We start from the raw sequence: 114,938 nt of genomic DNA, 5'->3' as shown, positions 1-114,938 counted from the left end.
TCCTCAAATAGCCGCTGAATCCGAATTTCAGGCCCCATATTGCGCTGAACGCCAATCTCCAGATCAACCAGACCTTCACGCAGATAACGCGAGGTTTTTTCTGGCTTAGGCGCAAAACGTAAGCAAACGCCGGGCGCCGCCGCCGCCACTGCGGCAATCAGCGCAGGCCCGAATGCCACGACAAAACCATCATTCGCCCTGATGGTAAAAAGCCGCGACATCTCGGCAACCTTAAGTGCTTGCGCTGACGGTTGCAGCACCGCCCTCGCCTCCTCCACAGCCTTTCTTGCGCGATCCCGCGTGGCTTCAGCCCAGGGCGTCAGCACCATGTGACGTCCTGCGCGCACCAGAATCGGATCGCCGGTCACTTCACGCAACCGGCTCAATGTGCGGCTCATGGCCGACGCGCTCAGGTTGAGACGTTTCGCGGCACCCGCGACGCTGGCTTCGGCCAGCAATATGTCGAGCGCGGTAAGCAAGTTAAAATCAGGATCGGCCATCATTAACTCCCGGCGTTATGGTGATGTGGCGTACGGTGCAATGATTAAGTGCAAACCATGCGTCTTCCGCCTTGTATTGTCCATGATTATAGTTTCTTCATTAAGATGCCAGCTGCGGAGATAACATGGCGACACTCTTTTCCAGTCAACCCGGCGATGAGGGCCTGCCGGGCGATAAACGCGCGCGAGTAATGGCGGCGGTGATGACCACGACGCTGATGGGCGTGTTTGATGGCGCAATGATTAACATTGCCCTGCCATCCATGGCCAGCGCCATGCAGGTCTCGGCGAGCCATGCCGTCTGGTTTGCCAACGGCTATTTGCTGGCCGCCGCCATGACGCTCGCCATCTTCGCCGCGCTGGCAACCCGCTTCGGTTTTCGTCCCCTCTTTTTGAGTGGCCTCGCCCTGTTTACGTTAACATCGCTGGGCTGTGCGCTGGCAAGCAGCGCCGGGATGTTGACAGCCATGCGCATTCTGCAGGGCATCGGCGGCGCGGCAACCATGAGTATTGCCCCGGCGATCCTGCGATCCGTTTTCCCAGGGCGCTTGCTGGGGCGAATTCTTGGCCTGCATGCGCTACTTATCGCCTCCAGTACTGCCGTTGCGCCGGTGCTGGGCGGTGCGATTGTCGACACACTCGGCTGGCAGTGGCTCTTCGCCATCAATATTCTTCCGGGAAGTATCGCGTTTTTGCTGGCCAGTAAAGCGTTGCCGCGTAGTGATACCGGCGCGCATGCGTCGTTCGACACCCCTGGCGCGATCCTCTCGGCGGCACTTTTAGGTTCGATGATTATGGCTGCCAACAGCCTCGCGACGCCAATGGATGCTGCACATGCCATCCGTATAGAGACGATTGGCTGGGCGCTTCTTGCCACTCTCAGCGCGGGCATGTTTATCTTTCACATTCGCCGCGCCAGCAACCCTCTGTTGCCGCCGGTGATCTTCAAAAGCAGCCGCTTCACACTCGCCGCCCTGACCTCACTCTCCTCCTTTATTAGCCAGGGGATCACCTTTATCGCTCTGCCGTTTCTGTTTCAGAGCGTCTACGGCTTCAGCCCGGTGCTCTCCGCGCTGCTGTTTACGCCCTGGCCGATCGGTATTGTCTTGATTGCGCCGCATGCTGGCCGCTGGGCTGACACAGTGTCAGCGCCGCTGATCTCAACCGCGGGTCTGCTTATCTTTGTTCTGGGGTTGCTGCTATTAGCCACGCTGCCCGACGCGCCTGCCCTCTGGGATATCTGCCTGCGCAGCCTAGTGTGTGGGATCGGTTTTGGCTGTTTCCAGAGCCCGAACAACCGGGAGATGCTCTCGAGCGTTGCCCGTGAATACGCAAGCTTCGCTTCCGGCGTGCTCTCCATTGTTCGCACTTTTGGGCAGTGTCTCGGCGCGGCGGTAGTTGGCGTCCTGCTGGCGCTGCTGGCAAATGAAACGCGTCAGCTTGCGGTGCATGTCGCCTTGTGGATAGCCGTCGGCACCTCTGCAACTGCCGTGCTGCTTAGCCTGAGCCGTCTGCGTAAGCCAGCCTGAATTTATGACTAACGTCTCTTTTTTGCCCCCTTAACCTGCGTATGTTTGCCCCTTGCTTACGGCAAACGGCGCACAGTGGAGAGCTTATAAACGTGTTGAATGAACTGACGACTATCGAGGGCATATTTTACCGGGCGATCGATCCTGCTTATCGCGAGCTTGCGCTGGCGGGATCGCGAAACCCCGGCAGATACTCCAGCGCGGAGCAACCCACGCTCTATCTCAGCTCCTCGCCCGAAGGCGTCGAAGCGGCAATGCAGGCGCATAAATCGAACCGCAGCGCAGATCTGGAGATTATCCGGCTGCGCGTTCACGCCGTGCGCGTTTTCGATTTACGCAACGCTGATGCGTTATCGGCCGCCGGTATCGATTTGCGCGATGCCGTTGCGCCGTGGCAGGAGATTGTCGCCGCGGGCGGTACGCCCTCCTCCTGGCGCGTGCGTCAGCAGCTGGAAACGTTGGGCGCGGCGGGATTGATCGATCCTTCACGCAAAGCGCCGGGTCTGTGGCATCTGGTGCTGTTTAGCTGGAATCGCGGTGTCGGGCAGCCTGAAGTAGAGATCGTGAGGTAACCCCTGGGAACACAACAGATTACTTTTCAATGCCATAAAAGATGATCGCCCGCGCTTTTCGGGCACAGATAAATCTCAGATCATTGCAAAACCATTAATTATGGTAGGCAATTATTGTTGAACGATACTATTTTTATGCGATATTTACTCTTGTCTTGACGGTCTCTCCTGCCGAATCAAGACCCGCTCGTGACTGAGCAAACTGATGATGCATTAAAAGAAAAAATTGCTTTTTGACTCTGCTGCCCTCCCGTGAGGGCATTTTTTTTGCCTGCGCTTTAATAATAGCGCTGCATTGCAATGCGTCGGCGTGCATCCAGCCCGCTTGCGGCTTCGGCGCCTATCAGGCTTTTAAGACGCGGCGAAAGCGCCTCCTCTTTGATCGGTTCAAACCCGAGTGAGGCGTAAAACGCGGCGTTAAACGGCGCATAGCGATCGGTGGTCAGCGACGCGCCCGTTAAACCACGCGTCTGGCCTGCACTCAGCAGCGCCCGCAGCAGCTGGCGGCCAATCCCCCTGCGCTGCCACGTCGGGTGAACATCCATTTCGGCGATATGCAGCCAGTTAGCCTCGATCTGCGCCCCGGCAAAGCCGACCGGCTGTTCGTCGGCAGTCAATGCGACTAAAAGCAGCCCTTCGCGGGATAAACGTTCGAGATCGTCAATGCTGGAGGCCACCGGTTCACCGCTCACCGCCCCGGCAGCACGCAGCGTTTCGAAAGCGGCAAGCTCAATCTCCCTGAGCGCCGCCAGGTGCCCGGCGCGCGCCGGTGCGAGGGTGATATCATTCATTGGGTTCCTGAATTATTCGAAGCAATCAACTCAGAGTCGATTATCTCTTTAACAATCCCCTCTGTCTGCCAGCGCGTCAGCCTCTCCACTACCGTGTTATAGAGCGCATCCTGCTGGCGCGGGAGGCAAATCGCCTGCGCGATCTGCATAAAATCATCCTCCAGTACGCGGTATCCGGGATGTTGAGCCGCTGTTTGCTCAAGGGGCTGACGGATCCCGGCGACCATATCCCCTTCACCGTTAACAAACGCCTCAATCGCCGCCTGCGATGAACTCAGGCGATTAAGCGTGGCGTGCTCAAGCTCGCGGGTTAAGTAGAGATCGTACGCCGCGCCCCTGCCGACGTTTATCACCACACCGGGTTTATCCATTTGCGCTACGCTCTGCCACGGGCTTTGCGCCTTCACCAGCGCCGTGCCCTGAATGGTGATGTAGGGTTGGGTGAAGCGTAATGTCTCTTCGCGTTTCGGATCGACGGCGAGGAAAGCGATATCCCAGACGCCATCTTCTGCATCCTCCACCACTTTCCCGGCGGTCGGATAGGTAATAAATTGCGCCTCTCTTCCCATTTCGGCGGCAATGCGCCTGGCAAGTTCAACGGTGATCCCGGCAGGCTCACCCGCCGCGGTCTGGCGGGCAAGCACGGCATTGCCTAAATTGATGGCAAAACGAAGCGGTTGACTGGCTGACATAGTGCTTCTCCTGAAAGCAGTTTATGCCTTCAAAAGATAGCAGACGCGCGTCACTGCGGGCGGGCAATCAGCCTTTTCAGTTCGGGAATACAGGAGCCGCAGTTCGTGCCGCACTTAAGCTTTTCACCAAGGCGCGACACGCTGTCGCACCCTGAGCGAACCGCGTCGCTAATCGCCCGCTCACCAATAGCAAAACAGCTACAGATGGTTGCACCGGCAGGCGCTTTGCCGCTGGCGCTGCGCCCTGCCAGCAACGCCAGACGTTGTGCGGCGCTGTGCGGCGGCTCGGCAAACGCGGCGATGACCACTTCCCGATCCGGCTGTGGGCGCTGCCGGTGTGCGTAGAAAGCCAGTTGCAGTTCGCCATCGGCCCAGGCGAGCAGGTTAAAGCCTTCGTCGCCAGTCACGGCGGGCTGGCACAGCCACGCGTCAGCCAGAAAATGTTCGCGCAGCCACGCCATCCATGATGTCGGCCAGTCACGGTCGGCCAGCGCAAAGTGCGTCACACCGGGCTGGGTGATGCGGCTCCAGTAAGCGGTGTTCGGCGTAAGTTGACGCTCTTCGCGCAGGAAGAGTTCGCCCTGCCAGGCGGCCTGCCAGCGCTGAATGCTGACCGGCATCTGCTTGCTCTCCGGCTGGCCGGAGAGCGGATCGGTTTCGGCGGCAATCAACGTATCGACTCTCGCCTGCTGGCTGAAGGCGCCGTTCCAGTGCATCGGCACAAACACCCTTCCGCGCGGTTGCAGCGCATCCGGCTGCGCACGCAGCAGCAGCCAGCCGTGGGTTGATGAGACGCGAACCAGATCGTCGGCGCGGATCTGCGGCGCATCGTCCGGATGAAACTGGCAAAACGGCTCGCTGATATGCTGCATCAGCCGTGGGGATTTCCCGCTGCGCGTCATGGTGTGCCACTGATCGCGGATGCGCCCGGTGTTCATGACCAGCGGCCAGTGCGGCGTCGGTGCCTTAGCGGGCAGACGCGGCGTCACGGCAATCAGTCGCGCCTTCTCGTCGGCAAAAAAGAAGCGATTATCGGTAAACAAGCGGGCCGTGCCGTGCGGGTGCAGCGTATTGACCGGCCACTGGACCGGCTTAAGATCGTCCCACTGTTGCTGGCTGAGCGATGCCAGGCCGCTGATATCAAACGCCCTTGAGCCATCATTTTCAAACCCCGACAGCGCGGCATGTTCGCAGAAGATCTCGGCCGGGTGCTGCCAGTTAAACGCCTCGGCAAAACCCATGCGCTGCGCTACCTGGCTTAAGATCCACCAGTCAGCGCGCGCCTCGCCCGGCGGCGGCAGAAAGGCGCGCTGGCGCGAAATGCAGCGCTCAGAGTTGGTGACGGTGCCGTTTTTCTCGCCCCACGCCAGTGCAGGCAGGCGGATATGCGCCGCGCGAGTGGTATCGGTGTCGCGCATCACATCCGAGACAATCACCAGCTCGCAGCGCGCCAGCCCGGCGCGCACGCGGTCGGCATCCGGGAGCGAGACCAGCGGGTTAGTGCCCATGATCCACACCGCTTTTATTTCGCCGCGCTCTACGGCGCGAAAGAGTTCAACGGCGTTCAGCCCTGCGCTCTTTGTGACGTTGTCACTCTTCCAGAAGCGCCCGACGCGGTCAACCTCTTGTGGCGAGAAGCCCATGTGCGAGGCCAGCTGGTTTGCCAGCCCGCCTACTTCCCGCCCACCCATCGCATTTGGCTGACCGGTTATCGAAAACGGCCCGCAGCCGGCACGGCCGATTTTCCCCGTGGCCAGGTGGAGGTTGATAATGGCATTGCACTTATCGACACCGGAAGTGGATTGATTAATGCCCATGGAGTAGAGCGTCACCAGCGTGTCGCTGGCGGCAATCATCTGATAAAACGCCCGCAGCGTCTCCTGCGGGAGCTGGCAATAGTCGGCGGTACGCTCAAGCGTCCACCTCTCTGCCGCCGCCAGCGTCTGTGCGGCACCCACGGTATGACGATGCAGAAACGCGAGATCCAGCTTGCCCTGCTGCGCCATAAAGTGGAGCGCGCCGCAAAACAGCGCCGCATCGCTACCGGGGCGCAGCGGCAGGTGGAGATCGGCGAGGTCGCAGGTGGCGGTGATGCGCGGGTCGATTACAATAATGCGCATCTCAGGGCGTGCCTGTTTGGCCTGCACCAGCCGCTGATAGACCACCGGATGCGCCCAGGCGGTGTTTGAACCGGTGAGGATCACGCACTCAGCAAGCTCCAGATCCTCATAGCTGCACGGCACCGCATCGGCACCAAAGGCCCGTTTATAGCCCACCACCGCCGAGGCCATACAGAGACGCGAGTTGGTATCCATATTTCCGCTGCCAATAAAGCCCTTCATCAGCTTATTGGCGACATAGTAATCCTCCGTTAACAACTGCCCGGAGCCATAAAAGGCCACCGCCTGTGGGCCGAATTGCGCAATCACCTGCTGCAGGCCCGCCGCCACCGCATCCAGCGCCCTCTCCCAGCTCACCGGCTGCTGGTCAATTTCCGGTTGCAGCAGGCGCCCGGCAAGATCGAGCGTTTCGCCCAGCGCGCTGCCCTTAACGCAGAGCCGCCCGTGGTTCGCCGGGTGTGTCCTCTCACCCAGCGCGAGAAACCCTTGCCCTTCGGGCTGCATGCGCACCCCGCACCCGACGCCACAGTAAGCGCAGGTGGTGGAAACCGCCGCGCCCGTCACAGGCTCACCGTGGCGATGCGTTGTTCGCCCCCTGCCGCGACGCTTTGCGGCTGCGCCAGTACCCACACGCGCCCGCCCTCCACTTTTACCGGCCAGACGCTGAGTGCGGTCTGCTCATTATCCAGGCTGCGGCCGTCGCGCAAGCGAAAGCGCTGCTTATAGAGCGGCGAAATCACGACCGGCTCGCCGTTGACATCGCCCAGCAGGCCGCGTGCCAGCACATTCGCCTCGCTCTCCGGTTCATGGTTACTGAGGGCGAACACCTGCTGCGGGTGATGCGGCAGATGGAAGAGCGCAATTTGCTGATGACCCAGCCGCGCCGCCATGCCCGCGTGGTGCGGAATCTCTGCCAGTGAGCAGAGATCGATCCAGCCCTGCGGCAGCGGTTTGTGCCCGGCAGAAGGCAGCGCGGCGCGCTCCTGTGTGGTAGCCGGACGGATCTGCTGGCGCTCCGGCACCATTACCACCCCTTCGTCTGGCTGGTCGCTATTCACAAACGGGCGGAAGAGCGCCAGCCGATCCGGGTCTGCCAGCGTGGCCTGCCATTCACATTGATACGCGTCGATCACCGTCTGCATCTCGCTCTCCAGCTCGGCGGCGATGTGCAGGCTATCTTCCAGCACCACGTCGCGCAGGTAAGCCATGCCACCGTCGAGATTATCCATCCAGGTGCTGGTGCGCTGCAGGCGGTCGGCGGTGCGGATGTAGAACATTAAAAAGCGGTCGACGGTGCGGATTAACGCCTCGGTGCTTAAATCCTGCGCCAGCAGATCGGCATGGCGCGGCTTCATGCCACCGTTGCCGCAGACATAGAGATTCCAGCCCTTCTCGGTGGCGATTACACCGACATCCTTACTCTGTGCTTCAGCGCATTCGCGGGTGCAGCCGGAGACCGCCATCTTGATTTTGTGCGGCGAGCGCAGCCCTTTGTAACGGTGCTCCAGTTGCAGCGCCAGCGCGGTGGAGTCCTGCACGCCGTAGCGGCACCAGCTCGATCCGACGCAAGATTTCACCGTGCGCAGGGATTTGCCATAGGCATGCCCGGTCTCAAAACCGGCTTCAACCAGCTGCTGCCAAATCTCCGGGAGCTGCTCGAGACGCGCGCCAAACAGGTCAACGCGCTGACCACCGGTGATCTTGGTATAGAGGTTATAGCGCCGCGCAATCTGCCCGATGGCGATCAGGCCGTCCGGCGTGATTTCGCCTGCGGGAATGCGCGGCACCACTGAATAGGTGCCATCTTTCTGGATATTGGCAAAAAAGCGGTCGTTGGTGTCCTGCAACGGCAGATGCTGCGGTTTCAGCAGGTACTCATTCCAGCAGGAGGCGAGCACCGAGCCGACCAGCGGTTTGCAGATCTCGCACCCGTGTCCACGCCCATGTTTTGCCAGCAGTTCGTCAAAGGTGCGGATATTGCCCACCCGCACCAGGTGGTAGATCTGCTGGCGCGAGTACGGGAAGTGTTCGCAGAGATCTTTTTTCACCTCGACGCCCATCTCTTCAAGCGCAAACTCCATCACCTGTTTGGTCAGCGCCGCGCAGCCGCCGCAGCCGGTCGCCGCTTTGGTACAGGATTTGATGGCCGCCATATCGCCACAGCCGCTCTTTACCGCAGTGCAGATATCGGCCTTGCTGACATTATGGCAGGAGCAGATCTGCGCGCTGTCGGGCAATGCCGCGACACCGAGCGTCGGCGCTGCCTCCCCGCTGCTGGCAGGCAGGATCAGCGTCTCGGGCCGCGCGGGCAGCGGCATAGCATTGAGCATCATCTGCAACAGCGCGCTGTAAGCCTCGCTGTCGCCAATCAGCACCGCGCCAAGTAACTTTTTGCCATCTCCGGAGACGACGATTTTTTTGTAGATCTCAGCCGGGCCATCAACCCAGCTGTAGCTCTCACTACCCGGCGTACGGCCATGGGCATCGCCAATCGACGCCACCTCGACGCCGAGCAGCTTCAGTTTGGTGCTCATATCCGCACCGCTAAATTTCGCCTCGCCGTCGGCCAGCGTCTCCGCCAGCGTGCGTGCCATTTGATACCCCGGCGCGACAAGGCCGAAAATCTGCCCGTTCCATAAGGCGCACTCGCCGATAGCGAAAACGGCCGGATCGGAGGTGCGGCACTGGTCATCAATCACAATCCCGCCGCGCGGCCCAATCGCCAGCCCGCAGTCGCGCGCCAGGTTGTCACGCGGGCGAATGCCCGCCGAGAAGAGCACAAGGTCGGTTTCGAGAAAGGTGCCATCGGCAAAGTTCATGCGGTAGCGGCTGGTTTCACCGGCGACAATCTCGCGCGTCTCTTTACCGGTGTGCACCTGCACGCCGAGGGCTTCGATCTTGCGGCGTAGCATCGCCGCCCCGCCTTCATCCAGCTGTACGCCCATCAACCGTGGCGCAAACTCCACCACATGCGTTTGCAGCCCGAGGTTTTGCAGCGCGTTCGCCGCCTCCAGCCCAAGCAGGCCGCCGCCCACCACTACGCCACTTTTGCCCTCGTCGGCGCAGGCTTTGATCGCCACCAGATCGTCGAGGGTGCGGTAGACCAGGCAACCCGGCGCATCGTTACCGGGGATCGGCGGAACAAAGGGCGATGAGCCGGTAGCCAGCACCAGCCGATCCCAGGCCGTCTGGCGACCCAGCTTGTCGACCACAAAACGGCGCTGAAGGTCGATCTGCGTAATCCCGTGACCAAGACGCAGCTCAATCCCGGTGGCTTCGAAAAAGCCCTCTTCAACCATCGACAGCGACGCGGCGCTGCGCCCGGAGAACCAGGCGGAGAGATGCACGCGGTCATAGGCCGGTACCGACTCCTCGGCAAAGACAATCACCTGGTAGCGCAGATGCAGTTCGCGCTCCACCAGTTGTTGCAGAAAGTGGTGACCAACCATGCCGTGTCCGGCAACAACCAAAACGGGTTTTGACATCACATCGCTCCTCGCTATCTCAGTGGATAACGGCTCGTTCAGAAAAGGGAGAGGATCGTCTTCAGGGGTAAAGAGGCCCGGCTGACCGGGCTTGTTAAGCCGGGCGAAGTAACCCGGCCCGTCGCTGATATCGCCCCACAGCAGCACGCCGCGCAGCTGGTTATCGCTAATTACCAGACGGCGGTAGTCGCCGGTAAAGGGATCGGCTGCGGTGTAAACCGCCTCCCCCTCGCGCACGCCGGCGCAGTAGAGATCAAGACCGCTCACTTTCAGGCGCAGCGGCACCTCTTCAAGCGTAAACGGCGCGACTGCTTCATCGAGAAGCCTGGCCGCAAGGGTTTCCGCCTGTCGCCAGCAGGGCGCCACCAGCCCGAAGGTGATATCTCCGAACTGGCAGCACTCGCCGAGCGCTGAAATCGCCGGATCGTGGGTGCGCAAGTGCCCATCCACCAGGATGCCGCGATCGCACGCCAGCCCGGCAGCCTGCGCGAGGGCGATATTGGGCCGCACGCCCGCACAGACCACCACCCCCTGGGCCGGGATCTGTCGCCCATCCTGCAACTCCAGCGCACAAATCCGCCCCTGCGCATCGGCGCAGCAGGCGCGGGTTTCAACTGCCAGCAGCGTGTCGATGCCACGCGCGCGCAGGCTCTGTTGCAGCAGCTCCGCCGCATGCGCATCCAGCTGTTGATCCATCAGATGCGGGCCACGATGAACAATCACGCTGTGAATACCGCGCTGCGCCAGCGCCGCCGCAGCTTCAATACCCAACACCCCGCCGCCCAGCACTACGGCCCTTTCTCCGGCGCAGAGTTGGCTCAGCATCGCCTCAACGTCCGCCTGCTGGCGAAAGGCGTAGACGCCGGGCAGATCGATACCGGGCAGCGGCGGCATAAAGGGGCGCGAACCGGTGGCGAGCACCAGGTGATCGTAAGCGAGTAACTCCCCACCGACGCGCACGGTGCGGGATGCCCGATCGAAGGCCGTCACCGGCTGGCCCGCAAGCCGTGTTACCCCGTAGCGGAGATACCAGGCTTCGTCATGCATCACGATGTCATCGAAGGTTTTCTCGCCCGCCAGCACCGGCGTCAGCAGGATCCGGTTGTAGGCCGGTCTCGCCTCCTCATCGATCAGCACAATGTGAAAGCGGTCAGGCGCGCGTTCGCAGAGCTGTGCCACCAGCCGCGCGCCCGCCATGCCGTTGCCAATCACTATCAGACGCGGTTTTTCCATCGGCGAATTCCTCAGGCCACGGCTTTATGTTTTTCATGCAGGAAGTGCAGCACCTGCTGGCGGTAGTGATGAAACTGCGCATCGTTGGCCAGCGCCAGCCGTGAGCGCGGACGCGGCAGCGTGATCTCCAGTGCTTCGCCCACTTTCGCCGCCGGGCCATTGGTCATCATCAACACCCGATCGGAGAGCAGCACCGCTTCGTCGACGTCATGGGTGATGAGCACAATGGTGGTATTGAGCTGTGTCTGGATCTCCATCACCGCATCCTGCAAATGGGCGCGCGTCAGGGCATCGAGTGCGCCGAAGGGCTCATCCATCAGCAGCACTTTCGGCTTCATCGCCAGCGCACGGGCAATGCCGACCCGCTGCTTCATGCCGCCGGAGATCTCGCCGGGACGCTTATGCATTGCATGCCCCATATGCACCAACTCCAGGTTGTGGGCGATCCACGCCTGCATCTCGCTTTTGTTCATTTCGCCTTTAAACACCTGGTTTACTGCCAGCGCGACATTCTCCGCCGCCGTCAGCCACGGCAGCAGCGAGTGGTTTTGAAACACCACCCCGCGTTCGGGGCCGGGGCCGACAATCTCCTGGTTATCACACAGCAGCACCCCCTGCGTCGGGCGGCTCAGCCCGGCAATCAGGTTTAAAAGCGTTGATTTCCCGCAGCCGGAGTGACCAATCAGGCTGACCGTCTCCCCCTGGGCGATGGTAAAGCTGACATCATCAAGGGCGACAAACGGCCCGCTGGCGGTGGCAAAGGTTTGGGTCACGTTTTCGACCCGGATAATGGCGTGTCTCTTTTTCATTTATGACTCCCGGCGAGTGTCGTAGCTAAAACGGCGGGCAATGGCCATCAGCCCCTGCTCCAGCGCCATCCCCACCACGCCAATCAGCAGAATGGCGATGATGATGTTCGGCACATTGAGGTTGTTCCACTCATTCCAGATCCAGAAGCCGATACCGACCCCGCCGGTCAGCATCTCGGCGGCGACAATCACCAGCCAGGCGATACCGATTGATAAGCGCACGCCGGTGAGGATATGTGGCAGCACGGCGGGAAAGAGGATTTTGCGCATCACGGTAAACTCGCTGAGCTTCAGCACGCGCGCGACATTGAGGTAATCCTGCGGAATACGCATCACCCCTTCGGCGGTGTTGAGGATCATCGGCCAGATGGAGCAGATAAAAATCGTCCATGTGGAGGCGGGCTCGGCGCGCTGAAACAGCAGCAGACCAATCGGCAGCCACGCCAGCGGGCTGACCGGGCGCAGCAGCGCAATCAGCGGGCCAAACATGCGGGCGATAAAGCGAAAGCGACCAATCAGAAAGCCAACGGGGATGCCGACCAGCGCCGCCAGGCCAAAGCCGAGCGCCACCCGCTCAAGGGAGGCGAGCACGTTCCAGCCGATGCCCATATCATTCGGTCCGTCGATATAAAACGGCTCAGCGAAGATCGTTTTTGCCGCCTCCCAGGTTTGCAGCGGCGTCGGAAAGCCTTTGCTGTTTAGCGCGGCCACCTGCCAGAGGGCGATCAGCACAATTGCGCCGAGCAGGCCGGGAATGGCCGTGCGCATAAAACGCTGCACCACCTTGCGCAGGCGGTTTTGCGACGCGCGTTTCAAGGTGGGCGGTGCAGCCTGTGGCGCGGTGGCTTTCAGCGGCACAATCGCCGCGCTCTGCGGCGTTGGCTCCAGCGGGATCACTTTCGGTTGGGTGTTCGCAGACATTTTCGGCCTCACTTAGCGGTGGATAGCAAAACTGTTGGCGTAGGCCGCAGGATCGCTGCCGTCCCACACTTTTCCGTCAATCAGGGTGCTGCTGCGCATCGGGCTTGCGGGCACATTGATTCCGCCCACTGCCGTCGCGGCCTGCTGATAGAGTTCGCTGCGGTTGATCTGGCGCGCCACGGCCAGGTAGTCAGGATCGCTTTTCAGCAAGCCCCAGCGTTTTTGCTGAGTCAGAAACCAGATGCCGTCAGAGAGCCAGGGGTAGCTCACCGCGCCATCATTAAAGAAGCGCATCGCATGGGCATCCTGCCACGTTTTCCCCAGCCCGTCCTCATAGTGGCCGAGCATTCTCCCTTCAATGGTCCCGACAGCGGTGTTGATATAGGCGCGGGCGGCGATGGTTTTTGCCGTTTCACGGCGGTTTTCATCGGAGGCATCTATCCAGCGTGAAGCCTCCAGCACCGCGGCGGTGAGTGCGCGCGCCGCATGGCCATTCGCCGAGACCCACGCCGAGGTGGTGCCGAGCACTTTTTCCGGATGATCGGGCCAGATCTGCTGGCTGGTGGCGGCGGTGAAACCGATGCCGTCGAGGATGGCGCGCTGGTTCCACGGCTCGCCGACGCAGTAGCCGCTCATATTGCCGATCTTCATGTTCACCACCATCTGCGGCGGCGGCACCACGACATTGCGCACGTCGGCAAAGGGATCGATCCCGGCGTTCGCCAGCCAGTAGTAGAGCCACATGGCGTGGGTGCCGCTCGGGAAAGTCTGCGCAAAGGTGTAGGTGCCCTGCGGGCTGGCGGCAATCACCTTTTTCAGCGATGCGCCATCGGTGACGCCCGCCTCTTTCAACTGGTTCGATAAGGTGATCGCCTGACCGTTGTTATTGAGAGTCATCAGCACCGCCATATCTCGCTGCGGACCGGCGACGCCGAGTTGTAAGCCGTAGACCATGCCGTAAAGCACATGCGCCGCATCCAGTTCGCCGGAGAGCAACTTGTCGCGCACCGAGGCCCAGCTCGACTCCTTACTCGGGATAATAGTGATGCCGTACTTCTCATCAAACTTCTTCACCGCCGCCATCACCACCGGCGCGCAGTCGGTGAGCGGGATAAAGCCGACGCGCAGGATCTTCTTCTCCGGCGCGTCCGAACCGGCCGCCCATACGCTGTTCATCAGGCCCGGGATCAGCAGGCTGCCGCCCAGTGCCGCGCTGCCCGCCAGAAAGCGGCGGCGCGAAAGTTTTCCCACAGTGTTGTCATCGTCTTGCGTCATTGCGGCATCCTGTCAGTTGAAAAGGGGCAAAAAAAAAGCGTCCGGTTAGCGCTCAGTCTCCTGAACGCTAACGGACGCCTTTATCCGGGAAGTGACGCTGGCCGCCATTAGCCAGCACCTTCTGATATGAGATAAGCAGAATATGTGCCAGCTTTCTCATGCCTGTAAAAACAGGGAATTAGCGATTGTGTCCGTAAAATTTGCACCGCAACGGGCGGTGAAATGCACACCTGCGGTGCAGCTACTCCTTTGGGGTTAGCGGGGCTTTTTGCCCATTACCGCCGCGACCGAGAGCATGGCATCCGCGATCTCGGCCAGCTTCTTGTTCTGCAGCATCGCCATTTCGCGCAGGGTTTTGTGCGCCTGCGGCTCGCTCATGGCGTGGTGCTGCATGAGCAGGCTTTTCGCCCGCTCCACCAGCTTGCGCTCGGCGAGGGTGGCGCGCAGCCCGGCGAGTTCGGCATCCAGCGCCTGTAACTGGCGGGACTGCTGCTCAACCAGCTCCAGCACCGCGCGGCTCAGTTGCGCAGGGATCAGCGCCGTTAAGTGATCCTCTGCCTGCGGCAGCTGGGCAATCTCCTGGCGCTGCTGTTCGGCGTCGCGCTGCGCAGCCGCAATACGCTGGCGACAGCAGCGCATCACCACCTGCTCCAGCGCATCTTCAATGCGTTTCATGGCATCGATACGTGTGGTTGTCACCTCAAACCAGTGCAGCGCAGCCTCCGTTGGCTCGCCCGGCGGCAGCGTGCGGCTACAGGCGAGGCGGCGAAAGCGCTCCAGCTCGCGGCTCTCCTCCTGCTGCTGTTGCTGCCAGAGCGCAAGGCTTGCGGCATCGGCAAACTCGCTGAAGGTGTGAAAGCAGCGATCCTGGGCATCTATCAGCTCCACCAGTTGCTGACTTGCCTGCTCATCAACCGATCCAACGGTAAAGCCTGCTGCCACCAGCGCCCGCTCCTGCCCGGCCAGCTCTTTGCCCTGCATAAAGCTGAAGAGTGCCAGCAGCGCGCGCGAGACGCTGGGATCACCGGAGGTGTCGGCCGTTTCCACGATCAGCGCCAGCTGGCAGCGGATCACCTCGTTGTAGCGCTGCATCGCTTCCGGCTGGGCAATGGCGAGTTGCTGCACCTGCTCGCGCAGCGGCGGCAGCGTGCTCAGGCTGTGCAGTACGCTGGCGATGCGGCTGAATAGCCGTGCGGCGTTGCCCCGCGCCAGCCCCTCCTGATCGAGGGTTGCCAGCTGCTGATGCACCGCCTGTGCGGCGCGCTCCACCTGCTCTGCCCGCTCGCGCAGCCGCCCGCCCCAGGTTTTCCCCTGCGAGCAGAGAAAAATATTGGCCGTGCCGCGCTCGCGTTGCAGCAGATGAATAAGCTGGCTCACCGCGCCGACCAGCTTGCTCATTTGCAACAGTTGCTGCAGGCCGGTGATTTCGCTGCGCCGCGAAGCGAGCACAAAATCGAGAGCTGAAAGCGTCATCGCACACCCTTCTCCAGAAAACCGTAGGCTCTCTTAAGCAAGAAGTGTGCCGCCGCGATTGACATCACGCGCGGGCGGGTGAGAATGCGAATTCACATAACAGGGAGAGGTTGGGAATATGGTGAAGAAAACGGTCATACTGCTGGCGCTCATCGGCATGGTCTGGCTGGCATGGCTGTTTCTGCGCACGCCGCAGGTGATCAGAGCCGATGATAGCGCGCTCTACGTGAAGAACCTGCCGTTGAGCGAGAAAGGCAAAGTGACCTGGTGGCGCGATAACCGCGCGGCGCTGCAAAAGCAGTTTCCCCGGCTGGTGCGCCCCGGTAACGCCATGGTGATGATCATGAACTTCGATCGCTACGATCGCCTGCCGACGGGCACCCGCGACGGAAGTATTGATGACTACACCTGCTTTACCGATATCAGCACGCCGGAAAACTGCATCTATCACGATATGGCGATGTTGATCTTCATTTATCCGGGCAAGAAAACCGTTTATAGCTTTGGTGAAATAAGCTATGAGGAGACGCCGGACGGCACCCTGAAGCGTGTGCATGAGACCTTTAGCGTTCGCTAGATATATTCACACACCGAATTGTTTGACTTACCCGGTAATCCGACCAGAATGTATTTGCCCCGTATCTCGCTGAAAAACAGAAACCTATGACCACACACCCGCGTTGTGTTACCCGGACAGGCCGCTTAAAAAGGATGGCTGCGCTGATGGCTGCCCTGCTGCTTGCCAGCTGTGCGTCGAAACCGCCGAAATCCCTTGTAACGCCCAACCCGCCGGTCAGCAAACAGCCGCTACCCGATGGCGGACTGAGTCAGCCGCAAACCATGCGCGGCATCTGGCTGGCGACAGTTTCCCGTCTTGACTGGCCGCCCATCAACTCGGTGACCCTCAGCCCGGCGCTGCGCGTTGAGCAGCAGAAAGCTGCGCTGACGGCGAAGCTCGATAAGCTGCAACGTCTCGGCATCAATACGATCTTCTTCCAGGTGAAACCGGACGCTACCGCGCTGTGGCCCTCAAAAATTTTGCCGTGGTCCGATACCCTTACCGGGGTAATTGGTCAGGATCCCGGTTACGATCCGCTGCAGTTTATTCTTGATGAAGCGCACAAGCGCGGCATGCAGGTGCACGCCTGGTTTAACCCTTACCGCGTCTCGACCAATACCAGACCCTCTACGGTCGCGGAGCTTAACCGCACCCTCTCCCTGCGCCCGGCGTCGATTTTTGTTCTGCACCGGGAGTGGATCCGCACCGCCGGCGACCGCTATGTGCTCGATCCGGGTATTCCGGAGGTGCGCGACTGGATCACCAGCATTGTCGCCGAAGTGGTGGCGCGCTATCCGGTGGATGGCGTGCAGTTTGATGACTACTTCTACAGCGAAACGGCCCGTTCGGCGCTGGATGACAGCCAGACGTTTCGCCAGTACGGGCAGGGTTTTGCCGCCAAAGCCGACTGGCGGCGGCACAATACGCAACTGCTGATTGAGCAGGTGTCGCGCACCATCAAGCAGCTTAACCCTAACGTGCAGTTTGGCGTCAGCCCGGCGGGCGTCTGGCGTAACCGCTCATTCGATCCGGCAGGCTCGGAGACGCGCGGTGCGGCAGCCTATGACGAGTCCTTTGCCGATACCCGCCGCTGGGTGCAGCAGGGGCTGCTCGACTATATTGCGCCGCAGATCTACTGGCCCTTTACCCGCGATGCCGCGCGCTACGATGTGCTGGCGAAGTGGTGGGCGCAGGTGGTGAAACCGACCAACACGAAGCTCTATATTGGCGTGGCGCTCTATAAAGTGGGCGAGCCGTCCAGAATGGAGCCGGAGTGGACGCGCGACGGCGGCGTGCCGGAGCTGAGAAAGCAGATTGAGATGAATGAAACCCTGCCGGGGATTGCGGGGACCATCCTGTTCCGCGAAGGTTACCTGACGCAGCCGCAGACGCGCCAGGCGGTGGACTATTTACAGGGGCGCTGGGGGCGGTGATTACCAGTGCCAGAACCACCAGTAATCGGTGATGACGCTGAAAAAGCGCCCTGTCCGGTGCAACACTCTCTCCAGCCAGTCCGCAAAGGGTGAGCGGAGCCGTGGCGCTTTCAGGGCCACGCCGCGCGTGCTCAGCACTTCCCACGCGGCATGGCGAACGGCGAAGACAAAATCCTCTTTCGCCAGCGTGACCAGCGCTTGCGTGCTGCGCGCACTCTGCTCCTGTTGCAGGCGGGCGATCAGATCCAGCCGCTTGCGGTAGTCGCTTTTATCATGCACGAGGCGCTTCAACTCCTCATCCGTCACGCTCTTCTCCTTAGTGGTAGCCGTCCGTTACTCCCCGGTCAGCGCGTCATAGAGCGTTTGCATCCGCGCGCGCAGATAGAGCACCGCTTTATGCTTGCGCGACAGCAGGGTCTGCACGCTGACGCCCAGCTCCTGCGCCAGGGCTTTGCAAGTGTAACCCTGCAGCTCGGTTTTTTCGAATACCTCACGCTGGGCATCCGGCAGCTCTGCCAGCGCCTGGCCCAGCTCCTCCCATAACAGCCCCTTAAGATACTCCTCCTCCGGCGTCCGGGCGACGCCAAACAGCGTTTCGGCCACCTCATCCTCAACGAATTCCGCCTCCTCTTCCCCCTCAGCAAACAGCCCCGATAACGGCACTTCCCGCTTTTTACGCGCCCGGTCGGTCATCTCGTTACGGGCGGCGCGAAACAGCCAGGCGGCGACATTCTCCACCGGCTGCTCGACCTTGATTAACTGCCAGCTGATCTCCTGCAGGATATCTTCGCTCTCCTCTTTCACCGACGAGCGGCTGCGGATAAAGGCCTTCAGCCTTGCGCGACAGGCGTTCAGCGCCGTGACAAGCGCGGAGTCAGTCGTCATGACGCGGGTCATCGCGCTCACCCGCGTTCGGACGCTGCTGCTCCGGCTCGCCGCGGCGTTCGTGCCAGCCGCAGTGACCGTGGCGGCGAAAACCCTCGCGGCGTCGCTCAACAAACTCTTCGCGCTGCTCCGGGGTCATCGCCATCCAGCGCTCATGCATGCGCCGGTGGGCGCGGCCCATGCCGAACATGCCGGGGCGAAAACCGAGGCCGCCAAAGAGAATGCGCGACAGCACCAGAATACCGAGCGCCTGCCAGAAGCCGATACTCTTCACCCCGAGGATCGCCGGTAAGAGCGCGTTCCACAGCGACATCACCACCAGGCCGAGCACCACAAACAGCGCAGCGCCAATGATCAGCGGCTTCGCGCCGCGATGGCGACCAAAGCCATGCTGCCGTTCATTCATATGAAAATCTCTCATTGTTTTTCTTCCTCATCAGATTAGCGAATAAATGCCTGTGATGAAGTAGACGAATGAGCGCGGGAAATATTGCTAAAAAAGTGAAATAAAAAAACAGGCGCAACGGGTGCGCCTGAAAACGTGCGGAGTAGCAGGAAAGTGTTACGGGCGGCGGAACAGCGCGATGCTGCGGCCTTCCAGCTCGAAATCCTTCTCTTTAGTGATAACAATCCCGCGTTTCACCGTATCGGAAGTGGTTAACTCGAGTACCCAGCCCCCTTCGCCAAACTGCGGAATGCGGAACGGTACATTGCCTTCAAACGGATTGAACAGCATCAGCACGTCGTGCCAGATGCCCTCCTCCTCCTGCAGATCGGCGCGGCCAATATAGACGCCGAGGGTGGTTCCCTCTTCCCACTGCTCCGGCAGCTGCTCACCGCCGCCGGCGTTATACCACTTGATCTCCATCCCGTCGCGCCAGTTTTCCCGGCGCAGCAGCGGCTGGGCGGTGCGCAGTTCAATCACCTGGCGGGTAAACTCGCGCAGCGCTTCATTCGCGCCGTTCAGGGTGTCCCAGTGTACCCAGGAGATCTCGCTATCCTGGCAGTAACCGTTGTTATTCCCGGACTGGCTGCGGCCAAACTCGTCGCCCGCCAGCAGCATCGGTGTGCCGTGGGAGAAGAGCAGCGTGGCGAGGAAGTTGCGTTTCTGGCGCTCGCGCACGGCGTTGATGCCTTCATCGTCGGTCGGGCCTTCCGCGCCGTAGTTATAGGAGCGGTTGTCATTGTGACCGTCGTTGTTATCTTCGCCATTCGCCTCGTTATGTTTTTCGTTATACGACACCAGGTCGTTAAGCGTAAAACCGTCGTGGGCGGTGATAAAGTTGACGCTCGCCCAGGGGCGGCGCCCGCGCAGATCGTAGAGATCGCCGGAGCCGAGCAGACGGGCAGCGAAATCGGTCGAGACGTTATCGCCTTTCCAGTATTCACGCAGCGTGTCGCGGTATTTGTCGTTCCACTCCGCCCAGCCCGGCGGGAAGCCGCCAACCTGGTAGCCGCCAGGGCCGATATCCCACGGTTCACCAATCAGCTTCAGCTTCGACAGCACCGGGTCCTGGGTGATGGCGTCGAAGAAGCCGCCGCGCTGGTCAAACCCTTCCGGCTCGCGGCCAAGAATGGTGCCGAGGTCGAAGCGGAAACCGTCAATATGCATCGATTCCGACCAGTAGCGCAGGGAGTCCGTCACCATCTGCAGGACGCGCGGATGGGAGGTGTTCACCGTGTTGCCGGTACCGGTATCGTTGATGTAGTAACGATGCTGGTCTGGCAGCGTGCGGTAGTAAGAGAAGTTATCGATCCCCTTAAAGGAGAGCGTTGGGCCCAGCTCGTTCCCTTCGGCGGTGTGGTTATAGACCACATCGAGGATCACTTCGATACCCGCATCGTGGAAGGCGCGCACCATGTCGCGGAAGCCCTGAATGCCGCGCGGGCCGTAGTAACGCGAGGCGGGCGCGAAAAAGCCGAGGGTGTTGTAGCCCCAGAAGTTGTGCAGCCCTTTATCAAGCAGGTGCTGATCGTCCGGGAACCAGTGTACCGGCAGCAGCTCTACAGAGGTGATGCCAAGGCTCTTGATATAGTCAACCGTCGCCTTGTGCCCCATCCCTTCAAAGGTGCCGCGCAGATCCTGCGGAATAGCCTGATTGAGCTGGGTGAAGCCCTTAACGTGGGTTTCATAAATGATGGCGCTCGGCCAGGCAATGTTCGGGCGGTTTTGATCCTGCCAGTCAAACTCGTTGGGATCGATAACCCGACATTTTGGCGTGAATGGCCCGCTGTCGCGCTCGTCAAAGGTTAAATCTTTATCTTCGTGGAGCAGATCGTAGGCGAAGTGTGCTTCGTTCCACTCGATATCACCCACCAGCTCCCGCGCGTACGGGTCAACCAGCAGCTTGTTGGGGTTGAAGCGATGACCGTTTTCCGGGTCGTATGGGCCATGCACACGGTAGCCGTAAAGGGCTCCCGGTTTCAGGCCGGGGACATACCCGTGCCAGATTTCATGGGTATATTCCGGCAGATCCAGGCGGGCAATCTCCTCTTTGCCGCTGGGATCGTACAAGCAGAGTTCCACGCGATGAGCGTGAGCTGAAAAGAGCGCAAAATTCACGCCCTCGCCGTCGTAATTCGCACCGAGTTGCTGGCCGTGCCCCGCCGTGATGTGATAAGGCTTACCGTTAGACATGATCCCTCTTTCTCTCATTTAGAGCGTCACCTGACTTAACCCAACCAGACGCATAAAGTCGTTTTATGCGCTGACCAGTACTGCAAACGTAAAACCGCCTATCGTGCGTAAATTGACACGATCGTTAAGCAACACATCCTCTCCGCTAAGCATATCCCGGTAATGGCGATGCGCCAGCCGCTCCGGTAACGGAATCACCGCACCGTTCAGGCTATCCTCCAGCGCGCCGAACAGCAGACGCGGCGCCAGCACTATCAGCGCATCATCATGATCGATACGCGCGAAGGCGATGACATTATCCGCCTGCTCGCCGTCGGCATTCAGCGGCAGATACTCACCGTGACGGAAGAGCGCCGGTTTTTCCTGGCGCAGATGCAGCAGGCGCGCGATAAAGGATTGCTTGAGCTGACCGCTCGACCACCCCTCCTGCAAACGCGGGTCGGCGTGCTCCTGGGCATCAAGCAGGCGCTCCAGTTCCGGGTAGTCCGGCTCGAGGCGGTTGTCAGGGTCGACGAGGCTGAAATTTAGCGCTTCGCTGCCCTGGTAGATATCCGGTACACCCGGTGCGGCCAGCTTGATCAGCGTCTGGGTCAGGCTATTCACCAGCCCGGCGCGAATAAATGGCAGCAAAGATGTGGTGAAGTCTTGTAAAAATGGCTGATTATCCGGCGAAAGCAGATGGCGAACATAGTCCAGCACCGCGCTTTCATAGGCGTCGTTGCTGTCGACCCAGTCGGTGCGCTGTTTCGCTTCACGCAGCGCCTTCTCAACAAACTCGACAAAGCGATCCTCCAGCGCTTTCAGCCCTTCCGCATCATCCGGCTGCAACGTCACCGGCCAGACACCGGCCAGCGCCTGGTAGATCATCCATGCCACCGCTGGGCGCGGGGCCGGGCCATCCTCCAGCATGCTCACTTTCGCCTGGTTCATTTCACGCCAGCGCGCAACGCACTCGGCCCAGCGCGCGGGGGCTTCCGTCAGGGTGTAGAGCCTGGCGCGTGCATCCTCCCCGCGCTTGGTGTCGTGGGTCGAGGTGCCGGAGAGCGCATCGGGCTGCTTCTCAAGCCTTGTCTGCATCTCCTGATGGAATCGGGCAAGCGAGAAGTTACGCCGTAACGGCTCAGCGCCCACTTCGTTGAGGGCGAGATCCATGTTCTGGCGAAAGAAGAGCGTATCCTCCACCGATTTCGCCATCAGCGGCCCGGTCAGCTGCTGGAAGCGGGTGCGGAAACGGGCGGCATCATCGCGCGCGCTGGCGGGCAGATCGCCGGTCAAAATGCGGGTGATAAAGTCGAGCGCGGTCGGCTCCGGGGCAAAGCTGCTGGCCTGCACCTTCGAGACCACTTTTTGCAGCAGCGCCAGATCGGCAGGCGGCAGACCCTGCGCCGTGCCGTAGGTGCGGTAGACCGGGAAAGCGATCAGCAGCTCGCGCAACGCCTGGCGCAGCGCCTCTTCTGCGGGTGCGGAGGCTTCGTGCCGGGCGATCTCAGCGGCCAGGCGCAGCAGCACGCTAAACTCGCCGGCGAAGTTACGATTGACCATCAGCAGCTTCGCCGAGCGCAGCTCCGCTTTCATATCAACCGGTTTACCGACCACCTGATCGTAGGCCGCGCGCAGGCCATCGAGATTCTCATCATCGACCAGTACGTCGGAGAGTGCGGCGATAAACTCATATCCGGTGGTGCCGGAGACCGGCCAGTCATCCGGCAGGTGCTCACCTTTACCGAGGATCTTCTCAACGGTGATGTGGCACGCTTCGCCCGCTTTTTGCCGCAGGCGCATCAGGTAACCGCGCGGGTCGGCAAGGCCATCGACGTGATCGACGCGCAGGCCGTCAACCGCACCGCTGTGCACCAGTTCGAGGATCAGTTTATGGGTGTCATCAAACACCTGTTCATCTTCCACCCGCATCCCCACCAGGCCGGTGATTTCAAAGAAGCGGCGATAGGAGAGATCGCTGGCCGCATCGCGCCAGCTCATCAGCCGCCAGGGCTGCTGCGCGTGCAGCTCGGCGATTTTCGCCGCATCGGTGAGGCCGAGAATCTCCTGCTCGCGTCCCTGCCAGCTCTCTTCTACCAGCGGATAAACGCTCTCGTAGTAGACAAATGCGGGCTTACCGGTTTGCGGGTCGGCTTCCACTTTCAGCTCGCCCTTCTCCACCACGGCGTCAAAATCCTCGCCGAGGAACGGCAGCGTCAGGCGGCGCGACCAGTCGATATCAAAATGGCGCGCCCACGGGCTCTTTTCGCCCTTTGCAATCACATCCCGCCACCAGGCGTTCTCCAGCGAGGCGGCCATATGGTTTGGCACGATATCCAGGATCAACCCCAGCCCGGCGGCTTTCAGCGCCTGAGCCAGCTTGTCGAACCCTTCCCGTCCGCCGAGCGTCGGATCGATCTCGTTAGCGTCGGTGACGTCATACCCGTGTGTGGAGCCGGAGGTAGCGGTAAAAATCGGTGAAGCATACAGATGGCTGATGCCCAATTTTTTGATATAGGGCACCAGCGCCACGGCACGCTCAAAGGTCATGCCGTTACGAAACTGCAGGCGGTAGGTTGCGGTTGGCGTGCTCACTCGGCTTCTCCCTGCGATAAACGAACAATAATGGCATTCTGCGCCAGTTCGGCACCCGCCTCAGGCCAGGCGAAAAGGGTTTCGCCCGGCAGTTCCGGTAGCGGCTTGCTGGCCGAACCGATATTCAGTGCCATAGAGAGCGTGCCCTGCGGCAGCGCCCAGCGCACGGCGATAAAACCGGGCGCGGTGGCGATAACCTCTCCCTGCTGACGGGTTGCGCCGCGTAACAGCGGCACAATATGCTGTTGGCGCAGTGCCAGCAGTTCGCGACTGAAGGCGAGCCAGCGCTGCCCTTCCACACTGTGCGGGCGCGTCCAGTCGAGCTGGGAGCGTGTAAAGGTTTGCGGATCGTTCGGATCGGGCACATCTTCCCCTTCATGCCCGGCGTGGCCTTCAAACTCTCGCGTGCGCCCTTCGCGCACCGCTTTTGCCAGGTCGCCGTGGAAATCGGTAAAGAAGAGGAACGGATTGGTTTCGCCATACTCTTCGCCCATAAACAGCAGCGGAATATGCGGCGACAACAGCAGCGTCGCGAGCATCACGCGGGTGCGGTCGGCACCGGCCAGCGAGATCAGACGTTCACCCTGCGCGCGGTTGCCCACCTGGTCATGGTTCTGGATAAAGTCGACAAACGCCACCGGCGGCTGCCGGGTGCTGTCGACGCCCCGCGTCTCGCCCGCGTGCTGCGACACTTCGCCCTGATAGGCAAAGCCTTCAGCCAGCACGCGCGCCACCCATTTTTCCGGGCTGTCGGCAAAATCTTCGTAATAGGCATGCGTCTCGCCAGTGGCGAAAACATGCACCGCGTTGTGGAAATCATCGTTCCACTCGCCGGTGAAGAGCGTGGCGGTGCCGGATTCATCGCGCGGATGCAGCGAGACGATATTGCGGCTGTCTTCGGTAGTGAGATGGATCGGACGGTCAGTGATCTCCTGGCGAATGCGTTTGGCAATGTCGACCAGAATATGCGGCTCATTGGTGTCCTCAATCTGGTCGATGGCGTCGAAGCGCAGGCCGTCGAGGTTGTATTCATGCAGCCAGTAGAGTGGTGCTTCGCCAATGTAGGCGCGCGCGGCGTCAACATCGTAAGCGATGCCCGCGCCCCACGGCGTCTGCCGCTCTTTGTGGAAGAAATCGGGCGACAGCAGCGGCAAGTAGTTGCCCTCCGGCCCGAAGTGGTTAAGCACGATATCAAGCACCACCGACAGGCCATAGCCGTGGGCAGCATCAACAAAAGCTTTGAAATCATCCGGTGTGCCGTAGGCAGAGTGCGGCGCATAGAGCAGCACGCCGTCATAGCCCCAACCGCGGGTGCCGCCAAATTGCGAGACCGGCATCACCTCAATCATGGTGACGCCAAGTTCAGCGAGATAAGGTAATTTTTCGATCGCCGCCTGAAAGGTGCCCTGCGGCGTAAAGGTGCCGATGTGTAATTCGTATACCACCGCCTCTTCCCACGGGCGGCCCTGCCAGTCACCGTGTTGCCACTGATAGCTGTCAGGATCGATAACCAGCGACGGGCCGTTCACCTCTGCCAGCTGGCCGCGCGAGGCGGGATCGGGGATCGCCATACCGTCGGCGAGGACAAATTGATACTGCGCACCTGCGTTCACGCGAGAGACGGTAGTTTCGAACCAGCCCTCCTCGCTGCGCGTCATTGGCTTCTCCTGGCCGTCAAGACGCAGCGTTACGCTCTGCTGACCGGTGGCCCATAAACGAAAGCGAACCGCGCCATCGGCCAGTCGCTCTGCACCCCATGTTTTTGAAAACGTTTTGGTCGCCATGCAATTACCTCTCCACGATGCCACGATGAACAATCATAGTCGATAATTCGCAACCCGATGGGCGACGCCTGGCGCTGTACGTCCCCCGGTACAGCGCTGTATAGCGGGCGACGGCAGCGATTGTCTCTGCTTATCCTCCTGCCTGTCGACCTCCGCTTGCCGCGCGGAGGGGCTCTTGCCACCCAGCGCAGGCTCACGCTCGCCTCACTCACCCTTTTAATCGAGCCCTTCACCCGGAAAGCGATGAAACATACAGAAGAGAGGAGCGACACAGGGAAGTATTCCCGCATTGCTCATGGGGTTTCTGCCTTTGGCAAAGATCCTTGCCAGCCTTCTGCAAGCCCCCATTGGGTGCGCGATACAGGGCTTCAGCGCTCAACGACCGGCGCTGGAAGGTGAGCGTTTATCGGCACAACAGAGTGGCTTAAACGGAACCGTTGGATCTGTAGCAAAGCTGGGTGGACGTTATTTCTCTCGCCGTGGTCGTGTCGATGGCAGAGATAAAGGTTCACTTAAGCCTCTCGTTACCTCTGCCCACAGCGTCAGCGTGTTGCCTCAAATATGCTTTTGCCGAGGCGTGCAATGGCATCGTTACTTTGCGCCAGCGTGGCTTCTGTTTGCGTAATGTAGACAGAGACGATGATGGGCTGCCCTTTTTTCGGCCATACGACGCTGATAATAGAGCGTGAACCGTGGGCACCTGCGCCGGTCTTGTCGCCAATTTTCCAGCCGGAGGGCAGCGAAGCGCGCAGCAGCGCGTCGGCGACTTTATCATCGCGCATCCACTGCACCAGCTGCGTGCGGCTTTCGGGTTTGAGTGCATTGCCGAGCGTCAGTTTTTCCAGTGTGCGGCTGACGGCGAGCGGCGTGGTGGTGTCCTGAAGATCGCCAGGTACGGCGCTGTTTAACTCAGGCTCGCTGCGATCGAGTCGCGTGACGTTGTCACCTAAATCAGCAAACCAGGCGGTGACTTTCTGCGGCCCACCCAGTTTCTTTGCCACGAGGTTGGCGGCGGTGTTATCGCTGTAGCTAATTGCCGCGCTGCACACCTGCTGCCAGCTCATGCTTTTTGGTGCGACAAATTTGCTGGTAACGGGCGAATAGTCAACCAGCGCCTCTTGGCTGAACTGCGTCGTGTCGCTGAGCGCGAGCTCGCCTTGATCGACCTTGCTCAACAGCGCGCCGCAGAGCAGCGCTTTGTGGGTGCTGTTGAGCGGAAAACGCTCCTCTCCACGGTAGCTAACGCTTTTGCCGGAGGCGGTATCGATTACCGCGATCCCGATGCGCGCGTGCAGCTTCTCCTCCTGCAAGCGGGCAATGGCGGTGAGGGTCGCCGAATCGATGGTGGCGGCACTGGCGGCTGACGCGCCGAGCAGCAGCAGTGCAATAAAAGATTTAGCAGGCAGATGCATAGCGGTAATCCTTTTTATGGGGTGAATATTATATCTGCCGGATTATGCCTGATGGCGCGGCACTGCCATACTGCTGAGTGCAAACTCATTTCATCAGGGGACACGATGCGCATTGCTCAACTTAGCGATATTCACGCCGCTGCGGATAACGACAATCTTCTGCGGCTGCGTGCTGCTATTGAGTGGCTGATCGCCTTCCCGCCCGATATCGTGGTGGTGAGCGGTGACCTGGCAGACGATGGCTGGGCGGCGGGGTATCGCGACATCGCCGCACAGCTCAGCCGCTTGCCCTGCCGCACTCTGCTACTGGCGGGCAATGCCGATGATAAAGCGGTGATGTGCGCCAGCATGCCGCAGCTGGCAGCATATTCAGCCGATAAACCGCTGCATTTTAATGAAAGGGTTGCAGGCGTTTCGTTGATTGGCGTGGATGTGACGGTTACCGGTAAGAGTGGCGGCGATATCACGCCCCATCTGCCGTGGCTGGAGCAGGCGTTGCGCGACGCGGCGCACCCGGCAATGCTGTTTTTGCATCAGCACCTCTTCCCGAGCGGCATTGCGCCGCTGGATGCAGCAATGTGCGAAGGTGGCGCGGCGCTGGCGGCGCTTATCAGTCGCCTGCCGCACCCACCGCTGGCGATCTGCTGCGGGCATGTGCACCGCGCGATGGCGTCTGCCTTCGCTGGTGTGGCCGCTTATGGCTGCGGCTCAATCTGCCCGGCGAATCCGCTGCTGCTGGATGAGAAAAACGTTCCACCGATGACCGATCCCGTTTCGCTGATGCTTCACGATATTAGCGCGACGAGCCGGGTCAGCCATTTGATCGGCGTAGCGGCTTAACGTCGGGGCGTCCACTGCTGCCAGGCGGCAGCGATCGGGGCGAGTTTGACATAATTGTCCCGGCTCTCTTCAACGTCGATTTGCGCCAGCCAGCTGCCAGTGACGCCGGGTTTATTGCATTACACAGCGGCAATGCCGCTTCTCTGATAAAAAAGCTCCCCGCAGGGAGCTTGAGGCATCAGGCTGTTATAGCGCGATGCGGATGATCTCATCCGGCTGCGTGGCCTCTTTTTCGCGGCTCGATGCCTGTTTCACGCTGACGTAGAGCGTTTTGCCATCCGGCGACAGCGCCAGGCTGTTCGGGTGCGTCGGCGTATCAAAGGTTTTGGTGACTTTGTAGCTCTTCGCATCGATGACGCTTACTTTGCCCGCCTCGCGGTGCGTGACATAGACTTCGTTGCGCGCCGGGTTAAACAGCACCGCCAGCGATTCCGGAGCGGCGACGCGCTGCAGCACCTTGCCGGAGCGGGTATCAACAACCAGCACCTCCGCCGCTTTCGAATCGGTGATAAAGGCGCGGTGATTGGCAGTATCAAGGCTCAGGTTGAGATAGAAGTGCTCTTTCCCGTCATCCTGCAACTTCTTGCGTTCGATAATCTTATTCGTAGCGGTATCAATGGTCAGCAGTTCGCCATCGCCGTTGGTGCTGTAAAGACGCTTAGCGGCTACATCCAGCGCCAGACCGGTGCTGTAAGTGCCGGTGTTGGCGATGGTGCTTTTCAGCGTCATTGCCGCGCCATCAATCACCCAGATCGCGCTCTCTTTACCCACGCCGGTAACGTAAAGCGTATTAGTGGAGTCGTCTACCACCAGTTCCCGCGGGCTCAGCGGGCGCACATTGTCGGAGCGTTTACGCGCATCAAGCACCACGCGGCCTTTGATGTCGCCAGTTTTTGCATCGACGGCGGTGACGGAGCCATTCACCGTATTGCCAAACCACAGGGTTTGCGTCTGCTGATCGATCGCCGCGCCAAAGGGTTTTACATCACTGTGAATGGCCTGGGTGATGGAGAGATTGACCGGATCGAGGCGATAGATGACGCCGCCTTTATCGGTTTTGCGGCTCTGCGAGGTGGCGACCCATAGTGCGTTCTCCTGCTGGCTGACGGCCATCTCATACGCCCCCTTACCGACCGCTTTACGCAGCATCTCCTCGGCAGCGTGAACGCTAAACGAGCCTGCCAGCAGCAACGAACCGAGGAACAGCGCGCGGTGCAGGCGCGACGGAGAGAAATGAGCTAAAGACATAACGACTCCCTTTGTTGAAATTATGATTACGTTTTCACATGCATCCAGTGCACGAAACTGCGGTTTCGTTTATTGTTATAGGTGAGAATAGTAATCATTTATGTTCGTAATGTGGAGTCTTAATCGCCCTTCGCGGCAAAATTTCTGCCGTCATATAGACTCATACTTAACCTAACGTGCGTTCAACATTTTCAAAAAATTTACATATCCATTAACATGTTGCCGCGTTTTTCTTTTTTTGCTCCTCTTTTAACTCGGTTCCGTCATGAAAATCATTTCAGTTACAAAGGTAACGCTGCCCGTTTTGCTGCTGCCTGTTGCACTCTCAACTTCCGCCTGGGCGGCCTCTGGTGAACAAACCATGATCGTCAGCGCTGCGCCGCAGGCAGTCTCGGAGCTGGATAGCCCCGCCGCGGTTAGCGTGGTTCAGGGCGATGATATTCGCCAGGCTGCGCCGCGTGTCAATCTCTCCGAATCAATGGGCAGCGTGCCCGGGTTACAGGTGCAGAACCGCCAGAACTACGCCCAGGATCTGCAACTCTCCATTCGCGGCTTTGGCTCCCGTTCAACCTATGGCGTGCGCGGCATTCGCCTCTATGTGGATGGGATCCCCGCCACCATGCCGGATGGTCAGGGGCAGACCTCCAATATCGATCTCAACAGCGTGGAGCATATTGATGTGCTGCGCGGCCCCTTCTCTGCCCTCTACGGTAATGCCTCCGGCGGCGTGATGAACGTGACGACGCAGACCGGACGTGAACCGGCAACCGTGGAAGCGAGCAGCTATTATGGCAGCTTTGGTAGCTGGCGTTATGGCATGAAAGCCACGGGCGCCATGGGCGACGGCACTCACGCAGGTGATGTGGATTACACCGCCTCAACCACCCGCTTTGTTACTCATGGCTATCGCGATCGCAGCGGCGCGCGCAAAAATCTTGCTAATGCCAAACTGGGCGTGCGCATTGATGAAGCCAGCAAACTGAACCTCATCTTTAACAGCGTCGATATCAAAGCGGACGATGCGGGCGGGCTGAGCCGTGAAGAGTGGCGGGCCAATCCGCGCCAGTCGCCGCGCGCTGATGCGTTTCATACGCGCAAAACCATCAAGCAGACCCAGGCCGGACTGCGCTATGAGCGTCAACTGACTGAGCGCGACGATCTCAGCGTGATGATGTATGCCGGTGAGCGCGAAACCACGCAGTTCCAGTCCATTCCCCGCGCGCCGCAGCTCAAACCGACCCACGCGGGTGGAGTGATCAATCTGAGCCGTCACTACCAGGGCATCGATACGCGCTGGACGCACAAAGGTGAGCTGGGCGTGCCGATGACCTTCACCGCCGGTCTGAACTATGAAAACATGAGCGAAGAGCGTAAAGGGTACGAAAACTTCATCATGAGTGGCACCACACCAGAGTATGGGCAGAAAGGGAATCTGCGTCGTAATGAGCGCAATCTGATGTGGAACGTCGACCCCTATCTGCAAACGGCCTGGCAGCTTACCGAGAAACTGTCGCTGGATGCAGGTGTGCGCTACAGCTCGGTCTGGTTTGACTCCAACGACCACTATGTGACGGCGCAGAATGGCGATGACAGCGGTGATGCGAGTTACCACAAGTGGCTCCCGGCCGCCTCGCTGAAATATGCCGTGACCCCGGCGTGGAATATCTACACCGCCGCCGGACGCGGTTTCGAAACACCAACCATTAACGAACTCTCTTACCGCTCCGGTGACCAGAGCGGGCTGAACTTCGCGCTGAAACCGGCGACCAACAACACGCTGGAGATCGGCAGCAAAACCCGCATTGGCAATGGTCTGCTGACGGCAGCGCTGTTCCGCACCGATACCGATAATGAAATTGTCGCCGACAGCAGCAGCGGCGGGCGAACCAGTTATAAAAACGCCGGGAAAACGCGTCGTCAGGGTGTCGAACTCTCGGTCGATCAGCAGTTCGCCGGGAACTGGCGCGCGAAAGCGGCATGGACATGGCTGGAGGCGACTTACCGCAGCGAAGTGTGTGGTGATGCCTCCTGCGAAGGCAACCGTATTCCGGGCATCGCGCGCAATATGGGCTTTGCTTCTCTCGGCTGGATGCCGGAGGAAGGCTGGTATGCCGGAGCGGATGTGCGTTATATGAGTAATATCATGGCCAATGATGAGAACAGCGCCAAAGCTCCCTCCTACACCCTAGCCGGGCTTAACACCGGGTATAAGTTCAACTACGGCAACTGGATGATGGATCTCTTTGGTCGCGTTGATAACCTCTTTGACCGTAACTATGTCGGGTCGGTGATCGTCAACGAATCCAATAATCGTTACTACGAACCCGCACCGGGGCGTAACTACGGTGTCGGCTTATCGGTGGCTTACCAGTTTAATTAAGCCACACCGTGAGCAATAAAAAGCCCGGCCACCATGCGCCGGGCTTTTTTTATCTCATTCCTGCTTCAGAAATTGGCCAGCGGTGCGCGCACCAGAGGGCGATATTGCTCATCCTTTTACGTTCGTTCATTGACCTCCGTCCAGGTGGTAAACGCAAAGGCGTGGCAGGGATCGTTCGTGATGGCCTGGCCTTTTTTACCCTCGCCATAAAAATAATTCAGGTAATTCATTTCAACTGAAATCGTTCAATATTGATGTTGTGCATCAATATTATTTATTCATAGACGCCGCTAATTTTTTTAAAACGCGTACGCGGAGAGTAGTGGCAAACGCGACCAGAAAAGCGTCACACCGAATCCCACCGACAGCTCTCTACTCCGTTTATATTGCTTACCCGGCGGCGGATTGAGAGTGAGAAGATTATTGTCAAAAATGTGATATTGATGCGCCCCATTCGCAAATTATTACCGGGGTGCATCAATATTTTTCATGAATTATCGAGACAGTGAATTATCACTTAGCGTTCAAACTGTCTGTGTACAATAGTTGAGCCTTCGTCAATGGCTCGCCAGACGGCGCGCTCACTGGCAAATGCATCGCCCTCTTCTAATGCACAGAGCAGATCGTGGTAATGCTGCACGCGCATCAGGTGTTCAGATGAGGGGTAGAGATAGTTATAACAGGGGCCAATTCGCACCCATAGCTGCTCAATTAAGGCGGTGAGCGTCGGCATCCCGGCGTGGGCATACACGCTGAAACGAAACACGCGATTGGCTTGTAACGCCTGCTCGGTGTTGCCGCTTTTCATCGCTTCATCAACATTAATCGCCAGCGTGCGCAGTTCGCGCAGCTTATCGCTGGTCATGTTCTGGCTGGCAGCTCGCGCGGCCATGCCTTCAAGGTTTTTACGAATCTGATTGATTTCGTTATAGCGTTCCGCACTCACCTCCGGTACGAGAAAAGCCTGCGCCGGCGTGGCATGCAGCGCGCCTGCGGAAACCAATCGCAGTAACGCTTCACGAACCGGTGTAATGCTCGTACCTAGCTGATCGGCGATTTCCTTCGTGATAAGCCGGGCGCCGGGTCTCAGAGCCCCGACAATAAGCGCACTCTTTAAACTCGCCTCAACTTGCATGGTCAGACTTGTTCGCTGCGCTTTCTCCAAATCAAGCATGTTTGCATCCTGTATAAATTCTTTATTTTCTCAGCCTGGTAGCGTGTCCATGTGGTTATGCCTAAAAGATATATTTTATAAGTGCATGCCTGGTATTGGGTTATTGCGTAAAGTTAGAACAAAAAGTTATTTATTATGCACGACTACCAGGGACTGCCTCCACAAGGTCAACAATTCCTTATGCATGTATAATTAAAGCCGTTTTTCGCGAAAATGCCCAATTTAAAATGGCGGTTTTTACCGCCATTTTTTTATTTAGTTTTCTGAGGCTACTTTTACCACAACCTTACCGAAGTTTTTTCCCTCAAGTAAGCCGATAAACGCCTCGGGTGCCTGCTCAAGATCCTCTATAACCTGCTCGCGGTAGTGAATGCGATCCTGTTTCAGCCAGTTGGTCATCTCCTGCTGAAATTCATGCAGCCGGTGACCATAATCCTGCATGATAATAAACCCCTGCAACCGAATACGTTTCTTCAGAATCGTCGCCATTAATAATGGAACACGATCCGGGCCTTCCGGAAGGTCGGTAGCGTTATAACCACTCACCAGACCACAGAGCGGAATGCGCGCCGAGGTATTTAATAACGGCAGGACGGCATCAAATACTTTGCCGCCGACGTTCTCATAGTAAATATCGATGCCCTGCGGGCAGGCCTTCGCCAGACGGTCGCTAAAATCGTCGGCATGGTGATCGATACACTCATCAAACCCTAACACCTCAACGGCATGACGACACTTCTCGCTGCCTCCTGCCACGCCCACGACGCGACAGCCTTTGATTTTGCCAATCTGACCGACCGTTGCACCAACCGGCCCGGTTGCCGCGGCGACGACCAGCGTTTCGCCCTCTTTCGGCTGGCCGATATCCAGCAAGCCCATATAGGCGGTAAAGCCCGGCATGCCAAGAATGCCCAACGCCCACGAAGGGTGCGGAATGTTGCTATCCAGTTTTACCAGGCTGTCACCGCTGGCGATGTCGTAATCCTGCCAGCCGCTACCGGCGAGAACCCAGTCGCCCTCGGCGAAATCGGGGTGCTGCGATTTTACGACGCGGCTGACGGTGCCGCCGCACATCACTTCACCAATTTTGACCGGTGGCGAGTAGGACGGCGCATCACTCATGCGTCCGCGCATATAGGGATCGAGGGAGAGGTAGACCGTGCGCAGCAGCACCTGGCCTTCACCCGGTGAGGCGACCCCATCCTCCTCCAGCCGGAAATTCTCTGCGGTCGGCGCGCCATGCGGACGCGAAGCCAGTACCCAGCGGCGGTTGCGGTGTGAATGTTGGTTCATTTTGCTCTCCTGTGCAGTGTGGACTGACTAATGATAGTAGACGGTTAACGCCCCCTGCGCGTTGGCATTACGTGGCAGCATGATTGAGACGCACCACCAGATAGCGGCACGGCTCAAGAGTTTCGTTGATAAAACGGCAGTCGTTCGGCGGGCCCAATTCCAGACAATCCCCAGGCTGCATCTCATGGCGCGTCTCACCTTCGAGAAACACCAGGCACCCCTCCTGCAGCCAGATAAGCTGGCGTGCCAGCGCATAGGAGGAGGCAGGCATCGGGATATCGCTGCCGGGCGGCAGCTCGATCTGCACTAAATCAATCGGCAGGTCGCTGCGCGGCGAGACATGGCGGCGCAGATAGTGGGTTTGCGGATCGCGCCATACCGGCTGGCTGGCAAAGCGCAGCAGCTTGCCCTCCTGCATCTCCGCCCGGGCAAGCAGCGTCGACATGCTGATGGCAAACGCACCGCAGATGCGCGCCAGTAGCGCTGCGGTCGGGCTGCTCTCCGCGCGCTCAATTTTATGGATCATCGCCCGCGACACGCCCGCGCGTTCAGCGAGTTCCGTCAACGACCAGCCGCGCGACTCGCGCTCAAGGCGAATTCGCGCACTGATTCGTTGATTTATATTGTCTGAGATAGTATTCATAGCGTCATACTATAGTGTACAGATCAGGGGTTCAACCATGCCGATTCGTTATGCCGTGAAAGAGGATTGCGCGGCGATTGCCGCAATTTATAACCATGCCGTGATCAATACGGCGGCGATCTGGAATGATCAAACGGTGGATGTCGATAACCGCGTTGCGTGGTTCGAGGCACGCGCCCAGCTCGGCTATCCGGTGATTGTGAGCGAAGAGAACGGCGTTGTCACGGGCTACGCCTCCTTTGGCGACTGGCGCGCGTTCGACGGTTTTCGTCACACGGTTGAACACTCGGTCTATGTCCACCCGGATCACCAGGGCAAAGGCCTTGGCCTGGCGCTGATGGCGCGGCTGATTGAGGAGGCGAAGCGCATCGGTAAACATGTGATGGTCGCCGGCATCGAGGCGCAAAATCAGGGCTCGATTCATCTGCACCAGAAGCTCGGTTTCACCATTACCGGGCAGATGCCGCAGGTCGGCACCAAGTTTGGCCGCTGGCTGGATCTCACCTTTATGCAGCTCCAGCTCGATAACCGTACCGATCCGGACGCGCCAGCATGAACCAGTCGCTGTCCCTCGCTTTTCTGGTTGCTGCCGGTATCGGGCTGGTTGTCCAGAACATGTTGATGGTGCGCATTACGCAATCCTCCTCAACCATTCTGATTGCCATGCTGCTCAACTCCCTGGTCGGTATTGTGCTGTTTGTCTCGATTCTGCTGATCAAACAGGGCATCGCTGGTTTTCAGGAGCTGGTCGCCAGCGTCAAATGGTGGACGTTGATCCCTGGCCTGCTTGGCTCTTTCTTCGTTTTCGCCAGCATTAGCGGCTATCAACACGTTGGCGCGGCCACCACCATCGCCGTGCTGATCGCCAGCCAGCTTATTGGTGGCCTGGTGATGGATGTGGTGAAGAGCGAAGGCGTGGCGCTGCGGGCATTAATTGGCCCGGTGTGCGGCGCGGTGTTACTGGTGATTGGCGCCTGGCTGGTCGCCCGGCGGCAGTTTTAAAGGGTAAAAAAACGGGCCAGGCGGCCCGTTTGGTTAATGCCGTGTCAGAGAATAGTGCCACCTTTGGTGAGTTGCTCGCGTCGTGCCTCCGCATCCTCTTTATGCTGGCGGCCATGATGGGCGATGGCGTTGCGCAGACGTTGCTGCTGCTCGTAACGCGCTTCACGGCTCAGTTCGCCATCTTCGCTCAGGATAACCAGCAGTTCGTTCATGCCGATAATTGCCCCGTCGGCAATGGCGGCGTCGACGCGGGCGATAACCTCATCAAGATGTGACATACCCTCTCCTTAATTCAGCTTCGCTTTGGAAAAATCACTGCCCATCAGGCTGACGCTGTAGCCGGTGACATTGCTGCGCGTCGCGTAGAAGGTCTTGCCGTTTGCCAGCGGGATCCACGGCGCCTGCTTATAGAAAATCTCCTGCGCCTGGCCGTACAGTTTCGCACGCTCCGCCGGATCGCTCACCAGCTTCGCTTTTTTCACCAGATCGTCATACGGCTTGTCGCACCAGCGCGCGGCGTTGGAGCCGGTCTTCACGCTGTCGCAGCCGAGCAGCGTATCGGCAAAGTTATCCGGATCGCCGTTATCGGACATCCAGCCAAACAGCGCGGTGTCGTGCTCGCCTTTGCGCATACCGGAGAGGTATTCGCCCCACTCGTAGGAGACAATCTTCGCTTTGACGCCCACTTTCGCCCAGTCGCTCTGGATCATCTCGGCAATACGGCGCGAGTTCGGGTTATAGGGGCGCTGCACCGGCATCGACCAGAGCGTCGCTTCAAAGCCCTTCTCCAGCCCCGCCTGTTTCAGCAGCGCTTTCGCTTTTTCGGGATCGTAGCTGTACTCTGGCAGCTCTTTTTTATAGCCGAGCATGTTCGGCGGCAGCGGCGATTTCGCCACGCTGGCGGAGCCCAGGAACACCGCATTCACGATCGCTTTTTTATCGGTGGCGTAGTTCAGGGCCTGGCGCACCAGCACGTTATCGAACGGTTTTTTCTCAGTGTTAAACGCCAGATAGCCAACGTTGAGCGCTTCAACCGTATGCAGGGTTAAATCTTTATTCTTTTTGATCTGCTCAAACTGCACCGGTGCCGGGGCGGGAATAATCTGGCATTCGTTGGTTTGCAGTTTTGCCAGCCGCGTCTGCACATCCGGGGTGATGGAGAAGATCAGGTGCTTAGTCGGCACCGGGCCGTCCCAGTAGTTCGGGTTGGCGATATAGCGGATCAGCGCATCGGTTTTGTACTGCTGCAACGCGTAAGGGCCAGTACCAATCGGCCAGTTATCGACGTTCTCCGGCGTGCCTTTTTTCAGCATCGCGTCGGCATACTCTGCCGAAAGAATCGACGCGAAGTCCATGCCCCAGTCGGCAAGGAAGGCAGCGTTCGGTTCATTGAGCACGAACTGAACGTGGTTATCATCCACCTTCTTCACCACTTTAATCAGCTTATCCAGCCCGACATCGGTGAAGTACTCATAGTTGCCTTGCGAGACGTTATGGTAGGGATGTTTGGCATCCATCTGACGCATAACGGAAAAGATGACGTCATCGGCATTAAAGTCGCGCGTCGGTTTGAAATATTTATTGCTGTTGAATTTGACGCCCTGGCGCAACGTAAAGGTCCAGGTTTTGCCATCGTCGGAGACTTTCCACTCCGTCGCCAGCGACGGCACCGGGGTATTTTTCACCGGATCAAACGTCACCAGCCGGTTATAGAGCACCTGCGAACTGGCGACAAACGACGGGCCAGAACTGGCAATTTGCGGGTTGAAGGATTCCGGGGACGCTTCGGAGCAGTAGATCAGTGTGTCGTTGGAAGCCGCAAACGCGGCGCTTGCCGGTAAAAGTGTGCTCAACGCCAGCGCGAGCAGTGTTTTCCCTGTAGTCATGTGCAGGAGCCTTCTATTTTTATATGGAATTGTAATCTCAGCACAGGCCGGGCGAACTGGCAAATAACCAATCTCTATCAAGTTATGCTAAAGCGGTTGTTTTTGCTGAAATATCCACCATGCTTAATGAGAAAATTTACGGTAGGGCGTATTTTGGCCGTCGTGAGGGGTCGATGCGCTCAATGCGTCGAGAATTCAATGGTTTTGCGCTTTCCTCTGCCTTTTACTGGCGACGGGAACGCGTATAGTAGACGCGTGAAGAAGTCTATGGGATGAAAACGTGGCAAAAACACTTTTGCGCAGCGGCGATCTGGATGATTTCCAGGCCGTTGGCGGCGGCGGTCAGGCCGTATTCGATTCGGCACTACAAATTCGAGAAGCTCTGCGTCTGCGTAAACAGCAGGCGTTAGTGGATTGCCTGGCGATACCGCAGGTTAATGATGAAGGCGATCGCGTCGACTGGTACTCGCCTGTTGACGGTCAGTCCCGCTCATGGAAAGCGGCAGAGCCGGAGGCGCGCGCCCGCGCCCTGCGCTACCTCGAAAACACGCTTGAAGCCGCGGCCGCCCTGAGCCGTAAATGCATGCAGTCGCCAAAAACCGCACAGCAGCTTTTCGGTTCGCTGCTGGAAAAAGCGCTGCAGTTCCCTGGCGAAAACCATGTTTTCCTCGTTGATGGCAAACCGGTCATCACCTTCTGGGGCTTCGTTAATCTTAATGAAAGCGCACGTGAAAACGTGCTTGAGTGCCTCTATGAGCCAGAGCCGGACGTGCCGGAAATGGTGATCGAGCCGGAACCGGAGCCCGAGCCGCAACCCGAGCCAGAGACGGAAAAAGAGGCTCAGAGCGAAGCCGTGCCGGAAGCGAGCTTCAGCCAGGCCGACGCCCCGCTCTTAACCCCGCCGCCGGTGAAAACGCAGCCGGTGAATGTCGCGCCAATCTATCAGGCGGTGCAGGATGCCGAGCAGGAGCCTGCTTTGGCGAAAGAGCCCGCCGCCGCGCCCGCGCCGAAAACGAAAAAACGTCGCCGCACCGCGCTGTGGCTGCTGCCAATAGCGGCTGCCGTCGCCGCCGCCGTTGCCGTGCCGGTCGTTCTCAAACAACAGCAGCAGGCAGAGACTACCTCTGCGCCGGTTGCCGAGCCGGCAAAACCGGTCGCCATTGCACCGAAGCCGATTGAAGCAGAACCGATCCCGGCACTGTCAGCCAATCTGCCGCTGCACCAGGCCGCGGTATTGCCAGCCGAAGAGAAAGCCCCGGTTGAGAAACCGGCGGAAAACGAGCCGGTCGTGATCATGCCGATCCCGAAAGGGGCAATGGTAATGGATGCCCAACAGGTCAAAATGGGCTCGACCAAATTCCTTAATGGCAGCTGGCGTGTGGCGATGGAGGTTAAAGATCCGGTCACCGGTAAAGCGCCGAACGTGCGTTATCAGATTCAGAATAATAAGGGCAGCGCCCGTATTGTGATCGGCAAGAACGTCACCTGCCGCGCCGACCTCTTCTCGGGCCTGCATCAGACGGGCGAGTTGCTGATCAAGAGCCGCGGTAATGCGCGTTGCAGCGACGGGACGCGCTACCCGATGCCGGATATTTCCTGTAAAGCAGGCACCAATGACGTGGCGGAGTGCAGCGCGCGTTTTGACGCAAAAACCACCGTTCCGGTGACGTTCAGAAACACAGGTGATTGAGTTATGTTGGTTAATCTTTGCGACTACAAACAGAGCGTCACGCTGATCGCCAATAGTGGCGTGCAGTTTCTCGATTTCGGCCTGACGCCGCAGGATTCGGCGAACAGTGGCCGTTTCGTGCGTAAAACGGCGAACGGGCCGCTGCTACGCCTCGATTTTGACGTGGTGAACGAGCGCTATACCCTGCCCAACCGCGAAGGCGGTCAGCCTGAGGTGGTTAAACCCGAGAGCACCCACTCGCTGCAATACTCCCTGTCGATCCTCGACGGTGTCTGGTTGCCGATCCCCTTTCTGCGCTTCAACCCGCCGCGCACCTTCGTTGAAGGCCCGGATAACTGGGCACGCGTGCAGATCCGCAAACTGTCGGAGCCGGACAGCGCCGGTAATACGCACCGCGTGGCGCTGGCCCTCGATAGCCAGATCAACGGCAACTCGCCTGCCGCCCTCGCGCCGCAGGAGAATGATATTCTCAACGGCACCCGCTTTTCGCTCGCGTGGCGCGATGATGAAGTGGCCGATTTTCTCGATCAAACGTGGGTTGATGGCTGGCTGCGCGAAGCGTTTTTGCACTTTATTACCCAGCACGAAAGCCGCAGCGAGCGCGAGATCCACCAGGCCCTGCGCGGTTTTGAGTACCAGGCGCACTGGCTGAACCTGATGTCTCTGCTCGGTATGCAGTTGCAGGTGCCGGAAGTAAAAATTGTCACCCATACCCTCAGCACTCCGGCCATTCCGGTCGATCTGATCCTGGATGTCGGCAATACGCACACCTGCGGCGTGATTATTGAAGATCATGGCGATGCTAACGATGGCCTGCGCCAGACCGCGGAATTGCAGGTGCGCTCGCTCAGCGAGCCACAGTTTCTTAATGAGCCGCTGTTTACCAGCCGACTTGAGTTTTCCGAAGCGCGTTTCGGCAAGCAGCACTTCTCGGTCGAGAGCGGGCGTGAAGATGCTTTTATCTGGCCGTCGATCGTCCGCGTCGGCGATGAGGCGCGCAAGCTGGCAATGCAGCGTATCGGCACCGAAGGCAACAGCGGTATCTCCAGCCCGCGTCGCTATCTGTGGGATGAAACCCCGGTGTTGCAGGACTGGCGTTTCAGTCAGATGAACAGCAAAACGCAGCGTGAACCGCTGGCGACCGCCTTCCCGCTGATGAACCTGATGAATGACGAAGGGCAGCCGCTCTACAGCCTGCCGCTGGATGAACGTCTGCCGGTCTTTTCACCGCAGTACAGCCGCAGCACGCTGATGACCCATATGCTGTGCGAACTGCTCTCGCAGGCGCTCGGGCAGATCAACAGCGTCGCGACCCGCCTGCGCCTTGGCTTCCCGGCCTCGCCGCGCCAGCTGCGCACCATTATTCTCACCCTGCCGTCGGCGATGCCTAAGCAGGAGCGCGAGATCTTCCGTCGCCGCATGTTTGAAGCGATTGCCCTGGTGTGGAAAGCGATGGGCTGGCATCCGCAGGATGAGGATTTTGCCCAACGCAAGCAGCAGGAAAAGAGCGTGGTGCCGGTGCCCTATATCCAGATGGAGTGGGACGAAGCGAGCTGCGGTCAGCTGGTGTGGCTCTATAACGAAGCGATCTCCCGCTTCGCCGGGCAGACCGAAACCTTTTTTGCCTCCCTCGCCCGCCCGGATCGTACCGAAGCACCGGGCGCGGTACCGGGGCGCTCGCTGCGCGTGGCGTCTGTCGACATCGGCGGCGGCACCACCGATATGGCCATCACCCACTATCAGCTGGATGATGGCACCGGCAGCAATGTCAAAATCACCCCGCAGCTGCTCTTCCGTGAAGGGTTTAAAGTGGCGGGCGATGACATTCTGTTAGATGTGATCCAGCGCTGCGTGCTGCCTGCGCTGCAAACACATATGCAGAAAGCGGGCATTACCGATGCGGCAGCAATCATGGCAACGCTGTTTGGCGACTCCGGGCGTATTGATACCCAGGCAGTGCTGCGCCAGCAAACCACGCTGCAACTCTTTATGCCTGTCGGCCATGCAATTCTTGCCGCGTGGGAAGAGAGCGACATTAACGATCCGTTGGCCGGTCTCTATGCCACCTTTGGCGAGCTGCTGAAGCAGACGCCGACGCGCAACGTGATGAACTACCTGAAGCAGGCGATCGATCACGCCCTGCCTGCCGGTTCGGCGGAGTTTGATGTGCTGTCGGTGCCGCTGCAAATCACCTTCCGCGATCTGCAGGAGGCGATGCTGGCCGGGCAGTTTACCCTGACCGCCCCGCTGCACGCGGTGTGCGAGGCGATCAGCCACTACAGCTGTGACGTACTGCTGATTACCGGTCGCCCTGGCTGTTTACCTGGCGTGCAGGCGCTGATTCGCCACCTGCAACCGGTGCCGGTCAACCGCATGGTCTGGCTGGATAAGTACCGGGTGCACGAGTGGTACCCCTTCAGCCAGCAGGGCAAAATCGGCAACCCGAAATCGACCGCCGCCGTTGGTGCGATGCTGTGCAGCCTGGCGCTCGATCTGCGCCTGCCGCGCTTCAACTTTAAAGCGGCGGATATTGGTGCCTACTCTACGGTGCGCTATCTCGGCGTGCTGGATAACGTGGTTAACACCCTGCGCGATGAGAACATCTGGTATCACGATATCGATCTGGATAAACCCGGTGCGAAACTGGATGCGCGGCTGCACTTCCCGCTGCGCGGCAATGTCACGCTCGGTTTCCGTCAGCTGGCCAACGCCCGCTGGCCGGCCACGCCGCTCTATACCCTGAGTATCAACTCGCAGGAGCTGGCGAAAACTATCGCTGGCGACGGGGTGTTGAACGTGCGGCTACAGTTTAGCGGCGGCAATAAACACCACGGCCCGGAGGCATTTACCCTGAGTGAAGCCTGGTTGCAGGATGGCACCCCGGTTCCTGCTGATGCGTTAACGTTTAAATTGAACACGCTGGCCGACCGCCGACACAGCGGAAGCCATTACTGGATCGACAGCGGGAGTGTGTACCTGAAATGAGTGCGAGCGTAAAAACCACCCAAGCCTTAACCGCATGGATCAATAACAACCGTCAGCACTCACCGCTGCTTGATGACGACGCCGATGCCCTTCTGGCGCGCGTTACCGCTGCCGCGGCTGATGAACAGGCGCTGACGGAGGTGGCTGACACTCCCTGCACCGTCGGGCTGTATGGTCGCTCGCAGGCGGCAAAAGCGCATCTGCTCGCGGCTCTGTGCGGCAGCGGCAATGGACGCATGCATGTGCGCCCCGGCGAAAAGACGCTGGATTACTTCAGCCATATCAACCCTGGTCACGCCCTCACCAGCATGGCGCTGCGCTTCAGCCAGCGCGTGCCGTTTATGGATGACGGATTCCCGCTCTGCCTGCGCATTCTCAGCGAAGCGGAGCTGGTTCAGTTGTTTATCGCCCATGCCCATCAGCAGCCGGACGTACGCGCTGTTGATAAAGCGGTAATTGAAGACCGGATCGAGAAATGGCGCGCGCTGCGCCAGCCTAACGCTGTGCCTGGGATCACCGCCGAAGAGATTGGCGCTATCGCCCGCTTCTGGCGTTCAGTTGTTCCCGCCGCGCAGCAGCAGATGGATGATGCGCTCTGGTATCAGTTCGCCGCCCTGCTGCCCGCCCTTGATCTGACCGCGCGCGCCAGTGCCTGGTCGCTGCTGTGGGGCGAACAGCAGGAGTTGACCCAGCAGTGGTTTGCCCTTGCGCATACCCTGCACCAGACCGGTAACGCTTGCGAGATCGCAGCGCCGCTGAGCATTCTGGTAGACACCTTTGCACTGCCGACCGACGGCTTTTTAACCCCGGCGGTCGAGCAGGAAGAGGCGATCCAGGATGAAGTGGTGGTGCACCCGTGGGCCAATGAGCAGTTGCAAAATGCGATCAGCATTCCGCTGGCGACGCTGGCGCTGATCACCCGCGAGCTGGTGCTGCCGGTGGAAAACAGCCTGTTGCCCGGCGTCGATATTGTGGATATTCCCGCCCCCGGCCCGCGTGAAGGCCAGCCGCTGTGGCGCAGTAAGTGCCGCTGGCTGCTGGAGAACTACCGCCAGCGCCTGCAACCGGATGTGTTGATGATCTGCAACGCCACGCTGGATCGCGCGGAGACCGCCACCACCGCACGCGCACTGCTGAACTGGGTGAAAGAGACGCAGTCCGGCCAGGAGTCGGCGCTGCCGGGGCTGGTGTGGGCGATCACCCCACAGGATGCGCGCTTTACGCTGGCGCAAAATCTGGATGAGACCGTCCAGCAGCTGATTGGCAAGCCGGGCCAGCACTGGGGCACGCTGCAGGCGCTGGATGCCAGCAGTTTACAGCGTCTGCTCGAGTGGCTGGCGCAAGCCACCGCGCCCGCCCTGCGCCAGCAGCGGCTGAAAGCGCTGAGCGATCGCCAGCAGCGCGCCCTGCGCGATCTGTTGCAGGCCTGGGTTGTCAGCCCGGAACAGGATGCGGATGAGCAGCGTAAACGTGCGGAGTCCGTGGTGCGCGAGTTGCAGGTTCAGGCTTCACGCCACGGCGAGTTGCTGGAAGGATTAATGCCGGATATGCAGCAGTTCGATACGCTGTGGAAAGTACAGCAGCCGAGGGAAGAGAAAGTGAGCGGCCTGTTTAACGAGTCAATCGATCTGTTTGCCGAGTCGGCCGAGAGCGCCGAGCCGCAGGCGATGGCGAAAGATGTCGGTCAGCAGGCGCACGCGCTGTGGGTAAACCATGTGCGCCAGTGGAGCCGCAACGATGACAACGCCGTGCGTCTGGGCGTCAGCCCGGCGACGCTGCGCCAGATGGCGGAGATTGTGATTGTCAGCAGCTACCGCCTGCGCCTGCCGGAAACGCTGCAGAAAATTATGCAGCGTGATACCGCCTGCGCGGCGCAGCTTCATGCCGCCATCGGCAACTTTGTCGCCTGGCTCGGCTATGCCGATCTTCCGCAGGAGAGCCGCCCGGCGAGCCGCGTGCAGAAAGGCAGCACCATTTTTGCTACCGCGGCGATTGAAGTGGGCGGCGCGCGGTTAACGCGTCTCGGCGATCAGCCGGTGCACGCCGCCACTCGCTATGTCTACGACTGGCTGGTCGCGCTCTATAACCGGGCGATTGAAAATATCGGTTACCGCCACCCGCTCGATGTCAGCCCCGACGCGCGCGCGGCGCTAAAAGCGCTGCTACCTTAACCCGCAACCCGGCAATCTCTGCCGGGTTTTTTATTCGTGCTGCGCAATAAACGACCCTAAAGCCTGCGCCAGCGCCGCAGGCTGCTCCCACGACATTGAGTGCCCGGCGTCGGCGATAATCCGCAGATCGATCCCCTGGTGGCGTACTTCATCGGCGTCACTGTCCGGCAGCGAGTGCGCACCAAAGATGAGCGTCTTCGGGCGCGGCAGATCGACAAACAGCGTCATCCAGCCAGGCGTGATGCCCTCTACCAGGCTTTTCGCTTCCCGCCACATCGCCCAGGGCGCGGTGCTCTGCAAACTGCCCGCCCAGGGTGAAGCCTCCCGTGCCAGCATCGCCGCAAAGCCGCAGGTGACAAAATCCCCTTCGTCCATGCTTGCCACTTCCCGGCTGAACTGCCCGCCGCCGGGGTAAAAATTAGGCTCAGAGACGGCAAGGCCGTTAAGGCGTGAGTGAACAAGTGAGGCGACTTCAATGGCGATACTGCCGCCCATGCTGTGACCGTAGAGCCAGAAGGCGTCCAGACCGAGATGATCGAGCACTTCCACCACCACGTTTGCCTGATCGGGGGTGCGATAAGCGTAGCTGGCGGGTCTTTCGCTGTAGCCGCTGCCGGGCAGATCGATAAGTACGGCACGTCTACCGGCGAGTGCCGGGTCGGTAATAATGCGCGGATATTCAAACGATGATGCGCAGCCCAGGCCGTGAATAAAAATTACCGGGTCGCCTTCACCCGGTAAGGCATGCCAGCGAACGCGGCACTGTGCGTGGTGTGAATAGAGTTCGTCCATTTGCCCCCCTCTTGCGTGATACTGGTATTTTATACAGCATACCAGCGCAAGATTGCGAGCGATTTCAAAAGAGTGAAATAAGGAGCGCCACCGGAAAGCTAATCGGCCATGTCGCGCCCACTAACAGGGCGCTCAACAAGCGTATGGTGGGTTTCTCTTTAGTGAGAAACCAGGTGACAAAGGCGCAGATCGTTGCCATCACGGCGTAAAAAATCAGCAGTTTTGTGTAGAGTTCCATGCGCCTTCTCCTGTCCATAGGCTAACGTGCTCTCGCTATGCTGCTCTCTTTCTGACTCGCATGCTGTCTGGGCTGTCACGTTTTAGCTCACAACTCCTGCTGCTTTGTCGGCCTGGCAGCGATCAGAAAATGGAGAACAGCAGCGCCACTGGAAAGCTCATCGGCCAGGTGGAACCGACCAAAAAAGCGCTCAGCAGGCGGATGCGTTTGCGCTCGTGCGACAGGAACCACGTGATAAAGGCGCAGATTAACGCCATAACGAAATAGAACACCAACATTTTTTGGTATAAGGACATAACAAACATTAACCCAGAAGTAACAAAACGTGCGCAATATGCTCTTTTAATTGACATTTATCAAGTTCAAATAGTTTCTCAAAAGAGTCTGCAGGCCGCAGTTTTGATCTAACGGGCTGAATCTATTCATAAACGCCCGCCGGGAGTCATCCTTAATGGGGAGGATAAACGCAGCACCAGCGGGCGTCTGCTTCTGCTTATTGCTGGCGTTCGCGCCACGCCTTAATCATCTCCTTCGTCACCTCATCGGCGTAACAGATGGGCGCATAACCCCCCGCTTTGCTCCAGGCGCTTCGTCGCCCGCACGAACTGCCGTTGCGCGCCCGGTTAAACGGGCAGGCGCAGGGGCCCGGATACGCGGCGATCGACTCCTCAATAATGGCCTGTTTTACCTGCGCATCACTTAGCGCCTGCCCTTTTGCCACTCCCTGCGGTGCCATCATCACGCCGGCAACCACAATAACGCCCGCCAACCACCTCGCTATTTTCATTTTCGTATCCCGTGAAGGTATGAACCACAAAAATATTCTTATTATGCCCCGTTAATGTTGATTAAAAACAACTCAGCGTATCCGCATGGATTTCTGAGTGAGATTTAACTTAAGTCTGGATATTAATATCGAAAGCCTGAAGTTTGGGGCTGCTATATTTGGCGAGCCAGAATCTTCTCTGTTATTGTTTTTAACAGGCAAAGAAAATATGAAACAAGGTAAGGTTATGCAGAAATATGACGATCTGTGGCAAGCCATTGAAGTTCGGGTGCGTGAAAATAATGACATCACGCATATCGACTGGACCACGGATAGCGTGCGGGGCCATGCTGCGAGGCAGCGCATTGCGCAAATATTTATCCTCGAAGTGCTGCTGGCGCGCCATCGTGAAAAGTATGCCAGCAACTTTGTCCCCCTTGCCGGCGAGGAGGCGCTCTACCATTTGATCTTCAAACGCACCGGCTGGAAGCCGTTTGAAGTAAAACAGCTCTCCTTTATCGATACGCTGTTTGTGCTGGCCGAACTGTTCCGGGACGAAAACTTACCGGCAGAAGTGCGCGCGGTGCTGCGCTCACAGGGCATTAAGGAAGAGGCGTTACCCACCTACGATTTTTCAGAGAAAGATTGGGCACCGCGTGAGAACGAAGTGTTTCTGCGCCGCTAAGCTGCGCGATAAAAAAGGGGCTCAGACGAGCCCCTTTTTTAATTACTGTGCCGCCGCGCTACACTCCATTGTTAGCGCCAGCGGCGCGCGGGCAAAATGAAATGCCTCTCCTTCACACCAGTAAGTTTCAATGGGCATGATGCCATTCGTCAGTGCTGAAGAGATAGTTGTGTCGCCGTCATCCACCGTCAGAAACTCGGCAGCGCGTCCGGGAATCAGTACGACTACGATTTTACTCATTATGTTTTAATTCCCCTGCCTGATTATTCAAAAAGCCAGCTATTATTGCCGCTTTTTGTGACGGGGTAATGACAATATTTGTAAGTAATTACCAGTTTGACCTGGCAGCGATAAACATACGCAATATCCTCTCTCAGCCTCTCAGGAAAACAGTTTGGGTTTCATTGCGATCCTGTGACCAATCTTCGGCGGCTCCCGTAGAGAGGCGCTTGATCATTTCACGGAGAGATTTACAGGCGTCAGTGGTTTACGCAGTTCAGTATCATGAAAATCTTTATATCTGGCTTCGCTTCTTGCAGACGCTGACAAAATGATTCGATTCCCTCTGAAGCTCAGATGGTCACTATCAAATAACTTATGTAAATCGGCAGCAAGCGCTATCCCGTTTTCCACGCTCGGCAGGCCGTTGTCAGCATGTCTAATGATATGACAAGACTCAACTGCCAAAGCGCTTCCGGTAATCGCGCACTTTCCTTCCCAATTCGACATCACCGCTTTACGGAACTTCCCCTGCTCATGACGGATTTTAACCATACGCAAGCCATCCTTCCTGCGCCCGGGATTATCAATTTGATCATCTGAGAGTGTCAGCAGGGAAGTAAGCACAGACAAAACATCTGCATCTAAAGGTGCTTTAAGGGAAGCGCCCTGATGACAAAAATGCTTTTTAAAATTTGTCCACGGCTCTCTTCTCTTCTTTGGCTTATGGGGAGCTGTTTACTAATGTGCAGCTCATCCAGGGGTATGAATTTGTCAAGAGCCTAGAGATCGTTGAGCTTAACCCTATATGGGTAAACGCTATTTGAATCCTGGTAAGTCTCAACGATTTCAAACAAGCCACACAGCAAGAAGTCACGCGCGCCAGATAGTTTTTGGATAATAAACAGGCGATCCCCTGAATTCACCTGTGCAATTTTCCACTCTTGCCCTACTCCATATCCATTACTGTATTCAAATGCCTCTGTATTATTCGGGCCATGATACGCATTGAAATAGCGCATTTTTCATTCCTTCAAAAAGCTAAAAAAATAGTATCGACCATCCGACAGGAATATATACCCCTAAAGTAGAGAAAATTTCTAAGAGGGTAGAGGAAAACCGATGGGGCATCGGCCAAAAGAAATAAAAGTCCTCCTCTGTATGATCAATGGGTAACAGAGCAAAACGACTTCCGCTTGCCCTGCCTAACCAACATTTCCATTTCTCAGCCCTTTCTACACCGCGTAAGAAAGCGGCCGGAACGCAACAACCTTCTATTCCAGCCGCTTAACTCTCTATCAGTGTTTTATCATCATGTGCGGCATCTTTTTGACGAGCTAAGTTGAAGTAAGTCAGAAGCTAGCTAAAACCAAAGCATTAGCGCAAGACGAGTCACTGCCTTATGAGGTTTTGAGTTGTTTTGCGCTAATTTTTTGACCCATCCATGCCCCATCCGTCACATCACCGGTTTATCATCGAACTCGTCATCGGGTAGGTGATTTCCGGCCTGTCGAGTTCTTCCAGCCTTGGGCGCGGATGAAGCCGCAACCGCAGCATGCGCATCTGCTCATCCAGGTGGCACATCACGATCGACCCGTCTACTGGCGTGGCCGAGATGTCCAGTATCAGCAAAGCCCCTTTCTTTATAGCTTCACGCCGGGACCCAGCCGCCGCGCGCAGGAAGGCCTCTCGCAGCACCCAGTCCAAGTTAAAAGTGAGCAAAACCTCCAAGAAATCTGATATGGTGACGGTGGTTAGCACTTTGGTTTCCATCAGAACCTTCTAAAGATCATCTGTAAAAACTCATTAGTACATGATTACAAAACTGAATCATCTTGGACAAACATTTATTCTCCATAAAAAATCATGAGATACGGAAATGAATATAAACCGCGTTAATTGGATTGACTCATTAAAATTAATTGGGATGTTTTATATCTATCTAGGGCATCTTGGCAACGATGCCGGAAAGCTTTACTTATTTGTTTTTTCCTTTCATGTCCCACTGTTCTTTTTTATCTCAGGGATAGTTTTTAAAGGCTCAAGAACAAAGAACGATTTACTTCTGAATACAAAAAAAACATTTCTTTCAATTATTGTGCCTTACATCGCCTTCTCCCTTATTGGTGTCACTTTCCTTGTTATAAAAAACCAGATTCCGGCTGAAGAAGTGAGCAAGATGCTTCGCGAATGTTTTCGTGGCATAAGAAACAACGTACCGCTTGGCTCGCTTTGGTTTCTCCCCTGCCTTTTTGTCGTTATTATTTATCACTCAGTGCTTGAAGTAATATTCAAGAGAAAATTTTGGGTATTTTTGATTGCTTTCTTTTTTTATATTTTCACACCTTACTGGTGGGATGGGGTACCGAAACTTTTTTTTAATGTGGATAGTGCATTATATTACTTAGTTTTCTTTTCCTTTGGTTATCTCATTTCAGAAAAACTAAAAGGTGATTGGATTTCTCCCAACAATAATTTTACTCTATTGGTGGGATTTTTTATACTAGCACTCTCTCTGGTTGTAATGGTCACCGTATACTATAAAACAACTTACTACCTTTTGGCTGGTTTCAACATATCTGCGGTGCAATATGTTATTAGCTTTTTGATCACCGTTTTACTCTTCGTTCCGAGCATTGCGTTGGCTAAATATCTTCAGTTACCCTCCATATTGATGCTCGGAAGAAATTCATTACTACTCTGCGGAACCGAACAAATAATCAAGCTGACAACCATTTCTCTGCTTTCTATTTTTGGTATCACATATAAACTTGTCGATCCTATTGATGCTGTTGTCTACACATGTTTATGTTTTGTTCTAAGTTACTTTACGACACTTAAAATTTACACTCACATTAAGAGTAGAATAAATTAAAAATTATCCCCATGCATTATGAGGTGCATGGGGATAAACCAAATAATATCAATGAGCAGTCCCAGAAAAAAATAGTCAAGTTAGCTGCTGCGAAACCATTAGTAACCGTTAAATAATAATTCACTGGCTCAAAAGCGACGCTAACATTAATAGATGGACCTCCTTTTACGCTACTATCAATCATTATTAAGGTTTTATTTGAAGAAGTCCCAAACGAACGGTATTTATAAATAGAATAACCATTATTGTTACTTGCAGTAATGTATACATCTCCATTCACTACAGTCACTGGTATCATAGATATAAAAAACGTTAGTAACTGAGATGGATTAAGTGTAATAAACTTTGAAGTATGCCCAAATTTTTCCATCTATACAAATGCACCGCCCATATCAAAAAAGCTTGTTTCTCCAAAAGAGACCTTCTTGAACTTTGATTCATTTCCAGAACTTGCTATAGAGTTTTTTTGTATCAAGATAATTTTTAGTAAAATCAGTCCAACCGTTTATACTACCAGTATACATCTTTGTTTTATCTGAGATCGCAGGATTTATGTAACAGGAACTGGCTATGGCGGTAAGGGTTTTACAGTTGATATAAACGAATCCGTAAGTCGTGGCTTTATCCGTCACATCTACAAAATAGCAACCTCTCATTTCAAAAAGTATTTCAGCGGCAGAAGGGTCTAGTTCACCATTTGATGATTTCGGGGAGTTCACTGTTATTGTGGCACCGCTGCGATCTTTATAATTATTATGCGGACCCGCATTACTTATCTCAAAAAACACATTTACTATTTGCAAATTGTATGTTGTTTTGTACCCATATGCATCTAATGTAATTGCCCCATCATCATTGTACTCAAAAATACAGCTATCAACTTTTGTTGTCACTGGTGCTACCAGATAAAGACCTTTTACGTTATGTGAGGTGTAGCAATCTTGTTCATGACAGTTAGCAACCGTACCCTCTTAGTATCGACTCCAAATCTCCGCCCCTTAGAATCTACAGTTTCTGTAAAAAGGCTTCACGTTATATCCAGTAATATTCCAGATCAGTTACGCACCGGTAGCCCACGATTCGACCACACCCGCTGCACCAATACACAGTCATGCTGGGTCCTCGTTAATGAAGTTTGTTTTTACGAGCCTGGCGGAGTTGTTTCTTGGTTGGTTTGGCAGGAAAGAAGTGGCATAAGCGCACATTCTCAATGTTTCGATTGTCCCACCGCATCTCTATAGGCTTTGAGTAAACCCAGCCTCGAATCGGGAAATTATTGTCATAAGCTAATTGCCACATAGCGACCTCATTGGTGGATTTCAGACAATCAAAAAAGGCCGCCGAGGCGACCTTTTTTGATCGATTAATGTTACTCGTAACTTTTCTTGTCTAAATGATTTTCAAGATTTTTGTAAATTTCGTCATAGGCTAAAGTAAAGTCATTCGTGCTAGTTTTTCTAGCGCACTTTACCTCTACGCCTTCGACATTAACGAAGTAATCATCACCTCAACGCCAGATAAAGCATTTTAATATTTTTTTTGCTATCAAGAATTTCGCTATTTGCTTTAGAAAGGTTTACTTGCACATAAAAAGCAAGGATTTGATTTCCCCTTCAACCCTTTCCAATTTATATCCTGGAGCCCTTTCTACGGAATCACCGTTCATAGCTCCGACAACAACAATGGGATAACTTTTATCTTTAGAATCATATAATACTAATTCTTTTACACCAAGATAGGTTATAAGCCCATTTTGGAAATAGTTGATACGTGATTCAAGGTCTTCCCAGTACTGCTTTTTAGCGTCACTTAACTCTGATAACTTTTTCTGGATGTTGTTATAAAAAGACATATTCATCTCCTATGTGTAGGACTCTAATATGTCTCTAAAAAAGTACACTTACAACTATCAAATTTTCCACTGCTGACGCTCATTCTTAAGCTTATCCGCCAACCCTTCGTTGAAGATGCTGCCGTCATCGTTTAGCAGCACCGGAATCTGGCTGCAATAGCAGTTGTACCGATTGCCATTCTCGGCGTAGAAGTCACGCACCTCTTCGGTGGTGTAGACCTTGCCGTGGCGGCTGGCATGCCAGAGTCGCGTGGTTGGCTTGAGCGCTGACAGCCACATAAGGCCAGTATTTAGCCCCAGCCGATCGGCAGCCCAGTCCGTTTCGTTCCACTGCGCCTGGCGCAGCGCGCCGACCTGCTCCGTTTGCGCGATTACCTTGGCCTTCGCCATGGAGACATCAAGTCTTTTGCTGACGATGGTTGCAGTCTCGACCGGGTTGAATCAGCTATGACATTTGCCAGATCTGCGCGGGCGGTGTCGCTGATACCTTTCCAGTCGCTATAAGTGCTGATATAGGCGCTGACTATCTGGTTCTGATACGCCGGGCTTGACAGGAGTTGCTGCAGCGTCGTCTGGCCAGCATAGACTGGCGACTGAACCGGCAGGTTGGTGAAGGCGCTGAGCGTGCCGCGCTCATATTCAGCGGAGACATAGTCCATTGCCCACAGGTTCTGGCTGCCGCCATCGATAAGCTCATCATCGAGAATCAGCTGCACAATCTGTAGCAGGCTTGCCAGTTCCGCCGCGGTCATGTTGTAGATGAACTTGCCTTCGTTGAGCTGATACAGCGATGGCTCTGCGCCGTCGTTGTTACACATCAGCCAGGATTGCCGTCGAGTCGCCCACGCCGATATCCCAGAACGTATGCACAGGGAGATGTGAGTTGTCAGGGATTTGCCCGATTCGCTTGTTGGTATACAGCCACCGGAACTGTTTGGCGTAATACGCCCCCTCGACGGACTGCTGAAACGCCTCCGTCGGAATGGTCGGATACTCGCGCTTCATGTCATCGCCGAGAGTTTTCTCTTTGGCGTGGTACCAGGCCTTCTGACGATCATTCAGTACAACGCCGTGCTTCGCCTCCATCTCAGCGAAGTATTCAACCAGGCGCGCTGGCAGCGGCTCAACCGGGTCGATTGCATAAAGCGGATTCTTCCACCAGGAGAAGAAAAAGAACTTCCAGTCCAGAGCGGATAACTGCTTACCCTGAAGCAAGGCCTTCTCTGCTGTCTGGCAGTAATCAAAGAAGTAACCCGCCCGCCCCTCTGCCGTACTCTCGATCGTAGCAAAGCAGCCAGTTGATACCGCCTCAAACGCACCAGTAACAATCTCCCGTGCTTTATGCGGAAACTTGGCGCATATCTTCCCGAACTCGGAAACGTGCAGGTAGCGCAGCGTCCCGCCACGGAAAGACGTGCTGACGTACAGTGAGCCTCCCTTCCTGAATACAAGCTCACCAGAAGAGTCATTACTGGCCGGGTTGGCAGCCTTAATTTCTGCCGGCAGCTTGTCGTATGCGTACTTCCCTTTCCGCGAAACAGGCGCTTTGCGTCGTTCAGCGTATGGGCGATCAGCGCGCATTTCGCCGACTCGAACAGAGCGGCGTCGAGCTGAATAATGCAGACCTCGGTAGTGAATCCGAGCTGGCGGGCTTTCAGGATGATGTTGCGGGTGTGGATGCCTTCGAAGTATTCGCGCTGCTCAGGCGTCATCCTGAAGCGGGTGGGCTTACCTTCTTTGTCGGTTATCCAGTAAAGGTTATTCAGCCGCCAGTCTTTATCTCTCAGCAGCTTGAGGTGCTCAGGTTTCATTATGCCCCCTGAGACAATGAATCCATCAGGTTAGACAGGTCATCAACCGTCTTATTGCCTTCCTCGGTGTCGAGGTTGTACGCCTTGCGCTCTGCGTTTATGACTTTTATTTGAGCGTCGACGCCGGCCGTGATCGAACGAGACATTGAGGCGTGATTGTCTTGCGTTATTTCTGCGTCTTCGAGGAAATCACAAAGCTTATTGGTGATGCCGCGCCATGCCGCCAGACCTTCACGGTGAGCCATTATTACCGCTGCAGCTTCATCAGATGCCTGGTCGATTATCTCATCGTCAGTAACCACTGGTGCCTGGTTACCGTCTTTGGTTACCGATTTGGTTACCTTGGCCTTCGTTGCAGTCCTGACCTTTTCAGTCAGGTCGCGCTGCCATCCCTCTTTATTGGCTCTCTTCAGGATGGTGGCGTGGTTAACACCGTGCTTTTCACCGATGGCCCTTACTGACAATGAACCAGCCCGGTAAGCCGATTCAATGGCCTCCCAATCTGGTTTGCTCATTGGCTACTCCGTTTTATTTTGTACCGGCGTCGCGATCAGTTTCTGGCTGATGCCACGCTTAACAATAAACGCGCGCAACTTTTCGTAATCAGGTTCGCACCGCATCGTCAGACACATCAGTGCCAGCGTCTTGAGATACACCGGAAGCCACCACTTCACTTTCACTTGAATCGTCAGATTGCACATCGCCATCAGTCTCTTCCTCTGCGTTAACAGGCGTGAACCGGAAGCGCTTAACGTCGCCCGGAGCGAAGTAAAGCCACTCCCCACTCTCCTGCGCCAGAGCAACAAAGCCGTTTACCAGCTCAGGCTGACGGCGCGTCATCTTACCGACGTACTCTTCGCCGTCTTGAGTGGTGATGGTGATTTCGTAGATGTCGGACATTTACCTGCCCTCTGTTGGTCATTATCGAAGCCACTGCTTGAATGGCTTCTGTAATGGCAATAAAAAACCGCCCGAAGGCGGTTATTAAAAATTTTATGTCTCACTTAACGAAAGTGATATTTTGAGGGTTAAGCACTAAAACCTGTCCATTTTCCCGCTCAACTATTGCTTTCATAGGTGTATGGAGCTGATTAGCATCGTCGTACGTTTCGATTGGAGCGAATTGTAAGAACGTGCCTTCCTCTCTTGTCCCGTGAATTGGGAAAGTGCATTTCTGACCTTCATTTGCCATCTTGGATCCCTCTTCTTGTAGTTAAAGAGGCATTTTTATAACAGAAAAGAGATAGCTCGCTAAGTCATAATAAAAAACTTTTTGATCTCAAACGAAATAGAACTTGCAATGGAGAGCTGTTGTGAAAGAGGCTCTTTTTTTTCTTTTAAAATCAGTAGGCACAATTTTGCGCTTAAGCTGCCAGATGGTGCTGCTCTTCGATAAGCGGCTTTCGGTGGTTACGCTCGAACATGCCACGCAGCACTTCTTTCCGCTGCTCAAAGTCCCAGCCCATGCTGATGAACACCGTGTTCGCGCGCTGTAGCTCCGTTATGCAATGGCTCTGCACAGGAGTCAGGTAATCGCGGATGGAATCTTTCTTCCCGATTTCGTGATGCACGCGGAACTTGGCCGCCGTCATGCCCAGCGCCAGTCGGTTAATCAGGTCAGCTTCGTTGCTGAAGTGATGCGGGGCGATCTGCTTACCCTGAGCCTCACGCTCATGTTTGATGGCGTCGGTCATGGGTTTTTACTCCAGGCGTGCAGAGTTGCGGTCCATCTTCTTTTGCGCTAGCGCGCTGCGCATAGTGAAGAATTCAGCCACCAGGCGCTTTTTGAATTCACGCACAACTTTATTGTTTCGCATGTAGGTGATCAACAGCGTGGTTTGCTGTTCGTTTAACAGTGCTATTTCCTGCTTCTGCATGCCCCCATACGTTTGAAAGGGTCGCATTTCAAATTCCACCCTTCCGAACTCTTCAAGGTCGCTTTTGTACTTTCTGATGAGTTGAATCACTGGCTTGTGATCCTTCATAACACCACTGGCGATAATTGCCGAGTTGGTGACCAGATCGAGCTTCTTGATTTCAACTAATTGCATGGCGTTTACCTTACTTGTGAGATGAACCTTTGCAGAAATGAAACGCCAGCCCACCGAAGTCTCGCCAGCACTAAACTGACGTCTCCAAAGGCTCATTTCACAGGTTAGGGTTCGGTGTGTTTGTGGTCATGCTCTGCCATTTCGGGTGGCAGTTCTTCTTGGGGTTTGTCATGCCCCAATAAAAAAAGCCCCGAGGTTATCGGGGCTGATTTTCTTGAGTTAGTAAATTTGAATCTTCGTGCGGGTTGTCATGTTGCGGGCATAAAAACTCTTGATTGCTCAAGCATTAAGGTAATTTTTGCTGTGTACCGTTAATACACCCTGCTGCACAAGAACCACTCAGATAGATCAGGCAACCTCTCAACGAGGTGAACCTTTTCCTGTGTTATAACCTTGCTCGCTTTATCTACAGTGAATTTAGTGTGAAGAAAAAGCCGCCCGCGCGGATACATTTCGCCATGGTAGTAGTCATCCGATTGATAGCTTTTTAGCAAAATGGGGAGCACCATAAAATCCTCTCTTATTAATGCGCCTGAAGCGCGACGAAGAGAGAGTCCCATGTGATAAATGGGAATACAAAAAAATGCGAGCGGTAATAAAACCCAATTACTGCGAAGAACGGGACGCTTCAATTTCCCGTATGGCAGACTTGTCCAGATTGCACTGCCCCAACGCCGTGTAGAGCTGAGCGTTTAACTCCAGACTTGCCTGCCAAGTGAACGGAACCGACATTCCGGGGATCGGTGTGTCTGCGGTCAGGTCAGCGCTTATCGGCACCACCGGAGCCGGGACGTAAACTGTTGCGTATTCCCGCAAGCTGTCAGCAGCGGCAGAAGGAACAAGCTGCTTAGCACATGGATCGCCTTCAAGTGCTTGCCTGATGTAGATAATGCGCGTTTCGCCCTTTTCAGCCAGTTCGTTCTTAGCATTCTGCGTAGCCTGTGAGATGTCACGAATGAGTTTCAACGCGGTGATCACGTTGTTGGTGATCGCCTCAGATGAATTGGCCCTGACCGTCGCCTTATCGCGCTGGTCTTTGTAGGTGAGCGCGTTGGTGCGGTAGTGGTTAATCGTCCAGGCGAGGGACAGAACGCCAGCGAGCAAGAGCAGAGCAGCGACCGCTTTCCAGTTAGAGATCATCTTTGCTTTCCGCCAGGCACATAGAGCGTTCCATCTCGCGTCGGTTCTGCAATCCCTTCCATTTCATCCCGCCAGCGTAAACCCAGCGGCGCATATCTTCGCACGCACCCTCCTGATCGCCTCGGTTCAGCTTTTTCAGGAGAGTCGATTTGGAGAAGGCATCGGAGCCAACGTTAAACACGAAGCTATAAAGCGCGGCGCGCTGGTACTCACCCAGGGGCACTTTCACCAGGTTGTCGACTGTGCGCTTTGCTGGCTGCAGGTCTTTCCACAGCAGGCGATCGCATTCGCGGTCGGTGTAGGTCTTGCCTCGGATGATGTCGCTGCCGGTATGACCGTCGCACACCGTCCACACCCCGGCGACGTCTTTATAGGCTTCATATTCCCGGCCTTCAACGCCGTCTTTGCCACCAATAAAAATGGTTGCTATCGCAAGCGCGCCAGCACCGGCAGCGCCGATCAACCTTCTGCGAAGCGGAGTAGAAAAAGGCATCACTCCTCCTTAAAAGCTGACGGGTTGGGCCAGCGCCGGTAAGACTCGATCTGCGCCAGGGTGGTTTTGCGTTTGTAATACCAGCTGATGCCAAATGTAAGAAGCGCCACAACGATGCCGGCAATCACGCCAACGGCACTCCATTCATCAGGGCTTAGCTTGGTCAGTACGCCATTGGCTACCGTCCCGGCTGATGCGCCATAGGCAGCACCAGAAGCTAATTTGCTCATGTTGGACATTTCTCTCACCTCCGATTAAGTCGGGGTGCTGTGCGTGAGTAAGAGGGGCAGGCTCTCGGGCTGCATTAAACAACGAGATAAGTGGATGATTATTTCCAGGGTCTGGAATTAAAAAAGGCCGCCTCTTGGCGACCTTTTAGATTTCATGAGTAATAACTACTTTTTATTATCAATTCTTTCCAGTACGTTTTTTATACAGACGGGCATCATTCTATCTTTGAGAAAATCACGCGTTTCAGAGTAAGGCGTATGCATTTCCTTAATCATTTTTCGTCTTCCATCAGCACCTTCAATTGATACTTTCATAAAGTCAGTTTCGTCTATAGAAAAATCAGAGAAGGCGTAGCCCTTAGCTTTGAAGGAAGCCACCTCATCGTTAACGATGTCGGTAGTATTTTCATTCGTACCAGATGCCCTATCCGTTATTTTCCACTCTGCGTCGCAGAGATCCTGCGCCGCCTTATGACGATCAATAAGAGCAGCATTTGAAGAGCAGCTCCCTATTAATAATATCAATAACAGATACCGCATGACTAAACCCCACATAATTCATTGTTATTAATGAATTATATTAATCCACATGGTGCCTTAAAACATTGATAGCACACACAACTTTAGCTAAAGATGTCGGCCATAAAAGTACAGTGTCGTAGGGTTTTGCTTCGTAAATTGAACTAATAACACAAATAAAAAAGCCCCGCACAATGGCGAGGCTCTTAATTTTTGTCAACCTGTAAAGCTATGGCGACGATATCAGATTTACACGAAATATAAGCTTATTAATCCAGTTTTGCAAGACTTAGGGCTGAATTTGTCGACTTTTGTTGTGAACGTGATCGCGTTAGCTGCAGTCATGCCTCGCTGTCCAGTCTTAGAAAGGTTCTCTTCATCTTCATCCAGCGCTCTGGTTAGCTGTATTTCATTTCTTCTAAACTATCTGCTACATCAATTAACTTAATCTTTAGCTGTACAACCATATCATCATCATATTCGTCATATTTAAGCCAATAGCGAGCCTTTTCCCTGCATACTCTAGCAAGCTCCCGATCATACCTGCTAACTGCTGAAGACGCTGCAAACCAAAGATTATGAAGCTCCTGTTCTTCCTTAGTATCTCTAATATGCGTTCTATTCAGCTTTTCAGAGTAAGCAATCGTCGCACCCACTGCTGGCGTGAGGCCTTCAATTGCAGCCAATCGATCTTCTCTTTTAAGATTTTTGAAATTTAGCACTTGCGTTCCAAGCCAAGTCAGCAATCCCACTTCAAACATGATGATTTCCTACTGTTTTAAACCGTAATTCATATTATTCATGAAATTGCATTGCATTTCCTCACTGTTTGCTCTGCTTTTGTGAAGCCTTAATCATCGCAGCCCAGCACAGCTTTGCCCGGTGCGCCGCCTGCTGGCATCCACTCATAGCGACGTACGCTTCCCACTCTTTCTCATCGCTCAAGCTCTCATCTGGCTCAGATTCAAAGCCCTGAACGATCATGTCATCTGTCGGCTCGACCGGCACAGCCACCCAACCATCTGGCACCGCTCTTTTCGCACCTGCATCGAAGAACTCACGCTGCGTCATCATGTACCCGGGATAATCCGGCATTACTGCGGTTTAACCATCACCTACTGGAGCCGGTGGTGCCACTTCAAGTTCAGCAATGTGATTACTTTGCCATGCCACGAAATCAGGCAGTGATTAGACGTTGTGCTTTTCGCAGAGTGCATCGTGGATTGCAGCTTTGCGCTGCAGTTCGGCTCCTTCTTCGAGCGATACCAGCGCAATACGCAGCGCCGCAAGTAGATTTACATGGTCACCCGTGCCAATACCGAAGACCTGCTGATTGCCATCCGTAACCAGTTAGAGGTGATCGTTGCTGCCGCGCACCACGTCGCATGCTCTCTCGATATAGGCGAAGAGCGTACCGAAGCTTTCGAGCTTTACGAGGCATTGCGCCGACTTCAGCGCAAGGGAGCGGCTGCGGAGATGCTGGCAGCCACTAATCCACTGCTAAATTTGTCGCTGCCGCAGGATGATGACGATGATGATTGGTGGGAGGATGATGACGACTGAGCTGCGCACCATAATTAAGCGAGAGGTTCTAATGACGGCAACGTCAAGAACATCTTGAAATATATACAAAATTTGCCGAACCACCCCTTTCTTTCCTCTCCCATACTGATATGCTCAATTTTTAAACATTTCGGAGTAAATATGCGAGTAGATCAGTTAAAACCGTGCCCTTTCTGTGGTGCAAAACCAGTAATCAATGACGACATTGGTCCCACTGGATTTACGTGGAGCAATGAAGAGGAACAAATCTTCCAAGTGGCATGCATGACGAAGAATTGCCCCCCTTCATGGGTTTACATCCCTGATGTTGTATGGAATGAATACACATCTACACAGGGAGTCTTAATGAAATATGTTTTCCAATTACTTGAGGATGAGAGCTCGCCACTTTTTGAGGAAAAGAAAAAGCGTTATCGGCTTTATGTCATGAGCCATTGATAGCCATCTAAAACTAAAGCCGCTTATTGCGGCTTTTTAATTACTAACGCGGAAGCAACTTACAGGCGATTCAGTGAGTCGCCTGTTGGGTGCTGAGCACCAATAAGACCTATCTATCATCCCTTGATGTTTGCCGCCTACGGGCGGCTTCTTTTTGCCTGGAGTAAACCATGAGTGAAGCGATCCAACTGGTACCCAATAAATGTGTGTCGGAAGAAGTGCTGATGGCGATCACTGGCCTGACCAAAAATGCTATTAAGTCCGCGCGCGAGTAATCCTGGATGGAGGGGCGGGAATACCGGCACTACTCAGGCGACTGCCAGCCGAAGTACAACTCCCCTATTCTCTACAACCACCACGAAGTGGATAACTGGATTGAACGTCAGCGCCCGGCGATCCCCCGTCAAAAATCTGCTTAAATAGCCCCTCTTTCATGACAGAGGAAGAAGCATGTCTAAATATCCAACCGGGGTCGAGAACCACGGGGGCTCATTGCGCCTGTGGTTCATGTACCAAGGTGAGAGAGTTCGCGAAAGTCTTGGCGTTCCCGATACACCCAAAAACAGAAAGATAGCTGGAGAGTTGAGGACTTCGATTTGCTACGCCATCAGGACCGGCACATTCGACTATACTGCCCAGTTCCCTAATTCACCGCGAGCTCAGGTTAATGACGATCGCAAACTGAAGACGTTCGTTTCGGAACTGGCTTACAAATGCTGGCCCTGAAGCAAACGGTTTTAGCGAAGAACACCCATGTGCGGTATACATCGTACGTGAAAATGTGCCTTCGCATTCTGGACGATGAGATGCCCATTTCAGCACTTACCCATGAGGATCTCATGTCTCTCAGGCATGAACTTCTAACTGGCTATCAGCTCATCGGTAAAACTCTTGAGCGCTCCCACAAAAAAGGGAGAACGGTACGCACGGTGAACGGCTATATGGCTGTGATGCTAGAGATGCTTAAGTTTGCGGAGCGAAACGGTTACACAAATGGCTCGGTCATATCTGATATTCGTCCACTCAGGAAATCAAAATCAGAGCCTGACCCGCTCACCAAAGAAGAGTTTATGCGCTTTCTTCAGGCTACTAATCACCAGCAGATCAGAAATCTTTGGGTTCTGGCCGTAAGTACGGGCATGCGTCATGGTGAAATTTGTGCTTTAGCCTGGGAGGATGTAGACACTATGAACTGGACGTTAAAGGTTAACAGAAACCGAGCGATCTCTGATCACTTCTCACCACCTAAAACGGAAAGCGGTATAAGGACAATTAACCTGACTCAGCCAGCTATCGAGGCTCTTAAAAGTCAGATGCAATTTACCCGGATGAAGGAGCAGCATAAAATTGTTGTTCATCTCAGGGAGTACGGGAAGCAAAGAAAAGACTTATGTACCTTTGTATTCAATCCGAATGTTTCGGCGCGTTACCCATCCAAAAGCATTTGCTACATACCCGGGTCTATAGCCTCGTCATGGAATCACCTGTTGAAAAGAGCAGGTATTAGGCACAGGAAAGCATATGAATCGCGTCATACATTCGCTTGCTGGGCTTTAAGTGCCGGTGCGAACCCGAGCTTCATTGCCAACCAGATGGGACACACAAATGCCCAGATGGTTTTCAACGTCTATGGTAAATGGATGTCGGAACAAAACGGCGGCCAGGTAGCTCTGCTGAACACAAATTTTGACTTCAATGCCCCACAGATGCCCCACAATAAAGTGGCCGGAATATAATTTACTTATATTACAGCCACTTATTTACATGTTAGTGTTTTATCATCACATGCCGCACAACCGTGTAATCCTCCAGCCCGTAAATCGACATATCTTTGCCGTAGCCGGAGTGTTTTTGCCCGCCGTGCGGCATTTCGCTGACCAGCATAAAGTGAGTGTTGATCCAGGTGCAGCCATACTGCAGCCGCGCGCTGAGGCGGTGCGCGCGTCCGACATCTTTTGTCCATACCGATGAGGCGAGGCCGTAGTTGGAATCATTGGCCCAGCTGAGCACCTGCGCTTCGTCATCAAACTCCGTGACGCTCACCACCGGGCCAAACACTTCGCGCTGCACGATCGCATCTTCCTGCTTTGCGCCAGCCAGCAGGGTTGGCTGGTAGTAATAGCCCGCGCCAGAGTGCTTGTTGCCGCCCGTCACCACGTTGATATGCCCGAGCGCCTTCGCCTCCTCGACGGCACGCGTTACGCGCTCAAGGTGCGCCTGGGAGCAGAGCGGCCCAAGCTCGGTCGACTCATCGTTCGGCTCGCCCATCCTGAGGCTGGCGACCGCGGCACCGAGCTTCTCGACCAGCGCGTTATAGATCCCCTTTTGGGCGTAGATGCGGCAAGCGGCGGTGCAGTCCTGCCCGGCATTGTAGAAACCAAAGGTGCGTACCCCTTCGACCACCGCGTCGAGGTCGGCATCATCAAACACAATCACCGGCGCTTTACCGCCCAGCTCCATATGGGTGCGCTTAATAGAGGAAGCAGTATGGGAGATGATATGTTCCCCGGTGGCAATCGATCCGGTCAGCGAGACCATGCGCACCTTAGGATGGCCGGTTAAACGATCGCCGACGCTCTGCCCGCGTCCAAACAGCACGTTCAGCACGCCCGCCGGGAAGATCTCTTGCGCTAACTCAGCCAGCTTCAGCAGCGTCAGCGGTGTGATCTCTGAGGGTTTGATCACCACGCAGTTTCCCGCCGCCAGCGCCGGGGCGAGCTTCCATGCCGCCATCATCAGCGGATAGTTCCACGGTGCGATAGAGGCCACCACGCCTACTGGATCGCGGCGAATCATTGAGGTGTGCCCCTCCAGATACTCGCCCGCCGCCAGCCCGTTCAGGCAACGCGCGGCTCCGGCGAAAAAGCGGAAAACATCCACCACCGCCGGGAGTTCATCATTTAATACGCAGTGCAGCGGTTTACCGCAGTTGAGCGACTCAAGGCGCGCGAACATCTCTGCGTTATCCTCAATTACCTGCGCCAGCTGCAGCAGCGCGTCGGCACGCGCTTTCGGCGTGGTCTGCCCCCATTCGACAAATGCCCGGTCCGCCGCCTCGACGGCCGCGTCGACCTGCGCGTGCGATGCTTCAGCAATCGACAGCAGCACCTCGCCAGTAGCGGGATTGTAGACCGCCTGCTCTTCACCTTCGCCGTTAACCAGCTCGCCATTAATAAACAGTTGATGTTGCATCGCGCTCCCTCTGCCCGGTCAATGAGTCTGTATACGGGTTATCCCGCTCTATTAAAAATAGACGGGGCGCAGAGACAACGGGTGGGCAGCAAGTGCCGATCTGTGTTGCTATTCACATTTCCTATGAATAGCCGACAGCGCAGCGGCAAAAGGCTATTGCATCATCTGGCGGATCAACTCGCCCAGGCGCATCGCCGCCCGCTCCTCTTTCTCGCCCCACGCCCAGGCGCAGTTGAAGCGAAAGAATGAGATCCAGTTATCGGAGGTGGAGAACATCTTCCCCGGCGCGATGCTGATGTGGTGCGCCAGCGCCTGCTGGCTGAGAACGCCCGCATCAAGGCCGTTCGGCAACTCCAGCCATAAGAAGTAGCCGCTCTCGTTGCGGTAGATTTTCACCTCCGGCGGCAGGTGGCGCAGCAGCGCCTGCCAGGCGAGATGCTTGCGCTCCGCCAGTTGGCGGCGTAAGCGGCGCAGGTGCGCATCGTAGTGATGGGTCGAGAGGTAATCAACCAGCGCCAGCTGTAGCGGCGAACTGGTGGACAGCGTGCTCATTAATTGCAGCTGCTGAATACGGCGCGCGTGACGCCCGGCAGCCACCCAGCCGACGCGAAACCCGGCGACAAGGCATTTTGAAAAGGAGGAGCAGTGCAGGGTCATATCCTGCTTATCCCACGCTTTGGCGGGCAGTGGCTGTTCGCGCCCGTAATAGAGCTCGCTGTAAACATCATCCTCAATCAGCGTGACGTTATGTACGGCAAGCAATTCGACCAGCCGCGCCTTTTTCTCCGAACTGAGGGTGAAACCGAGCGGGTTCTGGCTGTTGGTCATCAGCCAGCAGGCTTTCACCGGGTACTCGGTCAGCGCCTGTTCGAGCGCGTCGAGATCGATGCCGGCTTTTACGTCCGTCGGTACCGAGAGCGCTTTTAGCTTCAGCCGCTCCAGCGCCTGCAGCGCGCCGTAAAAACAGGGGCTTTCAATAATCACCCAGTCGCCCGGCTCGGTGACGGCCTGCAGGCTAAGGTTCAGCGCTTCGAGGGCACCGGCGGTAATTACGATCTCATCCGGCGAGATGTTCATCCCCTGGCGGGCGTAACGCCGGGCAATAGCGTGACGCAACTGGTTGTTGCCCGGTGGCAGGTTCTCAATCACGCTCATTGCCCCTGCACTCTTGCTTACTTTCGCCAGCGAGCGGTTAAGCTGCGGCATTGGAAAGAGCTTCGGATCGGGAAAGGCCGAGCCAAACGGCAGCACCGAGGCATCGCAGCTTGCCTGCAACACGTCGAAAATATAGGTGTTGATATCAACCGCTTCGTCACGCATCACCTGCGGCGCAGGCGCGCGCGTCAGCCCCGGCGTCGGCGCGACAAAATAGCCCGACTGCGGGCGCGCAATCACCCGGCCCTGGCTCTCAAGCAGCTGATACGCATGCCCGACGGTCATAAAACTCAGCCCGCTGCTCGCCACCTGTTCGCGCAGCGATGGCAGCTTCTCACCCGGTCGCCAGACGCCAAGCTCGATTTGTTCAACGATTTGCTGCGCCAGGCGCTGATATTTTTTCATGGTTTTTCACGTGACAGGAACACGGCTCTATCATGTCACGCTACACCCCCAGTTGCTATATCAGTATGTGGCGTAGCGGGTTATAAAGGGGGCTGTTATAGCAAAAAGAGCGACGATTTTGCTGCGTGATGGGTAACCAGGGGGGAATTGGGCACGCGTCCCTTCACACAGAGCTTGCCAGCAAGCCAGCTCAGGGTATTGTCCTGCAACAGCGCGAAGAGTAGCAGTGAGACCCAGTTATTTTTTGAACCAAAGTAGTTATCTTTGGAGTGTAGCTCATCTTCAATCAGGCGACGTAAATGTGCTTCGTTGCGTGGGTTTCTGGTCAGGCTGCTAATCAAATCTCCCGGACGGCGGCAAAAATCGATGAAATTCTCCAGGACATACATTTCCACTTTTGCTTTCACCAGGGTAGAGAAATGAAACTCCACTGCTGCGTAATTGGGATCGGACGGAAGAAGCAGCACATGGCTTGAAACCGTCGGCGTCGTCTCCGGGTGGTGAATATCGACCCGAACCAGGCGATGTTGCAGGCAATCATCAAAGTAGGGATGTAAAAGACGCTGATTGGCTTTATCTCCTTTTAATTTCACCCCTTTTTTGCTGTTACACAGGCAGCTTGGCACGAGATTCAGCGAAAAAATGGTAAACGCTTTATGAAATTTTTGAGGCAGATAGTGGTCGAGCGTTCCGCTGGCCAGCGATCCGCACATCGGGCAGGTGCGGATTTTGAACTCATCTCGCATAAGGTCAATAAACTTAAGATCCTTGGTCGGTTTTTTATAATAGTGCTGCAGTGCAGCGCCCATCTTACGGCTGATGGTGTTACCCTGCATGCCTTGCAGGATCTGGTCCGGAGCGCCGTTAGCACGCTTATACAGATCGTATGCGAGCTTGAGGTTATTAATATCTCTTGCGCGCGTTGTTTTACCGATTTTGCCAATAATTTCACTCTTCTTTACTAATTCATCCAGTTTAGTGTGATCGTCCAGATCGATAAGCCGTAAGCGATTCATTACTCTTTTTCCATCTCCATACGTAGAACAGACAGGAGTTCGCTGGCCAGCACATCACCATAATCGGCCTCCAGCCTTTCCCACCCTTTATCCCGATACTGCGCCAGTAACGTTGTTTTAATGCGTTCGATTTGCTGCGTTTGTTGATCCTGTCCAAAGACAAAGCGCGAAATAGCCCCCACATTCGCCCCAAGCGTGCGTAATATCGGCACATCTACATAGATTTCGTTCTCTGGCGTGTGGCGTAATACAATCACCTGCTGATGGTTAACCTCACGCACGAAATAGACCGAGTGGGTAGCAACAATCGCAACGGAGCCGCTCATCTCAAGCAGGGTATAGAGCAAATCCGCTATCTGACTAATAAACTGCGGGTGCAGATGCGTTTCAGGTTCGTCAATCAGAACCAGTGTGCCGTTATCAATATGTCTACACAAACGCGCCGCAAACGCCAGGAAACGCCACTCTCCGCTACTTAAAGGGTGGCGCTGACCGTTAACCAGCCTGAAAGGGATCTCTGTTTCTGAAATATCATTCAGGATGTCGAGAATCGGTCTGCCGGGCAGAGGTTTACTGATCTTTTTTAACTGATCGATCGCAATCGTGCTGTTATCACTGCTCAATGCCAGGGAGATCTCCTGACTGTTGTCGACCGACTTCAGCGCTTCCCTGAACATACCCCAGCGGCTGGTACGCCCGAGTTTCTGATCCTGCCTTGCCATTTCCAGAATTGACATCACAACCTGATTTTTCTCGTGGCTCTGGCTGCGTTCATTTAACGAGAAGTGTTGGTAGTCGATGGTGTAGCGGTTTTTATCATCTGAGTCAGCCGGAAAGGTATTCGCCGTCTCCTGCGTGGCGGAAAAGGCAAGCAGGCGATTAACCATGACGCGTGCGCTTTTGCCATCTGTTGAAAAAGTCGTTTTTCCTTCCAGTAACGCATCGGCGATCTCTCTCAGGGTCTGACTTTTACCGATTCCATTTTTACCGATGATGACCGCAATACGCTGTGATAACAGCGCGTCAAAATTAAAACGTAGCGTAATATTGTGCTCATTGGCGAAACTCTCGCGGCGGAAACGGATATTCATCACCGGCGAAATGGCATCAAAATGCTCCTGCCGAATGCCATTGAGGATCGTCGCGGCATTATTCCAGGCAAACCAGGTAGTAGAGTTACGGATAAAGGAGTATTTAAATACCTCCTGACTGGCAATTTTTCTTATCGCCTCCGGAGCCGATTCGCTGTATTTCAACAAGATCACGTCATTTAGCGTCTTAAGAATCGTTTTCGCCCTGTCGAGATCATAATGCTCAATAAGCATGCGATAGGCTGCCGAGCTTCTGAGTAAGGTATAAATTACGCCGTCGTCTGGCTCATAACGGGTGTACTCTTGGTTATTGCCAAGCAGACGCGCAACCACGCCTATCCCTTGCCGGTTATCGTCCAGAATCCCCATATGAGCATGTGTAATCAGTGGTGCTGCATCTAAATCAGGTTTGATATAGATCTCCACCAGCGAGGCGTAACCGTTGTCATCCCACTGTTTATCCTCGACAAAAATGCCGGTTTTATCCGCCAGCGCGGCAACTTTTTTAGCGGAACGGCAGAGATACAACGACAGAAAATTTTGCTTACTCATCTACTAATGCCATTAGTTTCAATATGAAAGCTACGATCTGCCAGCCAGATTCCACTGTCAACGCCCATATCTGGCAGGAAATTTGTGGTTTCGCCTGGACTATCCCGCAACCTGCCGTACCCTTGTAAGGGACTGTTATATGTAAATCGCTGTCAACTGTTTCTGCAAGTCGGCAAGCGTAACCATTAACATTGACGCCACAACATTGATTCTGAGGATGTGCATGTTTGGTTTAGATGCGTTTTACCTGGCGAGGATACAGTTCGCCTTCACCGTTTCGTTCCACATCATCTTTCCGGCGATCACCATTGGCCTTGCCAGCTATCTCGCGGTGCTGGAAGGTTTGTGGCTGAAAACCCGGAATCCTGACTGGAAAACCCTTTACCACTTCTGGTCGAAAATCTTTGCCGTTAACTTCGGCATGGGGGTGGTTTCCGGTCTGGTGATGGCCTACCAGTTCGGTACCAACTGGAGCGGATTTTCACAATTTGCGGGCAGCATTACCGGCCCGCTGCTCACCTATGAGGTGCTAACCGCCTTCTTTCTCGAAGCGGGTTTCCTGGGCGTGATGCTGTTTGGCTGGAATAAGGTTGGCCCGGGGCTGCACTTTTTCTCCACCTGCATGGTAGCGCTCGGCACGCTGATGTCGACCTTCTGGATCCTCGCTTCTAACAGCTGGATGCATACGCCGCAGGGCTTTGCCATCGAGAATGGCCAGGTGATTCCGGTGGACTGGTTTAAGGTTGTCTTCAACCCCTCCTTCCCTTATCGCCTCTTCCATATGTCGATTGCCGCCTTCCTGAGCAGCGCGCTGTTCGTCGGGGCTTCCGCGGCCTGGCACCTGCTGCGCGGCAACAATACGCCGGCGATCCGCAAAATGTTTTCAATGGCGATGTGGATGGCGCTGGTGGTTGCGCCAATTCAGGCGATGGTGGGCGATATGCACGGCCTCAATACGCTCGAGCATCAGCCAGCGAAGATTGCCGCCATTGAGGGCCACTGGGAGAACCCGCCGGGGGAAGCGACGCCGCTGCTGCTGTTTGGCCTGCCGGATATGGAACAGGAGCGCACCCGCTATGCGGTGGAGATCCCGGCGCTCGGCAGCCTGATCCTGACCCACAGCCTCGATAAGCAGGTTCCGGCGCTGAAGGAGTTTCCCAAAGATGAGCGCCCCTACTCGCCGATCGTCTTCTGGTCATTCCGTATCATGGTGGCGCTGGGCATGCTGATGATTGGCCTTGGGGTGATGGCGCTGTGGCTGCGTTACCGCAAGCGGCTGTATGAGTCGCGGCCTTTCCTCCACTTTGCGCTCTGGATGGGGCCTGCGGGGCTGATCGCCATTCTCGCTGGCTGGGTGACCACCGAGGTGGGACGCCAGCCGTGGGTGGTTTACGGCCTGCTGCGCACCGCGGATGCCGTTTCCGGGCACGGTGATTTGCAGATGAGCCTCAGCCTGCTGGCCTTCTTTATCGTCTACTGCTCGGTGTTTGGCGTCGGTTATCTCTATATGGTGCGTTTGATCACCAAAGGGCCGCAGCCGCATGATGAAAACACCACGCAAGGCACTCCGGCACGTCCGCTTTCAGCGGCAGGTGAACGTCTTCCGGCTGATGAGGATAAATAATGGGCATCGATCTTCCGTTAATTTGGTTTGTCATTATCGTCTTCGCGACCCTGATGTATATCGTGATGGATGGGTTTGACCTCGGCATCGGCATCCTCTTCCCGGTGACGCGCGATGGCCACGATCGCGATGTAATGGTCAACAGCGTTGCCCCGGTCTGGGACGGAAACGAAACCTGGCTGGTGCTGGGCGGTGCGGGGCTGTTTGGCGCATTCCCGCTGGCTTATGCGGTGATCACCGATGCGCTCACCATCCCGCTTACGCTGATGCTGATTGGTTTGATTTTCCGCGGCGTGGCCTTTGAGTTCCGCTTTAAGGCCACCGAGGCGCACCGACCCTTCTGGGATAAAGCCTTCCTCTCCGGCTCGCTGCTGGCGACCTTCTCGCAGGGTGTGGTGGTGGGTGCCTTTATCAATGGTTTCAAAGTGACCGGCCGTACCTTTAGCGGCGGCGCGCTGGACTGGCTGACGCCGTTTAACCTCTTCTGTGGCCTCGGCCTGGTGATCGCCTATGCGTTGCTGGGCGCAAGCTGGCTGGTGATGAAGAGCGGCGAACCGTTGCAGGGTAAAATGCGCGCGGCGGCGAAAAAACTGCTGCTGGCATTACTGGTGGTGATGGGCGTCATCAGCCTGTGGACGCCGCTCTCTCACGGCGCGATTGCCGATCGCTGGTTCAGCATGCCAAACCTGCTCTTCTTCTCGCCGGTGCCGCTGCTGGTGATTGCGCTCAGCATCTGGCTGTGGCGCTGCCTCGGCAATGAACATGTTCACAGACGCCCCTTCCTGCTGACGCTTGGGTTGATTTTCCTCGGCTTTAGCGGTCTTGGGATCAGTATCTGGCCCAACATTATCCCGCCGGATATTAGCTTCTGGCAGGCAGCCGCACCGCCGCAAAGCCAGGGCTTTATGCTGGTTGGCGCGCTGCTGATCATCCCCATCATTCTGGTTTACACCTTCTGGAGCTACTACGTGTTCCGCGGCAAAATCCAGCATGGCGAGGGGTATCACTGATGAAACAACCGCTATGGAAACGGCTGATGTGGCTGGTCGTCATCTGGGGCGGAAGCGTACTGGCGCTGACTGCCGTCAGCATGGTGTTCCGGTTGTTGATGTCCGCCGCCGGGTTTAAATCCCATTAAGATCAAAGGCCGGAAACAGGTTAATGTTTCCGGCCTTTTTTATGGTTTTTTTTGCCGGATGGCGCTTACGCTTATCCGGCCTACAAAACCGCTCGATCCGCGTAGGCCGGATAAGGCGGAGCCGCCATCCGGCACATCACCCCTACTTGTGCATCACCACGCTGCTTTCCACCGGAATACGCGGCATGCGCAGCGTCGCGGCGATATTCGCGGTGTCGGCATAACCAAACGAGATGCCAAACAACAGGCGGTACTCATCCGACACCCCTAGCGCTTTGCGCACCAGATCGGCATGAAAACCGAGCAGGGTCTGCGGAATACCGGCAAAGCCGCGGGCGGCTAAGGAGAGCAGAAAGGTCTGCCCGTACATGCCCATATCCGACGCCACGCGAACATTGTCGCCAAAGGTCGGCATAAACAGAAACGCCGCGTGCGGCGCGTCGAAAAAGCGATAGTTGCGCAGGTAGTATTCACGGCGCTTCTCTTTGTCATCCCGCGCAATGCCCAGCGCGTCGTAATAGAGCTTCGCCTGCTGCTGGCTGCGGTCAAAATAGTCGCCGTGAAAATCTTCATAAGCGAAGGTGAAATCCGGCGTCTGCTTGCCGGCGATGTCGTTTTCGATCATCAGCTGCGCAAGGCGATCTTTGGTTTCACCGGAGACCACGTGCACATGCCAGGGCTGGGTGTTGCAGTTGGAGGGGGCGTATTGCGCATCCTGCAGGACGGCGTGGATCTGCTCATCCGTCAGCGGCGTTGGCAAAAAGGCGCGTACCGAGGTGCGCTGGCGGACGGTTTCATCGAAAGCTAAAACGGGCGTACTCATAAATAGTCTCCGTGCTGAGTGTCGGCGTATCTTAGCGATGAACTCAGTGCGTAAAAACACTACAATGCGCCATGGACCTTTGCAGATTACGCACAGATGAAAAACCTCAGCCAGATTAGCGCCCGATCCATGCACCTCTTTCTTGCCATCGTGCGCGAAGGCAATCTCTCCGAGGTTGCCCGTAACGAGGGGCTTGCGGCGTCGTCGTTATCGCGCGTGGTGCAGCAACTTGAGCAGGCGCTGGAAACCCAGCTGCTCTATCGCAACACCCGCGCGGTGATCGCCACCGATGCCGGTCAGATTTATGCCCAGACCTTCCGCGCGATGTTACAGCAGCTGAGCGATGCGCAGACGCAGGTCGGCGAGCGGCGCGGCGAGCCGGGGGGACGTATCCGCATTAATGCCCCTATCTCCTTTGGCCTGAACCATATCGGGCCACGCATCAGTGCGTTGAGCGAGCGCTACGCCGCCTTGCAGATTGAACTCAATCTCGACGATGACTATATCGATCCCTTTGCTGACGGCACCGATCTGCTGGTACGCATTGCCTCGCTGAAAAACTCGGAGCTGCACGGACGGCTGATTGCAAAGCAGACCTGCCACCTGGTGGCGACGCCTGACTACGTTCGCCGCTATGGCGCACCCGCCTCGCCCGAAGATCTGCTGACGCACCGCCTGCTGGCCTACCGCGGAAAAAGCGGGTTGCAGCGCTGGCGCTTTCAGCGCGGCGGGCAGGATTTCGCCTTTTCGCCGCAGGCGAAAATTCTCTCAGATAATGCGGAGCTGCTGTTGCAGGCGGCGCGCAACGACGCGGGAATGCTACTCTTTCCGGACTGGCAGGTGGGCGAGCTGCTCAATCGCGGCGAGCTGGTTGCCCTGTTGCCGGAGTACACCGCTTCCTACTCGCCGGGCGAGCAGTCGCTGTGGATGCTCTATCCGGGCGGAAAGTACCCGTCGCTGAACACGCGCACGGTGATCGACTTTCTGCTGGCGAGTTTTGGCTCGCCGCCCTACTGGCGCTACAACTCAACGCCATAAACAAAACAGGGTGGCATTGCGCCACCCTGCTGGTTATCTGTTTTTCGGTAAGGTTTTCAGCAGATCATCGGGGCTGATCGAGGCAACCACGCTGCCCGGCAGCGGCATCTTAAGGATGTGATTTTTCATCTTACCGATCACATGCATTTCACACGGGCGGCAATCGAAGCGCAGGGTTAACACCTCATCGCCGTGTACCAGCTGCATCGGCGTTGCGCGCCAGCTTTTAATATTACCTTTCGCCTGTTTCGGGCAGAGGTTAAAGGCAAAGCGCAGGCAGTGTTTGGTGATCATCATCGGCACTTCGCCCTTCTCTTCATGGGCCTCGTAGGCCGCGTCAATCAGCTGCACGCCGTAGCGGTGATAGAACTCACGCGCTTTGTGGTTGTAAACGTTGGCGAGGAACGAGAGATGGGTTTCCGGGTAGACCGGCGCAGGCGTGGCCACCGCTTTACGGCTGCCGCGCTGATAGCTTGCCAGGCGCGCCTCTTCCAGCATCTCCACCGTTTCACGGCGCAGCTGGTTGAGCAGGCTGTTCGGCACAAACAGCGCGCCCGGCAGGTTGATGTCGACCCTCTGCGCGTAGTAACGGGTTTGCCCCAGCTTCGCCAGCCCATCCTTCAGGTTGTCGAGCGCTTTTTCCGCGTTGTTGGCTTCATCAAACTGGCCATCCAGCGTATGGGTGACGCTGACGCCCTCTTCGCTGGTCAGGGTCAGCACCAGCTGCTCCTGCCAGCCGCCGAGCTCAATATCAACGCCGATGCGCCGCTCGCTGGAGGTCTTCAGCAGCGCCTGCTGCCAGTTGTGATCGAGGTTGCGGTTGAGTGCATGGTGCGGACGCAGGGTTTTCAGCGCATCCGGCATCTCATTCGGGAAGACGCGGTAACGATTTTCGGCAGTTTTTTCCGCCACGTTAACGCGAAAACCGACCACTTCACGCTTCACCAGCACGTTAAGCCCGTCGCCGTTAGCCAGCGGTTCGGTCACCTCTACGTCGAGGTGATCCTTGCCCACTTTCAGCACTTCGCCCACCGGCAGGCCGACAAACTTCGGTGAGTCAAAGGCGCCGATATCGATTTTGCGCGCGTTAACAAAGTAGTCGGTGCTGCCGCGATGGAAAGTTTTGTCCGTCGAAGGGATGAAGAAATGCTCGGTGCGCCCGGCGGACGCGCGCGCCAGCTCCGGGCGATCGTCGATAATTGCGTCGAGCATCTGGCGATAATGGGCGGTGATGTTTTTCACATAGCTCATATCTTTGTAACGCCCCTCAATTTTGAAGGAGCGCACACCCGCGTCGATCAGCGCCGCCAGGTTGGCGGTCTGATCGTTATCTTTCATCGACAGCAGATGCTTTTCATAAGCCACGACGCGGCCCTGATCGTCTTTCAGGGTGTAAGGCAGGCGGCAAGCCTGCGAGCAGTCGCCGCGGTTGGCGCTGCGGCCGGTTTGCGCATGGGAGATGTTGCACTGCCCGGAGTAAGCCACGCACAGCGCGCCGTGAATAAAGAACTCAATGGTGGCGTCGGTCGCTTGGTGAATGGCGCGGATCTGCTCAAGGTTCAGCTCACGCGCCAGTACAATCTGGCTGAAGCCAACGTCGGAGAGAAATTTGGCTTTTTCCACGCTGCGGATATCGCACTGGGTGCTGGCATGCAGCTCAATCGGTGGGATATCCATCTCCAGCACGCCCATATCCTGCACAATCAGCGCATCGACACCGGCCTGGTAGAGATCGCCGATCAGTTTCTGCGCCGGTTCCAGCTCATCATCATGAAGAATGGTATTAAGCGTGATAAACACCTTCGCCCCATAGCGATGGGCGAACGGCACCAGTTCGGCAATATCGCGCAGGCTGTTGCCGGCGTTATGGCGGGCGCCGAAGCCGGGGCCGCCAATATAGACCGCGTCCGCGCCGTGAAGGATCGCTTCACGGGCAATGGCGGTGTCGCGAGCCGGGCTGAGCAGTTCAAGATGATGAGGGTGCAGGCGCATACAATCGTCGTTATCCATTATGTGCAAAATGGCGGCTATTGTAGTCAGAACCGGGGCGTTACACCACCTGTCACGCCGGGAATTTGCGCCAGGCGACAATGCTATGCCGAAATCGCTATTTCCCCCGGCGGCGCTGGCGCGTTAGTGTGGTGACAGGAACAGAACTCGTCACGTTGTGGATGTTATGGGGTATTAATCGTCGTCGTTTTTTGCCGTGGGTTCGCCTGCGGCTTTTTCTTTTGGGTAGTGGATTAACGAGTGGAAATGCGCGGTCTGCGCGCTGCTGTTGCGATAGGCATGCGCCCGATCAGCCGCAAAACGTATGCCGCTGCCCGTATCCAGTGTCTGCCACTCGCCGTTGATCTGCATATCCAGCACCCCGCCGATCACCACCACATGCTCAATCACCCCTTTTTCGTGAGGCGTAGATTCACTCAGCGCGCCCGGCGCGAGCGTAATGGAGAAGAGTTCGAAATGGAGCTGTTGATCCCACGGGAAGAGTGGCGTGATAACCATCGCCTGCTGATCGGGGTCGTAAGCATGGGGCGTGTCGCTCTGCGGCGGCGCAATAAAGGTCGAGAACGGCACATTTAAGCCGGTGGCAATTTTCCACAGTGTCGCGACAGTCGGGCTCGACTCGTTGCGTTCGATCTGCCCGAGCATCGCTTTTGACACGCCGGTCTCTTCTGCGAGCTTTGAGAGGCTCCAGCCCCGCGCTTGTCGCAGCATTTTCAGGGTTTTTGCCAGATAATCCGCGATATTCATACCGCCTCCGGGAAATTAAAACGCAGCGAGTATAGCGCAGCGTTTCTATTTTAGAGAGCGAAACTAAAGCGAATGTAACTGCTCATACCGTTTACGGTATTCCCGCGGCCCGACGTGGTATTGCTGATGAAAAAGACGCGAAAAATAGAGTGCGTCGTCATAACCCACTACCTGGGCGATTTGCGAAATGGTCAGCTGCGTATGTTGTAATAACATCGCCGCCCGGCTCATCCGCTGCTTTTCACGCCAGCCCCAAATCGTCATGCCTATTTCCTGACGAAAAAGGTGTGCCAGCCGCGAGGATGAAAGATAGGCTTTCGCCGCCAGTTCGCTAATTGTCAGTTTAGCCGCCAGATTCTCATCCAGATATTGGCAAATAGCGTTAATGCGCGGGTCGACCGAAGCGCGATTGCTCGCCGGCTGCTGCTTGAAACAGTAAAGCAGCGCCTTCTCCAGGCTATTCATGGCGAGGATTTTATCGACTCTGTCTGGCGAGGAGTTAAGCCGAATCACCTCCTTCACCGCCGTTTTTAGCTGCGCGATAAAGTCCGGATCATTACTTTGCGTCAGGCCAATCTGATGCCAGTTTCGATCCCATTTCAGCCAGTCAATCCAGTAGGGACGCGGCATAAAATAGATCCACAGGTGATCCCAGTAACTGTTGTGCGCTTCACGGCCATAGTGATGCGGGCAGCCCGGCGGGAAGAGCAAAATATCGTTTTCCCGGCAGATAAACGTCTCGTTATTACGGTGAATAACCCCTGCGCCGCGCAGGGTGATATTTAAAATATAGCCCTTCATCCCCTGCTGGCGATTAATAAAAAAGTCCAGCTTATTGCCTTTGACGATAGGCGTATAACCCGCCACCAGATAAGCGTTGAAGGTGAAGCTGCGCATTAAGGGCGAGTAGATCAGCAATTCATCGTCGACGTCATTCATGGAAAGTGTTTGCGGCCACATTGTTGAGCGTCCTTACGCTAGCACAGGGTTAGATAAAAAGCCGCAGCCGCCTGCGGCGAGTCATTTATTTGGCAAATACACCACGCGAGAGATCCGCCGCCACGCGGTCATAAAAACCATCCAGCTTATAGAACCAGATCAGCGTCATATTCAGCACGGCGAGAATAAACGGGAAGAAGATAAACAAGAATTCAATCATATCAAGCACATGCTTTGACTGTTGAACGTTGCCGCCGCTGACAAAACCGGCCGCGCCGAGGATCCAGCCCACGCTTGCGCTGCCCAGCCCCATGCCGAGCGTCTGGCCTAACGTTCCGGCGCTGAATAAGATCCCCTCGATGCGCAGCCCGGTCTTCCACTCGCCGTAATCAATGGTATCCGCAAGGAAGGCGAACATGGTGGCACCGATGCCGCAAAAACCGATACTGCGCACCACGGTGGCGAGAATGACAAACAGCGAGCTGGTTTTATCAATTAACGGCAGTAGATAGGCAATGCTGCAAATGGTCAGTCCGAGCAGCGCTAAATTGCGTTTACCCAGGCGCTTAATGAGATAAGGAATAACGGAGAGCGTAATCAACCCCGGCAGATATTGCGCCACGCTAATCCACGACATCATCGAGACATCCTGCAAAATATAGCGCGAGTAGTAGACGCTGGTGGTTGAGAGCGCCGTTAAGCTGGTAAAGGTGATCAGCAGATAAAAGAAGATCATCAGCCAGTAGCGGTTTTTCAGCATCGACGCGGCAACGACCCCCGCGCGGATATTGTTGCGATTCTCCTTATTGACCGGTTTGATGCGCTCGCGCGTCCACGCCGCGGTTAATAACAGGCACAGGGCGGTAAAGAAACCGAAGATAGCGAAGACAATCACCCAGGAGGTGTGGCTATTTCCGAAGGCGGCAACCAGCGGTAGCGTAAATGCCCCAACCGTCAGCGAACCGCAGGTCGATAAGCCTTTACGGAAGACGCTTAAAATACCGCGCTGGTAGGTATCGCGGGTAATCAGCGCCAGCAGCGATCCATAGGCAATATTGTTGGCGGTGAAAAAAATGTTCGCCAGTAAATAGGTGACGCAAACATAGATAATCTTGCCGCTATCGCTGATGCCCGGCACCGTGGCCATTAAAAACGCCGACAAGCCAAATGGTACGGCGGTCCACAACACCCACGGGCGCGCTTTACCCAGCCGGGTATCGGTTTTGTCGATACGGATGCCGACGAAGACGCAGATAATGCCATCGACCACGCGGGCGAAAAACATCAGCGACCCAACCAGCACCGCTGAAATACCGACGACGTCGGTATAAAAGTAGGCCAGAAATGTCACCATCAATGTATAGGTTAAATTCGTGCCGTAATCACCCAGGCCAAAGGCGAAACGCTCACGAAAACCGGGCGTGCTGGTCTCGCTTTGCTGCTCTTCAATCGTTAATGCACTCATTTTGCACTCTCCACGAGAATAATTTGCACATCCCACTCTTTCAGGGCGATCGTCTCGTTTTGCCTGAGGCTTTTGCCACTAAATAGCAGTCGCCCTGCCGGTTCAGTAAAGGTGGCGGTTTGCGGCTCGCTACTGTAGTTGAAGTAATAGAGAAGGCTGTTTTCCTCTTTATCAATGCCGCGCTTGATAATCACCGGGAAGCTCTCTTCTGGCATGGTGTCGTGTTGATAAAGGGTGTTGCGCAGAACATGGCGATACACTTTTTCCAGGGCGGCGGGGGTTATATGGCAGCCAATATAGGTAGCCGTCCCCTGCCCATACCGGTTGTGCGTAATTGCCGCATACTGCTGCCAGTAAGGATGGTCGTAACCTGCCAGCACCTCGCTATTTTCGTCAGGGGTAATTAACTCCATCCAGTCGCTGATTTGCACCTCGTTGGCAGAAAGGTCGAGGATCTCTGAATGCAATAAGGTGCTGTCAGGATCAACGAAGAGTTGATAATGGGCACCAATCGCTTCGCTGATAATTCCCGGCTGTACGCAGGTGCGCACTTTCATATGCTCGTCGGCAAAGGCGGATTTGAAGGAGAAAATAGCGTGACCGCCCTGCGCAATATAACGATTAATCTCCTGTAAACGCTCGTCGCTGACGCTATAGAGCAGCGGGAAGATCAGCATCTCATAACGGAACAGGCGCGGGTCGTCGACGGCGATAATATCCACTTCGATATTCATCTTATAGAGCGTGTCGTAATAGTCGCGGAACAGGTCGTTATATTGGTGCAGCGCATCGCGACTAAACTGATGGCCGTGGTATGGGTGCCAGTCGATAGCGGTCAAACATTCGTTACTGATTACCAGCGCCACCCGGCTGCGGCGTGAGAAACGCGTTACGGTTGCCGCGTGCTGCTTGAACTCGGCGCCAATCGTACAGGCTTCGTGATAGACCGGATTGGGTTGCAGATCGTGGCTCAACAGCCCTTTCCAGTAGGTTTCGTAAGAGTTGTGAATCGAGTGCCAGTGCCAGTAACCCAGCAGCCTGGCACCGCTGGCGACATGGCTCCAGGCCTGAAGGCGCAGCTGGCCCGGGAAGGGTGTCCACTCTTTAAACGCCTGCGCCTGGGTTTCCAGCACAAAATAGGTTTGGTCTTTTGTTACCCTCGCGAGATCGCCGGTAAAAGAAATTTCCGCACCCGTGAGTTGAAACTGGCTCGGGTGATAGACATCGACGCCAGTAATATCCAGCACGCTGGCAGTTTTAAAATGATCGACCTCGGCCCGAATACCATACGACCAGTTGCGCCAGTCAAAATCAAAGTTGTGGGTAATAAACTGCGTATCGCTTTTATAGCCTTTCACAATCTCAGCCTGCCAGCCGAGAAAACGCGTCACCAGCGAGCGCTGAAATTGTTTAAAGGCGCAGCCGAGGCTGGCATTAATCGTGCCCTCTATTGGCGGGAAATCTTCCCAGGCATCGATGCGGTTACTCCAGTAATCGAGGCCAAAGGCGTGATTCATCTTCTCAGTACTGTTGTTGAACTCTTTTTTGAGGTATTTCAAGAACTCGATTTGCGCCCCGGCTGAGCAGGTGTCGTAATATTTGGTTTCGTTGTCGATCTGAAAGCCAATGACTGCCGGATGGTTCGCCGTTGCCGCTAATAAGGCGCGAATAATACGCTCGGCGTACCATAAAAAAGCGGGATGGGTAATATCCATCTTTTGCCGATGACCGTAGACATTTTTCCCGCTACTGGTGGTAGCCATCACATCCGGATATTTTTTTGCCAGCCACGTCGGTAAGGCATATGTCGGCGTGCCGATAATTACGGCGATACCGTTTTTATGCATCTCATCCAGTACGGTAAGCACGGAACTGAAATCAAACTCCCCTTCCTGCGGCTCAAAGGTGCTCCAGGTGCTCTCAGCGATCCGCACATAATTAATTCCTGCCTCTTTCATCAATTTTATATCGTCGTGCAGGCGTTCCATGGGCAAATATTCGCGGTAATAGGCGGCACCAAACAGTAATTTATCCATCAGCTTCTCCTCATTGTTACCGGCAACATATCGCAGAACATTCCGGGCCGGATGAAATTAGCTGCTAGCAACATTGAGAAATCTGCTATCGCCTTCAGGAGCGGAGATGGCTCACATTTTTAGCCATGGCGCGTGGACAAAAGAGGCCTTCTCAACTTGTGCGCTATAGCGCACAGTGCTATCTTGCGCGGATGTTATAACGCACAAGGTACCTTCATGCGCCCGGTCACACTCTCCTTCTCATCTTATCTTCCTGTTAACAGCGTGCTGGCGGGATTTGTCGCCGTGCTGGTCGGCTATGCCAGCTCTGCGGCAATCATCTGGCAGGCCGCCTCCGCTGCGGGAGCAACCCCTGCGCAGATCGCTGGCTGGATGACCGCCCTCGGCGTGGCAATGGGTGTCAGCACGCTGGTGCTGAGCGTCTGGTATCGCATGCCGGTGTTAACCGCGTGGTCGACGCCGGGGGCGGCGCTGCTGGCAACCAGTTTGCAGGGCGTTTCACTTAATGAAGCGGTTGGCATCTTCATCTTTGCTAATGGGCTGATTGTGCTCTGCGGCGTGACCGGCCTGTTTGCCCGCCTGATGAAGATTATTCCACCGACGCTGGCCGCCGCGATGCTGGCAGGTATCCTGCTGCGTTTTGGTTTGCAGGCGTTTTCGCACCTTCAGGGGGATGTGCTGCTCGGCGGCTCGATGCTGCTGGCGTGGTGGGCCAGCAGAGCGATTGCGCCGCGCTACGCGATTGTCGCTACGCTGCTGACAGGCGCACTGATCGCCTGGCTGAGCGGGGACGTCACGCCACAGGCCATCAGCCTCGCCCCCGTTGCGCCGCAGTTTACCGCGCCGGTGTTTCACTGGGCGTCGCTGGTCAGCATCGGCCTGCCCTTTTTTCTGGTCACCATGGCATCGCAGAATGCGCCCGGGTTCGCCACGATGCAGGCCGCAGGGTATACGCCTGCGGTGTCGCCGGTGATGATCTTTATCGGCGCACTGGCGCTGCTGCTCGCGCCGTTTGGCGTCTTTTCGGTGTCGATTGCTGCCATTACCGCGGCAATTTGCCAAAGCCCGGATGCGCATCCTGATGCCAGCAAACGCTGGTTAGCCGCCGCGGCCGCTGGTCTGTTCTATCTGCTGGCCGGGCTGTTTGGTGGCTCGATCACCAGCGTGCTGGCGGCGCTGCCCACAAGCGGATTACAGATGCTGGCGGGGCTTGCGCTGCTTGGGGCCATCAGCGGCAGTCTGCACCAGGCGCTGAATGCCCCACGCGAACGCGATGCGGCAATCGTTACTTTTTTAGTCACCGCCAGCGGCGTCACCCTGCTCGGGCTGGGGTCTGCCTTCTGGGGGCTGGTTTTCGGCGGTCTCTGCTATTTTGCCTTCAGCCGGGGGCGTTACGCCTGAGCAACGAAACAGGTGACTTTTTATCCACTCCTGATCATAATTCGTACAGAGTCATTCCATTTAGTTATGAAATGACTTCACTCTACAGCGGATCTGTATCGAATGATTGAAAGGAGTCTTTTGGTGAAAACTGCCACTTACCTGTTTTTTATGTTCGCGCTTGCGGCCCTGCATCCGTCGTCGCTCGCCGATACCCTTACTGATTATCGTCTGTCACTCGCCGCACATCCGATCAATTATGTGCGGCTGGACACCCGCGAAATGCCCGGCGTAAAGCTGCAGCGCTATGTGCTCCATTCGCAAAACTGGTCCCCGCAGGATGGGGTACACCCGGCACGCTGGGAGCACCGGGTGGATATCTACCTTCCCGGTGCCGCCAAACCCACGGTTGCGCTGATGGTGGTGAATAACGATGCCGGCAGAACGACCTGTTTCAACGAAGCATCGCTGGCGCGCATTGCCCTTGCCACCCACACCGTGGTGGTGTCGGTCAGCAATGTCCCGAATCAGCCGCTGCATTATCAGGGCCACTCTACGCCGCTGACAGAAGATGACAGCGTAGCCTACAGCTGGAAACGCTTCATGGAGAGTGGCGATGCGCCATTGCAGATCCCGATGTCTGCATCGGTATCTCAGGCATTCAGGCTGGTAAAACGGGAGCTTTCGCCACAGAAAATCGGGAAGTTCATCGTCACCGGCGCATCAAAGCGTGGCTGGGCGGCGTGGCTTGCGGCGATCGCCGACCCGGATGTGATCGCCGTGGTGCCGTTTGCCGTCGATATGCTGAACACCCGCGCCGCGCTGGATCATATCTATCGCTCCTACGGCAACAACTGGCCGGTTGCGTTTTACCCCTACTATCGTCAGCAGATCGACCTGCAGATCGCCACCGATGCTTTTGCCCGGCTGATGCGCGTACTCGATCCTGTGGCCTATTTATCCAGCAAAGCGGGCGAGCGGCTGAAAATGAAGAAGTATGTGATTAATGCCAGCGGGGATGATTTTTACACCCCGGACAACAGCCGCTTCTACTACCCGCGCTTACCAGGTGAGAAGTCGCTGCGCATCGTCGCTAACGCGTCCCATGAGGCGGCTCTTTCCGTCGCCGAGCCGGCGTTGATCGCTTTCGTTAACCGCTTCCAGGCGCGTAAAGCCCTGCCCGCCATCACCGAGCGCCGCCAGGATAACAATCACCTGCGACTCCACTTCTCCGAGCAGCCGGAGAAAGTGGTCGTCTGGCGCGCCAACAACCCGCTTGCCCGGGATTTTCGTTATGTCTGCGGTGTACGTTATGAAGCCTCCCCACCGCCCGCGATGTCAGGCAATATGCTGAGCGTGGCGCTGACGGAGCCGGAACAGGGGTGGCAGGCGACATTTGTGGAAGCAACCTTCAGCGATGGCTTTGTGGCGACAAGCCAGGCCTATATCACGCCGGATGAGCGCTACCCGGAGGCGGCACCCTCTTCGCAAGGCGGGGCCTGCCGCACGCTGCCTGGGCGCGGTTTTACCCCGGAGCCGTCGAAGGCGAATTAACCGTTGCGCGTCGCGCGCAGCTGCGAAGGCGTGATCCCCTTCGCCGCTTTAAAGCGGTTGCTAAAGTGGCTTGCGGAGTTGAAACCGCAGGCCAGCGCGATATCGGTTAACGACTGATTACTGCTCAGCAGCAGCGCTTTCGCACGCGCCATACGGCGCTGCATCACAAACTGGTGCGGGGCCACGCCCATGGAGTGGCGAAACATCCGCGCGAAGTGGTACTCGCTGAGCGGCACCTGCGCGGCGAGATCGCAGAGCAGCAGGGGCTCGCCAAGATGCGCTTCGATATACTCCAGCACATTGCGCAGCGCGACGGGTGCCAGGCCGCCGGTTACCGTCGGCAGCTGCCACTGCACATTGGTGTAGTGCTGAACCAGGTGCGTCAGCAACAGCGTCGACGCGGTGCTGAGCGTCAGCTGGTTGGCGTTTTGCTGCCAGTCGCAGCCGAGTAAAAACTGGCGATAGAGCGCGGTGATGCGTGCATCCTGGGAAAATGTCTTTTCATCGAGGGTAAAAGCTGCCGGGCTGCGATCCCACACCTTCTCCCCCACCTCGCGCAGATGCTCATCGGTGCAGTAGAGGTGAACAAAGGCGAGGTTGTCGCGAATATCCCACACCGATTCACTCTCTTTTGGCATTAAACAGAAACGATCCGGCCCGCCGCCGTTTTTCCAGCCAGAGGCCGTTTTGTGGTAGCTCTCATAACCGTCGGCAATGTAAAGACTGAGGGTGTGGTGGTTGCAATACTGCGTGATGGTGTCGCGTTTGTTAGACCAGGCCGCCAGCTGAATCCCGTCGTGCAGCGCCACCGAGTTATGCAGTACGGCGTTGTGTTTGCGCAGGTTTTCAAAGGCGTCATAGGTATCAGGCATTTGCGGCACTTATCATTTCTCAACCAGATCCCCAGTCTATGAAGAGCGAATCGCAGAAGCCAGCCTTGTGTAAAGAAAAGCGCAAGAATATGCAAGTTGCCCGCAAGCGTGTGCAAGCCAGGGACGCCGCGCCAGACGACAATGGCGGTTCATAAAAGCGAACAGGAAGCGATATGAACGCATTACTTTATGGTCTGGTGGTGGTGATTTGGGGCACAACGTGGATTGCTATTTTTCTGCAGCAGGGGCCGGTGGCGGCACCGGTGTCGATCTTCTGGCGCTTTGCGCTGGCGACTGCGGTGATGATGCTGGTATTGCTGGCGCGGCGCAAACTGCGCGCCCTGTCGCGGCGCGATCACCTCTTCTGCCTGTTGCAGGGCGCCTGCGTCTTTGGCTTCAACTTCTGGTGCTTTTACACCGCCGCGGCGTGGATTAATACCGGGCTGGAGTCGGTGATTTTCTCTATGGCGGTGCTGTTTAACGCGGTGAACAGTTTCCTCTTCTTCGGGCAGAGGCCACCTGCGCGCTTTTTTGCCGCCGCACTGATGGGGCTGGCCGGCATCATCACGCTCTTCTGGCAAGATTTGGTGACCAGCGGCTGGAGCAGCAACGTGTTATTGGGGGTTGCGCTATCGGCGCTTGGCACGCTCGGCTTTTCGTTTGGCAATATGATCAGCCTGCGCCATCAGCGCAGCGGGCTTGAGATCGCCACCACCAACAGCTGGGCGATGTTCTACGGCACGCTGATTATGGGCTCGGTTGCGCTGCTGCGCGGCGACGATTTTACGCCGCTGTGGAGCGTCAGCTATCTTGGCGCGCTGGTCTACCTTGCCCTGTTTGGCTCGGTGATTGGTTTTGGCGCCTACTTCACGCTGGTTGGTCGCATCGGGCCCGGAAAAGCGGCTTACAGCACGCTGATTTTTCCCCTGGTGGCGCTGACCGTTTCAACCTTCTATGAGGGATACCAGTGGCATGCGCAGGGTGTACTGGGGCTGGGGCTTATCCTGACGGGCAACCTGGTGATGTTTACCCGCCCAAAGAGGTGGTTTGAGCGGCGTAAACCGTCACTCTGTTGAGAAAATGCCGCCTGCGGGACAGGCGGCAAAGCGCTTACTTTTTCAGATCCACCTGCCAGAAGAGGTGTTTGCCAAACGGGTCGACCTCATAGCCCTGCACCTCTTTGCGCACCGGCTCGAAAATTGTCGAGTGGGCAATCATTACCGCCGGCATCTGGTCATGCATCATCTGCTGCGCCTGTTTGTAAAGTGCGACGCGTTTGTCGTGATCGGTCGTTGCCTTCGCCTCGGCAATCAGCCGATCGAACGATTCGTTGCACCACTTCGCCGAGTTAGAGCCGCCGTTGGCAGCGGTGCAGGTAAAGAGCGGGCCGAAGAAGTTATCCGGGTCGCCGGTGGCGGTGGTCCAGCCCATTAACGCCGCCTGGTGTTCGCCACTCTTCACCCGCTTGAGGTATTCGCCCCACTCATAGGTGACCACTTTCGCCTGCACACCCACTTTTGCCCAGTCTGCCTGAATCATTTCTGCCATGCGCTTGGCGTTCGGATTATAGGGGCGCTGCACCGGCATCGCCCACAGATCGATGGTGGTGCCCGGCGGCAGCCCCGCCTCCTTCAGCAGCGCCTTCGCTTTTTCCGGGTCGTAGTCGTAATCTTTCAGCTCGCTGTCCGCACTCCAGACGCCGGGCGGGAGCAGGTTCTTCGCCGCCGTGCCGGTACCCTGGAAGACGGCTTTGATGATTGCCGGTTTGTTGATCGCCATCGCCAGCGCCTGGCGCACTTTCACATTATCCAGCGGCGCTTTTTGCGTGTTAAACGCGAGGAAGCCGGTATTCAGCCCCGCTTTGCTCATCAGCGTAATCTCTTTGTTCTCTTTCAGACGCGGCAGATCGGCAGGATTGGGGAACGGCATCACCTGACACTCATTTTTCTCCAGCTTCGCTACACGCACCGAGGCATCCGGCGTGATGCTGAACACCAGACGGTCGATTTTCGAACGCCCCTGCCAGTAATCGTCAAAGGCGGTGAAGAGGATACGGGAGTCTTTCTGGTACTGCGCCAGGCGGAACGGCCCGGTGCCGACCGGATCGCTGTCGACGCGCTGCGGTGTGCCGGCTTTTAACATCGCATCGGCATATTCGGCAGAGAGAATCGAGGCGAAGTACCAGGCGAGATCGGCGACAAACGGCGCTTCCGGGTGCGCCAGCGTAAAGCGCACCGTGTGATCGTCCACTTTATCGATGGCGGTAATCAGGGAGCCAAATTCGAGGCTTTCAAAGTTGGAGTAAGTGCCGTTAGAGACGTTGTGATAGGGGTTTTTCGCATCTTTTTGCCGCATAAACGAGAAAATCACATCGTCAGCATTAAAGTCCCGCGTTGGCTTAAAGTATTTATTGCTCTGAAATTTCACGTTTTTGCGCAGATGAAAGGTGTAGACCTTGCCATCTTCACTGACCTCCCAGCGCTCGGCCAGGCTCGGCTGTAACTCGGTGGTGCCGGCTTTAAAATCGACCAGCCGGTTATAGACCGGAACCGCGCTGGCATCGACGCTGGTGCCGGAGGTGTAAAGCTGCGGGTTGAAGTTTTCCGGTGAGCCTTCGGAGCAATAAACCAGTGTTTTCGCCGCCACAGAAGAAGTGACTATCAACGTGGTCAACGCCAGAGCAAGTGTTGTCGGTTTGCTAATCATAGTGTTTCCTGTTGTTTTATTTTTAATGCTTGTTGTTTGCCTGCTCATAAATAACATTAAAGTGAAATTGCAAACACCTGATAATACGAATAAAGAAGGAATCACTATGCCCTCGCCGCTAGCCAGTCAATTAACGCAGCGCTTCTTTCGCTACCTGAGTATCACCAGCCAGAGCGACGCAAATGCCACCACCCTTCCCACTACGCCCGGCCAGTTTGATATGGCTCGTGAGCTGGCCAACGAGTTGAAATCTCTCGGTCTTGACGAGATTGTTATCGACGATCGCGCCACCGTTACGGCGGTGAAAAAAGGCAATGTTGATGGCGCGCCGCGCATCGGGTTTATCACCCATATCGATACCGTTGATGTCGGTTTGTCACCGCATATTCATCCGCAGATCCTGCGTTTTGAGGGTGAAGATCTCTGTCTGAATGCCAGAGAGGCTATCTGGCTGCGCGTGCAGGAGCATCCGGAGATCCTTTCTTATCCCGGCGAAGAGATTATTTTCAGCGACGGCACCAGCGTGCTCGGTGCGGATAATAAAGCCGCCGTAACGGTGGTGATGACGCTGCTGGAGAACCTGACGGCCGCACAGCGTCATGGCGATATTGTGGTAGCCTTTGTTCCCGATGAAGAGGTGGGGCTGCGCGGTGCGAAGGCGCTGGATCTGGCGCGTTTTGCGGTCGATTTCGCATGGACAATCGACTGCTGCGAGCTGGGCGAGATTGTTTACGAGAACTTTAATGCTGCCAGCGCGCAGATCGACTTTACCGGCGTCACCGCGCACCCGATGTCGGCCAAAGGCGTGCTGGTTAACCCGCTGCTGATGGCAATGGATTACATCAGCCATTTTGACCGCCAGCAGACGCCGGAAAATACAGAGGGCCGGGAAGGCTATATCTGGTTTAACGGCATGGAAGCGGTTCAGGGGCACGCCAGCCTGACCGCCAGCATTCGCGATTTTGATAAAGAACGTTTTGCCCGCCGCAAAGCGCAGATTGGTGAAGTCGCTGAGATGATTGCCGCGCAATACCCGACGGCAAAAGTGGCGTACCGCGTCAGCGATATCTACAGCAATATCAGTAATGCGATTGGTGAAGACCGCCGTGCCATCGATCTGCTGTTCGAGGCGATGGAGAGGCTCGGCATCACGCCGAAACCGACGCCGATGCGCGGCGGTACGGACGGTGCGGCGCTTTCGGCTAAGGGCTTGTTAACACCAAACTTCTTTACCGGCGCGCACAACTTCCACTCGCGCTTTGAGTTTTTACCCCTGCGCGCGTTTGAAGCCTCCTACAACGTGGCATTGCAGCTCTGCCTGCTGGCGGCCCGTTAAGATGATGCAGCCCGGTAACGGGCTGCTTTTTATCACGGTAATTTACGCGCCAGCAGCGTGGCGAAGCGCAGTTTGATGCGGTTGCCCTGCTCATCGGTGCGGTGCAGCTCCCCCACCTCTTCGTTATATTTCAACAGCTCCCAGCCTGCGTAGTAGCCGCGCAGTTCGCCCTCTTTGAACGCAAACGGAAAGCCGACGTTGCAGGGAAAATCAGCGGTATCCATCGCCGCGACAATCAGGTTATGGCCGCCCGGTCTGGTGCAGCGCTGCATATTGGCAATCAGCCCCGGAATGGTTTTCGCTTCCAGAAACATCATCACCACGGTTGAGAGAATAAAGTTATATTCCCCCTCGAAGCTCAGGCTGTTTAAATCAACGCTGTCGATATGCAGGTTATTCAGCCCTTCCGCTTCGCGGATGCGTTGCAGATTGCTCAGACTATTGGGGTTTTTATCCCATGCCGTTACCTCAAAGCCTCTGTTCGCCAGGTAGAGGCTGTTGCGCCCGTTACCGCAGCCGAGATCGAGCGCCTTGCCCGGCGTAATGTAGTTCATCGCGTTCAGCACTTCCGAGTGCGTCGGGGTCATACCATATTTTTCAGTAAAGTAGTTCTCATCACGCATAGTCATTATTCACAGCCTTTAATGGGTATTTTGAATGCATTTTATGAATTTCACCCGTTGATAGCCAGCGCGCGAATTTTTGCTACGGTTAAATGATGACATCCGGAGAAGATAAGCATGAGCAAATACCGCCTCAGTGATGAGACGCGCCTCTTCAGCTACGCACTTGGCGGCGAGAAAAAGAGCGTCGCGCTGCGCCAGATTATCGCCCTGCGCGATTTTAATGATGTCACCGCCGGCAGCGCGGGCGGCTGGGTTGATGATGAGCAGGTGCTCGATCAGCAGGGGGATTGCTGGATCTACGATCAAAACAGCATGGTGTTTGCGGGGTGCCGCATCCGGGGCAGTGCGCGTATTACGCGGCCCTGCATCATCTGCCTCAATGTCGAGATCGGCGATAACGCCTGGGTGGATGAGTGTGAATTAAGCCACGGTGCGATTTTAAGTGACAACGTCACGGTGCGTTCTTCCACCGTGCGCGGTGTCTGTCGGCTGCGCGGTGAGGCGCGTATTCTCAGCGGTTGCGACATCATCGCCGCGCGCGGGTTAACCCAGGAGCATGAACAGGTGCTGCAAATTTACGATCGCGCGACGGTCAGCCATTCGCGCGTGGTTCATCAGGCGCAAATTTATGGCGATGCCATCGTCAATTACGCCTTTATTGAGCACCGCGCTGAGGTGTTCGATTTCGCCCTGCTCGACGGGAATGAGATCAATGATGTCTGGGTGTGCGACTGCGCCAAAGTCTACGGTCACGCCAGGGTGATTGCCGGGCGGCAGGAGGATGAAATCCCTACCCTTCGCTACAGCGCGCAGGTGGCGGAAAATGCGCGCGTTGAGGGCAACTGCGTGCTGAAACATCACGTATTGGTTGGCGGCCATGCGCAGCTGCGCGGCGGGCCGTTACAGCTCGATGAAAAGGTAGTGATTCAGGGCAATGCGCGCATTGAAGGGAGTGTGATCATCGCCCACGAGGTGGCGATCGCCGATAATGCTGTGATTATCGCCGCAGAGGATGAGAGCCTGCTGCTGCGCGGACCGAAAGTGGTCAACGGCGAGCAGCACATTACCCGCACCCCGCTGGTCGGCTCGCTCTGATGGGCCGGCATAAATTTATTTTCATCCGCCGGGAATAAACCGCCGCGCCCTTCGTCTTATCTGCTCCCAATGAGCAGGATGAGCGAATAATGAACAAGACCCCTTTTACCTCCATGCAGCTGACGGTGCGCCTCGCGCTGGTTGGCCTGGTGCCGCTTCTGGTTATGCTGCTGTTTCTCTGGGGGGGCGGCTGGCTGACACCCGAACGCCTCACCCCGGACAAACTCGTTAATGTGTTACAGCAGTCTGGCGGTGAGCACCCCGGTTTTCGCCGCAACCACGCTAAAGGGATCTGCGTGAACGGCGAATTTATCTCCAGCGGCAAAGCCAGCACGCTTTCGCGCGCCGCGCTCTTTGCGCCGGGAAGCACGCCGGTGATTGGCCGTTTTGCCATTGCGGGCGGTAACCCCGCCGCGCCGGATTACGCGGTGCCGGTGCGCAGCCTGGCGCTGGCTTTTACACTTCCGGACGGCGAGCAGTGGCGCACCGGCATGAACGCGATGCCCTTTTTTCCGGTACGCAGCGTAGCCGGTTTTTTTGATATGCAGGTGGCGACGCGCCCCGATCCAGCCAGCGGAAAACCCGACCCGGCAAAGGTAAAATTCTTTCTTGAGAAGCACCCGGAAGCCGCGCCCTTTCTCGCGTGGGCAAAAGCGAACGTGCCCTCCAGCAGTTGGGCCAGCGACCGCTTTAACAGTCTCAATGCCTTTCGCATGATCGATAAAGCAGGCAACGAGCATCTGGTTCGCTGGAGCATGGTGCCGCAGACGCCCTGGCAACCCATTCGTACAGAGCAGAAGCAGGATAAAAACTTTTTGCAGCGCGATCTGCATCAGCGCCTGGACCGGGCACCGCTAAAGTGGGATATGGTCATTACCGTCGCCCGCGCGCAGGATGATGGCAGCGATGCCTCACGGGCCTGGCCTGCCGAGCGGCAGACCATCAATGCCGGCACGCTGGTGCTGAACCGCGCCGTTGCGCAGGCGCAAGGGGATTGCAATGACATCAATTACGATCCGCTCATCCTGCCGGACGGCATTGCCGCCTCGAACGACCCGCTGCTGAACGCCCGCTCATCCGCGTACGCCAAATCCTACAATCTTCGCACCCGCGAACAAGCCGGAGCCCACTGATGAAACAGGTTGCTTATTTCCACCCGCTGCTGCGCGCGGTTCACTGGCTGATGGCCGCCGCGATAATTGTGATGCTGTTCATCGGCATCGTGATGGTCTCGACGGTCTCCTCGCTGCACAGCTTGCTGCTGACCCTCCATAAACCGCTGGGTTTAATGATCCTCGTGCTGGCGCTGGTGCGTTTGTGGTTACGTTTCTATACCGCCACGCCGCCGTTGCCTGCCTCGTTGCCGGTCTGGCAGCGCGCGATGGCGCATCTGTCTCACTGGGCACTCTATGCGATGATGCTGGCGCAACCGCTGATTGGCTGGGCGATGCTCTCGGCGGCCGGTTATCCGGTGACGCTGGGCGGCGGATTTGTGCTGCCGCCGATTGTGCCGGTGAATAATGACGCGTATGCGCTGCTGCGTCCGTTGCACTCTGTAGTGGCGCTGGCGCTGTTTGTCACCGTAATGGCGCACCTCGCCGCCGCGCTGCTGCATGCGCTGGTGCTGCGCGATGGGGTGTTTGAGAGCATGTCGGGAAGCCGCAGACGATGAACGATGATGAAATCCGCGAGGTGATGCCGCATCTCTACCGCTTTGCCTTGTGGCTGGCGCGGAATCCACACACCGCGGAAGATCTTGTGCAAAGTTGCCTGGCGAAAGCCCTGACGCGGCGGCGTGATAGCGAGCAGAGCCTGCGCGCCTGGCTCTTTACCATTCTCTATCGTCAGTTTGTCGATGGCGAACGGCGGCGCAAACGCTACCTGAAAGTGCTCACCTTTTTCACCGGCGAAGAGCCCACCGCTTTTACCACTGAGTCGCTGGCTATCGCCGATGATACGCTCACACTCTTTGCCGCACTGCCGACGGAGTATCGCGCGGTGCTGCTGCTGGTGAGCGTGGAGGGGCTGAGTTATAAAGAGGTGGCGCAAACCCTTGGCATTCCCCCCGGCACGGTGATGTCACGCCTGTCACGGGCACGAAAAATGCTGCATGAAAAGCTGGAAGGTCAGCCAACGCCGTTAGCGTTAAGGAGATTGAAATGACGTTGCCACCGGATGAACACGATCTGCACGCCTGGCTTGATGGCGAGACCGACGAGGCAACCTCGGCGCGCATCGAACACTATCTGGCGCAGAACCCACAGGCCGCCCGTGAGGTTGCAGGCTGGCGACAGGATGCGCAGCGCCTGCGCCAGTCAATGGATCGCCACACCGTTACGCTTGAGATGCCGGAACCCCGCGCGCTGCGCCGCCAGCAGCGCCAGTTGCGGCAGTGGAAGCTGGCAACGGCTTTCGCGCTGGTGATGGCGCTTGGCGTCGGCGGTTTTACCGGCTGGCAGATGAAAGCGTCACAGATGGTGCTGGCGCATGCGCCGATGGAAGATGCGGTGCAGGCCTACAAGCTGTTTGATAATAGCGCCATTACCCCGATGGATATGGCGACGACGCAACAAACGGAGCTGACCCACTGGGTCGGGCGCTACTTTATCAACGGCAACCAGCCGCCCAATCTGGAGCAGTATGGCTTTACGCTGGTCGGCGCCCGGCTTGTCGCCACGGCGCAGGGTCCGGCTGCGCTGATTATGTATCAGGACCCGCGCGGCACGCGGGTTGGCTGGTATATCCGCCCCTTAAGCCCGGGGAAATTACCCTACGGTGAGCGTAAGGCTGAGGATGTGATGGCGCAATACTGGAGCGACGGCCATTATAACTACGCGCTGGTTACGCCGCTAAACGCCCCGGCGGTAAACGGGCTGCGAAAAGCGGTTGCGCAGGCGACCAGCTGAGGCCTACCCGGCATCAGGCGTGACGATTTTGCCCCAGATATTCTGGTCATCGAAGCGGCCATTGAGAAATTCCGCCTCTCGCTGGCAGCCTTCAAGGGTAAAACCGTTACGCTCTGCGACGCGGTTACTGGCCTCGTTGGCGACCCGGCATTTGATGACAAAGCGGCGGATATCGCCGCGCTGGACGTAGAAGCGCATCATCGCCTGCATCGCGCGGGATAAAATCCCCTGCCCCTGCGCCGCTTCATCCAGCCAGTAGCCGATGTAGGCCGCTTTGTTGGTCGGTTCGATAGCGTTGAGAGAGAGAACGCCGACCAGCACGTGATCGCGCAGGATCAAGAACATCTTCGCGTACCCGCGCTGATGCAACAGCCGGTTGCTCTGGGCTGTTTTACGGGTGGCGTCAATGGATGTGACATACTGCGGCCAGTCGAGATAGCGCTGTAAGCTGTCGCGGTTTTTAACAATTAACTGGTGAAGATCGTGAACAAAGCACTCATCAATCATTTCGAGCGTGATCTGCTCGTCAACCTTAATCACCGCATCCGGGCAAGTCGGTTCCGGTAACATCACTCCTCCTGAAAAACATCGCCCCCATTCGGGGGCGATTAAAAAGCTTAGCGCATGATGCGGTCGTCGACGTAATTTCGCTTCTCCGGCGCGGGCGGGAAGTATTGATAGAGCCAGGTTTCGCTGATCGCCTCCCCCTGGCAGCGCAGGAACATACGCATCTCTACCGGGTCGGTCGAGGCGTTGGTCGGATACCAGTCGAACTGGATGCGATAGCCGTCAAACGGCTCGACATAAAGGATTTCGACCTGTTTCGCCTCCCCGTTCGACAGCGTAATAACCGGCTCGATCCCCTTCGGTGCAGCAGCTTTCAGATCGCCGCCGACAAAATCGATGGCGAAACGACGCGCCCACTTCTCCGGATAGTGCTCGCCCGGCGCCCAGCCTTCCGGGAACCCGCCCATGCCGGTCCGCGTCGCATAGACGTTTGCCAGCGGTGAGCGCACCGGCGGCTGCGCGCTCCAGTAGAGGCGATACTCAAAGGCCAGCTCGTCGCCGGCTTTGATCGCTTTTTCCGGCTGCCAGAAGCAGACCACGTTATCCAGCGTTTCGCCGGTGGTGGGGATCTCCATCAGGCTGACTGCGCCTTTGCCCCACTTATTGCGCGGCTCCACCCACAGGCTCGGGCGTTTGTTGTACCAGCCCATGACATCCTGATAGTGGCTGAAATCGCGGTCGAGCTGCAGCAGGCCGAAGCCTTTTGGGTTCTCATCCTGGAAAGCATTGAATTGCAGCTTCTGCGGGTTATTCAGCGGACGGCAGATCCACTCCCCGTTGCCGCGCCACATCGCCAGACGATCGGAGTCGTGGATCTGCGGGTGAATGGTGTCGCAGACGCGGCGTTCGTTATTGCCACAGCTAAACATGCTGGTCATCGGCGCAATACCAAGCTGCTTAATCGCCTTACGGGCATAGAGGCGGTTATCCACCTCCATGATCACCTGGCTCTTCTCGCAGTGGATGACGAATTTATAGGCACCGGTCAGGCTGGCGCTGTCGAGCAGCGCATAGACGGTAAAGGTGGTGTCGCCCGGCTTCGCGGTTTCGAACCAGAAGGCGGTAAAGTCCGGGAACTCTTCCGGCGTGTCGGTAAAGGTATCAATTGCCACCCCGCGCGCGGAGAGACCGTACTGGAAGGTGTCATCTACCGCGCGGAAATAGCTTGCGCCGAGGAACGAGACGACATCGCGGCGCGCCAGCTCCGGGGCTTTGAAGGCGCGGAAGCCGGCAAAGCCGAGATCGCTCTGCCCTTCAAGCTGTTTGGTGTCGACACCTGCGTCGTGGTAGTTGAACAGCTCCGGGCGGAAGTGAATTTCACGCGCCTGATGGGTCGCCTGATCCAGCGAGAACATACGCACGCGGCGGCGAAAACCCATGCCGACGTGAAAGAACTGCACATCGAGCTGGCGGCCTTCAACGTTATTCCATAAGGAGTGCTGCGCATCATACTGAATGCTGTTATAGGCTTGCGGCGTCAGGTTAGCCAGCGTCGGCGGCAGCGCTTTCGGCGCGCCTCCCCATGGCTGTTCGGCCAGATCGTGCGCCATAGATTGCAGCACGGAGAAGTCGAAACGGCGGCTTTGACCATCGGCGATATCGGTCTGCGCTGCAGAGGCTGCTCGTGAAAAGAGCGAGGCAACGCCAGTGGTGCCGTAAGTTGCCGCGAGGGCCATGGATGCTTGAATAAATCGTCTGCGGTTCATGCCTGGTAACACGTCCTTCTGGTCGTAAAATGGCATTTCGCGATGTCGCGAAACAGCGGCAAAAGCGTATGGCTGATGAAGGCACCACTCTAGACAAAATTCATTGAGAATCCAATTGTTGGCCGCTGATTATCTGAGCAAATCACGAAATTTTCCCAGGCTTTAGGAGCAGCCTGAAAAGTATGTAAAGATCTGTTCACCGCTAAGGCTGCGGTCTCTCAGCCACACGGCAGTCAACTGACCCTAATCAGTTTTATCGCAGGCTGTGGCTATCGCAGGTAAACGGGGCGTAACAGGGTCGTTATGCCTTAGCGGGGCGTGAGATTAGAAGCCAAAAACCGGGCTATATTCAGGCGCATAATTTTCTCGTCTAAGTTGTGCATAGAAATCCAGCAACTCGGCCTTCGAGTGAACCTGAATGAGGTACCCGGCAGGATGAATAAATAGCGGTCTGTCAGCAATATCAAAACCAGGGCTGAAAGGATTGCCCGTCTCATCATTATGCCAGACCAGTTTTCCCCCCTTATATCCCTCTGCGGCAATCTCTTTGTTTAAGGCCTGAATAATTGTCATACCAAAGAAATGCAAGTTGCCCATATTGACATCCTCACTCTGGCCGGGTAAGCCTCGCGGTTTCAGGAACGCATGCTTAAAGTTTCCCCGCAAAAGTTTCGGTGATGCGGTTAGCGGTCTGATATTAACGGATTGGTTCACACTGGGGATGATGGAAAATAGATCATAATCAGCGGTGATGGGCCTTGGGTCAGCATAATGACTGCCGGATTCAGGTGGGTTAGTCATCACCCGTACAGGGTTGAATTTTTCATCAAATACCTCACCCTCGTCATTGATAATAAACTGTTGGCGGCCACTGGGATATTCAGCGTAATAGTGACCATTTCCGGTATCCATTAAGTGGCCGCTGCTGATGAGCTCCTTAATGCGCTCTTTGCTGATTCTTAAATCAATGGCGGCAGCGCCTTTTTTCACCGCAGAGGCTATATAGTCACTCTGTTTAGGGTAAGACGACGGCGAAATCTTGGAATAAATCGGGTCTTCTGTAATAAACCCCGCAGTCGGCCCGGTTTGACTTGATTTCGCTTTCATGTGGAAATTTTTTGAAGGATAACCTTCATTTAATAGCGTCCTCCCCAAAGGGTTGGGCATTCTGATCCCCAGCACCACATTGTATCTCCTCGCCACACGCTTAAACGCATCGGCATAGAGTAAATCCGCTGTGGTTGTATGCCTGCCAGGTGTTGTGTGACTTAATTCACTCCCTTGCTCCTCATTAACGCCCTCTGAACGCTGAGTGTTCAGAGTCTTTTTTGCCATGTACGCAAACATACGTTACCCCGCATAACAGGAGTGGGTTGATTTTTAATCATAGTGTTTACGCGAGCAGCAATGCTAACTTTTCACTGTTAAAGCAGCCCACACCGTCTTTTGCTGCGCTCTTCCGCCTGTTGATAGAGGGCAAACTCGTCAAGCACCGGGCAACCGAGCGCGGCTTCAAACTGCTGCTGGCTGGCGTTACCGTGGCTGCGCGCCTGGGTGGCATTGCCGAGATTGGACTGGAAAATCCCGGCGGCGCTGACGGGGAGAAAGTCCTCATAGATGATGGGCTGCGCCACTACCCAGCCGCGCTCAATCAGCGGCTGCGGATCGTCACCGGGGCGAATCGCCTGGCGGTGCGCCTCTCCGGTGGGTGTCAGGCGATAGCGGAACCAGGCCAGCCCCTGTTTACGCAGCAGCATCTCGCTGTCGGGAAAGGCTTTGAACACCTCCTGCAAATGGAGCTGATGCGTGAGATTATCTTTGCCCGTCCCGGCGCTGTTCAGCAGCCGGTCATAAAGCTCGCGCCCTTTCGGCGTCAGGGCGACGCCGCGCTGCTCGATCTCGCCAAAGCGCGCCGTGTGCGTGCCGTGATGCTCACCGCTGAACATCACCGGCTCATCAAGCGCTTTAAAACTGGTCTGACGCAGCAGAATCGGGACTTCTCGGCGCGGCGGCCCTTCAATCAAGATTTTTGGCTCAATACCATACTCCGGCATGAGCGCCTGCACCCGGTCAATATCCAGCGTGCGTGGGGTTAAGTGGTTGATATGACAGCCGGGGAAACAGACCACATCGGCAATCAAGCGATGCTCGTAATGCAGCGCCTGATAGGTTTTTTCATCGACAGTTGCATGACGATGCCAGCGAAATGTCTCCAGCGCCTCTTTAACAAACAGCTGCGCCTGCTGGGCAGTAAAGCCGCCGTTCAGTTCATGCACTTCAATCAGTTGCCGACAGGCGGGCGTGAAGATGTCGCGCTTCGCCAGGATCGCTGCCGCCCGGTCACGAAGGGCCTCATTTTCAATCAGCTCCAGCCGTAACAGCGAGGTGAAAATGCGGAACGGATTGCGTGATAGCGCCTCATCGTCAATCGGGCGAAAAGCGGTGGAGTGAACCGGCACGCCCGCCTGGGAGAGGTCGTAATAGCTGACCGGGAACATCCCCATAATGGCAAACATGCGCCGCAGGGTAGACAACTCCTCCGCGCTGCCGACGCGGATCGCGCCGTGGCGCTCGACGTTCAGCCTGGCAAGCTCATCGGCATTCACCAGCTGTTCGTGAAGACGTGGATTGTGCTCCAGTACAGCCAGGTTTACATCAGCCACAAGCTCCAGCAAGGTGCCATATTGCGGGACTTCCTGCTGGTACATGGCCGACATCGCCTGCGAAAATTGTTCCCTGATCTCATCTGCCGTGATGCTGTACGTCATAGTCTTCTCTCTCCACGCTGTTATCTCTGGAGTGTAGAGAAGGCTACCCGTCCCCGTGCGGGGAAATTTACAAAGTGTGATCGTGGCAAAAAACGCGCTTCTGCCGCGCGCAATCGAGCATAACAAAAGATTATGGAACGTAGCGCGAACAAAACCCTGGAAACATGCTGGTTTCGTCACATTGCGGGCAGAATGTGTTTGTAACTCAAAAGGATTGGATGTTAATAATATTTTGCAAACTGGTTATCAAAATTAAATAAATCTGCGAGCCACCTTCGCCACTCGGTTTTAACATTATCTTATGGAAAAAAACGCTCTCTTTTCACAGCGCATCCGACTGCGCCACCTGCATACTTTCGTCGCGGTCGCGCAACAAGGAACATTGGGGCGCGCTGCCGAAACCCTCAATCTGAGCCAGCCTGCCCTCTCAAAGACCTTAAATGAACTTGAACAGCTTACCGGCAAGCGGCTGTTTGAGCGTGGACGGATGGGCGCGCAGCTTACTCACGTTGGCGAGCAGTTTTTAAGCCACGCGGTGCGGGTACTGGATGCGGTCAATATTGCCGGGCAGTCGCTAAGCGATCAGGAAGAGAAAAACTGCGAATTGATTCGCGTTGGCGCGCTGCCTACGGCGGCGCTGGGGATTTTACCGGCGGTGATTGGCCAGCTGCACAAGCAGCAGCCTGATATCACCATTCAGGTGGCGACTGCCAATAACCCGATGCTGCTGGCGGGGCTGAAGACTGGCGAGCTGGATATCGGCATCGGGCGCATGTCCGATCCGGATCTGATGTGCGGCTTACACTATGAGCTGCTGTTTCTGGAGTCGCTTAAACTGGTGGTGCGTCCACGTCATCCACTGTTGCAGAGCACCGTCACCTTGAGCCGGGTGCTGGAGTGGCCGGTGGTCGTGCTGCCGCAGGGCACAGTGCCCCGACAGAACGCCGAGGAGCTGCTCGCCAGCCAGAACTGCGCTCTGCCGACGGGCTGTATTGAAACCCTCTCGGCCTCCCTTTCGCGGCAGTTAACCGTCGAATATGACTACGTCTGGTTTGTGCCCTCTGGCGCAGTGAAAGACGATCTGCGCCTCGGCTCACTGGTGGCGCTCCCCATTCCACCGCTGGGCATCGGCGATCCGATTGGCATCATCACCCGCGTCGACGCCCCGCTCTCACCGGCGGCGCTCACCTTAATCAGCTATATCCGTAAAACGCTACCGGACTGATGGTTAAATGCTTTACACCTGCTGTGGAAGAGGCTTGTTTACCTTTACCTGCAACCAATCTTAAACAAACATTTCAGCGTGAGGACGGCAGCGAAAGGCGCTGATAGACTCAAAGGTATCGACTACAGCAAGAGGAAGATCATTGTTATGCAATATGATGAACAGCAGCTTATCAATGGGCTTTTTCAGCGCCTGAAACAGGCTGAACAACAGAACGGCCAGCGCGATGCGCAGGCCGAGCACCAGATCACCGAACTGGTCCGACAGCAGCCGGCGGCACCCTACTATATGGCGCAATCGATGCTAATCCAGGAAGCGGCGTTAAAACGCATGCAGGCGCGCGTGCAGGAGCTGGAAAATCAGCTGGCGCAGCAGCAGAGCCAGCAGCCTGCCAGCGGCGGTGGCAGCTTCCTCAGCGGCCTGTTTGGCGGCAACAAAACCCAGAACCCTCAGCCTGCGCAAAACTGGGGGGCGCCACCTGTGCAGCAACAGCAACCCCAGCAGTATGCCTCGCCAGCGCCCACCGCATCGCGCGGCGGCGGATTTATGGCGGGCGCCCTGCAAACCGCGGCGGGCGTTGCGGGCGGTGTGGTGATCGCCGATATGCTGACCAGTATGTTTCACCACTCACAGCCACAGGAGATCGTGAATATCATCGAAGAACCGGCAGCTGCCGCAAGCGACGTGACGCAGAATGATGCGTTCACTAACGCTTCTGACACGCAGTTTCTCGACGGCAACGATCCCTACCAGGCAGACAGCTTTGGGGACTATCAAAATGATGATTTTGGCAGTGACGATTTCGGTAACGATGACGACAGCTTTATCTAACGTTTAAATCCCTTCCTGCGCCGGATAGCATCTCGTTATCCGGCCCATAAATTTCTGGCACTTCCCTCAAATAATCATCTGTGAGCGAACATCCCTTATCCCTACCAGATCCAGTAGTCTGCGCAAAGTGCATCATATATTGATGCTACGCTACGCAGCACTCACACCAGGTGGGTTCAAAAAAACCATCCTATGCAGAATATGGAGAAGGGAATGTTCGCAAAAACAATTGCTCGATCGCTGGCAGTTGCCGCCTGCGTGTTTGCGCTGTCGGCGTGTGACGATAAAAAAGCAGAAGAGCCGCAACAGGCATCGCAAAGCTCGGCAGAGCAAGCTGAGATCACCAAATATAATGCGTATATTGAGGCGGCCAATATGTCCTCCTCTTCGTTTGGTGAGCAACTGGAGCAGTATAAAAAATATATCGCTCCCGCTTTCACCGGTGAAAAGCCGCGGGACGATCTCTTCTTCCCTGGCTCTGACACCACCATCCCCCGCGTGAAAGATCTGTTAGATAAAGCACACGCGATGGAGCCGGCGATGAAAGATCTCGATGACTCGGCCACGCGTTATAGCGAAGCGCTGGGTGAGACTGAACCGGTTAACCGCGATCTCTATAACTACATTAACGCCAAAACCTATAAGAGCGACAACGGTGCCAAAGGCCGCGAGCTGCAGCCGAAGTTTATCAGCGCCATGGAAAAACTGGTTGTTGCGCAGGCCGGTTTCTTAAATGCCATCGATAAAAAAGACCGCGAGCGTATTAAAGCGGAATACGAGAAAACGCCGAAAGATACTGCTGCCTACTACCGCATCGGCTCCATTTACTACCTGAAAGAGAGCATGGATGCCGCTAATGGCTTCATTAATGGCGAAGGTTTAGGTGATAAGAAAGACGCCTTTAAGAAATCACTCGATCAGTTCAACGAAGCGCTGACTGCGTATGACGCCAAAATGCGTGAAAGCAATAAAAAAGGGTGTTCAAGCCTGATCTTCACCGCCAACTCCTATCTCTCCACCGGCCGTGATGTCATTGGTCATACTGAAGATGGCACCTATGAAAAAGAGGCGAAAGAGCCTAAACAGTTCCAGATGATGCAGTCCACGCAGGAAAATGATGTTCGCGATCTGATGCAGAATTACAACAACGTCATCAACGCGATCAACATCGGCACCTGCTAAGTTGCTGTTTGCGTAATCGACAAAATAAAAGAGGCCGGATTATCCGGCCTCTTTTTTTATCTCAACGTTTATTTAAACGTCAGAACGTTTCCCAGTTGTCACCGCTCGCCAGCGCCGGACGCTGCGGGGTAAAGGGTTTTGCTGTCGGTGCCGCGCTGCTCTGGCGCTGCGCCTCCACACCGTTTAGCCGGAATGCGCCGACTGCCTGCGTCAAACGTGCGGCCTGCTCCTCCAGCGAGGTGGCTGCGGCCGTCGCTTCCTCAACCAGCGAGGCGTTCTGCTGCGTCACATTATCCATTTCGGTGATCGCCTGGCTTACCTGAGTAATGCCTTTGCTCTGCTCATCCGATGCGGCAGCAATCTCCAGCATAATATCGGTGACGCGTTTAACGGCGGTGACGATCTCATCCATCGTCTCCCCGGCGGAGACAACTTCGCCGGAGCCCTGCTCAATTAAGCTTACGGACTCGCTGATCAACGCTTCGATCTCTTTCGCGGCCTGGGCACTGCGGCTCGCCAGGGTACGAACTTCGCTGGCGACAACGGCAAAGCCGCGCCCCTGTTCACCGGCGCGCGCGGCTTCTACCGCCGCGTTGAGCGCCAGAATATTGGTCTGGAAGGCGATGCTGTTAATCACGGCGGTGATTTCAGAGATTTTGCGCGAACTGTTGGTGATATTACCCATGGTCTGCACGACGCCGGAGACAATCTGGCCGCCTTTCGTCGCTTTACCCGAAGCATCGCGCGCCAGGCCGCTGGCATGATGCGCGTTGTCTGCGTTCTGCTTCACGGTTGCGGTGAGCTGCTCCATGCTGGCAGCGGTCTCTTCAATCGCTGCCGCTTGCTGTTCGGTACGCGAAGAGAGATCGGTGTTACCGGCGGAGATTTCGCTGGTACCGCGATAGATCTCTTCCGCCCCCTGACGCACGGTGGCGACGGTGGTGACCAGAGAGTGCTGCATGGCCTGCAGATCGTGGCTAAGACGCCCAATCTCACTGCGCCCGGTTGGTTCGTCCGGCAGCGTCAGATCACCAGAGGCGATGCGTGAAATGCGCTGGGCGGCGCGCTGCAGCGGGTTAATCACCACACGACGCAGTACGGTAAAGGTGATGATGGTCAGCACCAGCGCAAAAGCAAACGCGGCGGCCATAAAGATCAGGCCAAGCTGCGTGCGGCTGTGGGCTTCCTCTTTCAGACGCTGCGCACGCTCGGTGCGGATCTCAATCGCTTTCAACAACACGGCATTGTAGGCATCGTCCAGCTGGCGCGCCTGCTCGCTTTCATGGTTGATGATCGCTTCAAACATGCCGTTTTTGGCATATTTCAGCATCGGCTGCAGCCCGGCAATGTAAGCATTGAAACGCGCAGTGAGATCGCTATCCAGCGTCAGGTCGGCCTCGGTTTTCACCGGGCGATCCATATATTGTTTAAAGTTTTCCTGCGACTGCTTGATGCGTTTTTCCGCCTCGGCGATGTTGGTTTTCACATCCTCCATTTCGGCGATACGGCTTGCCGCACCCGCGTGAATCAATTTAATCCGGGCGACGCGAAGATTGTTAGAGCTGTTAGATAATCCCATGCGCACCTGGATCTCCTGAGTCACATCCTGCTGGTCGCGATCGGCCTGCATCAGGAAATAACCCGCCAACCCGGAACTTAAGGCAAATAGCACCAGAATGCCGGAAAGAATAAAGGTAAACAGGGGAACCAATCGAATATTGTGCATAAAACCAATGCCTTGTGTTTTTTGCATTGCTGCTTTGTTATCCATGGCGTCGACTCTCGTATTAGTCTGCTAAGTACAAAGGAATGATATATAGGCATCGGCAATAATTGGATTTTTCTTATGGTGAAAAGCGCAACGGCGGTCACAGATTTGGAGTTTGGTTGCGCCGGCGGAGGACCCGCCAGCGCGAAGGGAGATTACTTCTCGCCGAAATGGATAACGGTGCGGATCGATTTACCTTCATGCATCAGATCGAAAGCTTCGTTAATTTTATCCAGCGGCAGACGGTGGGTGATAAACGGATCGAGACGGATTTTGCCCGCCATTGCATCTTCCACCATACCCGGCAACTGGCTGCGGCCTTTGACGCCGCCAAAAGCAGAACCGCGCCATACGCGGCCGGTGACCAGCTGGAACGGACGGGTGCTGATCTCCTGACCTGCGCCCGCCACGCCGATAATCACGCTTTCTCCCCACCCTTTATGGCAGCACTCAAGCGCGGCGCGCATGACGTTTACGTTGCCAATGCATTCAAAGCTGTAGTCGACGCCGCCATCGGTCATTTCAACAATCACTTCCTGAATCGGGCGATCGTGATCTTTCGGGTTGATAAAGTCCGTCGCACCCATCTCTTTCGCCAGCGCGAACTTGTCCGGGTTGGTGTCGATTGCCAGGATACGGCCCGCTTTCGCCTGTACCGCGCCCTGAATGGCCGCAAGACCAATCCCGCCGAGACCAAAGATGGCGACCGTATCACCCTCTTTCACTTTCGCCGTGTTGTGCACCGCGCCAATCCCGGTGGTGACGCCGCAGCCCAGCAGGCAGACCTTATCCAGCGGCGCTTCCTCGTTGACTTTCGCCAGCGAGATCTCTGCGCAGACGGTATATTCGCTGAAGGTGCTGGTGCCCATATAGTGATAAATCGGCTCGCCGTTATAGGAGAAACGGGTGGTGCCGTCCGGCATCAGACCTTTACCTTGTGTGGCGCGCACGGCCTGGCAGAGGTTGGTTTTGCCCGATTTACAGAATTTGCACTCGCCGCACTCGGCGGTGTAGAGAGGAATGACGTGATCGCCCGGCTTAAGGCTGGTTACGCCCTCGCCCACTTCCACCACAATACCGCCACCTTCGTGGCCCAGCACCGCCGGGAAAACACCTTCCGGATCGTCGCCTGAGAGGGTAAAGGCATCGGTATGGCAAACACCCGTGTGCGTAATGCGTACCAGCACTTCCCCTTTTTTGGGTGGCGCAACGTCGATCTCGACAATCTTGAGGGGTTGGCCTGGCCCGAAGGCTACAGCTGCACGTGATTTCATCTCGCTTTCCTTTTTATGTAGACGGTGTTGCTTATTTTAGATAAGAGCGTAGCAGATGGCCGACTTCTGCCATCCGCACTGCGCGTTGGTCGGCGGTGGTCTCGCCGACGACCAGCTCATCTTTCAGGTGAATTTCAACCATTTCGCCCATCAGGCCATTGGCTGCGCCGCGTACGGCGGCGATTTGTTGCAAAATTGCGATGCAGGGGTCGCCGTTTTCCAGCGCCCGCTCCAGCGCGTCAACCTGGCCGCGAATGCGCCGCACCCGCGTCAGCACGCGTTTTTTATCTTCAGGTGAATGGGGCATAAAACCTCCTGGATACTATAGGGGGGTATGGTAACTTAACCTCAGCAATCATGCAAACGGCGACGTAATAAGGTGAGAAAAGCGAGGACGTTTCTGAAAGCGTCGACGCCGTCAGTATTGTTGCTGGCACTGCGGAACTGTTAATAGAGAGAGTTTTAAATATGAATAGATATTTAAATAACAACACAAAAGATAATTACTGGCCGGGCTTTACACAGAAGAGTCAAATGACCACATAGTACCGTTGGTTATTAATCCTTAAGTCCACTCTCCCCTGTCGCATGTTTTAGCGCACAACTTAGCGTAAAAATTTTTAAATATTATCCTCGTTTAGCATATTGAACTTAAATTAACGTTTCGCTTAGGTTCTTTCTATGTTGTTTGCTAAGATTCTTCCTGGCGAATGAGTGGATAATATTTTGTAAGGAAGATGTATGCGCTGGAATATTACGGACATGTTAGTTTCCCCTGCCACAGGTACGGCATTTGCTTTAGCCAGAACACAGCAGGACAAAGCGGTGATCGTCTGGTACCGAGGCCACTATTTCCTGCGCCCGGGAAACATATTAGTCACTGATTCAAAAGGAATTATCATGGATGGAAGAATGCATGAATTTAAGGTTATCCATACCATGCCCTATTTCCCGACCATCTGGAAAACTTTAAAAAATAGTTGCTCGTGTCCAGGGAATGATAATATTTCTTTGCGCGAATGTGATAAACAAAACGAGTGCCTATTTCCGCTGTGCCCCTACGGTATAAAACTTTCGCCTTAAGGGGTTTCGCAGGGGATATATTATATTTCAGCGCAAGAATATATTGATCGTTTTGTAACCCGGCGAGAGAGATCCCGCCGGGTATTATTTAACGCTTTAACGGTTGGCCTGCGGTTTCACGTGCGCGCATCACGGTGATGAAGGTGATCAATGCAGCCCCCATCACATAGAAGGCGGGCGAAAATTTATCGCCTGTTGTGGTGATAAGCCAGGCGGAGAACCACGGCGTGATCCCGCCAAAGAAGGCCACGGCAAAGTTATAGGCGATCGACAGGCCGCCGTAGCGCACGTTAGTTGGAAAGAGTTCCGCCATCGCCGCTGTGCATGCGCCGTCAAACGCCGCGATAAACGCGCCGAGCATCACCATCGCCAGCACCGCAGAGAGCACATCGCCGTTCGCCATGATCATCATCGCCGGGTAACTCAGCAGAATAAACCCTGCGCAGCCCGCCAGCATCAGCGGCTTACGGCCATACTTATCTGAGAGATAGCCCATAAACGGCACCAGCACCGCAACGGAGAAGAGACCAATGGTGGTGATGGCGTAGGCGTTGAGTTTGCTGAAATGGAGCTCAGTTGCGAGGTAGCTCGGCATAAACGTTTGTAGCGTCCAGTGCCCCACCGCTTTGATAACCACAAAGCCGACACAGAAGAGCAGCGCACGCCAGGCGGTGGTGACCGCTTTGCGCAGCGGCGCGGTTTCGATCTGCCCGCTTTTCATCGCCTCAAGAAACTCCGGCGAATCTTCCAGATGCCTGCGCAGATAGAGCCCCACCCAACCGAGCGGCCCGGCGATCAGGAATGGAATACGCCAGCCCCAGTCGTTCATTGCGCTCTCGCCAAGCGCAGCGGTAAGCAGAAACACCAGCCCGGAGCCGACAACAAATGCCATAAAGCCAAAGTTGTCGATCCAGCAGGTGAAGTAGCCGCGTCTGGCGTTCGGAGCGTACTCCGCAAGATAGGTAGTGGCTCCTGAGCTCTCCCCTCCGGCGGCGAAGCCCTGCACCAGACGGGTGATCACCAGCAGTACCGTGGCGGTAATGCCAATCTGATGGTAAGTGGGCAGCAGCCCCATCACAAAGGTTGCGCCTGAGGTGAGCAAAATCACCGTCGCCAGCACCTTCTGCCGGCCTTTGCGATCGCCCAGCGAGCCGAAGAAAAGCCCACCAAGCGGGCGCATAATAAACCCGGCGCCAAACACGGCGAAGGAGGAGAGCAGCGCCACGCTCGGGCTGGAGGAGTGAAAAAATTGCAGGCCAATAATCGCCGCCAGCGTGCCGTAGAGGCCGAAGTCGAACCACTCCACAAAGTGACCGATACCGGTAGCGAGCAGAACTTTACGTAATTTGCGCGATCCGCTGGCCTGCGCATCGGCAGCCACCCGGTCGAGTGATTCCTGTACTGGCTGTGTCATTTGCCTCTCCCACTCTCGATAGTGTTTCTATAATAGATACTATCTACACCGCTTGTTCGAATTTCGCCCACAGGCGATGATGGAAAATGTGATTTCTCCCCAGCTTTTTCTTACGAAAATCAGGCGGGATCACAGCATTCTGGGGCAAGTCACGCAAAAAAGGTAAGAGATTTCGCAGGATGTGCAGCCCGGCCATGGATGCCACCGGGCAGGATACGTTAGCGTTCGCGTTTTTTCGGCATCATACGCAGCAGTGTATTGTCTTTAAAAATGTAATGGTGCAGTAACGCGGCAGCGGCGTGCAGGCCAACAATAAAGTAACCGAGTGTGGCGAGAAGTTCATGATACGCCTTGAGCGTGTCGACCAGATCGAAGTTGGCCTCGTTGGCGTGCGGCATCGGCAGGCCAAAGGCGATCCACGGGCCGCCGCGGTTATACATCATCAGCAGGCCGAGCAGCGGCAAGGCGATAAACAGCAGATACATCGCCAGATGACCAAGGTGCGCCAGCCCGGTCATCATCGCAGAGGGTTTGGGCGCAATCGGCGGTGCAGGATGTTTCAACCGCAGCAGTAGACGAGCCACCATCAGTATAAGAACAGAGAGACCGCATGAAACGTGGACGATATTGAAATAAGGCCGGAAGCTACGCGGCGCAAACCCGCGAAACTCCATGGCGCAGTACGCGCCGACGACCAGCACCACCACCAACCAGTGAATGGCAATCTGCGGGCCTGAATAGTTGCTACGCATATGAATCCCCTGAAAGAACCAACCGGCCTTCAACATAACGGGGTTTCCTTAAAAATTCATTAACTTTTCTGTATCACTTTTCAGCGACTTAGCGCTTGCGCCAACCGGGTAGTTTGCGCAATAAACGCTGACGACCTATTACTGAATATGGACAAAACAACAGGAGCCTGCGTGGAGAATCTGACGCCGCAAACACTACTGAGTTTGATGGAGGACGCCGTCGCGCGCGCCACCACCTTTCCCGTCTGGCCGCAGGGCGAAGCGCCCGGCGCGCGCACCAGCCCGGTACAATTTCAGCTGGAGGAGGAGCACACCGGCCCCTCGCCGCTCGATCGGTCGGTGACCGGCGTGCGGGCACCGGAAATCACCGTTTACGCGCCGCAGCACCCTAATGGCGTCGGCATTCTGGTCACGCCCGGCGGCTCTTACCGCCGCGTGGTGCTGGATAAAGAGGGCAGCGCTCTCGCCCCTTTCTTTAATGAGCGCGGTTATACCCTGTTTGTGATGACCTACCGCTTCCCTGGTGACGGCCATGCCGAGGGGGCAGATGCGCCGCTGGCAGATGTGCAACGGGCCATGCGCCTAATCCGTGCGCAGGCAGATCGCTGGCAGCTGGATGCCGACAGGCTCGGCGTGATGGGCTTTTCCGCCGGCGGCCATGCGGCAGCGAGTCTCGGCACGCGTTACAGCGATGTGATCTACACCCCGCTGGATGCTATCGATGAGCAGAGCGCGCGACCAGCCTTTATGGCGCTGGTCTATCCGGTTATCACTATGCATGCCGATATCGATCACCCGATGTCGCGCCAGCAGCTGATTGGCGACAGGCCCGATGAGGCGCAGATCCGCCGCTACTCCGCTGAGGAGCATGTCAACAGCCAGACGCCGCCCACCTTTTTGCTGCATGCGGTCGACGACCCGGCGGTAAAAGTGGAAAACAGCGTGGTGATGTTCTCTGCGCTGCGCCGCCTCGGCGTGCCGGTGGAGATGCATCTCTTTGAGCAGGGAAAGCACGGTTTTGGTATTCGTGATGCGCAGGGATTACCGGTTGCCGTCTGGCCGGCGTTGATGATGGCGTGGATCGAAAGCAAGGTGTGAAAACGCCCCCGCGCACGGCGGGGGCAGACTTATCAGGATTGCAGGTAGACCACCTGGGTTTGCAGGTATTCGTTCAGGCCATGGCGGCCATCCGCGCCGCCAATGCCGGATTTGCGCCAGCCAGCGTGGAAACCCTGCATCGCTTCAAAGTTCTCGCGGTTGATGTAGGTTTCGCCAAACTTCAGCCCGCGCACCGCTTTCATCGCCATGTTGAGATCGCGGGTGTAGATTGAGGACGTGAGGCCATAGTCGCTGTCATTGGCCATCGCCAGCGCTTCATCAAGTGTGTCGAACGCCACGACCGGCAGGACCGGACCAAAGGTCTCCTCGTGCATAATCGCCATCTCCTGCTGCACATCCAGCAGCAGCGTCGGCGGATAGAAGTACCCTTTTCCTTCCACTTTTTCGCCGCCGAGGGCAACCCGCGCTCCTTCAGCGACGGCGCGCGCCACCTTCTCCTCTACTCGCTGCAGGGCCGCAGCGTTGATCAGCGGCCCCATCGCAATATCGTTACGTTGCGCCGGATCGCCAAACTGCACCGCTTTCATCGCTTCGCCAAGACGGTTGACGAAGCGGTCGTAAATCCCCTTCTGCACATAGACGCGCTCGGCACAGTTACAGACCTGCCCGGTGTTGATCACCCTTGAGTCAACAATGGCTTTCACCGCCAGCTCAAGGTCGGCATCGTCGAGCACAATCGCTGGCGCTTTACCGCCCAGTTCGAGGCACACTTTGGTGATATTTTTCGCCGCCGCCGCCATGATCTTCTCCCCCGCGCCGACGCTGCCGGTCATGCTGACCATCGCTACTTTCGGGTTGCCCGCCAGCTCCTGCCCGACGGTTTCACCGCGCCCAAGCACAAGGTTGAAGACCCCTTTCGGTAAGCCAACCTGCTCAACGATGCGGGCAAAGGCGATAGCGTTACTTGGGGTAAATTCACTGGGCTTGATCACGATGGTGTTACCGGTGATAAGCGCAGGCGCCATTTTGCGGGCGATCAGAAAGAACGGGAAGTTCCACGGCAGGATGCCGGTAGTGACGCCCAGCGCGCGTTTGAAGACAAAGATATTCTCGTTCGGGCGGTCGCTTTGCAGGATTTCGCCTTCGTAACGGCGCGCCCACTCGGCCATATAGTCGATGTAGTCGGCGGTAAAAGAGACTTCCACCTCGGCGAGTTGCTGGATTTTGCCCCCTTCGGCGACAATCAGCGCGCTGATTTCGCTGGCCTTTTCACGAATGCCAGCGGCAATTTTGCGCAACCAGCCGGCCCGCTCGATAGCGGGCAGTGTTTCCCAGCCAGGCTGTGCCCGCTCAGCGGCCTCAATGGCTTTGCGCGCATCTTCGGCGCGCCCGTCGGGGATCCGCGCGAGAATCTCTTCAGTCGCCGGGTTGACCACATCAAGCCAGCCCTCGCCCTGCCAGCTGACAAATTGCCCATCAATAAACATCGAGTGTTGTACGGGTGCTGTCATGATCTGCTCCTGTAATGGCATTGTTTTTAACGAGTGAACATATTGTTAAAAATCTATCGCCGCAGCGGGCGATGCCGAGGCTCAGGAGCAACTTTTGTGAGGAGACGCAAAAAAGCGGCAGGAAAAAGCGAACAAAACAGTATGCCTTTAGCGGGAGGCGCTGCCCGTTTGCGCCACACATGACGCAAACGGGCATTGACCTTACAGCGCGCGCTGGGACAGGGCGTCAGTGAAGTGAGCATCCGCCCGCAGCATTTGCCAGGCCTGCTCAATCTCTGGCGGAAACTCGACATGGGCCAGGTAATCGCGCCCGTTAGGGCCATAGCCGTTAGCATCATCCCGCAGACGGGGTATTTCCCCCATTATCAGGGAGAGATAACGCTCAACGGGCCATAATCCGCGCACGCGAGGCTGGAAAGCGAGCCCATCCGGCGTATTGATCAACCGAGGCGTAAAGCCGGGCCAGCTGAACCAGTGGGGGGCGTTAGCGCCCTGCTGGCTGGCGCGCGCGAAGGTTGCCATGGTGCGCCGCTGCATGGTTGGGTCCTGCACAATGACCCCTGTTTTTGGCGCGATCTGCTGGCTTGCCAACTTAGCGAGACTGAAGCGGGCATTTTCACCGCTGTTGGTTGAGCGGTCTTCAATCAGTAACTGACTTTCATCAATCTGCCAGAACTGACGAGCAATATCGGCGAGGATTGCCGCTTCGCCGCGCCCGGTGGTGCGTATCGCGTTATAACGGGGATGACGCGCAATCGCAGAGTAGAGGAAGGTTGTCGAGTGACCAACACCGCCGCTAATCAGCAGCGGCGTTTTTTGCGCAGCCGCCAGTCCACAGGCCGCTTCAATGGTCGGAATGACGGCATTGCCCGCCAGGATTACCACATCTGCCCGCACCGGCGAAGGTTTGCCAGTGAAGTCATTTTGCGCCAGCCATTCACCGAGCCTGTTTACCGCGGCGAGCGTCGGCTCAGGCAGCGCGGGAAATGTTGTTTTAAGCATGGAAACCTCCTTCTCATTGCTGACTCCAGCCTACCCGCACGCCGGAGAGTGACCAGAGGATCTCTCCTAATCGCGGTTTACTCCCCTGCACACCGCACAAAAAGAACACATTTCGTGACAACGTCACTCATATATCACTATTTTTCTGCGCTTCCCCTCCTGGCAGGCGGCGCGTAATCTATATTTTTCTTATGCACTTGCATTGCATTTATGGGCGCACGTAGAATCGTTAGCCCCCTAACTATTTAGCAGGATAATTTTTAGGTTTTCATGCATAACCACACTTGCTGTTTCTCTGCGCGCTCTATCGTTACCCATGAGGTCAAAAAGTAATGTCTGAACCCAAACGCGACCCTTACGCGCCGCGTGAATGGGCCGCTCATGAAAAGCCGATGCTGCTCGGCTCCCCTTCAACGCCCTGGCACAGCACGCCGCGGCGCATCGCCTATGGCATTGTCGGTTTGCTGGTCTCGATGACCGGCGCGCTGGGTAATGCGATGGTGACGGCGAACCTGCAAAATTTGCAGGGCACTTTTGCCGCATGGTCAACGGAGATCGCCTGGCTGCCGGCGGTATACGTGATGACCAACGTCTCCATCAACCTGCTACTGGTGAAGTTTCGCCAGCAGTATGGCCTGCGGGCGTTTACCGAAGGGTTTCTGGTGCTCTATGTGCTGGTCACCTTTTTCCACCTCTTTATTAACGATCTCAGTTCCGCGCTCCTGGTACGCGGGGCGCACGGCATGGTGGCCGCCGCGCTCAGCTCGCTGGGGATTTACTATCAGATCCAGGCCTGGCCGGCGAAGCATCGCCTGAAAGCGCTGACCATCGGGATTACCGGTTCGACGCTGGCGATCCCGATTGCCCGCCTCTTCTCTACAGAGCTGCTGCAACTTAATGAGTGGCGCGGGCTCTATCTGTTCGAGCTTGGGCTGGCACTTATCTCGCTCGGTTGCGTAATTGCCCTCAAGCTGCCGCCGGGCGATCGTAAAAAGGTGTTTGAGAAGAAGGATTTCATCACCTTCTTTCTGCTGGCACCTGGCATGGCGCTGCTCTGTGCGGTGCTCTCGCTCGGGCGTCTCGACTGGTGGTTTGAGACGCCGTGGCTCGGCTGGGCGCTGGCCGGTGCGCTGGTGCTGATCGTCTCGGCGATTGTGTTTGAGCACAACCGCAAGAACCCGCTGCTCAACACCCGCTGGCTCTCCAGCGGCAGTATTGTGCGCCTTGGCCTGATTATGCTGCTGATCCGCATTGTGCTTGCCGAACAGAACACCGGTGTTTTTGGCTGGTTGCAGTATGTCGGCCTGCAAAACGAGCAGATGACCCGGCTGGCGTGGTCAATTCTGGCGGGGATTATTTGCGGTATCGTCGCCAGCTGCCTGACCATCAAACCGCAGCGCCTCGGCTGGCCGATCCTCACCGCGCTGGCGCTGATGATTATCGCCTCGTTGATGGATAGCCAGTCAACCAGCCTGACGCGTCCGGATCAGCTGATGATAAGCCAGTTCCTCTTCGGCTTTGCCAGCGCCTTTTTTATCGCGCCCGCGATGCTGGCCGGAATTGGCGGCGTCATCGCTGAACCGCGCAACCTCGTCAGCTTCTCGGTGCTGTTTGGCATGAGCCAGAATATCGGCGGGCTGATGGGTTCGGCGATCCTCGGCACCTTTCAGACGTGGCGCGAGAAGTATCACTCAAGCTTGCTGGCGGATCAGCTCACCACCCTTAACCCGCTGGTGAATGAGCGTCTGCAACTCTACAGCCAGATGTACCAGAGCATGATTGGCGACAGCAGCCTGCTCAGCGTGCAGGCGGTCACGCAGTTGCAGAGCGCCTCGACGCTGCAGGCGACCATACTGGCTTATAACGACACCTATATGCTGACGGCGAGCGTCGCCGCCGCCACGCTGTTATGGATTGCATGGCGCTTGTTGCGCCTGCGTATTACCGCTCGACTCGCCCTGAAACGGGCAACGGGTAGCAAATAATAATGATCACATTACTGGAGTTTTTACTATGAGCCAGCAGGACGCCGCTAAAGAGCAGGCAAGTACCCGCAGCAACGTGCGCGTGGTGTCCATTTTTACCGCCGCGGCGATCGTCATCGTCGGCGTGCTGGTGATCCTTTACGCCTGGCAACTGCCGCCCTTTACGCGGCACATGCAGTCGACGGATAACGCCTATGTGCGCGGGCAGACGACGTTTATCAGCCCGCAGGTGAATGGCTATATCACCGAGGTGCCGGTGCAGGATTTCGTCAATGTCAAAAAGGGCGACCTGATTATGCAGATTGACGATCGCATCTACCGTCAGCGTGTCGATCAGGCGAAGGCGACGCTGGCGATGAAGCGCGCCGCGCTGGAGAACAACCTGCAGCAGCGCAAAAGCGCGCAGGCGGTGATCGCGCGTAATGAGGCGGCGCTTGCCAGCGCCAGGGCGCAGAATCTGCAGGCGCAAGCGGATCTAAAACGCGTCAAAGCGCTGACGGCGGACGGTTCTCTCTCTATTCGCGAGCGCGATGCCGCGCTGGCGACCGCCGCGCAGAACAGCGCCAATATTGCCCAGGCGCAGGCGACGCTGGAGATGTCCCGCCAGGATCTGCAAACCACTATTGTTAACCGCGCCTCGCTGCAGGCGGATGTGGAAAACGCGAAAGCGGCGCTGGAGCTGGCGCAGATCGATCTGCAAAACACGCGCATTGTTGCCCCGCGCGACGGGCAGCTTGGGCAGATCAGCGTGCGTCTCGGCGCGTATGTCACTGCCGGCACGCATCTCACCTCTCTGGTGCCTGCCCAGCGCTGGGTGATTGCCAACCTGAAAGAGACGCAGCTTGCTGACGTCGTGGTCGGTCAGCCCGTCACCTTCAGTGTCGATGCCCTTAATGGCCGCAACTTTAACGGGCGTGTCGAGAGCATTTCGCCCGCAACGGGCGTGGAGTTCAGCGCCATCAGCCCGGATAACGCCACCGGGAATTTTGTCAAAATCGCCCAGCGTATACCGGTGCGCATCCAGGTGGAGGGCAAAGCCGATGAGATCGCCCGTCTACGCCCCGGCATGTCGGTGCAGGTGCATATTGATACGCGGGAGGCGCAGCAATGAGGCGTTATCCGACGTTGATCGCATTCAGCCTGCTGCTGGCGGGCTGCCAGTCGGTGGATGTTGAGCGCGCCCAGCCTTCGCTACAGATCCCGGCGGCGTGGCGCAGCGAAACCGGGCCGATGAGCAAAGTCGACAGCGTGTGGTGGCGCAACTTTCACGACAGCCAGCTCAACCGCTATGTCGATCAGGCACTGCGTTATAACAGCGATGTGCTGGTTGCCCGCGAGCGGGTCAATGAGTACCAGGCGCGGGTCTATGCCGCCAACGGCGCGCTGTTCCCTGAAGTGGATATCGGTTTATCCGGCACGCGCGCCCGCTCGCAATCCGCCGCTACGGGTCAGCCGGTGCACAGCACCCTCTATAAGGGTAATCTGACCACCAGTTACGATGTCGATATCTGGGGGGCGAGCCGCAGCGCATCGCGGGCGGCAGAAGCGTCGCTGGAAGCGCAAAAAGCGGCCGCGGCGGCGGCGGACTTAACCGTAGCCACCAATGTCGCCTCTGGTTATCTCACGCTGCTATCGCTGGATGAGCAGCTCTGCGTCACGCGCGCCACACTGAAAGCGCGGGAAGATGCCTGGCGGCTCGCCCGCCGTCAGTATGAGACCGGCTACACCTCGCGGCTGGAGCTGATGCAGTCCGATTCGGAATTGCGTGCAACGCGGGCACAAATTCCCGTGCTGGAGCACCAGATCAGCCAGCAGGAGAATGCGCTCAGCGTGCTGCTCGGCAGCAACCCGGGCGCGATACAGCGCGGCGATTTTCAGGCGCTGACGCCGCTCTCATTGCCTGCGCAGCTGCCGTCATCGCTACTTAACCGCCGGCCCGATATCGTGCAGGCTCAGCGCCAGCTGGTTGCCGCCGATGCCGGGCTTGCGGTATCGCAGGCAAAACTTCTGCCGTCGCTCAATCTTACCGCCAGTGGCAGTATGCAGGACGATACCCTGCCCGGCCTGCTCGATAATCCACTGCGGCTGTGGAACATCGGCGGCAGTATTCTGGCGCCGCTGCTGAACCGCCAGGCGCTGAATGCGCAGGTGGATGTCTCTATGTCGCAGCGCAATCAGGCGCTCTATGGCTATGAAAGTACCGTACGCAATGCGTTCAGAGAGGTGAATGACAGCCTCGACGCCATCACTCGCCTCGGCGAGCAGCTGAGCGAGCTGGAAGGCCAGCGGCAGGTGGCAGAAGAGACGCTGCGCATTGCACAAAATCGTTACCAGAACGGCTACTCCTCCTACCTGACTGTGCTTGATGCGCAGCGCACGCTCTTTAGCGCGCAGCTCAACGCCGTGCAGGTGAAAAATAATCTGTTGCTGGCGCAGGTGGATCTCTATCGCGCGCTGGGTGGGGGCTGGTCCGGTATGAAGTAATTATCAACAACCCAGGAGTCATGCTATGCAGCAGAAATGGTCCGCAGTCGATGAATACTTAGCACAACGGCTTCTCCCTGAAGATGAGGTTCTGACGCAGATCCTCGCCAACAACCGGCGCGCCGGATTACCTGAAATTGATGTGTCGCCGATGCAGGGCCAGCTACTGGCGCTGCTGGTGCGGATGACGCACGCTAAACGCGTTCTTGAGATCGGCACACTGGGCGCGTACAGCACAGTGTGGATGGCGCGAGAGTTGCCCTCTGATGGCGAATTATTGACGCTGGAGTTTGATGCGTTACATGCCGCGATTGCCCGAGAGAACATTGACTATGCTGGCCTGACCCGCCAGGTAAGAGTCAAAGAGGGCCCGGCGCTACAGACACTGGAATCGCTTGGCGAGCGCCCGCCATTCGATCTGATTTTTATTGATGCCGACAAACCCAATAACCCGAACTACCTGAAGTGGGCACTGCACTATTCGCGTCCGGGCACGCTAATTATTGGCGATAACGTGGTGCGCGACGGCGAAGTGACCAACCCATCCTCCACCGATGACCGGGTGCAGGGCGTGCGCACATTTATTGAGATGATTGGCGACAATCCGCGCCTGACGGCGACGGCGATGCAGACCGTCGGCGCCAAAGGCTGGGATGGCTTTACGCTTGCGTGGGTGAACTCGTAAAACGGGTTAACTGCCGGATGGCGGCTGGCGCCTTATCCGGCCTACAAACCCATCGCGTGCGGATAAATTCGAGACCGTAGGCCGGATAAGCGTAGCGCCATCCGGCAATCTCTGCGGATGGTGAGCTATTCCGTTCTGGTAATCCGCGATCAACCGCCGGATGGCGGCTGCGCCTTATCCGGCCTACAACCCCATCGCGTGCGGATAAATTCGAGACCGTAGGCCGGATAAGCGTAGCGCCATCCGGCAATCTCTGCGGATGGTGAG

Annotated in this window: 101 protein-coding genes and 8 pseudogenes (1 of these 109 cut by a window edge); 39 read left to right on the top strand and 70 right to left on the bottom strand. The window is 56.3% G+C overall.

The window, feature by feature from the left end; translation table 11 throughout:
• On the bottom strand, nt 1–500 hold the 5' portion of the coding sequence (locus PU683_RS13795; protein ID WP_277174294.1) for a LysR family transcriptional regulator. It extends 406 nt beyond the left edge of the window; 500 of the gene's 906 nt are visible here — the first part of the coding sequence; the start codon lies at nt 498–500; its stop codon lies off the left edge, out of view.
• A gap of 125 nt (nt 501–625) precedes the next feature.
• Here PU683_RS13795 and PU683_RS13790 point away from each other — a divergent pair, with 125 nt between their 5' ends.
• Both PU683_RS13790 and PU683_RS13785 read left to right on the top strand, forming a co-directional pair.
• Nucleotides 626–2,029, top strand: coding sequence for an MFS transporter (locus PU683_RS13790; protein ID WP_277172337.1), 1,404 nt, complete (start codon nt 626–628; stop codon nt 2,027–2,029).
• Between the two features lie 86 nt (nt 2,030–2,115).
• Nucleotides 2,116–2,601: an RES family NAD+ phosphorylase gene (locus PU683_RS13785; protein ID WP_431190959.1), complete on the top strand. Its 486-nt coding sequence runs from the start codon at nt 2,116–2,118 to the stop codon at nt 2,599–2,601.
• Nucleotides 2,602–2,879: 278 nt separating this feature from the next.
• On the opposite strand, the gene PU683_RS13780 is transcribed toward PU683_RS13785, so the two are convergent.
• The 8 genes from PU683_RS13780 to PU683_RS13745 all read right to left on the bottom strand — a co-directional run bounded on the left by PU683_RS13780 (nt 2,880) and on the right by PU683_RS13745 (nt 15,400).
• On the bottom strand, nt 2,880–3,392 hold the full coding sequence (locus PU683_RS13780; RefSeq protein WP_277172334.1) for a GNAT family N-acetyltransferase: 513 nt from the start codon (nt 3,390–3,392) through the stop codon (nt 2,880–2,882).
• A complete protein-coding gene (locus tag PU683_RS13775) occupies nt 3,389–4,084 on the bottom strand; it encodes a transporter substrate-binding domain-containing protein (RefSeq protein ID WP_277172332.1) in 696 nt (231 codons plus the stop codon). The genes PU683_RS13780 and PU683_RS13775 overlap by 4 nt, the downstream gene beginning before the upstream one ends.
• Nucleotides 4,085–4,134: 50 nt before the next feature.
• Complete coding sequence (locus PU683_RS13770; protein ID WP_277172330.1) at nt 4,135–6,768, bottom strand: nitrate reductase; 2,634 nt, start codon at nt 6,766–6,768, stop codon at nt 4,135–4,137.
• Nucleotides 6,765–10,922, bottom strand: coding sequence for a nitrite reductase large subunit NirB (nirB, locus tag PU683_RS13765; RefSeq protein ID WP_277172328.1), 4,158 nt, complete (start codon nt 10,920–10,922; stop codon nt 6,765–6,767). The genes PU683_RS13770 and nirB overlap by 4 nt, the downstream gene beginning before the upstream one ends.
• A gap of 11 nt (nt 10,923–10,933) precedes the next feature.
• A complete protein-coding gene (locus PU683_RS13760; RefSeq protein WP_277172326.1) occupies nt 10,934–11,731 on the bottom strand; it encodes an ABC transporter ATP-binding protein in 798 nt (265 codons plus the stop codon).
• Nucleotides 11,732–12,652, bottom strand: a complete 921-nt coding sequence (gene ntrB, locus PU683_RS13755) for a nitrate ABC transporter permease (protein WP_277172324.1) — start codon at nt 12,650–12,652, stop codon at nt 11,732–11,734.
• Nucleotides 12,653–12,664: 12 nt separating this feature from the next.
• The gene (locus tag PU683_RS13750) at nt 12,665–13,927 is read right to left on the bottom strand and encodes a CmpA/NrtA family ABC transporter substrate-binding protein (protein WP_277172322.1); all 1,263 of its coding nucleotides are present in this window, start codon (nt 13,925–13,927) and stop codon (nt 12,665–12,667) included.
• A 255-nt stretch (nt 13,928–14,182) separates the two neighbouring features.
• Nucleotides 14,183–15,400: a nitrate regulatory protein gene (locus tag PU683_RS13745; RefSeq protein ID WP_277172320.1), complete on the bottom strand. Its 1,218-nt coding sequence runs from the start codon at nt 15,398–15,400 to the stop codon at nt 14,183–14,185.
• A 118-nt stretch (nt 15,401–15,518) separates the two neighbouring features.
• Here PU683_RS13745 and PU683_RS13740 point away from each other — a divergent pair, with 118 nt between their 5' ends.
• A complete protein-coding gene (locus PU683_RS13740; protein WP_277172318.1) occupies nt 15,519–15,977 on the top strand; it encodes a DUF943 family protein in 459 nt (152 codons plus the stop codon).
• 86 nt (nt 15,978–16,063) lie between these two features.
• Nucleotides 16,064–17,392 carry a glycoside hydrolase family 10-like protein gene (locus PU683_RS13735; protein WP_277172316.1) on the top strand — a complete coding sequence of 443 codons (1,329 nt, stop codon included), beginning with the start codon at nt 16,064–16,066 and terminating at the stop codon, nt 17,390–17,392.
• Here PU683_RS13735 and PU683_RS13730 read toward each other — a convergent pair whose 3' ends face one another.
• The 7 genes from PU683_RS13730 to bla form a co-directional block, all read right to left on the bottom strand.
• Nucleotides 17,393–17,698 (bottom strand): hypothetical protein, encoded by a 306-nt coding sequence (locus PU683_RS13730; RefSeq protein WP_277172315.1) that lies wholly within the window; start codon nt 17,696–17,698, stop codon nt 17,393–17,395.
• A gap of 27 nt (nt 17,699–17,725) precedes the next feature.
• Nucleotides 17,726–18,277, bottom strand: a complete 552-nt coding sequence (locus PU683_RS13725) for an RNA polymerase sigma factor (protein ID WP_277172313.1) — start codon at nt 18,275–18,277, stop codon at nt 17,726–17,728.
• The gene (locus PU683_RS13720; protein ID WP_277172311.1) at nt 18,267–18,698 is read right to left on the bottom strand and encodes a hypothetical protein; all 432 of its coding nucleotides are present in this window, start codon (nt 18,696–18,698) and stop codon (nt 18,267–18,269) included. Before PU683_RS13720 ends, PU683_RS13725 begins: the two co-directional genes overlap by 11 nt.
• A 141-nt stretch (nt 18,699–18,839) precedes the next feature.
• On the bottom strand, nt 18,840–20,915 hold the full coding sequence (gene glgX / locus PU683_RS13715) for a glycogen debranching protein GlgX (protein WP_277172309.1): 2,076 nt from the start codon (nt 20,913–20,915) through the stop codon (nt 18,840–18,842).
• A gap of 63 nt (nt 20,916–20,978) precedes the next feature.
• The gene (treY, locus tag PU683_RS13710; RefSeq protein ID WP_431190958.1) at nt 20,979–23,444 is read right to left on the bottom strand and encodes a malto-oligosyltrehalose synthase; all 2,466 of its coding nucleotides are present in this window, start codon (nt 23,442–23,444) and stop codon (nt 20,979–20,981) included.
• 41 nt (nt 23,445–23,485) lie between these two features.
• Nucleotides 23,486–25,273, bottom strand: a complete 1,788-nt coding sequence (gene treZ / locus PU683_RS13705) for a malto-oligosyltrehalose trehalohydrolase (RefSeq protein WP_277172305.1) — start codon at nt 25,271–25,273, stop codon at nt 23,486–23,488.
• Between the two features lie 542 nt (nt 25,274–25,815).
• A complete protein-coding gene (gene bla, locus PU683_RS13700; RefSeq protein WP_277172303.1) occupies nt 25,816–26,685 on the bottom strand; it encodes a class A beta-lactamase in 870 nt (289 codons plus the stop codon).
• Nucleotides 26,686–26,790: 105 nt separating this feature from the next.
• On the opposite strand from bla, the gene PU683_RS13695 reads away from it, so the two are divergent.
• Complete coding sequence (locus PU683_RS13695; RefSeq protein WP_277172302.1) at nt 26,791–27,525, top strand: metallophosphoesterase; 735 nt, start codon at nt 26,791–26,793, stop codon at nt 27,523–27,525.
• Between the two features lie 186 nt (nt 27,526–27,711).
• On the opposite strand, the gene yncE is transcribed toward PU683_RS13695, so the two are convergent.
• Nucleotides 27,712–28,773 carry a 7-bladed beta-propeller protein YncE gene (gene yncE, locus PU683_RS13690; protein ID WP_277172300.1) on the bottom strand — a complete coding sequence of 354 codons (1,062 nt, stop codon included), beginning with the start codon at nt 28,771–28,773 and terminating at the stop codon, nt 27,712–27,714.
• Between the two features lie 265 nt (nt 28,774–29,038).
• Here yncE and pqqU point away from each other — a divergent pair, with 265 nt between their 5' ends.
• Nucleotides 29,039–31,153, top strand: coding sequence for a TonB-dependent receptor PqqU (pqqU, locus tag PU683_RS13685; protein ID WP_277172298.1), 2,115 nt, complete (start codon nt 29,039–29,041; stop codon nt 31,151–31,153).
• 8 nt (nt 31,154–31,161) lie between these two features.
• The gene (locus PU683_RS13680) at nt 31,162–31,392 is read left to right on the top strand and encodes a hypothetical protein (RefSeq protein WP_277172296.1); all 231 of its coding nucleotides are present in this window, start codon (nt 31,162–31,164) and stop codon (nt 31,390–31,392) included.
• 278 nt (nt 31,393–31,670) lie between these two features.
• Here the strand turns inward: PU683_RS13680 and PU683_RS13675 are convergent, their stop codons facing one another.
• From PU683_RS13675 to PU683_RS13665, 3 genes are all read right to left on the bottom strand, one after another.
• Complete coding sequence (locus PU683_RS13675; protein ID WP_277172294.1) at nt 31,671–32,327, bottom strand: GntR family transcriptional regulator; 657 nt, start codon at nt 32,325–32,327, stop codon at nt 31,671–31,673.
• A 255-nt stretch (nt 32,328–32,582) separates the two neighbouring features.
• On the bottom strand, nt 32,583–33,620 hold the full coding sequence (locus PU683_RS13670; RefSeq protein ID WP_277172292.1) for an NADP-dependent oxidoreductase: 1,038 nt from the start codon (nt 33,618–33,620) through the stop codon (nt 32,583–32,585).
• Between the two features lie 67 nt (nt 33,621–33,687).
• Complete coding sequence (locus PU683_RS13665) at nt 33,688–34,263, bottom strand: helix-turn-helix domain-containing protein (RefSeq protein ID WP_277172291.1); 576 nt, start codon at nt 34,261–34,263, stop codon at nt 33,688–33,690.
• A 37-nt stretch (nt 34,264–34,300) separates the two neighbouring features.
• Here PU683_RS13665 and PU683_RS13660 point away from each other — a divergent pair, with 37 nt between their 5' ends.
• Nucleotides 34,301–34,819 (top strand): GNAT family N-acetyltransferase, encoded by a 519-nt coding sequence (locus tag PU683_RS13660; protein ID WP_277172289.1) that lies wholly within the window; start codon nt 34,301–34,303, stop codon nt 34,817–34,819.
• Entirely contained in the window at nt 34,816–35,265 is a 450-nt protein-coding gene (locus tag PU683_RS13655; RefSeq protein ID WP_277172287.1) for a DMT family transporter, read from the top strand. The genes PU683_RS13660 and PU683_RS13655 overlap by 4 nt, the downstream gene beginning before the upstream one ends.
• Before the next feature lie 44 nt (nt 35,266–35,309).
• On the opposite strand, the gene PU683_RS13650 is transcribed toward PU683_RS13655, so the two are convergent.
• Both PU683_RS13650 and PU683_RS13645 read right to left on the bottom strand, forming a co-directional pair.
• On the bottom strand, nt 35,310–35,543 hold the full coding sequence (locus PU683_RS13650; RefSeq protein ID WP_277172286.1) for a YdcY family protein: 234 nt from the start codon (nt 35,541–35,543) through the stop codon (nt 35,310–35,312).
• Between the two features lie 9 nt (nt 35,544–35,552).
• Entirely contained in the window at nt 35,553–37,151 is a 1,599-nt protein-coding gene (locus PU683_RS13645; RefSeq protein WP_277172284.1) for an ABC transporter substrate-binding protein, read from the bottom strand.
• 280 nt (nt 37,152–37,431) lie between these two features.
• Between PU683_RS13645 and PU683_RS13640 the strand changes: the two genes are divergently transcribed.
• The 3 genes from PU683_RS13640 to PU683_RS13630 are packed head-to-tail and all read left to right on the top strand — an operon-like array spanning nt 37,432 to nt 43,997.
• A complete protein-coding gene (locus PU683_RS13640) occupies nt 37,432–38,841 on the top strand; it encodes an SrfA family protein (protein WP_277172281.1) in 1,410 nt (469 codons plus the stop codon).
• Between the two features lie 3 nt (nt 38,842–38,844).
• Nucleotides 38,845–41,826 (top strand): virulence factor SrfB, encoded by a 2,982-nt coding sequence (locus tag PU683_RS13635; protein WP_277172279.1) that lies wholly within the window; start codon nt 38,845–38,847, stop codon nt 41,824–41,826.
• Nucleotides 41,823–43,997: a virulence factor SrfC family protein gene (locus tag PU683_RS13630; RefSeq protein ID WP_277172277.1), complete on the top strand. Its 2,175-nt coding sequence runs from the start codon at nt 41,823–41,825 to the stop codon at nt 43,995–43,997. The genes PU683_RS13635 and PU683_RS13630 overlap by 4 nt, the downstream gene beginning before the upstream one ends.
• A 30-nt stretch (nt 43,998–44,027) precedes the next feature.
• On the opposite strand, the gene PU683_RS13625 is transcribed toward PU683_RS13630, so the two are convergent.
• From PU683_RS13625 to PU683_RS13610, 4 genes are all read right to left on the bottom strand, one after another.
• Nucleotides 44,028–44,789 carry an alpha/beta fold hydrolase gene (locus tag PU683_RS13625; RefSeq protein ID WP_277172275.1) on the bottom strand — a complete coding sequence of 254 codons (762 nt, stop codon included), beginning with the start codon at nt 44,787–44,789 and terminating at the stop codon, nt 44,028–44,030.
• A 64-nt stretch (nt 44,790–44,853) separates the two neighbouring features.
• A complete protein-coding gene (locus PU683_RS13620; protein WP_277172273.1) occupies nt 44,854–45,027 on the bottom strand; it encodes a GhoT/OrtT family toxin in 174 nt (57 codons plus the stop codon).
• 122 nt (nt 45,028–45,149) lie between these two features.
• Nucleotides 45,150–45,323, bottom strand: a complete 174-nt coding sequence (locus PU683_RS13615; protein WP_277172271.1) for a GhoT/OrtT family toxin — start codon at nt 45,321–45,323, stop codon at nt 45,150–45,152.
• A gap of 197 nt (nt 45,324–45,520) precedes the next feature.
• A complete protein-coding gene (locus PU683_RS13610; RefSeq protein ID WP_277174293.1) occupies nt 45,521–45,766 on the bottom strand; it encodes a hypothetical protein in 246 nt (81 codons plus the stop codon).
• Nucleotides 45,767–46,022: 256 nt separating this feature from the next.
• On the opposite strand from PU683_RS13610, the gene PU683_RS13605 reads away from it, so the two are divergent.
• The gene (locus PU683_RS13605; RefSeq protein ID WP_277172269.1) at nt 46,023–46,478 is read left to right on the top strand and encodes an ECs1072 family phage-associated protein; all 456 of its coding nucleotides are present in this window, start codon (nt 46,023–46,025) and stop codon (nt 46,476–46,478) included.
• Nucleotides 46,479–46,520: 42 nt separating this feature from the next.
• On the opposite strand, the gene PU683_RS13600 is transcribed toward PU683_RS13605, so the two are convergent.
• From PU683_RS13600 to PU683_RS13585, 4 genes are all read right to left on the bottom strand, one after another.
• On the bottom strand, nt 46,521–46,718 hold the full coding sequence (locus PU683_RS13600) for a hypothetical protein (RefSeq protein ID WP_277172267.1): 198 nt from the start codon (nt 46,716–46,718) through the stop codon (nt 46,521–46,523).
• Nucleotides 46,719–46,931: 213 nt separating this feature from the next.
• The gene (locus tag PU683_RS13595; RefSeq protein WP_277172265.1) at nt 46,932–47,252 is read right to left on the bottom strand and encodes an HNH endonuclease signature motif containing protein; all 321 of its coding nucleotides are present in this window, start codon (nt 47,250–47,252) and stop codon (nt 46,932–46,934) included.
• A 227-nt stretch (nt 47,253–47,479) separates the two neighbouring features.
• Nucleotides 47,480–47,719, bottom strand: coding sequence for an EVE domain-containing protein (locus PU683_RS13590; RefSeq protein WP_277172263.1), 240 nt, complete (start codon nt 47,717–47,719; stop codon nt 47,480–47,482).
• A gap of 439 nt (nt 47,720–48,158) precedes the next feature.
• Complete coding sequence (locus tag PU683_RS13585; RefSeq protein WP_277172261.1) at nt 48,159–48,470, bottom strand: S24/S26 family peptidase; 312 nt, start codon at nt 48,468–48,470, stop codon at nt 48,159–48,161.
• A gap of 106 nt (nt 48,471–48,576) precedes the next feature.
• Here PU683_RS13585 and PU683_RS13580 point away from each other — a divergent pair, with 106 nt between their 5' ends.
• On the top strand, nt 48,577–49,572 hold the full coding sequence (locus PU683_RS13580) for an acyltransferase family protein (RefSeq protein WP_277172260.1): 996 nt from the start codon (nt 48,577–48,579) through the stop codon (nt 49,570–49,572).
• A 437-nt stretch (nt 49,573–50,009) separates the two neighbouring features.
• On the opposite strand, the gene PU683_RS13575 is transcribed toward PU683_RS13580, so the two are convergent.
• From PU683_RS13575 to PU683_RS13510, 15 genes and pseudogenes are all read right to left on the bottom strand, one after another.
• The gene (locus tag PU683_RS13575; RefSeq protein ID WP_277172258.1) at nt 50,010–50,465 is read right to left on the bottom strand and encodes a hypothetical protein; all 456 of its coding nucleotides are present in this window, start codon (nt 50,463–50,465) and stop codon (nt 50,010–50,012) included.
• Nucleotides 50,466–50,697: 232 nt separating this feature from the next.
• Nucleotides 50,698–50,805: a DUF7279 family protein gene (locus tag PU683_RS22455; RefSeq protein WP_431190957.1), complete on the bottom strand. Its 108-nt coding sequence runs from the start codon at nt 50,803–50,805 to the stop codon at nt 50,698–50,700.
• Between the two features lie 343 nt (nt 50,806–51,148).
• Nucleotides 51,149–51,424: a hypothetical protein gene (locus tag PU683_RS13570; RefSeq protein ID WP_277172256.1), complete on the bottom strand. Its 276-nt coding sequence runs from the start codon at nt 51,422–51,424 to the stop codon at nt 51,149–51,151.
• Nucleotides 51,425–51,481: 57 nt separating this feature from the next.
• Nucleotides 51,482–52,302 (bottom strand): annotated as a pseudogene (locus tag PU683_RS13565) (phage minor head protein).
• A pseudogene (locus tag PU683_RS13560) lies at nt 52,250–53,235 on the bottom strand (terminase); the annotation flags it as partial. The pseudogenes PU683_RS13565 and PU683_RS13560, both read right to left, overlap by 53 nt.
• Entirely contained in the window at nt 53,235–53,750 is a 516-nt protein-coding gene (locus PU683_RS13555) for a hypothetical protein (RefSeq protein ID WP_277172254.1), read from the bottom strand. The pseudogene PU683_RS13560 and the gene PU683_RS13555, both read right to left, overlap by 1 nt.
• A gap of 175 nt (nt 53,751–53,925) precedes the next feature.
• Nucleotides 53,926–54,135, bottom strand: a pseudogene (locus PU683_RS13550) (hypothetical protein); the annotation flags it as partial.
• A gap of 464 nt (nt 54,136–54,599) precedes the next feature.
• Nucleotides 54,600–55,286 (bottom strand): annotated as a pseudogene (locus PU683_RS13545) (Rha family transcriptional regulator).
• Nucleotides 55,287–55,892: 606 nt separating this feature from the next.
• Nucleotides 55,893–56,063, bottom strand: a complete 171-nt coding sequence (gene lysC / locus PU683_RS22450) for an Rz1-like lysis system protein LysC (RefSeq protein WP_431190940.1) — start codon at nt 56,061–56,063, stop codon at nt 55,893–55,895.
• Nucleotides 56,047–56,426, bottom strand: a pseudogene (locus PU683_RS13540) (DUF2570 domain-containing protein). Before PU683_RS13540 ends, lysC begins: the two are co-directional and overlap by 17 nt.
• The gene (locus PU683_RS13535; RefSeq protein WP_277172252.1) at nt 56,416–56,919 is read right to left on the bottom strand and encodes a lysozyme; all 504 of its coding nucleotides are present in this window, start codon (nt 56,917–56,919) and stop codon (nt 56,416–56,418) included. Before PU683_RS13535 ends, PU683_RS13540 begins: the two are co-directional and overlap by 11 nt.
• On the bottom strand, nt 56,919–57,149 hold the full coding sequence (locus PU683_RS13530) for a phage holin (RefSeq protein ID WP_431190939.1): 231 nt from the start codon (nt 57,147–57,149) through the stop codon (nt 56,919–56,921). The genes PU683_RS13535 and PU683_RS13530 overlap by 1 nt, the downstream gene beginning before the upstream one ends.
• A gap of 165 nt (nt 57,150–57,314) precedes the next feature.
• Nucleotides 57,315–57,689 carry a hypothetical protein gene (locus PU683_RS13525; protein WP_277172248.1) on the bottom strand — a complete coding sequence of 125 codons (375 nt, stop codon included), beginning with the start codon at nt 57,687–57,689 and terminating at the stop codon, nt 57,315–57,317.
• Nucleotides 57,690–58,066: 377 nt separating this feature from the next.
• Complete coding sequence (locus PU683_RS13515) at nt 58,067–58,429, bottom strand: hypothetical protein (protein ID WP_277172246.1); 363 nt, start codon at nt 58,427–58,429, stop codon at nt 58,067–58,069.
• A gap of 61 nt (nt 58,430–58,490) precedes the next feature.
• The gene (locus PU683_RS13510) at nt 58,491–58,742 is read right to left on the bottom strand and encodes a hypothetical protein (protein WP_277172244.1); all 252 of its coding nucleotides are present in this window, start codon (nt 58,740–58,742) and stop codon (nt 58,491–58,493) included.
• 225 nt (nt 58,743–58,967) lie between these two features.
• Between PU683_RS13510 and PU683_RS13505 the strand changes: the two genes are divergently transcribed.
• The 3 genes and pseudogenes from PU683_RS13505 (at nt 58,968) to PU683_RS13495 (ending at nt 61,405) form a co-directional block, all read left to right on the top strand.
• On the top strand, nt 58,968–59,231 hold the full coding sequence (locus tag PU683_RS13505) for a hypothetical protein (RefSeq protein WP_277172242.1): 264 nt from the start codon (nt 58,968–58,970) through the stop codon (nt 59,229–59,231).
• Between the two features lie 608 nt (nt 59,232–59,839).
• A pseudogene (gene xisR, locus PU683_RS13500) lies at nt 59,840–60,088 on the top strand (excisionase family protein).
• A gap of 31 nt (nt 60,089–60,119) precedes the next feature.
• A pseudogene (locus PU683_RS13495) lies at nt 60,120–61,405 on the top strand (Arm DNA-binding domain-containing protein).
• A 31-nt stretch (nt 61,406–61,436) separates the two neighbouring features.
• Here the strand turns inward: PU683_RS13495 and patD are convergent.
• The 4 genes from patD to PU683_RS13475 form a co-directional block, all read right to left on the bottom strand.
• The gene (patD, locus tag PU683_RS13490) at nt 61,437–62,861 is read right to left on the bottom strand and encodes an aminobutyraldehyde dehydrogenase (RefSeq protein WP_277172240.1); all 1,425 of its coding nucleotides are present in this window, start codon (nt 62,859–62,861) and stop codon (nt 61,437–61,439) included.
• Between the two features lie 153 nt (nt 62,862–63,014).
• Nucleotides 63,015–64,421 carry an aminotransferase-like domain-containing protein gene (locus PU683_RS13485; protein WP_277172238.1) on the bottom strand — a complete coding sequence of 469 codons (1,407 nt, stop codon included), beginning with the start codon at nt 64,419–64,421 and terminating at the stop codon, nt 63,015–63,017.
• Between the two features lie 95 nt (nt 64,422–64,516).
• Nucleotides 64,517–65,437, bottom strand: a complete 921-nt coding sequence (locus PU683_RS13480) for a hypothetical protein (RefSeq protein WP_277172237.1) — start codon at nt 65,435–65,437, stop codon at nt 64,517–64,519.
• Nucleotides 65,437–66,954, bottom strand: coding sequence for an AAA family ATPase (locus tag PU683_RS13475; RefSeq protein WP_277172235.1), 1,518 nt, complete (start codon nt 66,952–66,954; stop codon nt 65,437–65,439). Before PU683_RS13475 ends, PU683_RS13480 begins: the two co-directional genes overlap by 1 nt.
• A gap of 349 nt (nt 66,955–67,303) precedes the next feature.
• Here PU683_RS13475 and PU683_RS13470 point away from each other — a divergent pair, with 349 nt between their 5' ends.
• From PU683_RS13470 to PU683_RS13460, 3 genes are read left to right on the top strand one after another with little or no spacing between them, the layout of a single operon-like run.
• Complete coding sequence (locus PU683_RS13470; RefSeq protein ID WP_124968297.1) at nt 67,304–68,704, top strand: cytochrome ubiquinol oxidase subunit I; 1,401 nt, start codon at nt 67,304–67,306, stop codon at nt 68,702–68,704.
• The gene (gene cydB / locus PU683_RS13465) at nt 68,704–69,714 is read left to right on the top strand and encodes a cytochrome d ubiquinol oxidase subunit II (RefSeq protein ID WP_277172233.1); all 1,011 of its coding nucleotides are present in this window, start codon (nt 68,704–68,706) and stop codon (nt 69,712–69,714) included. Before PU683_RS13470 ends, cydB begins: the two co-directional genes overlap by 1 nt.
• On the top strand, nt 69,714–69,842 hold the full coding sequence (locus PU683_RS13460; RefSeq protein ID WP_277172231.1) for a DUF2474 domain-containing protein: 129 nt from the start codon (nt 69,714–69,716) through the stop codon (nt 69,840–69,842). The genes cydB and PU683_RS13460 overlap by 1 nt, the downstream gene beginning before the upstream one ends.
• Nucleotides 69,843–69,984: 142 nt before the next feature.
• Here the strand turns inward: PU683_RS13460 and PU683_RS13455 are convergent, their stop codons facing one another.
• Nucleotides 69,985–70,665, bottom strand: a complete 681-nt coding sequence (locus PU683_RS13455) for a nitroreductase (RefSeq protein WP_277172229.1) — start codon at nt 70,663–70,665, stop codon at nt 69,985–69,987.
• A 96-nt stretch (nt 70,666–70,761) separates the two neighbouring features.
• Between PU683_RS13455 and PU683_RS13450 the strand changes: the two genes are divergently transcribed.
• Entirely contained in the window at nt 70,762–71,703 is a 942-nt protein-coding gene (locus tag PU683_RS13450; RefSeq protein WP_277172227.1) for a LysR family transcriptional regulator, read from the top strand.
• Nucleotides 71,704–71,736: 33 nt separating this feature from the next.
• Here the strand turns inward: PU683_RS13450 and PU683_RS13445 are convergent, their stop codons facing one another.
• The 5 genes from PU683_RS13445 to PU683_RS13425 all read right to left on the bottom strand — a co-directional run bounded on the left by PU683_RS13445 (nt 71,737) and on the right by PU683_RS13425 (nt 78,900).
• Nucleotides 71,737–73,695 (bottom strand): peptidase U32 family protein, encoded by a 1,959-nt coding sequence (locus PU683_RS13445; protein ID WP_277172225.1) that lies wholly within the window; start codon nt 73,693–73,695, stop codon nt 71,737–71,739.
• Nucleotides 73,696–73,887: 192 nt separating this feature from the next.
• On the bottom strand, nt 73,888–74,460 hold the full coding sequence (locus PU683_RS13440; protein WP_277172223.1) for a helix-turn-helix domain-containing protein: 573 nt from the start codon (nt 74,458–74,460) through the stop codon (nt 73,888–73,890).
• A gap of 63 nt (nt 74,461–74,523) precedes the next feature.
• Nucleotides 74,524–75,420 carry an arabinose operon transcriptional regulator AraC gene (araC, locus tag PU683_RS13435; RefSeq protein WP_277172221.1) on the bottom strand — a complete coding sequence of 299 codons (897 nt, stop codon included), beginning with the start codon at nt 75,418–75,420 and terminating at the stop codon, nt 74,524–74,526.
• Nucleotides 75,421–75,484: 64 nt separating this feature from the next.
• Nucleotides 75,485–76,864, bottom strand: a complete 1,380-nt coding sequence (locus PU683_RS13430; protein ID WP_277172219.1) for an MFS transporter — start codon at nt 76,862–76,864, stop codon at nt 75,485–75,487.
• Nucleotides 76,861–78,900 carry a beta-galactosidase gene (locus PU683_RS13425; RefSeq protein WP_277172217.1) on the bottom strand — a complete coding sequence of 680 codons (2,040 nt, stop codon included), beginning with the start codon at nt 78,898–78,900 and terminating at the stop codon, nt 76,861–76,863. The genes PU683_RS13430 and PU683_RS13425 overlap by 4 nt, the downstream gene beginning before the upstream one ends.
• A gap of 216 nt (nt 78,901–79,116) precedes the next feature.
• On the opposite strand from PU683_RS13425, the gene PU683_RS13420 reads away from it, so the two are divergent.
• Entirely contained in the window at nt 79,117–80,301 is a 1,185-nt protein-coding gene (locus PU683_RS13420) for a benzoate/H(+) symporter BenE family transporter (RefSeq protein WP_277172215.1), read from the top strand.
• 123 nt (nt 80,302–80,424) lie between these two features.
• Nucleotides 80,425–81,834: a PhoPQ-activated protein PqaA family protein gene (locus PU683_RS13415; RefSeq protein WP_277172213.1), complete on the top strand. Its 1,410-nt coding sequence runs from the start codon at nt 80,425–80,427 to the stop codon at nt 81,832–81,834.
• On the opposite strand, the gene PU683_RS13410 is transcribed toward PU683_RS13415, so the two are convergent.
• The gene (locus PU683_RS13410; RefSeq protein ID WP_277172211.1) at nt 81,831–82,706 is read right to left on the bottom strand and encodes a helix-turn-helix domain-containing protein; all 876 of its coding nucleotides are present in this window, start codon (nt 82,704–82,706) and stop codon (nt 81,831–81,833) included. The two genes, PU683_RS13415 and PU683_RS13410, sit on opposite strands and share 4 nt — an antisense overlap.
• A gap of 173 nt (nt 82,707–82,879) precedes the next feature.
• Between PU683_RS13410 and PU683_RS13405 the strand changes: the two genes are divergently transcribed.
• The gene (locus tag PU683_RS13405; RefSeq protein WP_277172209.1) at nt 82,880–83,782 is read left to right on the top strand and encodes a DMT family transporter; all 903 of its coding nucleotides are present in this window, start codon (nt 82,880–82,882) and stop codon (nt 83,780–83,782) included.
• A gap of 34 nt (nt 83,783–83,816) precedes the next feature.
• On the opposite strand, the gene PU683_RS13400 is transcribed toward PU683_RS13405, so the two are convergent.
• Nucleotides 83,817–85,412, bottom strand: coding sequence for an ABC transporter substrate-binding protein (locus PU683_RS13400; RefSeq protein ID WP_277172207.1), 1,596 nt, complete (start codon nt 85,410–85,412; stop codon nt 83,817–83,819).
• Between the two features lie 106 nt (nt 85,413–85,518).
• Here PU683_RS13400 and pepT point away from each other — a divergent pair, with 106 nt between their 5' ends.
• A complete protein-coding gene (gene pepT / locus PU683_RS13395) occupies nt 85,519–86,748 on the top strand; it encodes a peptidase T (RefSeq protein ID WP_277172205.1) in 1,230 nt (409 codons plus the stop codon).
• Nucleotides 86,749–86,780: 32 nt separating this feature from the next.
• Here the strand turns inward: pepT and tehB are convergent, their stop codons facing one another.
• Nucleotides 86,781–87,377: a tellurite resistance methyltransferase TehB gene (gene tehB / locus PU683_RS13390; RefSeq protein WP_277172204.1), complete on the bottom strand. Its 597-nt coding sequence runs from the start codon at nt 87,375–87,377 to the stop codon at nt 86,781–86,783.
• Between the two features lie 111 nt (nt 87,378–87,488).
• Here tehB and ydcK point away from each other — a divergent pair, with 111 nt between their 5' ends.
• From ydcK to PU683_RS13365, 5 genes are all read left to right on the top strand, one after another.
• The gene (ydcK, locus tag PU683_RS13385; RefSeq protein WP_277172202.1) at nt 87,489–88,469 is read left to right on the top strand and encodes a YdcK family protein; all 981 of its coding nucleotides are present in this window, start codon (nt 87,489–87,491) and stop codon (nt 88,467–88,469) included.
• A gap of 89 nt (nt 88,470–88,558) precedes the next feature.
• Nucleotides 88,559–89,602: a catalase family peroxidase gene (locus PU683_RS13380; protein WP_277172200.1), complete on the top strand. Its 1,044-nt coding sequence runs from the start codon at nt 88,559–88,561 to the stop codon at nt 89,600–89,602.
• A complete protein-coding gene (locus PU683_RS13375) occupies nt 89,602–90,141 on the top strand; it encodes a cytochrome b (RefSeq protein ID WP_277172198.1) in 540 nt (179 codons plus the stop codon). The genes PU683_RS13380 and PU683_RS13375 overlap by 1 nt, the downstream gene beginning before the upstream one ends.
• The gene (locus tag PU683_RS13370) at nt 90,138–90,632 is read left to right on the top strand and encodes an RNA polymerase sigma factor (RefSeq protein ID WP_277172196.1); all 495 of its coding nucleotides are present in this window, start codon (nt 90,138–90,140) and stop codon (nt 90,630–90,632) included. The genes PU683_RS13375 and PU683_RS13370 overlap by 4 nt, the downstream gene beginning before the upstream one ends.
• Nucleotides 90,629–91,375, top strand: a complete 747-nt coding sequence (locus tag PU683_RS13365; RefSeq protein WP_277172194.1) for an anti-sigma factor family protein — start codon at nt 90,629–90,631, stop codon at nt 91,373–91,375. Before PU683_RS13370 ends, PU683_RS13365 begins: the two co-directional genes overlap by 4 nt.
• Before the next feature lie 3 nt (nt 91,376–91,378).
• Here the strand turns inward: PU683_RS13365 and rimL are convergent, their stop codons facing one another.
• The 5 genes and pseudogenes from rimL to hglS form a co-directional block, all read right to left on the bottom strand.
• Nucleotides 91,379–91,945, bottom strand: coding sequence for a 50S ribosomal protein L7/L12-serine acetyltransferase (rimL, locus tag PU683_RS13360; RefSeq protein ID WP_277172192.1), 567 nt, complete (start codon nt 91,943–91,945; stop codon nt 91,379–91,381).
• 47 nt (nt 91,946–91,992) lie between these two features.
• Nucleotides 91,993–93,648, bottom strand: a complete 1,656-nt coding sequence (locus tag PU683_RS13355; RefSeq protein ID WP_277172191.1) for a glucan biosynthesis protein D — start codon at nt 93,646–93,648, stop codon at nt 91,993–91,995.
• Between the two features lie 324 nt (nt 93,649–93,972).
• The gene (locus PU683_RS22380) at nt 93,973–94,245 is read right to left on the bottom strand and encodes a DNA gyrase (RefSeq protein ID WP_346771068.1); all 273 of its coding nucleotides are present in this window, start codon (nt 94,243–94,245) and stop codon (nt 93,973–93,975) included.
• A gap of 288 nt (nt 94,246–94,533) precedes the next feature.
• Nucleotides 94,534–94,983 (bottom strand): annotated as a pseudogene (locus PU683_RS22375) (anthrax toxin-like adenylyl cyclase domain-containing protein); the annotation flags it as partial.
• An 89-nt stretch (nt 94,984–95,072) separates the two neighbouring features.
• Complete coding sequence (gene hglS, locus PU683_RS13345; protein ID WP_277172187.1) at nt 95,073–96,416, bottom strand: 2-oxoadipate dioxygenase/decarboxylase HglS; 1,344 nt, start codon at nt 96,414–96,416, stop codon at nt 95,073–95,075.
• A gap of 301 nt (nt 96,417–96,717) precedes the next feature.
• Here hglS and PU683_RS13340 point away from each other — a divergent pair, with 301 nt between their 5' ends.
• From PU683_RS13340 to PU683_RS13330, 3 genes are all read left to right on the top strand, one after another.
• Nucleotides 96,718–97,641: a LysR substrate-binding domain-containing protein gene (locus PU683_RS13340; RefSeq protein WP_277172185.1), complete on the top strand. Its 924-nt coding sequence runs from the start codon at nt 96,718–96,720 to the stop codon at nt 97,639–97,641.
• A gap of 147 nt (nt 97,642–97,788) precedes the next feature.
• On the top strand, nt 97,789–98,472 hold the full coding sequence (locus PU683_RS13335) for a DUF2076 domain-containing protein (protein WP_277172183.1): 684 nt from the start codon (nt 97,789–97,791) through the stop codon (nt 98,470–98,472).
• A 213-nt stretch (nt 98,473–98,685) separates the two neighbouring features.
• Nucleotides 98,686–99,654: a YiiG family protein gene (locus PU683_RS13330; RefSeq protein ID WP_277172182.1), complete on the top strand. Its 969-nt coding sequence runs from the start codon at nt 98,686–98,688 to the stop codon at nt 99,652–99,654.
• 79 nt (nt 99,655–99,733) lie between these two features.
• On the opposite strand, the gene PU683_RS13325 is transcribed toward PU683_RS13330, so the two are convergent.
• From PU683_RS13325 to PU683_RS13315, 3 genes are all read right to left on the bottom strand, one after another.
• The gene (locus tag PU683_RS13325) at nt 99,734–101,425 is read right to left on the bottom strand and encodes a methyl-accepting chemotaxis protein (protein ID WP_277172180.1); all 1,692 of its coding nucleotides are present in this window, start codon (nt 101,423–101,425) and stop codon (nt 99,734–99,736) included.
• Between the two features lie 152 nt (nt 101,426–101,577).
• Nucleotides 101,578–102,696: an S-(hydroxymethyl)glutathione dehydrogenase/class III alcohol dehydrogenase gene (locus PU683_RS13320; RefSeq protein WP_023478640.1), complete on the bottom strand. Its 1,119-nt coding sequence runs from the start codon at nt 102,694–102,696 to the stop codon at nt 101,578–101,580.
• A gap of 31 nt (nt 102,697–102,727) precedes the next feature.
• Nucleotides 102,728–103,003: a metal/formaldehyde-sensitive transcriptional repressor gene (locus PU683_RS13315; RefSeq protein ID WP_277172176.1), complete on the bottom strand. Its 276-nt coding sequence runs from the start codon at nt 103,001–103,003 to the stop codon at nt 102,728–102,730.
• A 434-nt stretch (nt 103,004–103,437) separates the two neighbouring features.
• On the opposite strand from PU683_RS13315, the gene PU683_RS13310 reads away from it, so the two are divergent.
• Nucleotides 103,438–103,779 carry a hypothetical protein gene (locus PU683_RS13310; RefSeq protein ID WP_277172174.1) on the top strand — a complete coding sequence of 114 codons (342 nt, stop codon included), beginning with the start codon at nt 103,438–103,440 and terminating at the stop codon, nt 103,777–103,779.
• An 88-nt stretch (nt 103,780–103,867) separates the two neighbouring features.
• Here PU683_RS13310 and PU683_RS13305 read toward each other — a convergent pair whose 3' ends face one another.
• Together PU683_RS13305 and cybB are read right to left on the bottom strand one after the other, a co-directional pair.
• Nucleotides 103,868–105,193, bottom strand: coding sequence for an MFS transporter (locus PU683_RS13305; RefSeq protein ID WP_277172172.1), 1,326 nt, complete (start codon nt 105,191–105,193; stop codon nt 103,868–103,870).
• A 218-nt stretch (nt 105,194–105,411) separates the two neighbouring features.
• Nucleotides 105,412–105,945: a cytochrome b561 gene (cybB, locus tag PU683_RS13300; protein ID WP_277172170.1), complete on the bottom strand. Its 534-nt coding sequence runs from the start codon at nt 105,943–105,945 to the stop codon at nt 105,412–105,414.
• 171 nt (nt 105,946–106,116) lie between these two features.
• Here cybB and PU683_RS13295 point away from each other — a divergent pair, with 171 nt between their 5' ends.
• Nucleotides 106,117–107,043, top strand: a complete 927-nt coding sequence (locus PU683_RS13295; RefSeq protein ID WP_277172168.1) for an alpha/beta hydrolase — start codon at nt 106,117–106,119, stop codon at nt 107,041–107,043.
• A 32-nt stretch (nt 107,044–107,075) separates the two neighbouring features.
• Here the strand turns inward: PU683_RS13295 and aldA are convergent, their stop codons facing one another.
• Both aldA and PU683_RS13285 read right to left on the bottom strand, forming a co-directional pair.
• Nucleotides 107,076–108,515: an aldehyde dehydrogenase gene (gene aldA, locus PU683_RS13290; protein ID WP_277172166.1), complete on the bottom strand. Its 1,440-nt coding sequence runs from the start codon at nt 108,513–108,515 to the stop codon at nt 107,076–107,078.
• Nucleotides 108,516–108,716: 201 nt separating this feature from the next.
• Nucleotides 108,717–109,517 (bottom strand): YdcF family protein, encoded by an 801-nt coding sequence (locus PU683_RS13285; protein ID WP_277172164.1) that lies wholly within the window; start codon nt 109,515–109,517, stop codon nt 108,717–108,719.
• 332 nt (nt 109,518–109,849) lie between these two features.
• On the opposite strand from PU683_RS13285, the gene PU683_RS13280 reads away from it, so the two are divergent.
• Genes PU683_RS13280 through PU683_RS13265 form a run of 4 tightly spaced genes read left to right on the top strand, consistent with a single transcriptional unit; the run spans nt 109,850 to nt 114,671 of the window.
• Nucleotides 109,850–111,502, top strand: a complete 1,653-nt coding sequence (locus PU683_RS13280) for an MFS transporter (RefSeq protein ID WP_277172162.1) — start codon at nt 109,850–109,852, stop codon at nt 111,500–111,502.
• 28 nt (nt 111,503–111,530) lie between these two features.
• Complete coding sequence (locus PU683_RS13275; protein ID WP_277172159.1) at nt 111,531–112,613, top strand: HlyD family secretion protein; 1,083 nt, start codon at nt 111,531–111,533, stop codon at nt 112,611–112,613.
• Nucleotides 112,610–113,986, top strand: coding sequence for an efflux transporter outer membrane subunit (locus PU683_RS13270; RefSeq protein ID WP_277172157.1), 1,377 nt, complete (start codon nt 112,610–112,612; stop codon nt 113,984–113,986). The genes PU683_RS13275 and PU683_RS13270 overlap by 4 nt, the downstream gene beginning before the upstream one ends.
• A 25-nt stretch (nt 113,987–114,011) precedes the next feature.
• Nucleotides 114,012–114,671: an O-methyltransferase gene (locus PU683_RS13265; protein WP_277172155.1), complete on the top strand. Its 660-nt coding sequence runs from the start codon at nt 114,012–114,014 to the stop codon at nt 114,669–114,671.
• Nucleotides 114,672–114,938: the final 267 nt, after the last annotated feature.

The sequence above is a fragment of the Candidatus Kosakonia sp. 282A-S69 genome (genome assembly GCF_029433855.1).
Taxonomy (GTDB): Bacteria; Pseudomonadota; Gammaproteobacteria; order Enterobacterales; family Enterobacteriaceae; genus Kosakonia; species Kosakonia cowanii_A.
This window is presented reverse-complemented; position numbering and strand designations above follow the sequence as displayed.

Bases quoted from the DNA above. Each gene is read 5' to 3' on its own strand.
- PU683_RS13790 (WP_277172337.1), top strand. From the start codon at position 626: ATGGCGACACTCTTTTCCAGTCAACCCGGCGATGAGGGCCTGCCGGGC.
- PU683_RS13780 (WP_277172334.1), bottom strand. From the start codon at position 3,392: ATGAATGATATCACCCTCGCACCGGCGCGCGCCGGGCACCTGGCGGCG.
- PU683_RS13775 (WP_277172332.1), bottom strand. From the start codon at position 4,084: ATGTCAGCCAGTCAACCGCTTCGTTTTGCCATCAATTTAGGCAATGCC.
- nirB (WP_277172328.1), bottom strand. From the start codon at position 10,922: ATGGAAAAACCGCGTCTGATAGTGATTGGCAACGGCATGGCGGGCGCG.
- PU683_RS13760 (WP_277172326.1), bottom strand. From the start codon at position 11,731: ATGAAAAAGAGACACGCCATTATCCGGGTCGAAAACGTGACCCAAACC.
- ntrB (WP_277172324.1), bottom strand. From the start codon at position 12,652: ATGTCTGCGAACACCCAACCGAAAGTGATCCCGCTGGAGCCAACGCCG.
- PU683_RS13750 (WP_277172322.1), bottom strand. From the start codon at position 13,927: ATGACGCAAGACGATGACAACACTGTGGGAAAACTTTCGCGCCGCCGC.
- PU683_RS13745 (WP_277172320.1), bottom strand. From the start codon at position 15,400: ATGACGCTTTCAGCTCTCGATTTTGTGCTCGCTTCGCGGCGCAGCGAA.
- PU683_RS13740 (WP_277172318.1), top strand. From the start codon at position 15,519: ATGGTGAAGAAAACGGTCATACTGCTGGCGCTCATCGGCATGGTCTGG.
- PU683_RS13735 (WP_277172316.1), top strand. From the start codon at position 16,064: ATGACCACACACCCGCGTTGTGTTACCCGGACAGGCCGCTTAAAAAGG.
- PU683_RS13725 (WP_277172313.1), bottom strand. From the start codon at position 18,277: ATGACGACTGACTCCGCGCTTGTCACGGCGCTGAACGCCTGTCGCGCA.
- PU683_RS13720 (WP_277172311.1), bottom strand. From the start codon at position 18,698: ATGAGAGATTTTCATATGAATGAACGGCAGCATGGCTTTGGTCGCCAT.
- glgX (WP_277172309.1), bottom strand. From the start codon at position 20,915: ATGTCTAACGGTAAGCCTTATCACATCACGGCGGGGCACGGCCAGCAA.
- treY (WP_431190958.1), bottom strand. From the start codon at position 23,444: ATGACCTTTGAGCGTGCCGTGGCGCTGGTGCCCTATATCAAAAAATTG.
- treZ (WP_277172305.1), bottom strand. From the start codon at position 25,273: ATGGCGACCAAAACGTTTTCAAAAACATGGGGTGCAGAGCGACTGGCC.
- bla (WP_277172303.1), bottom strand. From the start codon at position 26,685: ATGCATCTGCCTGCTAAATCTTTTATTGCACTGCTGCTGCTCGGCGCG.
- PU683_RS13695 (WP_277172302.1), top strand. From the start codon at position 26,791: ATGCGCATTGCTCAACTTAGCGATATTCACGCCGCTGCGGATAACGAC.
- yncE (WP_277172300.1), bottom strand. From the start codon at position 28,773: ATGTCTTTAGCTCATTTCTCTCCGTCGCGCCTGCACCGCGCGCTGTTC.
- pqqU (WP_277172298.1), top strand. From the start codon at position 29,039: ATGAAAATCATTTCAGTTACAAAGGTAACGCTGCCCGTTTTGCTGCTG.
- PU683_RS13675 (WP_277172294.1), bottom strand. From the start codon at position 32,327: ATGCTTGATTTGGAGAAAGCGCAGCGAACAAGTCTGACCATGCAAGTT.
- PU683_RS13670 (WP_277172292.1), bottom strand. From the start codon at position 33,620: ATGAACCAACATTCACACCGCAACCGCCGCTGGGTACTGGCTTCGCGT.
- PU683_RS13665 (WP_277172291.1), bottom strand. From the start codon at position 34,263: ATGAATACTATCTCAGACAATATAAATCAACGAATCAGTGCGCGAATT.
- PU683_RS13660 (WP_277172289.1), top strand. From the start codon at position 34,301: ATGCCGATTCGTTATGCCGTGAAAGAGGATTGCGCGGCGATTGCCGCA.
- PU683_RS13655 (WP_277172287.1), top strand. From the start codon at position 34,816: ATGAACCAGTCGCTGTCCCTCGCTTTTCTGGTTGCTGCCGGTATCGGG.
- PU683_RS13650 (WP_277172286.1), bottom strand. From the start codon at position 35,543: ATGTCACATCTTGATGAGGTTATCGCCCGCGTCGACGCCGCCATTGCC.
- PU683_RS13645 (WP_277172284.1), bottom strand. From the start codon at position 37,151: ATGACTACAGGGAAAACACTGCTCGCGCTGGCGTTGAGCACACTTTTA.
- PU683_RS13635 (WP_277172279.1), top strand. From the start codon at position 38,845: ATGTTGGTTAATCTTTGCGACTACAAACAGAGCGTCACGCTGATCGCC.
- PU683_RS13630 (WP_277172277.1), top strand. From the start codon at position 41,823: ATGAGTGCGAGCGTAAAAACCACCCAAGCCTTAACCGCATGGATCAAT.
- PU683_RS13625 (WP_277172275.1), bottom strand. From the start codon at position 44,789: ATGGACGAACTCTATTCACACCACGCACAGTGCCGCGTTCGCTGGCAT.
- PU683_RS13620 (WP_277172273.1), bottom strand. From the start codon at position 45,027: ATGGAACTCTACACAAAACTGCTGATTTTTTACGCCGTGATGGCAACG.
- PU683_RS13615 (WP_277172271.1), bottom strand. From the start codon at position 45,323: ATGTCCTTATACCAAAAAATGTTGGTGTTCTATTTCGTTATGGCGTTA.
- PU683_RS13610 (WP_277174293.1), bottom strand. From the start codon at position 45,766: ATGATGGCACCGCAGGGAGTGGCAAAAGGGCAGGCGCTAAGTGATGCG.
- PU683_RS13605 (WP_277172269.1), top strand. From the start codon at position 46,023: ATGAAACAAGGTAAGGTTATGCAGAAATATGACGATCTGTGGCAAGCC.
- PU683_RS13600 (WP_277172267.1), bottom strand. From the start codon at position 46,718: ATGAGTAAAATCGTAGTCGTACTGATTCCCGGACGCGCTGCCGAGTTT.
- PU683_RS13595 (WP_277172265.1), bottom strand. From the start codon at position 47,252: ATGGTTAAAATCCGTCATGAGCAGGGGAAGTTCCGTAAAGCGGTGATG.
- PU683_RS13590 (WP_277172263.1), bottom strand. From the start codon at position 47,719: ATGCGCTATTTCAATGCGTATCATGGCCCGAATAATACAGAGGCATTT.
- PU683_RS13585 (WP_277172261.1), bottom strand. From the start codon at position 48,470: ATGGAAACCAAAGTGCTAACCACCGTCACCATATCAGATTTCTTGGAG.
- PU683_RS13580 (WP_277172260.1), top strand. From the start codon at position 48,577: ATGAATATAAACCGCGTTAATTGGATTGACTCATTAAAATTAATTGGG.
- PU683_RS22455 (WP_431190957.1), bottom strand. From the start codon at position 50,805: ATGCGGTGGGACAATCGAAACATTGAGAATGTGCGCTTATGCCACTTC.
- PU683_RS13570 (WP_277172256.1), bottom strand. From the start codon at position 51,424: ATGTCTTTTTATAACAACATCCAGAAAAAGTTATCAGAGTTAAGTGAC.
- PU683_RS13555 (WP_277172254.1), bottom strand. From the start codon at position 53,750: ATGAGCAAACCAGATTGGGAGGCCATTGAATCGGCTTACCGGGCTGGT.
- PU683_RS13535 (WP_277172252.1), bottom strand. From the start codon at position 56,919: ATGCCTTTTTCTACTCCGCTTCGCAGAAGGTTGATCGGCGCTGCCGGT.
- PU683_RS13530 (WP_431190939.1), bottom strand. From the start codon at position 57,149: ATGAGCAAATTAGCTTCTGGTGCTGCCTATGGCGCATCAGCCGGGACG.
- PU683_RS13525 (WP_277172248.1), bottom strand. From the start codon at position 57,689: ATGCGGTATCTGTTATTGATATTATTAATAGGGAGCTGCTCTTCAAAT.
- PU683_RS13515 (WP_277172246.1), bottom strand. From the start codon at position 58,429: ATGTTTGAAGTGGGATTGCTGACTTGGCTTGGAACGCAAGTGCTAAAT.
- PU683_RS13510 (WP_277172244.1), bottom strand. From the start codon at position 58,742: ATGATGACGCAGCGTGAGTTCTTCGATGCAGGTGCGAAAAGAGCGGTG.
- PU683_RS13505 (WP_277172242.1), top strand. From the start codon at position 58,968: ATGGTCACCCGTGCCAATACCGAAGACCTGCTGATTGCCATCCGTAAC.
- patD (WP_277172240.1), bottom strand. From the start codon at position 62,861: ATGCAACATCAACTGTTTATTAATGGCGAGCTGGTTAACGGCGAAGGT.
- PU683_RS13485 (WP_277172238.1), bottom strand. From the start codon at position 64,421: ATGAAAAAATATCAGCGCCTGGCGCAGCAAATCGTTGAACAAATCGAG.
- PU683_RS13480 (WP_277172237.1), bottom strand. From the start codon at position 65,437: ATGAATCGCTTACGGCTTATCGATCTGGACGATCACACTAAACTGGAT.
- PU683_RS13470 (WP_124968297.1), top strand. From the start codon at position 67,304: ATGTTTGGTTTAGATGCGTTTTACCTGGCGAGGATACAGTTCGCCTTC.
- cydB (WP_277172233.1), top strand. From the start codon at position 68,704: ATGGGCATCGATCTTCCGTTAATTTGGTTTGTCATTATCGTCTTCGCG.
- PU683_RS13460 (WP_277172231.1), top strand. From the start codon at position 69,714: ATGAAACAACCGCTATGGAAACGGCTGATGTGGCTGGTCGTCATCTGG.
- PU683_RS13455 (WP_277172229.1), bottom strand. From the start codon at position 70,665: ATGAGTACGCCCGTTTTAGCTTTCGATGAAACCGTCCGCCAGCGCACC.
- PU683_RS13450 (WP_277172227.1), top strand. From the start codon at position 70,762: ATGAAAAACCTCAGCCAGATTAGCGCCCGATCCATGCACCTCTTTCTT.
- PU683_RS13445 (WP_277172225.1), bottom strand. From the start codon at position 73,695: ATGCGCCTGCACCCTCATCATCTTGAACTGCTCAGCCCGGCTCGCGAC.
- PU683_RS13440 (WP_277172223.1), bottom strand. From the start codon at position 74,460: ATGAATATCGCGGATTATCTGGCAAAAACCCTGAAAATGCTGCGACAA.
- araC (WP_277172221.1), bottom strand. From the start codon at position 75,420: ATGTGGCCGCAAACACTTTCCATGAATGACGTCGACGATGAATTGCTG.
- PU683_RS13430 (WP_277172219.1), bottom strand. From the start codon at position 76,864: ATGAGTGCATTAACGATTGAAGAGCAGCAAAGCGAGACCAGCACGCCC.
- PU683_RS13425 (WP_277172217.1), bottom strand. From the start codon at position 78,900: ATGGATAAATTACTGTTTGGTGCCGCCTATTACCGCGAATATTTGCCC.
- PU683_RS13420 (WP_277172215.1), top strand. From the start codon at position 79,117: ATGCGCCCGGTCACACTCTCCTTCTCATCTTATCTTCCTGTTAACAGC.
- PU683_RS13410 (WP_277172211.1), bottom strand. From the start codon at position 82,706: ATGCCTGATACCTATGACGCCTTTGAAAACCTGCGCAAACACAACGCC.
- PU683_RS13405 (WP_277172209.1), top strand. From the start codon at position 82,880: ATGAACGCATTACTTTATGGTCTGGTGGTGGTGATTTGGGGCACAACG.
- PU683_RS13400 (WP_277172207.1), bottom strand. From the start codon at position 85,412: ATGATTAGCAAACCGACAACACTTGCTCTGGCGTTGACCACGTTGATA.
- pepT (WP_277172205.1), top strand. From the start codon at position 85,519: ATGCCCTCGCCGCTAGCCAGTCAATTAACGCAGCGCTTCTTTCGCTAC.
- tehB (WP_277172204.1), bottom strand. From the start codon at position 87,377: ATGACTATGCGTGATGAGAACTACTTTACTGAAAAATATGGTATGACC.
- ydcK (WP_277172202.1), top strand. From the start codon at position 87,489: ATGAGCAAATACCGCCTCAGTGATGAGACGCGCCTCTTCAGCTACGCA.
- PU683_RS13380 (WP_277172200.1), top strand. From the start codon at position 88,559: ATGAACAAGACCCCTTTTACCTCCATGCAGCTGACGGTGCGCCTCGCG.
- PU683_RS13375 (WP_277172198.1), top strand. From the start codon at position 89,602: ATGAAACAGGTTGCTTATTTCCACCCGCTGCTGCGCGCGGTTCACTGG.
- PU683_RS13370 (WP_277172196.1), top strand. From the start codon at position 90,138: ATGAACGATGATGAAATCCGCGAGGTGATGCCGCATCTCTACCGCTTT.
- PU683_RS13365 (WP_277172194.1), top strand. From the start codon at position 90,629: ATGACGTTGCCACCGGATGAACACGATCTGCACGCCTGGCTTGATGGC.
- rimL (WP_277172192.1), bottom strand. From the start codon at position 91,945: ATGTTACCGGAACCGACTTGCCCGGATGCGGTGATTAAGGTTGACGAG.
- PU683_RS13355 (WP_277172191.1), bottom strand. From the start codon at position 93,648: ATGAACCGCAGACGATTTATTCAAGCATCCATGGCCCTCGCGGCAACT.
- PU683_RS22380 (WP_346771068.1), bottom strand. From the start codon at position 94,245: ATGGGCAACTTGCATTTCTTTGGTATGACAATTATTCAGGCCTTAAAC.
- hglS (WP_277172187.1), bottom strand. From the start codon at position 96,416: ATGACGTACAGCATCACGGCAGATGAGATCAGGGAACAATTTTCGCAG.
- PU683_RS13340 (WP_277172185.1), top strand. From the start codon at position 96,718: ATGGAAAAAAACGCTCTCTTTTCACAGCGCATCCGACTGCGCCACCTG.
- PU683_RS13335 (WP_277172183.1), top strand. From the start codon at position 97,789: ATGCAATATGATGAACAGCAGCTTATCAATGGGCTTTTTCAGCGCCTG.
- PU683_RS13330 (WP_277172182.1), top strand. From the start codon at position 98,686: ATGTTCGCAAAAACAATTGCTCGATCGCTGGCAGTTGCCGCCTGCGTG.
- PU683_RS13325 (WP_277172180.1), bottom strand. From the start codon at position 101,425: ATGGATAACAAAGCAGCAATGCAAAAAACACAAGGCATTGGTTTTATG.
- PU683_RS13320 (WP_023478640.1), bottom strand. From the start codon at position 102,696: ATGAAATCACGTGCAGCTGTAGCCTTCGGGCCAGGCCAACCCCTCAAG.
- PU683_RS13315 (WP_277172176.1), bottom strand. From the start codon at position 103,003: ATGCCCCATTCACCTGAAGATAAAAAACGCGTGCTGACGCGGGTGCGG.
- PU683_RS13310 (WP_277172174.1), top strand. From the start codon at position 103,438: ATGCGCTGGAATATTACGGACATGTTAGTTTCCCCTGCCACAGGTACG.
- PU683_RS13305 (WP_277172172.1), bottom strand. From the start codon at position 105,193: ATGACACAGCCAGTACAGGAATCACTCGACCGGGTGGCTGCCGATGCG.
- cybB (WP_277172170.1), bottom strand. From the start codon at position 105,945: ATGCGTAGCAACTATTCAGGCCCGCAGATTGCCATTCACTGGTTGGTG.
- aldA (WP_277172166.1), bottom strand. From the start codon at position 108,515: ATGACAGCACCCGTACAACACTCGATGTTTATTGATGGGCAATTTGTC.
- PU683_RS13285 (WP_277172164.1), bottom strand. From the start codon at position 109,517: ATGCTTAAAACAACATTTCCCGCGCTGCCTGAGCCGACGCTCGCCGCG.
- PU683_RS13280 (WP_277172162.1), top strand. From the start codon at position 109,850: ATGTCTGAACCCAAACGCGACCCTTACGCGCCGCGTGAATGGGCCGCT.
- PU683_RS13275 (WP_277172159.1), top strand. From the start codon at position 111,531: ATGAGCCAGCAGGACGCCGCTAAAGAGCAGGCAAGTACCCGCAGCAAC.
- PU683_RS13270 (WP_277172157.1), top strand. From the start codon at position 112,610: ATGAGGCGTTATCCGACGTTGATCGCATTCAGCCTGCTGCTGGCGGGC.
- PU683_RS13265 (WP_277172155.1), top strand. From the start codon at position 114,012: ATGCAGCAGAAATGGTCCGCAGTCGATGAATACTTAGCACAACGGCTT.